This window comes from Sphingomonas sp. LY54, from assembly GCF_035594035.1.
Taxonomy (GTDB): domain Bacteria; phylum Pseudomonadota; class Alphaproteobacteria; order Sphingomonadales; family Sphingomonadaceae; genus Allosphingosinicella.
The window spans coordinates 1,885,633-1,997,339 of the sequence record NZ_CP141588.1; the positions used below are offsets into that span (position 1 = coordinate 1,885,633).

Sequence of the window (111,707 nt, forward strand, 5' to 3'; positions counted from 1 at the left end):
AAAGCTTGAACGCCGAGCCCGGCTGGCGCGTCGCCTGGGTGGCGCGGTTGTATATCGAGCTTACGTAATCGCGGCCGCCGACCATCGCACGGACCGCGCCGTCGCGGTCGAGCGTGACGAGCGCGCCCTGGGCGCCGCTCGGCGTGTTGGCGTTGATCGCCTGGTCGGCGGACCGCTGCATTGCCGGATCGAGCGTCGTCCAGACGTCGATCGGCTCGACCGATTCATCGATCAGCATGTCGAGCTGGGGCAGGACCCAATCGGTGAAATAGCGGACGCTGTTCTGCTTCGGCGTCGGCACGAATTTGACTTGGGCGGGCTCGGCGGAGGCAGCCTCGGCGGGCGTGATGTCGCCCGTCTCGAGCATCAGCTTGATCACGACCCCGGCGCGGCCCCGCGCTGCCTCGGCATCGGCGGTTGGCGAATAGTTGGACGGCGCCTTGACCAGGCCGGCGATGATCGCGGCCTCGGAGAGGCTGAGCGTGTCGGCGCTGTGGCCGAAGAAGCGGCGCGAGGCGGCGTCGATGCCGTAGGCGCCGCCGCCGAAATAGACGCGGTTGAGGTAGAGCTCGAGGATCTGCTCCTTGGAGAAGCGGCGCTCGAGCGCCAGCGCCAAGATCGCCTCGCGGACCTTGCGGCCGAAGGTGCGGCTGTTCGTCAGGAAGATGTTGCGGGCGAGCTGCTGGGTGATGGTCGATCCGCCCTGGGCCCAGTGGCCGCGCTCGACGCGCACCTTGACCGCGCGGGCGAGGCCGATCGGATCGACGCCGGGATGCATGTGATACCGACGGTCCTCGACCGCCAGCATCGCATCCTTCATCACTTCGGGGATCTCGTCGTAGCGGACCCATTCGCCGAAGCTCGGCCCGAGCGAGACGAGGGTGCTGCCGTCGGCCGCGCGCACGCGGATCATCTGGCCGAGGTCGTCGCGGCGGACCAGTTCCTGGTAGCTGGGCAGCGAATTCATCGCAACGACGACCGCCACCACCAGCGCCACCAGGCCGACAAGGCCTGCATAGACGCCGATTTTGAGGGTCGTGATCAAGGTCCGCTTGAGCGGAGAGGAAGCGGTACTGGCCATGGACGCCGAGAGATAGGGCCAGACGCCGAACCTCACAAGCAGAAGCGCTATCGTGGAATCGCGACTCTGCGTCGGTTCGCCGCCAGGGTTTCAGGCCGGTCGCGCCGGCGGCAAACCCTTATTTCTTGCCCTTGAAGTCGAGCGAGGCGCTGTTGATGCAGTAACGAAGCCCCTCCGGCCCCGGACCGTCCGGAAAGACATGGCCGAGATGCCCGTCGCAGCGGGCGCAGCGCACCTCGACCCGGCGCATGCCGTGGCTCACATCCTCATGCTCGGTGATCGCGTCCGGCTCCTCGGGGGCGGTGAAGCTCGGCCAGCCGCAGCCGGAATCATATTTGGTGTCGCTCTCGAACAAAGGCTCGCCGCAACCGGCGCAGCGATATTCGCCTTCCTGGTGGTTGTTCCAGTAGCGGCCGGTGAAGGGGCGTTCGGTGCCGGCCTCGCGCAGCACATGATATTGCTCGGGCGAGAGGCGCTCGCGCCATTCCTTCTCGGACAAATCGAGGTGATCGTCGGCGGGCTTGGTCATGGTCGTGCTGTGGGAAGGGTCGTCCGCAGGGTCAACCATAATGGGGTCCTCGTGAGAGCGCGAAGGTCTGGGCGACGAATCATTGGCCGTGCCAGCGTAAAACTACGCCGCGACCATAAGGTTTCGGCGACGCCCTTGTCGATGCGGGCGGCTTGGCAGCCCACTCGCGGAGAAATTGCAGGCTTGGGAGCGAAGGGGGCTCGGCGGCCCCGCGCTTCAGCATTCAAATGGTGCGGTCGAGAAGACTCGAACTTCCACGTCCTTTCGGACACAACGACCTCAACGTTGCGCGTCTACCAATTCCGCCACGACCGCACATTTGATTGAACCGCCGGAAGAGGCCCGGCGGCTGGTAGGCGCGAGCCTCTAGCAAAGGGTTTTGGCGGACGCAATGGCCGTTCCCGCGTCGCCCCGAGAAATTGCGGCTCTCCCATCCGCTCCCGGGCATTGCGAAATCCACCGGGCGCGCGTCCCTCAATAGAGGAACATCGGCATCCCTTCGACGCGCATCAGCCGCGCGCGATAGGTCAAAGGGTCGTAGAGGCCCTCCACGTCCACCCGCTTGGTGCCGCCGAGCAATGTATCGACAGGGACATGGCCGTAATTGCCGTCGTTCAGCGTCACCATCCGCGCGGTCTCGCCCTGTCCGAGCAGTTGCACCGCAAGCGCGCCGAAGGCGAGCCCGACCATCCGGTCCATCGCGTCCGGCTCGCCGGCGCGCATCAGATAGGCCAGTTCCTGGATCACCGTGCCGCTGCCGAGCCGGTCGGTGATCGCCTGTCCGAGCCGGTGGCCCACGCCGACGTCGCCGCGCTCGCTGGCCGGCTTGGATAGTTCGAAACCCGCGCCCGCGCCGCCGATCGTCGCGCCTTCGGAGATCACGCACATCGCATAATGGGCCGGATTGCTGTTCTTGTCCTCGGCGAGCAGCGGCAGCAAAGTGTCGAGATCGGCCGGCACCTCGGCGATGATCGTGCGGTCGACCTGGGCGAGGAAGCCGGCGAGCAAGGCGGTCTCGCCGCTGCGGCGCCCGAACAATTCGATCACGCCGATGCGCTCATGGCTTTCCACCGTCGTGCGCAGCGCGTTGATCGCCGCCACCGAGCGGCTCACCGCCGTCGAGAAACCGATGCAGTAATCGGTGCCGAACACATCATTGTCCATCGTCTTGGGGACAGAGATGACCGGCACGCCCTGCGCCGCGAGATGGGCCGAAAAACGCAGCGTTCCGTCGCCGCCCAAGGTCACCATCGCGTCCACGCCAAGCCGGTCGAGCACGTGCAGGACATGGGCGGTGGCGTCTCCGCCCGGGGCGGTGCGGGGATCGGCCCGCGACGTATGGAGGATGGTGCCGCCCGTCCGGTCGATCCCGCGCACGCCTTCGCGCGTCAGCATCAGGCTGTTGGCGGCGACGGTTGCAGGATCGGCGGGATCGATGGCGAGTACGCCTTCCCAGCCGCGCCGGAAGCCGACCACCTGCCAGCCGCGGTCGTCGGCGTTCATCACGATCGACCGGATGCAGGCGTTGAGGCCGGGCACGTCGCCGCCGCCGGTCAGAACTCCGATCCGCATCCCGGTCCTCCTGCTGGGTGTCGCACGGCCGGCCTAGGAAGGGCGGCGGTCGTCGGCAAAGCCGTCGCTCAGGGCGCGGCTCCGAACGTCATGCTCAGCGTCTTCGCGGCCGGCGGCACGTTGACCTCGGCGCTGTTGAACGTGGCGCTCTGCTGCGGCGCGAGTTCGGCCACCGGCGCGGAGATCGCCCAGCTGTAGACGACGCGGCCCTGCGTATCGCGCAGCTCGGCCCGGATCTGGGGCACCTTGCGCGTCGTCTCGGTCGGGTTCACGACCCGGCCCGAGACCGCGAACAGCTCGTTGCCGCTCGCCATCACGCTGCGCTCGGGCTTGCGCGTCACTTCGAGCTCGAGGCCGGTCCCCGTCGTCTCGCCGCGTGCGGCGCTGTCGGCGATTCCCGGAATTCCGAAATAGGAGATGGCGGCCACCGCCGCGATCATCAGCGCGGCGGCCAGGATCGCGAGCAGGGTCCACATCCGTGCCGGATTGCGCCGGCCGGAAAAGGGCGGCTCGCCGGCGAAATCGTCGTAATCCTGCAGTTCTGGCTCGGGCGCGAAATCCTCGACCGGAACCGGCGCGGGCGGCACCGGGACCGGCCGCGGCGCGGCGCGCGGCTGCGGCGCCGGGGCGGGCGCCGACGGCATCTGGGCAGCCGGCGCCGCTGCGGCGGCCGCACGCGGCGGCGGCGGTTCCTGGAACCAGCTATTCTTGCACGAGGCGCAGCGCACCTGCCGCCCGGTCGGACCTACGGCGCTGTCGGGAACGACATAGCGTGTGTCGCAGACTGGGCAGGAAAGGATCATTGCTGTCGGGCCTTGGCTTGTGCGTTGGAATCTAAGCACGGCAAAGCGGGACGGCGCAAGTAAATGCCGTGTTTACGGGGCCCTCCCCGCCATGCCATGGCTGGTTGCAGTTAGGCCGGTAAGCGGAGGCGCGTCTGGGCGCGGCGGGCAGCATCGTACAGTTCGAGAATGTCGGCCTGCGCTACGGCACGGGGACCGAGACGCTGTCCGATCTCACTTTCTCGCTGCGGGAGGGAGGTTTCTACTTCCTCACCGGACCATCGGGCGCGGGGAAAACCTCGCTCTTGAAGCTGCTCTATCTTGCCCAGCGTCCCAGCCGCGGCCTGATCCGCCTGTTCGGCGAGGATATCGTGACGATGCCGCGCAAGCGCCTGCCCGGCTTCCGCCGCCGGATCGGCGTCGTTTTCCAGGATTTCCGCCTGGTCCCGCACCTCTCCGCCTTCGACAATGTCGCCTTGCCGCTGCGCGTCGCCGGGGTCGAGGACCGCGACCTCGAGACGCCGGTCAACGAGATGCTGTCCTGGGTCGGCCTCGGCCACCGCGCCACCGCCCGGCCGGCGACCCTCTCGGGCGGCGAGCAGCAAAGGGTGGCGATCGCCCGCGCCGTGATCGCCCGGCCCGAATTGCTGGTCGCCGACGAGCCGACCGGCAACGTCGATCCGGAAATGGCGCGCCGCCTGCTTCACCTGTTCGACGCGCTCAACAAGCTCGGCACGACCGTCGTCGTCGCCACCCACGACGTGCACCTCATCTCCAGCGTCTCGGGATTCGAGATGCTGCGGCTCGATCGTGGCCAGATCGCCGACCCGACCGGGGCGCTGCGCCATCCGCCGCGCAGGATCGACGCGTGAAGGGCGGAACTCGCAAGTTCGGGACCGCCGACCGCCGGCTGCTGCCCGAAGGGCGGCTGGCCGGGCCGATGCCCTGGGTGATCGCGATCATGATGTTCCTGACCGTGCTGGCCGCCGCGGCCGGCCTCGGGCTCGGCCAGGCGACGCGCACCTTGAACGCCGATATCGGCAACCGCATCACCGTCCAGGTCGTGGAGGCGAACCCGGACTTCCGTGAGGCCCAGGCCGCGGCCGCGATGGCCGAGCTGAAACGGCTGCCCGGCATCGGATCCGTCCGCCGCATCGAGGCCGCAGAGATGGAGCGACTGCTCGAGCCGTGGCTGGGCGAGGGCGGGCTCCAGGCGGAGCTGCCGGTGCCGGCGATGATCGACGCCGAGCTGAGTGCGGAAGCCTATGCCGATCTCGACGCGATCCGCGCGGCCATCCTCGACGTCGCTCCGTCGGCGCGGGTCGACGACAATGCGCAATGGCTGGCCCCGCTGGCGACATTGATCGATGCCTTGCGCCTGCTCGCGGCGGCGTTGGTGCTGCTGATGGTGGGCGCGAGCGCGGCAACCGTCGTGCTCGCCGCGCGCGCCGCGCTCGACACGCATCGCAACACGATCGAGGTGATGCATTTGATGGGGGCGACGGACATCCAGGTCGCACGCCTGTTCCAGCGCCGGATCGCGCTCGACGCCTTGTTCGGCGGGCTGGTCGGGCTGGTCGCCGCGGCGATCGTGCTGCTGGTGATCGGCAGCCGCGTCGGCGCGCTGGGATCGGAGCTGCTGGGTTCGGCCGGCCTGCCGCCGACGAGCTGGCTGGTGCTGGTCCTGCTGCCGGCGGCCGGCGTTTTTCTTGCGATGCTGGTTGCCCGCACCACGATTTTGAGGGCATTGGGCCGGCTCCTATGATCGTCCGTGCCGTCTCCGCCCTGCTCCTGCTCTATGCGCTCGGCTATGCCCTGTTCGTGGTGGCGCTGCCGCGCCCGGCCGACGACCGCCAGACCGACGCCATCGTCGTGCTCACCGGCGCCGGCGGACGGGTGCAGCGCGGGCTCGACCTCATCCAGCGCGGCCGGGCCAAGCGCATGCTGATTTCGGGCACCGCCCGAACCGTCCGGCCGATCGAGCTCGCCGAGCGCTACGACGTCGATCCGGCCCTGTTCAAATGCTGCATCGATCTTGGTCGCGAGGCGGTCGACACCCGCTCGAACGCCGACGAGACCGCGCGCTGGCTGGAGAAGCGCAAGCTCAGGACGGTGCGGCTCGTCACCACCGACTGGCACATGCCGCGCGCGCGCTTCGAACTGTCGCGCCAGCTCGGGGATGGCTACGAGCTGATCGGCGATGCGGTCCAGAGCAATCCCAGCTTCCGGCAGCTCTTCACCGAGTATAACAAATATCTGCTGCGCCGCGCGGCGGTGGTCGTCGGCATCTGATGCTCTTGATCCGCTCCCTCCTGTTCTCGCTCTTCTTCTATCCCGGCACGGCCGGCGCGGTGCTCATGGCTTTCCCGGCCGCCTTTCTCGGCCGCCGGCCGATCCAGTGGGTGACCCATGGCTGGGCGCGCTGGCACCGCTGGTGCGCGCGCTTCCTCCTGGGCGTGCGCTCGCGGGTCGAGGGAACCACGCCGCAGGGCGCGGTGCTCGTCGCCGGCAAGCACCAGTCGATGTACGAGACGATCGAGATGCTGCTGCTGCTCGATCGCCCGACCGTGGTGATGAAGCGCCAGCTCACCGAGATTCCGGGCTGGGGCTGGGTGGCGCGGCAATATGGCGTGATCGGCGTCGATCGCGAGGGCGGCGCCTCGGCGTTGCGCAGGATGCTGACCGAGGCGCGCGCCTCGGTTGCGCAGGGCCGGCCGATAATGATCTTCCCCGAAGGCACGCGCGTCCTGCCGGGCGAAAAGCCGCCGCTGCAGCCGGGTTTCGCGGGCCTCTACAAGATGCTCGGCCTTCCGGTCGTGCCGATCGCGCTCGACAGCGGCCGCCTGTGGCCGCGCCGCAGCTTCGTCAAGAAGCCCGGAATCGTCACGTTCCGTTTCGGCGAGACGTTCCCGCCTGGCCTTCCCCGCGCCGAGATCGAGGCGGAGGTGCACCGGGCGATCAACGTGCTCGAGCCTTAATCGCGGAGCTTGGCCCCGGCCTTGGCCGCGGCCGCCACGATCCTGGCCGAGATCGCTTCGAGCTCCTCGTGGCTGAAGCTCTTCTCGCCCGGTTGCAGCGTGACTTCGACCGCCAGCGACTTCTGGCCCTCGGGCACGCCCTGGCCCGTGAAGATGTCGAACAGTCTGATGGCGGTGATCGCGCCCTTGTCCGCGCCGCGCACGGCCCGGAGCAGGGCGTCCGCCTGGCTGTCGAGCGGCAGCAGGAAGGCGAAGTCGCGCTTCACCGCCTGCAAGGCCGGCGGCGCGTAGGCGGTGCGCATGTGGCCCGTGCCGCCGCGCTTCTGCGGGATCGCGTCGAGGAAGATCTCAGCCGCGACGACCGGAGCTTCGAGGTCGAACGCCTTGATAGTCGCCGGGTGCAGCGCGCCGAATTCGGCGAGCGCGTTCTTGGGGCCGAGGCAGAGCCGTGCCGACCGGCCGGGATGATAGACGCTTGATGCGCCGCCCAGCACCTGCAGGTTCTCGACCGGCGCTCCTGCGGCAGCGAGCAAGGCCATCGCTTCGGCCTTGGCGTCGTAGGCGGTGAAGGCCTGCGCCTTGCCGCTCGACCAGTGGCGGGCGGCGGCATTGCCGGCCAGCACGATGCCGATCGTCGGATGCTCGCGGTCCCCGAGATAGCGGCGGCCGACCTCGAACAGGCGGACGCTGTCGGCGCCGCGATCCATGTTGCGGCGCGCGGCGGCGAGCAGGCCCGGCAGGAGCGAGGGCCGCATCGCCTTCATCTCCTCGCTGATCGGATTGGCGAGGATCCAGTCACTGCCGCCGAACGGCGCTGCTTCGGCCTCGCTGATGAAGCTCCAGGTGACCGCCTCGTTGAGCCCGCGCGCGGCAGCCGTGCGGCGCACGCGCCGCTCGACCATCTGCTCGGGGGTGGCGGTCGGCCGGGCGACGCCTTCGGCGCGCGGCAGCGGCGTCGAGGGCACGGCGTCGAGCCCCTCGATCCGGATGACCTCCTCGACGATGTCGGCCGATCCGGTGACGTCACGACGCCATGACGGCACTGCGATCCGCCACGGATTTCCGCTATTCACGGCGAATCCGAGCCGTTCCAGCACGTCTTTCTGGCGGCTTTCCGAAACCGCGATGCCAGCGAGTTCGGCGGTGCGCTCGGGGCGGTATTCGACCACCCGCTCGAGCTGCGGCGGGGTGCCCGCGCGCACGATTTCGGAAGCTTCGCCGCCGGCGAGCGCGATCGCCATCTCGGTCGCGAGCGCGAGCCCGGTGTCGAGGAAGGCCGGATCGACGCCGCGCTCGAAGCGCGTGCGCGCGTCGGAGGTCAAGGCCAGCTTCTGGCCGGTGCGGGCGATATGCTCGGGATCGAAATAGGCGCATTCGATGACGATGTCGGTCGTCTCTTCGGTCACGCCGCTATGCTCGCCGCCCATGATGCCGCCGATATCGTGCACCGCGCTGTCGTCCGCGATCACGGTCATCGAACCGTCGAGCGTGTAGGTCTTGCCGTTGAGCACCAGCACCTCCTCGCCGTCCCGCGCGCGGCGGGCGACGAGCGCGCCGTCCAGCTTGGCGAGGTCGTAGACGTGCAGGGGGCGGCCGTAGCTCAGCATGACATAGTTGGTCATGTCGACGAGCGCGCTGATCGGGCGCTGGCCGACCGCTTTCAGCCTCTGCTGCAGCCAGGCCGGAGACGGGCCGTTCTTCACGCCGCGGACGACGCGACCGTAGAAGGCCGGGCAGCCCTCGGGATCGTCGGTGCGGATCTCGATCGGGCAGGCGAAGCCGGCTCCGATCTCCTTGACCGCGATCGGCTTCAGCGTACCGAGGCCGGCGGCGGCGAGGTCGCGGGCGATGCCGTGGACGCCCATGCAATCCTGGCGGTTGGGCGTGATCGCGACGTCGATGACCGGGTCGTCGAGCCCGGCCCAGGCCGCATAATTCTCCCCGACAGGCGCGTCCTCGGGCAGCTCGATGATGCCGTCATGCTCGTCGCCGATCTCCAGCTCGCGCACGGAGCACATCATGCCCTTGCTCTCGACGCCGCGGATCGCCGCCACCTTCAAAGTCATGTCGCTGCCCGGCACGTAGGCGCCCGGCGGGCCGAACACCCCCTTCAGGCCCGCCCGCGCATTGGGCGCGCCGCAGACGACCTGGACGGGCGCGCCGTCGCCGGTGTCGACGGTGAGGACCTGCAATTTGTCCGCCTGCGGATGGCGCACGGCGGTCAGCACCTGCGCCACCGTGAACGGCGCCAGCTTGTCGGCCGCATTCTCGACCCCTTCGACCTCGAGACCGATTTGGGTCAGCGTCTCGACGACGGCTTCCAGGCTCGCATCCGTGTCGAGATGCTCCTTGAGCCAGCCATAAGTGAACTTCATCGGCGCGCCTCCAGCGCTTCCGTTCCTCGGCGAAAGCCGGGGGCCATGGGACGGGTCTGGGACGACTGGGCCCCGGCGTGCGCCGGGGAGCGAAGCAGGAAGACCGTCATGCGCCCACTCCTCCCGACAAGGTGGGCACGTCGAGGCTTTGGAAGCCGTAGTGCTTCAGCCACCGGAGGTCGCCGTCGAAGAAGGCGCGCAGGTCGTCCATGCCGTATTTCAGCATGGCGAGGCGGTCGATGCCGCAGCCGAAGGCGAAACCCTGCCACTCGTCCGGATCGAGCCCGCAGGCCTCGATCACCTTGGGGTGGACCATGCCCGAGCCGAGCACCTCCATCCAGCCTTCGGAGCCGCCGATCACGCGCTTGCCCTTCTCGATCGAATAGCCGACGTCGACCTCGGCCGAGGGCTCGGTGAACGGGAAATAAGACGGGCGCAGGCGCAGGACGATATCGTCACGCTCGAAAAACGCCTTGAGGAAGGTCTCCAGCGTCCATTTCAGGTGGCCCATATGGATGCCGCGGTCGATCACGAGACCCTCGACCTGGTGGAACATCGGCGTGTGGGTCGCGTCGCTGTCGGAGCGGAAGGTGCGCCCCGGCGCGATGATGCGGATCGGCGGCTGCTGCGACTGCATCGTGCGGATCTGCACCGGCGAGGTGTGCGTGCGCAGCAGCATCCGGTTGCCGCTCGCATCGTGCCGGTCGAAGTAGAACGTGTCGTGCATCGCCCGCGCCGGATGCGTCTCGGGGATGTTGAGCGCGGTGAAATTGCGCCAGTCGTCCTCGATCTCGGGGCCGGTGGCGACCGCGAAGCCGAGGTCGGCGAAGATCTCGGCAAGCTCGTCCATCACCTGGCTGACCGGATGGACCGTTCCCTGCGCCCGGGGCGCGACCGGCAGCGTCATGTCGAGGGTCTCGGTGGCGAGCTTGCGGTCGAGTTCGGCCGCTTCGAGCGCCGTCTTGCGGGCGGTGAGGGCGTTGGTGACCGCCTCGCGCAGCCCGTGGATGCGCGGCCCCTGCGCCTGGCGCTCGTCGGGGCTCATGCCGCCCAGCGTCTTCAGCAGGCCGGTGATCGCGCCCTGCTTGCCGAGCGCGGCGACCCGCTCGGCTTCCAGCGCGGGCAGGTCGGCGGCGGATTCAATGCGTTGCAGCCAGTCGCTGCTCATCGTGTCGAGGTCGGACATAGCGGCCCTCTAGAGGAGAAATCGGAGCGTTAGAAGAGGGCGGCCTAACCCACGAACGGATAAGGCGAGATGGTTTTCTGCATCTCGTTGACCATCAGCGTCCGCCCCGCCGGGGCGGCGGCGCGCTGGGGGCACCGCAGGCGCGGGCAGATCGAACAGGCCGGCCCGATCGGCGTGACATAGGGATCGGCGAGATCGAGGCCGTCCGAATAGACGATCTTGCGCGCATATTTGGCTTCGCAACCGAGGCCGATCGCGAGCTGGCTATTTTCGCGCGGATCCAGCCGCACCGCGCGGTCGACCGTGCGGCTGATCGTGAAGAAACGCTGGCCGTCGGGCGTTTCCACGGTCTGGGTCGCGATGCGGCCCGGCGTCTGGAACGCGGCGTGCAGGTTCCAGCGCGGGCAGGTGCCGCCGAAGCGCGAGAAGGGAAAGCTCTCGCCGGCAAAGCGCTTGGAGATGTTCCCGGCCGCGTCGACCCGCAGCATGAAGAAGGGGATGCCGCGCGCGCTCGGGCGACCGAGCGTGGTGAAGCGGTGCGCGACCTGCTCGACGCTCGCGCCGAATTCGGCGCACAGGCGGTCGATATCGTAACGGTGGCGCTCGGCGGCCGCGAGGAAGGCCTCGTAGGGCAGCATGATCGCGCCCGCCGCATAATTGGCGAGGCTCATGTGGAGCAGGCGACGGGCAGCGGGGTCGGGCGGCGCGGCGGCCTCGAGCATCCGCGCCAGCAACGGCCGGAATTCGAACAGGGCGACCTGATAGGCGACGCCGAACGTCCGGCTCTCCGGGCGCAGCAAGGCCGACAGCATCAGCCGCTTGCGGTGGATGTCGTAGTGCTGGCTGGCGGCATCGAGCAGATCGGGCGGGACGACCCGCGTCTCGACCCCAAATCCTTCCTTCAAACGCCGCCGCAGCCCCTCGAACAACGTGCTCGGATCGCCGAGCGCGCCGGCCAGCGTCTCGGCCGCCTCTTCGAGATAGGGGAAATAGTTGCGCTGCGACTGGATATGGTCGCGGACCCAGGCTTCGGGCGTGACGAGCGACGCCTGGTCGTCCGGCCCGGCGCCTTCGGGCGCCTGGCGGCGTTGCCCAAGCGCCAGATAGAGGCGCGCGATCGCGTCCGCCACGGCCGGGGCGTTGTCGGTCACCTCGAGCAGTTCGTAGCGGGGGATGCCGATGTCGGAGAACATCGGGTCGGCGAAGATCTCTGCAAGCTGCTCCAGGCTGGTGCCCTCGCCCTCGGCGGTGAAGCTTTTCAGGTCGACGTCATAAGCCTGCGCCAGCTTCAGAAGCACGCCGGCGGTGACCGGCCGCTGGTTGCGCTCGAGATGGTTGAGGTAGGACGGTGACATGCCGAGCTCGGCCGCCATTGCGCTCTGATTGACGCCGAGCTCACGGCGCAGCCGCCGGAGCCGTCCACCAAGGTACAGTTTGCGCTCGCTCGCCATGCAGTCAGATTGTCAAAGATTTACAACCGTCGCAAGTCATAGTGCGACATCGCGACCCTTTTCGATACTCCTTTGCACGCCGATTCGCGGTTCAATGGGGCAACGAAACAAAGGGAAGCCCCATGAACGACTTCACTGCCCTCGTCCCCGCACCCTCCGGCCGCTTCGATGGCATCGAACGGACCTATGGCGTCGCCGATGTCGAGCGCCTGCGCGGATCGCTGGCGGTCGAGCACACGCTCGCCCGGCGCGGGGCGAACCGTCTCTGGGAGCTTCTCCAAAGCGAGGATTATGTGCACGCGCTCGGCGCCCTCTCGGGCAACCAGGCGATGCAGATGGTGCGGGCCGGGCTGAAGGCCATCTACCTGTCCGGCTGGCAGGTCGCTGCCGACGCCAACACCGCCGGCGCCATGTATCCGGACCAGTCGCTCTACCCCGCCAATGCCGGGCCGGAGCTCTGCCGCCGGATCAACCGCACGCTCCAGCGCGCCGACCAGATCGAGCATATGGAGGGCGGCGCTTCCCGCGACTGGTTCGCGCCGATCGTCGCCGACGCCGAAGCCGGTTTCGGCGGACCGCTGAACTGCTTCGAGATCATGAAGGCCTATATCGAGGCCGGCGCCGCCGGGGTCCATTTCGAGGACCAGCTCGCCTCGGAGAAGAAATGCGGCCATCTCGGCGGCAAGGTCCTGATCCCGACCAAGGCCCATATCCGCAATCTCAACGCGGCCCGGCTCGCGGCGGACGTCTGCGGCGTTCCGACCGTCCTCGTCGCCCGCACCGACGCCGAGAGCGCCAGGCTCATCACCTCCGACGTCGACGAGCGCGATCACGAATTCCTGACCGGCGAGCGTACGCCCGAAGGCTTCTTCCGCTTGAAGGACGGGACCGGCGTCGATCATTGCATCAAGCGCGGCATCGCGTTCGCGCCCCACGCCGACTTGCTGTGGTGGGAGACGAGCCATCCCAATCTTGAGGATGCCAAGCGCTTCGCCGAGGCCGTCCAAAGGGCGCATCCGGGCAAGATGATGGCGTATAATTGCTCGCCCAGCTTCAACTGGGAGGCCAAGCTCGACAAGGACGTGATCGCGAAATTCCAGCGCGAGCTCGGCGCGATGGGCTACAAGTTCCAGTTCGTCACCCTGGCCGGCTTCCACAGCCTCAACCACTCCATGTTCGAGCTGGCGCGCGGCTACAGGGACCGCGGCATGGCCGCTTATTCCGAGCTGCAGCAGGCCGAGTTCGCCAGCGAGGCGGCGGGCTACACCGCCACCCGCCACCAGCGCGAGGTCGGCACCGGCTACTTCGACCTCGTCGCGCAGACCCTTTCGGGCGGCACGGCCTCCACCACGGCACTCGCCGAATCGACCGAGGCCGCCCAGTTCAAAACCAAAGTTGCAGCCTGAGGAGAGTGATGATGACCACGCGTTATTGGGTGATCGGGGGCGAATATCAGGATCCGGACTTCCGGGCGCTCGTCCCGGGCACCGAGACCATGGCCGGCCCGTTCGACGACGAGGCGCGGGCGCGGACCGAGTGGACCCGGCTGACCTGCTGCCCCGAGAAAAGCCGGATCGCGACCCTGCGTTACTCAATCGCCGCCGAAACCCGCCACTGACCCCTTCGCCCCCCGGGATCAGTGGCCGCCTGTCGCTTGGAGAGGGGCGACGGGCAAAAAGAAAGGCGCGGAGAGCTTATGCCCTCCGCGCCTTTCCGATTCTTGCGGGCTGCTCTTAGGCCTGGGCCGGGAGCGCCGCGCGAGCCTGGGCGACGATGCCCTTGAAGGCTTCGCCCTCGTGCATCGCGATGTCGGCCAGGACCTTCCGGTCGAGGTCGACGCCAGCGAGCTTCAGGCCATGCATGAACTGACCGTAGGTCAGGCCCTCGACGCGGACCGCGGCATTGATGCGCTGGATCCAGAGAGCGCGGAAGCTCCGCTTCTTAACCTTGCGGTCGCGATAGGCATATTGGCCGGCCTTTTCGACGGCCTGGCGAGCGATACGGATCGTGTTTTTGCGACGGCCGTAATAGCCCTTCGCCTGATCCAATAAGCGCTTATGCTTGGTACGAGTGGTCGTACCGCGTTTGACACGTGCCATGCTTCAGTACTCCTCTTAACGCAGGCCGTAGGGCGCCCAGAGCTTCACGCGCGCCGTATCGGCGTCGGCGAGAACTTCGGTGCCGCGGTTCTGGCGGATGTACTTGGCATTGTGGCTGATCAGGCGGTGACGCTTGCCGGCGACGCCGTGCTTCACCTTGCCCGTTGCGGTGAGCTTGAAGCGCTTCTTCACACCGCTCTTGGTCTTCAACTTGGGCATTTTGTCTCCTTCTGGCGCTTACGCGACATTTAAGAACGGCCACGGCAGCCCTTGACGCCGGGCAGTTCGATTTCTCCATAGCTGGAAAGAGGGCGCCTATACGGGGCGGAGGGCCCCAAGGCAAGGGGGGGGCGCGGAACAGAGCGGCCCCGAAACGGGTTCCTCCCGTGTCATGGACGCCACGACCACCGCCTCGGCCGAATCCCGGCGCGATGCCCGCAAGCAGCTGGGCGCGAATGCGCTTGGCATCGGCCTGTCGCTGCTGGCGACGATCGTCGGCCTGATCATCCTCGCCTGGGCGATCCTGTTCATCACCAAGGGCCGCTTCCTCAAGCCCTATTTCGAGGATTATGCAAGCGACCAGGCCCAGCGTCGCGTCGCCGTGGCGGGCGATTTCCAGCTCTATCTCAACCCGATCGACATCAAGTTCCTCGCCGAGGGGCTGACCATCGCCAACCCCGCCTGGGCGAGCCGCAAGAATTTCTTCGAATCAAAGCGTATCGACACCAGTATCGCGACGGTGCCTCTGATCTTCGGCGAGCGGCGGATGAACTGGCTCGACCTCGTCGACTCCAATGTCGACATGGAGTGGGATTCGACCGGCACTCGCAACACCTGGACGCTCGGCGATCCCAACCGCAAGGGCGAGACGCTCGAGCTGCCGCTGATCCGCCGCGCCAGCATTGTCGGCTCGGACCTGCGTTACCGTGCCCCGCAGATGGACTTCGTCGCCGACCTCAAGTTCGAAACGGTCCGCGCCCGCGACACCGCGTTCGAGAGCGACATCCGCTTCTCCGGCGGCGGCAGCTCGAAGGATAAGCCCTTCACCGTGTCGGGCAGCCTGATGTCGCCCAACCAGACGGTGCGCGGCGGCCGCAACAAGCTCGCTTTGCACGCGACCGGCGCCGGCAACGTGCTCGACGTCAGCGGCACCCTGCCGGGCGCGACCGAGATCGAGGGCGCGGACTTGAAGCTCGAGGTGCGCGGGCCCAACATCCACTCGCTGTTCGATTTCCTCGGCGTGGTCGTGCCCGACACGCGCCGCTACCGCTTCACCTCGAACCTCACCAAGCGCGACGACCGCTGGCGCTTCACCGGGCTGCGCGGCACGTTCGGCGACAGCGATCTCGCGGGCGCGATGACGATCTCGATGCCGGCCAACCGCTTGCGCATCGATGCCGATCTCACCAGCCGCGTGCTCGACATCATCGATGCCGGTCCTTGGGTCGGCTATGATCCCGAGCGGCTCGACCGGATGGGACCGAGCGGTGCGATCGAGAGCGAGGGCGGCCGGCCGCGGGTGCTGCCCGATGCCTCGCTCGACGTCGCCGGGCTCCGCGCCTTCGACGCCCATGTCGATTATCGAGTCCGCACCGTGCGGATGGAGAATTTCCCGGTCTCGAACATCGGCCTGACGCTCGATCTCGATCGCAGCCTGCTCAAGCTCTCGCCGCTTACTTTCGACGTCGCCGGCGGCCACTTCGCATCCGATATCGTCATCAACGCGCGGGGCCGGCCGGTCCGCACCGATTACGACATCCGCCTGTCGCCGACCCGCATGGGGCTGCTGCTCGCCAAGTTCGGGGCCGACCAGTCCGGCACGACCGGCCTCGTCAAGGCGCGCGTCCAGCTCAAGGGCACGGGCGATTCAGTACGCGAATCGCTGGCCAGCTCAAACGGGCGGATCGCCTTCATCATGCCGGCCGGCACCTTCTGGACGCGCAACGTTCAATTGTCCGAGCTCGATATCGGCACCTTCGTCCAAAAGATGTGGGAGAAGAAGCTGGCCGAGCCGGTCCTGATCAATTGCGGCCTGATCGCCTTCACCGTGCGCAACGGCATCGCCGCCGCCGATCCGATCCTGATCGACACCAAGAAGAACGTCATTGGCGGCCGCGGCGGCTTCAGCTTCAAGACCGAGTCGCTCGATCTCGCCATCGAGGCCGACGCCAAGACGTTCAGCGCCTTCTCCGCCCAGTCGCCGATCGGAGTCGGCGGCTATTTCGCGGCGCCGAGTATCGATCCGATCAGCGGCGAGATGGTGGCGCGGGCCGGCATCGGCATCGGGCTCGGCGTCCTCGTCAGCCCGCTCGCGGCGATCATCGCCTTCGTCGACCCTGGCGATGCCGAGCCGACCAATTGCGGCCCGGTGCTCGCCGGGGCGCGCGCCGCGTCCCAGCGCGAGAAGGACGGTGGCCCGGTCCAGAATATCGGCACCGGCAAATCGGCGAATCCGGATGACAAGCCGAAGAAGAAGCGGAAGAAGTTCCTCGGCATCTTCTGAGGGGAGCGACCATGCCCGTCCGCCCGGCGATCATCCCGTGTCTGGTCTATCGCGACGCCCATGCCGCGATCGACTTCCTCTGCGCAGCATTCGGCTTTAGTCGCCACGCCATCTTCGAGAATGCGGACCGCAGCCGGGTCGAGCATGCCCAGCTCACGCTTGAAGGCAATATGGTCATGCTGAGCTCGCCAGCGCCGGCCGGCGCCGAGGACCGGCTCGGCATGGTCCCGCCGGCCGATGTCGGCGGCAAGGTCACGTCCTGCCTCTATATCGTGGTTGACGATCCCGATGCCCATCACGCCCGCGCGGCCGCGGCCGGGGCAAAGGTCATCACCCCGCCGCACGACCCGGATCATGGCGGCCGCAGCTACGAGGTCCGCGACCTCGAGGGTAATGTCTGGAGCTTCGGCAGCTACGATCCATTCGCGATCTTCGAGAATTAATCGAAGAGGCTGGACACCGAAGTCTCGTCGGCGATGCGGCGGACCGCCTCGGCAAGCAGGGGGGCGATCGTCAGGATGCGGATCTTTGACGTGGCGGCGGCGGCTTCGTGCACCGCGCCGATCGAATCGGTCACCACCAGTTCGCGCAGTTCGGAGGTCTCGACGCGCGACACCGCGGCTCCGGAAAGGACGCCGTGGGTGCAATAAGCGACCACGTCCTCGGCCCCCCCCGCCTTGAGCGCGGCCGCGGCGTTGCACAGGGTGCCGGCCGAATCGACGATGTCGTCGATCAGGATGCAGAAGCGGCCGGAAACGTCGCCGATGATGTTCATCACTTCGGATTCGCCCGGCTTCTCGCGGCGCTTGTCGACGATCGCCAGCGGGGCGTTGTCGAGGCGCTTGGCGAGCGCGCGGGCGCGGACCACGCCGCCGACGTCGGGCGAAACGACGGTGATGTTGCGGCCGGCGAAGCGCGCCTGGATGTCGGCCGACATCACCGGCGCCGCGTAGAGATTGTCGGTGGGGATGTCGAAGAAGCCCTGGATCTGGCCCGCATGCAGGTCGATCGAGAGGATGCGGTCGGCGCCGGCGACGGTGATCAGGTTGGCGACCAGCTTGGCCGAGATCGGCGTGCGCGGACCCGGCTTACGGTCCTGGCGGGCATAGCCGAAATAGGGGATGACGGCGGTGATGCGCTTGGCCGACGAGCGCTTCAGCGCGTCGATGCAGATCAAAAGCTCCATCAGGTTGTCGTTGGCCGGATAGGCGGTCGACTGGACGACGAACACGTCCTCGCCGCGCACGTTCTCGTGAATCTCGACGAACACTTCTTCGTCGGCGAAGCGCCGGACGGAGGCGTCGGTGATCGGCAGCTCGAGATAGGACGCAATGTCCTTCACGAGCTGAAGATTGGAATTGCCCGACATCAACTTCATCGAAATATCCCCGAAATGCGGCTGCACGTCCCCCTTATAGCCAGATGCCTTGAAGGCAAGGGGGCGTTGCCCGCAGGGGGCTAGCCGCATAGGAGGCGCGACATGACAGTAACCACGCGCTTCGCGCCTTCCCCGACCGGTCGGCTGCATGTCGGCAACATCCGCACGGCGCTCCACAATTGGCTGTGGGCGAAGAAGCATAGCGGGCGCTTCATCCTCCGGCTCGACGATACCGACGCGGAACGCTCGACCGAGGAAAATGCCGAGGCGATCCGGCGTGATCTCGCCTGGCTGGGGCTCGCGCCCGACGAAGAGCATCGCCAGTCGCAGCGTTTCGACCGCTACGAGGCGGCGCTGGAAACCCTGCGCGCGATCGGCCGGGCCTATCCGGCCTATGAGACGGCGCAGGAACTCGATCTCAAGCGCAAGGTCCAGCTCGGCCGCGGCAAGCCGCCGGTCTACGATCGCGCCGCGCTTGCCCTGACGGAAGCGGAGAAAGCGAAGCTCGAGGCCGAAGGCCGCCGCCCGCACTGGCGCTTCAAGCTCGATCATGCGGCGCCGATCGAATGGCACGACCTCGTCCGCGGCCCCCAGCATATCGATCCGTCCCTGCTGTCCGATCCGGTAATCCGGCGCGAGGACGGAAGCTGGCTCTACATGCTGCCGAGCGCGGTCGACGATATCGACATGGGCGTCACCCACGTCGTGCGCGGCGAGGACCATGTCACCAACACCGCCCTGCAGATCCAGATGTTCGAGGCCTTGGGCGCCGCGTCGCCGGCCTTCGCGCACGAAGCCCTTCTGGTCGGTTCGGAGGGCAAGCTCTCCAAGCGCCTCGGTTCATTGGGCGTCGAGGCGATGCGCGAAGCCGGAATCGAGCCGATGGCGCTGATCGCCAAGCTCGCCCGCATCGGCACCAGCCAGCCGGTCGAGGCCTTCGCCGGCCCCGGGCCGCTGGTCGAGAGCTTCGACTTTGCCACGTTCGGGCGCGCGCCCGCCCGCTTCGACATGGACGAGCTTGCCACGCTCAACGCCCGCATCGTCCACCAGCTTCCCTTCGCCGCCGTGGCGGACCGTCTCCCGGAAGGCATGGCCGAGGACGCCTGGGTCGCGATCCGGCCCAACCTCCGCAGCGTCGCGGAGGCCGCCGACTGGTGGCACATCGTCGAGGGGCCGGTGGAGCATAAGGCCGCGGACTCAGATCGCGACTTCATCGCCGCCGCCGCCGACGTGGCCGGCTCGATCGACTGGTCCGATGCGCCGTGGAAGGCGCTGACGGCGGCGCTCAAGGAGCGGACCGGCCGCTCGGGAAAATCCCTGTTCCTGCCGCTGCGCCAGGCCCTCACCGGTCGCGACAGCGGGCCGGAAATGGCGCCTCTGGTCGCGCTGATCGGCAAGGACCAGAGTCTTGCCCGCCTGAGGGCTGCCGCCGCCTGATCCGCCGCCAGCCGGATTTTTCACGCGCCCGGCAATTTCACTAAGCAATGCTATAGTATATCATTAAGAGATGTTGTAACATCCTTATTGCAGCTGCCAAAGGCGGCGCAGCACAGGAGAAGTGGTCATGCGTGATGGAGGTTTCCTCGAGCCTAAACGGACCAACGGCGCCAGCCTTGCGGTCGTCATCCTGCTCCACGGCGCGGCGATCACCGCGCTTGCCTTGTCGAAGATGGAATATGTGCAGCTTACGCCGCCGGTCCTGAAAGGCTACAACGTCCCCATAAAGGATCCGCCGCCGCCGCGGCCCGTCGAGACAAAGCCGGAGGCGCCCCAGGTCAAATCGGTGGTCACGTCCGTCCGTCCGGAAGTGAAGACGAACGTCACCCCCGAGCGGCTCGCGACCGAGCCCCTGGTCGAGCCGCAGCCCTACGATCCCTTCCCGGGCGAAGCGATCACGATGAAGGAGCCCGCCGATCCGCCCAAGCCGTTGCCGGCGGTCCGAGTCGAGGCGAAGATCGATCCGCGGAGCGACCTTCAGCCGCCCTATCCCGCGTCCGAGCAGCGCGCTGGCAATGAGGGGTCGGTGACTGTCCGGCTGCTGGTCGGAACCGACGGCCGCGTCAAGGCGGTGGAGAAGGTGCGCGCCGCCAGCGATGCCTTCTGGCGGGCCACGGAGCGTCATGCATTGCGCGCCTGGCGCTTCACCCCGGCCCGCGTCGACGGCAAGCCGGTGGAAGGCTGGACGACTATCACATGCTATTTCAGGCTCACCGATTGAGCCAACCGGCGCTGCCCGTCCGGCATCCCTCAGCCGAACAGGTAGCGCCTCGTGTCCGGGTTCTCCCGGCGCCACATCACGTTGTCGAGGAAGTAATGATGCACGTTGATCGCGATCCAGAAGACAAACAGGAACAGGGCGCCCCCGAACAGCTTCGCGTCATAGGGAACATATGCCTTGGCCAGCAGCGGCAGGCCCCAGAAACCGAGGAAGCCGAGGGCAACCCCTGAGACCGCGAAAATGCCGAGATGGGCGCGCCAATGGTCGCCGAAGATCGCCCGGGCCAGGGAGCCCTTCTTATACACGTCGGTGGCGAGCTGCGCCTTCTCGTAGTTGCTCTGGTAGCGCCACACGACCACTAGATATTGCAGGGAATGAAACGCCGGCACGACCAGCAGCCATAACGGGTTGATGCGCACGAAGGCCAGCCACAGATATAGACTGACCAGATAGGCCATGACACCATTTGCGGGCAGGCTGCCGGCCGAGCGCCAGCGCTTGGCGAACGTCCACAGGGTCGCGGCCCCGGCCATAAGGGCAAGAATTGCGGCGGCGGTGACGATCGGCGCGGGAATCGCAAAGCTGTAATAATGCAGCCCCCACATTTCGGTCTCGCGCATCGTGGCGTTGATGCTTAGCCACGCATAGCCCCAGACCGCGTAGCAATTGACCAGGAAGATTTTCTTCTCCCGGTCGTTGAAGAAGCGGCGTTTCAAGGCCGCGTCGACCATCAGCATGCCGTAGCCCTGCTTCACATAATGCCAGCCGACGAACAGCGCCATGAAGTTGCCGCCCAGTCCCAGTAGGCGGGCGTCGCCGCGGGCTATGGCGTAGGCGCAGAAGGCGACGAGCATCACAGGAACGATGATCCCCGCAAACACGTAGCGCGCTTGCATCGTGCGCCCGAGCGAAGGCGTGAAGGCCTTGGTGCGGAAGCGACGGTAGAAGATCTGGTAGGAATGCCCGAAATGCGGGTGGTTGATGAAATGGGCCACGAGCAGCATCAGCGCCGCCACCGATGCGCGATATTGCTCGGCCGGCACCAGCAGGAGGAGCGGCAGCACGAACAGCGAACTGCCCCCCAGGCAGAGGAAATCGACGACCGGGCCGTACAAATAGCGTTTGTCGGCCGGGGCGGCCGGAGCCGCGACCATGGGCGGATCGGCATATTGTGTCAGCACGACGTCTTCGCCTCAACGTGAAAGGGCGCAGGGTAGGGTTTCTTCCCTACCGGATGGTTAACCCACTCCCGGTCCGTCGCGCCGATGCCGGCTCCCCGCGCGATGCGCAGGGACTGGCGCTCGGGCCGTGGCGCTCCTATCTTCCGCGCCATGGCCTTACCCCGCCCCGCTTCTCCCCGCGCCCTTTGGGCGGACCTTCGCGCCTTCACCCGCGAGCGCAGCCGCGTTCAGTGGATTGCCGCGGCGGTCGCGGTGCTGATGCCGGTGATCATCATCATCGGCTTCATCACCGATGCCCGCACCAACATCGCGCCGGGCGAGCAGCTGATCTACGTCGACAGCTGGTCGACCAATCGCACCGATGCGGAAATCTTGGCAGAGCAGAAGCGGCGCCAGGCCGAGCGCGAGGCGGCGCAGGCCGAACGCCAGCGCCAGTTCAAGAGGCTCGAGGAAAAGCTCGACTTCTGATGGAAGAATCGGCGTGGATGAAAGCTGCGATCGCCCTCGGGGACCGCGGCCGCGGCACGACCGCGCCCAATCCCCATGTCGGTTGCATCCTCGTGCGCGGGGGCGAGGCGGTCGGTCAGGGCTTCACCCAGCCGGGCGGCCGCCCCCATGCCGAGGCGGTGGCGCTCGCCGAAGCGGCGGACAGGGCGCGCGGCGCCACCGCCTTCGTGACGCTTGAGCCCTGCGCCCATGACAGCCCCCGCGGCCCGGCCTGCGCCGATCTGCTGGTCGAGGCCGGCGTGTCGCGCGTCGTCGCCGCGCTGACCGATCCCGATCCGCGCACCAACGGCGAAGGCTTCGCGCGGCTGCGCGCCGCCGGGATCGAAGTCTCGGTGGGGGTGGGAGCCGAGGGGGCCGCTCGCTCGCTCGCCGGCTTCGTCAGCCGGATCCGGCTTGGCCGCCCCTATGTGACGCTGAAGCTCGCCATGTCGATCGACGGCAAGATCGCGCTACCGTCGGGCGAGAGCCGCTGGATCACCGGCGAGGATGCGCGCGCCAACGTGCACTGGGAGCGCGCGCGCTGCGACATGATCCTGGTCGGCCGCGGCACGCTCGAGGCCGACCGGCCCCGCCTTGACGTCCGCCTGCCCGGTCTCGAGGATCGCTCCCCGCGCCGCGCTTTGCTGACCCGCGGGACCGCGCCCGAAGGGTGGACGCGCCTCGGCGCGCCCGAGGAAATATTCGGCCTCGCCGACATCAACGACCTGCTGGTCGAGGGCGGCGCCGGGGCGGCGTCCGCTTTCCTCGCCGCCGACCTCGTCGATCGCCTGCTCATCTATCGCGCCCCGATCCTGATCGGCGAGGGCCGCTCGGCGCTCGGCTATATCGGGCTCACCGCCTTGGCCGACGCCCATCAGCGCTGGGCCCTGACCGGCATCGAAACGCTTGGCAGGGACCGGCTCGAAGTCTACGAGCGCGACCGAGACTGACATGTTCACCGGCATCATCACCGACATCGGCCGCCTCGAGGCCGTCGAACAGCGCGGCGACCTGCGCGCCACGATCGCCTGTGGCTACGACATGGCCACGGTCGATCTCGGCGCCTCGATCGCCTGCTCGGGCGTCTGCCTGACGGTGGTCGACAAGGGCGAGGGCTGGTTCGCGGTCGATATCTCCGGCGAGACCCTGAGCCGCAGCGTGCCCGGAATGTGGCAGCAGGGCCGCCGCCTCAATCTCGAGCGCCCGCTGCGCGTCGGCGACGAGCTTGGCGGCCATATCGTCACCGGTCATGTCGACGGCCTCGGCACGATCGAGGCGGTCCTGGCCGAAGGCGGCTCGACGCGCATCACGATCCTGATCGACGACGCGATCGCGCCCTATCTCGCCGCCAAGGGTTCGGTGACGCTCGACGGCGTGTCGCTGACCGTCAACGAGGTCGAGAATCTCTCCGACGGCGCCCGATTCACCGTGAACATCATCCCCCACACCGCCGCCCAGACCACGCTGGGAGCGCTGGCGCCCGGCGGCAACGTCAATATAGAGATCGACGTGCTGGCACGCTACATCGGGCGCATGCTGGCCTATCGTCCCAGCCGAGTGTGATTTCATATTGCGGTATCACATCGTCGTGTGATATTTGGTCGATATGAGCACGATTCTGATCGACCGCCTGACCGAACTCGTAACATCCGGTGAGATGTCGCGTGCGGGTCTCGCCCGCGCCGCGGGTCTCCATGCCAATTCGCTGCGCCGGATGGGCGAGGCGGACTGGAACCCCACCGCCGACACCTTGCTGAAGCTCGAGAAATTCCTCGCCAGCGGCAGCCGGGGCGTGATGGCAACGCCCGAGCAGATCATCGACGAGGCGCGCAACGGCCGCATGTTCATCCTCGTCGACGACGACGACCGCGAAAATGAGGGCGATCTCATCATCCCCGCGCAGATGGCGACGCCGGACGCGATCAACTTCATGGCCAAGCACGGCCGCGGCCTGATCTGCCTGGCCATGTCGAAGCAGCGGGTCGATCAGCTCGGCCTCGGCCTGATGAGCCGGCACAACGGCACGCGGCACGAAACCGCCTTCACCACCTCGATCGAGGCGCGGGACGGAGTCACCACCGGTATCTCGGCCGGCGACCGCGCCCGCACCATCGCCGTCGCAATCGACGCGTCGAAGGGGCCGGAGCATATCGTCACGCCCGGCCACGTCTTTCCCCTGGTCGCCAAGGAAGGCGGCGTCCTGATCCGCGCCGGCCACACCGAGGCCGCAGTCGACGTCTCCCGCCTGGCCGGGCTCAACCCCTCCGGCGTGATCTGCGAGATCATGAAGGAAGACGGGACGATGGCGCGGATGGACGACCTCGTCGTCTTCGCCCAGCTGCATGGCCTCAAGATCGGCACGATCCGCGACCTCATCGCCTATCGCCTGAAGAAGGACCATCTCGTCGAGCAGACGTCCGAGGCGCAGTTCGAAAGCCACTGGGGCGGCACCTGGACTGCCAAGAGCTTCCTCAACAAGGCGTCCGGCACCGAGCAGATCGCCCTCGTCAAGGGCAGGATCGAGCAGGACAAGCCGGTGCTCGTCCGCATGCACCAGCTCAGCTTCTTCTCGGACGTGTTCGCCGAGGCCAATGCCCGCAGCGGCCTGCTCGCCGGGGCGATGAAGGCGGTCGCCGAGGAAGGGGCGGGCATCATCGTCCTGCTCACCCGCTCGACGCCCATCTCCGCGATCCTCGACGCCCATTCCGGCAAGGCCGAGCCCCGGGATATGGAAGAGCTCCGCGATTATGGCGGCGGCGCGCAGATTCTGTCGGCGCTCGGCGTCCATGAGATGACCCTGCTCACCAACACCCACCATACCCCGGTCGCGCTCGGCGGCTACGGCCTCAAGATCGTCGGCGAACGGCCGATCCCGCTGGAGAATTGAGAATGGCGAAGCTGCTGATCGTCGAAGCGCGCTTCTACGACCATCTCAACGACCTGCTGATCGAGGGCGCGCGCACCGCGCTCGAGCAGGCCGGCCACAGCCACGAGACCGTCACCGTCCCCGGCGCGCTCGAGATCCCGGCCGCGATCGCGCTGGCCGCGGAGAGCGGCCGCTATGACGGCTATGTCGCGCTCGGCGTCGTAATCCGCGGCGAGACCTACCATTTCGAGATCGTCGCCGGCGAGAGCGCGCGCGGCCTGATGGCGCTCACCATGGACGGCCTCGCCATCGGCAACGGCATCCTCACCGTCGAGAACGAGGCGCAGGCGCTCACCCGCGCTCGCCGCGACGAGAAGGACAAGGGCGGCGAGGCAGCCAAGGCCGCGATCGCCCTGATGAAACTGAAGGAGCGCTTCGGCGCCTGAGCTTCAGTCGGGGTCGGTGCCCGACGCCGGATAATCGACATAGCCTTCCGGGCCCTGGCTGTACCAGGTCGCCATGTCGTCGGGCGCCAGCTCGGCCCCCTTTGCGATCCGGTCGACCAGGTCCGGGTTGGAAATGAACGGCCGGCCGAAGCTGATCGCGTCGGCCGCGCCCTCTTCCAGCGCCGATTCCGCCGCGCCGTGCGTGTAGTCGGAATTGAGCACGAGCGGGCCGGGAAACGCCTTGCGGATCAGCGGCGCGATCGGATCGACCTCGCCCTTGCCGAACGTGCCCTCGCGACCCGGCTCGCGCAGCTCGAGGAAGGCGATGCCGATCTCGGCGAGCGCTTCGGCCGCCGCGGTGAACAGGGGCCCCGGATCGCTGTCGTTGACGCCCTGCGAATCGCCGTTGGGCGAGAGGCGGACGGCGGTACGGTCGGCGCCGACCACGTCGGTGATCGCACTGGTGACCTGGCGCAGCAGCCGCACCCGATTCTCGATCGAGCCGCCATAATCGTCGTCGCGCAGGTTGGAATTGTCGCGCAGGAACTGGTCGATGAGATAGCCGTTCGCGGCGTGCAACTGCACTCCGTCGAATCCGGCCATCATCGCGTAGCCGGCGGAACGGGCATAATCGTCGAGCAGATCGGGGATCTCGTCGAGCGCGAGCGCGCGGGCCTCCTCATAGGGCGCCCGGCCTTCGTAAGTGTGTGCCTTGTAGGGCGCCGTGGTGACCGAGGCCGAGACCGGCGCCTCCCCGTCCAGAAAGCTGGGATGGACGAGCCGCCCCATATGCCAGAGCTGGCAGAAGATGCGGCCGCCCGCTTCGTGGACCGCGTCGGTGATCGGCTTCCACGCCTCCATCTGCTCCTGGGTCCAGATGCCCGGCGCGTAGGGCCAGCCCAGGCCCTGCCGGCTGATTCCCGTTCCTTCGGAGATGATCAGGCCGGCGCCGGCGCGCTGGGCGTAATAATCGCGCATGATTTCGGTCGGCACATGCTCGCGGGTGGCGCGGGCGCGGGTCATCGGCGCCATCATGATGCGGTTGGGGCAGGTAATGGCACCGATCGTGATCGGGTCGAGCAGGCTGGGCATCGGCGCTCCTTGACGGACGGGAGCGACCGGTCCTAGCGGGTTGCAGATTGCAATGCACCAACCTCCATCACCTCCGGCCGCGCACACCGGGCGCTATGCCTTCGCCGCGCTGATCGTCGCGAACCTGTTCCTGGCGCTCGGGCCGTGGATGGTCCGGCTGACCGATGTGGGGCCGGTCGCCGCGGGCTTCTGGCGCCTCGCTCTGGCGATTCCCTTGCTGCTCTTGCTGGCCCGCTACGGGGGCAAGGGCCCGGCGGTGCGCTTCCGCCTGTCCTGGGCGATGGCGCTGATGATCGTCATCGGCGGCTTCTTCTTCGCCGCGGATCTCGCTGCCTGGCATTATGGAATCGTCCGCACCAAGCTCGCCAACGCCACCTTGTTTGGCAATTTCGCGAGCTTCATCTTCGCCTTCTACGGCTTCGTGATGCTGCGCACGCTGCCGCGGCCGGCGCAGGCCGGAGCGCTTGTCCTCGCCATTGCCGGCACCGCGTTCCTGCTCGGCAACAGCTATGAGCTTAGCCCCAAGAATTTCGCGGGGGACCTGTTCGCGATCCTCGCCGGCGTCTTCTATTTCTTCTACCTGATCACGATCGATCGCGCGCGCCAGTCGCTGGCGCCGATGCCGGTGCTGGCCCTCTCGACCATCGCCGGCACCTTGCCGCTGCTCATTTTTGCCCTGGCGTTGGGCGAGCAGGTCATGCCGCAGGATTGGACGCCGCTCCTCCTGCTTTCGCTCGGCAGCCAGGTCGTCGGCCAGGGGCTGCTGGTCTACTCGATGGGCTATCTGTCGCCGGTCGTGGTCGGGCTCGGCCTGCTCACCCAGCCGGCGGTCTCGGCTCTGGTCGGCTGGCTCGCTTACGACGAGCGGCTAGGGACGACCGATCTGGTCGGCGGGCTGATGATCTGCGCCGCTCTGGTGCTGATCCGGCTGCCCGAGCGCGGCCGTGCCGCCTGAGCTTGCATCGCTCCCGCGGTGCGCACATCTAGGCGACAGGGAGAGCCGCGATGATTGAACCCCGGGACATGACTCTGGACGAACTGCGGGCCGCGCTCGCGCCGCTGATCCCCGCCAATGCCGTGTTCGACGGTTGGAGCGACGAGGCCCTCGCCATGGCCGCTTCCCAGCTTGGCGTTCCCGCCGAGCGGGCGCGCCTGTGCTTCCCCGGCGGCGCCGTCGAGATGATCGACGCCTGGTTCGACGCGGTCGACCGCGCGATGGCCCAGGCCTGGCCGCTGGAGCGAGTCGCCCGCCTCAAGATCCGCGAGCGCATCCGCGACCTCGTCCTCTACCGCATCGGGGTGGTCAACCCGCACAAGGAAGCGTTGCGCCGCGCGCTCGCCATCCTCGCATTGCCGCAGAATGCGCTCGCCGGGCCCCGGCTTGCTTGGCGCGCCGCCGACCGGATGTGGCGCATCGCCGGCGATACCGCGACCGACTTCAACCATTACAGCAAGCGCGCGATTCTCGCCGGACTCTACGCCGCGACGATGCTCGTCTATCTGGATGACGAGACCGAGGAATTGTCGACGACGCGCGGCTTCCTCGATCGCCGGATCGACGACGTGATGAAGTTCGAAAAGACCAAGGCGCAGTGGCGCGGCAGCCGCGAGCGCCTGCCAAGCCTCAGCCGCTTCCTCGGGCGGTTGCGCTACCCCGTCGTATAGTGGTCGCCTTCAAGGACCATTTCTCCAGCCATTCCGCCGATTATGCGGCGCACCGGCCGGCCTATCCGGATGCCCTGGCCGATTATCTTGCCGGCCTAGCTCCCGATCGGCGGCTGGCGCTCGATTGCGGATGCGGCTCGGGGCAGCTGTCGCGCCTCCTCGGCGATCGGTTCGAACGGGTCGTCGCCACCGACGCGAGCGCTGCGCAGATCGCGAAGGCCGGGCCGCATCCCCACGTGGAATATCGCGTCGCACCGGCGGAGGAGAGCGGCCTTGCCGCTGGCAGCGTCGCTCTGGTCACTGCCGCCCAGGCCGCGCACTGGTTCGATCTCGACGCCTATTATGCCGAGGTTCGCCGCGTCGGCCGCTCCGGCGCCGTGGCCGCGCTGATCAGCTATGGAATGGCCCATATCGCGCCGGAGATCGACCGCGTCGTCGGCCGCCTCCATGACGAGACTCTCGCACCTTTCTGGCCGCCCGAGCGCCGCCACGTCGAGGACGGCTATCGTTCGCTCGACTTTCCGTTCGACGAGATCAACGCGCCCCGCTTCGCGATCGAGCTGGAATGGCGACTCGCCGGGATGCTCGCCTATCTCGACACCTGGTCGGCGGTTCGCCGGATGGAGCAAGCGACAGGGCGGGGCCGTTTCGAAGCCTTCGCCGCGGAGCTGAATGCCGCATGGGGCGATCCGGCCGTCATCCGGCGTGTCACCTGGCCGCTCGCGCTGCGCGTCGGCCGGCTCTGACATTCGCCGCTGGCTTTTCCTTTTCGTTATTGATAATCACTCGCATCAAGAATGATGTGGATGCGATGACCCTGCGCCTCGACCAACTGCCTTTCCGTACTCCCGCGACCGTCACCAGGGTCGAATGGACCTCCCTGACTCCGATCGAGGCGCGCCGCCTGCGCAATCTCGGCCTCGACGAAGGGGTGTCGATCGAAGCTCTGCACGGCGGGCCGGTGGGCCGCGATCCGCTGGCAATCCGAATCGGGCGGATGATGGTGGCGATCCGCCGCTCCCACGCCCAGGCAGTCATGGTCGAAGCGACCGCAGCATGACCTCCATCCCATTGGTCGCGGTCGTCGGCAATCCCAATGCCGGCAAGAGCGCCTTGTTCAACATGCTGACCGGCGCCCGCCAGAAGGTCGGCAATTATCCGGGCGTCACGGTCGAGCGCAAATCGGGCCGGCTCTCCCTCCCCGACGGCCGCCCGGTCGAGCTGGTCGATCTCCCCGGCGCCTACAGTCTCGATCCGTCGAGCCCCGACGAAGAGGTCACCCGCGACGTCGTGCTCGGCAAGCAACAGGGCGAGCGGCTGCCCGACGCGTTGCTGCTGGTGCTCGACGCGACCAACCTCGACAACCATCTCCGCTTCGCGCTGCAGATCATCGCACTCGGCCTGCCGACGGTGATCGCGCTCAATATGGTCGACCTCGCCCGTCGCGACGGGCTCGAGATCGATCCGCAGGCGCTCGAGCGCGAGCTCGGCGTGCCTGTGGTCGAAACGGTGGCGGTGCGCCGCCGCGGTGGCGACGAGATCAAGGAAGCCCTGAGCGGGGCGGTCGGCACTGCCCGCCGCGTCCGCGCCGGCGACGGCGCGGAGGAGCGCGACATCGCGGCCCTGCAGCGGCGCGCCCGCGCCATCGCCCGCACCGCGACGGTCGGCGAGACCGGCGCGCGGCGTTGGACCCACTTCATCGATCATGTCGTGCTCCACCCGCTGGCGGGGCCCCTGATCTTCGCCTCCATCATGTTCCTGATGTTCCAGGCCGTGTTCGCCTGGTCGGAAGCGCCGATCGGCTGGCTCGAGGATCTGATCGCGTCCAGCCAGGGGCTGGTGGTGGATGCGCTTCCGTCCGGCTTCCTGCGCTCGATGCTGGTCGACGGCGTGCTCGGCGGTGTCGGCGCGGTGATCGTCTTCCTGCCGCAGATCCTGATCCTGTTCCTGTTCATCCTGCTGCTCGAGGCGACCGGCTACATGGTCCGCGCCGCCTTCCTGATGGATCGGCTGATGGCGCGCGTCGGCCTGTCGGGCCACGCCTTCATTCCGCTTCTCTCCTCCTTCGCCTGCGCGGTTCCGGGAATCATGGCGACGCGGACGATCGAGGATCCCAAGCACCGCATCACCACCATCCTGATCGCGCCGCTGATGACCTGTTCGGCGCGGCTGCCGGTCTATGCCGTGATCATCGGCGCCTTCATCCCGGCGACGAGCGTCGGCTGGGGCGTCGGCCTGCAGGGGTTGGTGTTGTTCGGCCTCTACGCGCTCGGCATCGTCGGCGCCTTGCTCGCCGCGCTCGTCCTGCGCCGCACCGTTGCCAAAGGCAGCCACCAGGGCTTCATGATGGAGATGCCCAAATATCAGGTGCCGAGCATCCGCGACGTCGCGATCGGCCTGTGGACGCGCGCGATGATCTTCCTGAAGCGCGCCGGCACGATCATCCTCATCTCGACGATCGTGCTGTGGGCCCTGCTGTCCTTCCCGCAGCCCAAGCCGGGCGAGACCGCGCTCGACAGCTCGATCGCCGGCAGGATCGCCTCGGTGCTCGAGGTCGGCCTCCGCCCGATCGGCTTCAATCACGAAATCGCTTTGGCTTTGGTGCCGGCGATGGCGGCGCGCGAAGTGGCGGTCTCGGCGCTGGCGACGGCTTATTCGATCCAGACCGACGACGAGACCAAGGCCGAGCAGTCGCTGACCGAGCAGCTGCGCGGACGCTGGTCGCTGCCCACCGCTCTCGCCTTCCTCGCCTGGTTCGTGTTCGCGCCGCAATGTTTATCCACAGTTGCGGTGACCAGACGCGAAACGAACGGCTGGAAATGGCCGGCCTTCATGCTAGCGTACCTCTTTGCGCTGGCCTACCTGGCCGCAGGCGCGACCTTCTGGGCGGCCACCGCTCTCGGTCTTTAGGAGAAGTCCATGGCGGGCAGCGTCAATAAAGTCATTCTGGTCGGCAATCTCGGCAACGATCCCGAATCCCGCTCCTTCGCCAATGGCGGCGAGGTCGTAAACCTGTCGGTCGCGACGACCGAGAGCTGGAAGGACCGCGACGGCAACAAGCAGGAGCGGACCGAGTGGCACCGCGTCGTGATCTTCAACGAAAATCTCGGCAAAGTCGCCAAATCCTATCTCCGCAAGGGCTCGAAGGTCTATCTCGAGGGCCAGCTCCAGACCCGCAAGTGGCAGGACAATAGCGGCCAGGACAAATATTCGACCGAGGTCGTGCTGCAGCGCTTCCGCGGCGAACTCGTCCTGCTCGACAGCCGCGGCGGCGGTGCGGGCGGCGGCGGTGGCGGCTCCAGTTATGGCGACGATTTCGGCGGCGGCGGCGGTGGCGGCTATGAAAGCGGCGGCTTCGGCGCCGGCAGCAGCGGCGGCCAGGCGCGTCCGCAGTCCCGCCCGGCGCCGGCGTTCGACAGCGATCTCGACGACGACGTCCCTTTCTAAGAACTGCCTTCTTCGCAATATGAACGGAGCGGCTCTTTCCCCACGGAAGGAGCCGTTTTGTTTTGGCCCTCGGCCGACAACGGACCGAACAAGCTGAAACCATCAATCTTTTCAGGCGCCTGGCCGTTATTTTGGGGGTCGGAGGCGTCACGATTGGAACAGGCGTCAGCGCCCTGCGCTTGTGGGTCAGACCAGCCGAGGAGCGACCCAATGTTCATGCATAACAAGCGCTTGCAATATACCGTCCGTGTGTCGGAGCCGAACCCGAAGCTCGCGTGCATGCTCCTGGAGCAGTTCGGCGGAGCGGACGGCGAACTGGCCGCGGCTATGCGTTATTTCACCCAGGGTCTTGCCGAGGAGGATCCGGGCCGCAAGGACATGCTGCTCGACATCGCCACCGAGGAACTGAGCCATCTCGAGGTGATCGGCTCGATAGTGACGATGCTGAACAAGGGCGTGCGGGCGCAGCTGAGCGAGCAGCAGATGGCGGAAGCCGACCTGTACCAAATGGTCGGCTCGACCGGCACCAGCGTCAAGGAGTCGATCCTGTTCGGCGGCGCGCCGGCCCTGATGGACTCGGCCGGCGTCCCGTGGACCGCCGCTTATATCGACAGCCGCGGCGAGCCCACGGTCGATCTCCGCTCGAACATTGCCGCCGAGAGCCGTGCCAAGATCGTTTATGAGCGTTTGATCGGTATCACCGACGATCCCGGCATCAAGGAGGCTTTGGGCTTCCTCATGACGCGCGAGATCGCGCACCAGAAGTCCTTCGAGAAGGCGCTCTTCTCGATCGAGAACAATTTCCCTTCCGGCAAGCTGCCCGGCGTGGATCCCTATACCGACATGTACGTCAACGCTTCCCAGGGCGAGGGCGACATGCAGGGTTCGTGGAACAGCGGGGCGCTTTGGAACCGCGTCGACGACCTCAACGAAGTGCTTCCCGCGGATGCCGATGGAGACGGAACGGCCAGCGTTACGCTGGGCACCAGCGATGCCGGCGCCATGGCGAAGATGGTGACTCGCCTCAAATCCGATCTGTCGGCGGACCCCGTCACCGGATCCGATCTCGGTGCCGGCCCCGGCGCGGGCAAGACGACGAACGGCGACATGGGCGGATCGGCGAGCATCCACGAGGCGACGCGGGACGCGGAAGCGGTCGCCAAGGCTGAACGCGCGGAGACGACCGATGCGCAATGACAAGCTCGCTTGGGGCGGCATCCTGCTGCTTGGCACGATGACCGCCCTCGCCCTGCCGAAGCTGGCTGGCAAGGGCCGGCTCGCGGTGCGCCGGGCTACCGGAACCACGCACCGCAGCGGCGTCTCGAACCCCGGCGTGCGCGCGACGGCCGATCCGACACGGGGGTTCCCGGCCTGAGGACAGCGACCGCTCCGACCAGTCAGCCTTGGTCCGGCTCCCGGCTCGGCGCGCCGATCGACCAGACATGGCCGTATGGATCGCGCAACTGGCCGTAGCGGTCGCCCCAGAACTGGTCTGCGAGCGGCATCAGCACTTCGGCGCCGGCGCCGGTCGCGCGCGACCAGAATGGATCGGCGTCGAACACGGCCAGGTGGAGCGTCACCCCGGCAGGCGCGGCGGCCTCCGCGCCGCCGCGGAACTCGGGAAAATCGTCCGACAGCATCAGGTCGTCGCCATTGATGCGCGGGTGCGCGTGCATCAGCCGCCGCCCGTCGTCGGCGGGATGCCGGCCCAGTTCTTCGGCGTCGAAGGCCCGCTTGTAGAAATCCACCGCCTCGGCGGCGCGGCCGCCGGTGATCGTGAGATAGGGTATGAGTCCGCTCATCGCCGCCCTCCCTTTGGACTGGCGGCCGATTCTATCATTCTTTGCGGAGCGCCGCGAACGGACTCCGCGCCACCCGCTCGGCCTCCATCTCGTCCTCGCTCTTGACGCCGACCTCGCGCAGCACGTCCTCGGCGTCGGGCGCGCGGGGATAGGGGTCGAGGCCCAGCGACAGCGATTCCGCCACCGCGTCGCCGATATCGACCATCGCGCCGTCGTAGAAGACGACGTCCATCTCCTGCTCGCTGAGCTCGATTTCCTCCTCGGCATGGCCCTCGGGCGGCGGCCGGAACAGGATCGTGAACGCCTCCTCCACGCGGGCGGAGACCGGGACGGCGGTGGCGACGCAGCTCTGCGTCACTTTGGCGCGGAGCGTGCCGACGGCGGTGATGGCTTCGCCGGCCCGGGTCATGGCGACATCCGCGGCGAGGCGCTCGACCGAAACCAGCCCGAACCGCTCGGCGAGAGCCGCGCGCTCGGCTTCGTCGGCCTCGATCTCGATGGTGCGCGGGCCCGCGCCCAGCGTGTCGATGCGCACGGTGCGGCAGAACTCGGCGGTCATAAGGCGGGCAACTCCCCGGCAAGCAGGCGATCGGTGGCGACGGCGCCAAGCCGGTCACGCAGCGACTCGAGACGGGCGGCGACGAACGCCAGCGCCTCGGGCGAGGGCGGCGCATCGTGGAAGATGTTGCGCGCCACCGGCGCGTCCAGCGCGCCCGTGCCCGCCGTCCGGAAGGCGGCGAGCCGTCCGCCGAGCGCGCTCATCATCCGGCCGATATGCTTGCCGACCATCAGGTCGCCGATCCCCATCTGGCGGATGCTGCCGTCCATGTCGGCGACGAACAATTCGGTGAGCAAGACGCTGTCCTGCTTGGTGCCGTCGCCCTCCTGCTCGAGCCGCAAGAGGACGAGGGTCAGCACGGCTGCGATCATGTCGAACCGGCCGTCGATCGTGTCGGCCACCTGCCCCTGCCGATACCAGGCGGGATCGCGGCCGGTTGCGACGATCGCGCCGTAGAGCGGCTCGAGATGCTGCCGTTGCCGTTTTTCATCGCCGAACAGGCGGGAGAGGAAGGACACGTTAAGCCTTTGCTGCTGCGGCGCGCACTTGCGCCTTGGGGACGAAATTGCATATTGGGGAAACACAGGCGGCCCGCAAGGCGGGTGCCGGCGCGGATGTGATGCGTCCGGCGTTTCAGGAGATTTCTCAATGACCTTCCGGTTCGGACGCAGCTTTGCCCTGATTGTCGGCATGGGCCTCGCGACCACCGCCTGCACCCAGATCCGCGATCACCAGGGCTATCTGGTCGACGATGTGCTCGTCGCCTCGGTCCAGCCCGGCGTCGACAATCGCGAATCGGTCCAGGGCACGCTCGGTCGCCCCACCTTCACCGGCCAGTTCGACCAGCGCGATTGGTATTATGTGTCGCGCGACACGAAGCAGCTCGCCTTCAAGATGCCGAAGCCGACCGCCCAGACCGTGCTCCACGTCCGCTTTGACGAAGCCGGCAACGTCGTCGCGGTCAACAAGACCGGCCTCGAGCAGGTCGCCTCGATCACGCCGATGGACGACAAGACCCCGGTGATGGGCCGCGATCGCGGCTTCTTCGAGGAATTGTTCGGCAATATCGGCCAGGTCGGCGCCGCCGGCCTGCCCGGCCAGACCGCCGACAACCCCCGCTAAGCCGCTCCTCACGGGCGCGCCGCAGGACACGCCCGTAAGCGCGTTGCTGTCAGCCGGCGATGCCGCCGGCGGCGAGCACGGCCAGCGTCACCAGGTCCGAAGCGCTCGACGTCATCGGCGCGACCTGGACCGGCTTCGCCATCCCGACCAGCATCGGCCCGATCACCGCGTCGCCGCCCAGCTCCTTGAGGAGCTTGGCCGAGATGTTGGCCGATTGCAGGCCCGGCATCACCAGCACGTTGGCGGGCCCGGTCAGGCGGCTGAACGAATAGACCGACTGCATCTTGGGATTGAGCGCCACGTCGGGCGCCATCTCGCCCTCATATTCGAAATCGACCTGCCGCGCGTCGAGTAGCCGCACGGCGCCGCGGACATTGTCGAGGAACGTGCCCTCGGGATTGCCGAAGGTGGAATAGGACAGGAAAGCGACGCGCGGCTCGTGGCCCATGCGGCGCGCGACGGCCGCCGTCTGGACGGCAATATCGGCAAGCTGCTCGGCCGTCGGCCGTTCGGTGACCGTCGTGTCGGCCATGAACACGGTGTGGCTCTTGCCGACCAGCACGTGGATCCCGAACGGGGTGCAGCCGGGCCGCGGATCGAGCACGCGGCGCAGCTGGCGGATGGTCTGAGCATAGGGGCGGGTCACGCCGCTGATCAGGACGTCGGCCTCGCCCAGCGCCAGCAGCAGCGAGGCGAAGGTGTTGCGGTCCTGGTTGACCATGCGCTCGATCTCGCGGTGCAGGTAGCCGCGGCGCTGCATGCGCTTGTAGAGATAGTCGACCATCTCCGGCACGCGCGTGTAGGTGCGGCTGTTCAGCACTTCGATGCCCTCGGGATCGTCGACGCCGAGTGCCCGCAGCCGGTCGTGCACGCTGTCGCGCCCGACCAGCACCGGGATGCCGTAGCCGCCGTCGCGGAAGGCGATCGCCGCGCGCAGCACGACGTCTTCCTCGCCCTCGGCGAAGAGGACCCGCTTCGGATTCCCTCGCGCCGCTTCGTAGGCCAGCGTCAGGACTGAGGTCGTCGGGTTGAGCCGCGATTTGAGCTGGGTGCGGTAGGCCGCCATGTCCTTGATCGCGAACTGCGCGACGCCGCTGTCCATCGCCGCCTGCGCGACCGCCGCCGGCACGACCTCCATCAGGCGCGGATCGAACGGCGCGGGAATGATATATTCGGGGCCGAAGCTGTGCGCCTTGCCGCCATAGGCCGCTGCGACTTCCTCGGGCACCTGCTGGCGCGCGAGAGCGGCCAGCGCCTCGGCGGCGGCGATCTTCATCGCGTCGTTGATCGTCGTCGCGCGCACGTCGAGCGCGCCGCGGAAGATGAAGGGGAAGCCGAGGACGTTGTTGACCTGGTTGGGGTAGTCCGAGCGCCCGGTGGCGACGATCGCGTCCGGCCGCGCGGCCTTGGCCTCCGGCGGGGTGATCTCGGGATCGGGATTGGCCATGGCGAAGATGATCGGCTGCGGCGCCATCTTCTTCACCAGTTCGGCCGGCAGTGCGCCCGCCGCCGACAGGCCGAGGAACACGTCCGCATCGACCAGCGCCTCGGCCAGCGTCCGCCGGTCGGTGTCGACTGCATGGGCCGATTTCCACTGGTCCATGCCGTCGGTGCGGCCCTGGTAGATCACGCCCTTGCGGTCGCACATCAGCACATTGTCGTGGCGGACGCCCATCGACTTGATCAGCTCGGTGCAGGCGATCGCCGCCGCGCCGGCGCCGTTCACCACCACGCGCACGTCCTTGAGGTCGCGGCCGGTGAGGTGGCAGGCGTTGATCAGGCCGGCGGCGGTGATGATCGCGGTGCCGTGTTGGTCGTCGTGGAAGACCGGGATGTTCATCCGCTCGCGCAAGGTCTGCTCGATGATGAAGCAGGCCGGGGCGGCGATGTCCTCGAGGTTGATGCCGCCGAAGCTCGGTTCCATCAAGGCGACCGCGTTGATGAAGGCGTCGGTGTCCTCGGTGTCGAGCTCGAGATCGATCGAATCCACGTCGGCGAAGCGCTTGAACAGCACCGCCTTGCCTTCCATCACCGGCTTGGATGCCAGCGCGCCGAGATTGCCGAGGCCGAGGATGGCGGTGCCGTTGGAGATGACGGCGACCAGATTGCCCTTGGCGGTATAATCATAAGCGGCGGCGGGGTTCTCGGCGATCGCGCGCACGGGCACGGCGACGCCGGGCGAGTAAGCGAGGCTGAGGTCGCGCTGGGTCGCCATCGGCTTGGAGGCAACGATCTCGATCTTTCCGGGGCGGCCCTGCGAATGGAAATCCAGCGCTTCCTGCTCCGAAAATTTGACGTTGCTGCCCTCGTTCATCTCACTCTCCCTGTCTGCGCGAAGCTCTAGGCTCGGCGACGCTAAGGCTGCAAGGGGCGGAAAGCCGCACCGACCGCACAAGCCGGTTTCGCCGCGGCGATTCAGCCATTATCCCCGCTCCCATGGCGACCAAGGTCAAAGAGAGCAGCAACGCACCCACGCCGATGATGGCGCAATATCTGGCGCTGAAGGCCGAGGCGCAGGATTGCCTGCTGTTTTATCGGATGGGAGACTTCTTCGAACTCTTCTTCGACGACGCCAAGGCGGCCGCCGCCTGCCTCGATATCGCGCTCACGGCGCGCGGCGAGCATGAGGGCGCGCCGATCCCGATGTGCGGCGTGCCGATCGGCGCCGCCGAAGCCTATCTCGCCCGCCTGATCCGCGCCGGCCACCGCGTCGCCATCGCCGAGCAAACCGAAAGCCCGGCCGAGGCCAAGAAGCGCGGCTCCAAGTCGGTCGTCGCCCGCGCCATCGTCCGCGTCGTCACCGCCGGCACCCTCACCGAGGAAGCCCTGCTCGACTCGCGCACCGCCAACTGGCTGGTCGCGGTGGCCAGGGTCGGCGACCGCTTCGGCCTCGCCGCGGCCGACATTTCCACCGGTCGGTTCGAATTGTCGTCGGTCGCGACCGGCGCGCTCGATGCCGAGCTCGCCCGGCTCGCCGCCGCCGAGATCGTTGCCCCGGAGCCGCTGGACGGCGTCGCGGTGCAGCAGCGCAAGTCCGGGTTCGACAGCGTCGCCGCCGAGACGAAGCTGATGGAGCGGTTCGGAGTCGCGACGCTCGACGGCTTCGGCCAGTTCGATCGCCCGGCCCTATCCGCCGCCGGCGGCCTGCTCGCCTATCTCGACGAGGTCGCGCGCGAATCGCTGCCCTTTCTCCGCCCGCCGGTCGGCCGCGCGCCCGACGGGCACATGATGATCGACGCGGCGACGCGCGAGAGTCTCGAGCTCACCGTCTCGGCCGGCGGCACGCGCGCCGGCAGCCTGCTCGCGGCCTTGGACCGCACGGTTACCGGCGCCGGCGCCCGCCTGCTCGCCGCCGACATCGGCGCGCCCTTGCTCGATCGCCCCCTGATCGAGGGCCGGCTCGACCTCGTCGCTTTGTTCGAACGCGATGCCGGGGCGCGCGACGCGATCCGCCGCCAATTGAAGGCTTTGCCCGACATCGGCCGCGCGCTGGGGCGAATCGCGGCCGGACGCGGCAGCCCGCGCGACCTCGGCCAGCTGCGCGACGGCCTTGCCGAGGCGCGCCGGCTCCACGATCGCCTCGCGGCCTTGCCGGAGCCGCCGTCGCTGCTCGCCGAATTGCTGCCGGCCCTCGTCGGGCATGGCGAGCTGGTCGATCTGCTCGCCCGGGCTCTGGTGCCGATGCCGCCGATCGAGGCCTCCCAGGGCGGCTATATCGCCGAAGGCTATGATGCAGCGCTGGACGAATTGCGCGCCACCGGCGGCGAGGGCCGCCGCGCGATCGCCGGTCTCGAGGCGCGCTACCGCCAGCAGACCGGCATCACGACGCTCAAGATCCGCCACAATGGCGTGCTCGGCTTCCATATCGAAGTGCCGGCGCGTAACGCCGACAAGTTGATGGCCGCCGACTCGGGCTTCATCCACCGCCAGACCCTGGCCGGCGTCGTCCGCTTCAACGCCCCCGATCTGCACGAGCAGGCGATGCGCGTCGGCCAGGCCGGCGCCCATGCCCTCGCTGCCGAGGCTGCCCATCTCGAGGAGCTGACCGCGGCCGCCTTGGCCCGCGCCCACCCGATCGCCGCCGCCGCCGATGCTTTGGCTCGGCTCGACGTCGCCGCCGCTCTGGCCGAGCGCGCGGCCGAGGGCGGCTGGTGCCGGCCCGAATTCGTCGGCCACAATTGCTTCGAGGTCGAAGCCGGGCGCCACCCGGTCGTCGAGGACGCGTTGCGCGCCAGCGGCGAGCGCTTCGTCGCCAACGATTGCGGCCTCGCCGAAACCGAGCGGCTATGGCTGGTCACAGGCCCCAATATGGGCGGCAAGTCGACCTTCCTGCGCCAGAACGCCTTGATCGCCCTGCTCGCCCAGGCCGGCTCCTACGTGCCGGCCGGCAAGGCGAGGCTCGGGCTGGTCGACCGCCTGTTCAGCCGCGTCGGCGCTTCCGACAACCTCGCGCGGGGCCGCTCGACCTTCATGGTCGAGATGGTCGAGACCGCCGCGATCATCTCCCAAGCGACCGAGCGCAGCTTCGTCATCCTCGACGAGGTCGGCCGCGGCACATCGACCTATGACGGCCTCGCCATCGCCTGGGCCGTGGTCGAGGCGATCCACGACCGCAATCGCTGCCGCTGCCTGTTCGCGACCCATTATCACGAGCTGACGCGGCTCGCCGAGCGGCTGGACGCACTCTCGCTCCACCATGTCCGCGCGCGCGAATGGAAGGGCGAGCTCGTCTTCCTACACGAGGTTGCGAAAGGCCCGGCCGACCGCAGTTACGGCCTCGCCGTCGCCAAGCTCGCCGGCCTGCCGCCGCCGGTGCTCGCCCGCGCCAAGGCGGTGCTCGCCAAGCTGGAGCAGGGCAAGGCCGCGACCGGGGGTATCGCCGCCGGGCTCGACGATCTGCCGCTGTTCGCCGCTGCGATCGCGCCCGAGGAGCCTTCCGTCGATCCGCTGGCCGAGGCCCTCGCCGGGATCGATGCCGACGCTCTCAGCCCGCGCGAGGCGCTCGACCTCGTCTACCGGCTCAAGCGGCTGGCGGCGGAGCGCAGCGACGCCTAGATTGGGGCATGGCCGCCCGCTTCGCCTCGATCCCGTCCCGCCGCGCCATCGTCGATCGGCGCGCCCTCGCCGACGCGATCGAAGCGCTGCGCGGCGAAGCCGACCCTTTCCTCCGCAAGCAGGCCGTCACCGCCTTGCTCAAGCAGGCGCTGGCCGACGGCCGAGCCGAGATCGCGCGGCGGCTCGAGGCCAAGCCCTGGAACGGCACCGAGACCGCGTCCAGCTACGCCTTCCTCACCGACCAGGTCCTGCGCCTGGCCTATGATTTCGTCACGGAACAACTCTATCCGCGCGCCAACCCGACCGCGGGCGAGCGGCTCGCTCTGGTCGCGGTCGGCGGCTACGGCCGCGGCGAGATGGCGCTCCATTCGGACGTCGACATCGCCTTCGTGACGCCGTGGAAGCCGACCGGCTGGTCCGAGCAGGTCATCGAGACGATGCTCTATCTGCTTTGGGACCTGAAGCTGAAGGTCGGCCATTCGACGCGCTCGGTCGACGACGTCGTCCGGCTCGCCCACGAGGACCATACGGTCCGCACCGCCTTCCTCGAATCCCGCTACGTCTGGGGCGACGAGGCGCTCCACGACGAGGCGGCGGCGCGCTTCCGCAAGGAAGTGGTCGGCGAGGACGCCAAGACCTTCGTCACCGAGAAGCTCGACGAGCGCAACGCGCGCCACAAGAGGCTGGGCGACAGCCGCTATGTGGTCGAGCCCAACGTCAAGGAAGGGAAGGGCGGCCTTCGAGATCTCCACACGCTCTTCTGGATCGGCAAATATGCCTATCAGCTCGGCTCGGTCGCGGAGCTGGTCGATGTCGGCCTGCTCGCGCCCGACGAGCTCCGGCAATTCCAGAAGGCGGAGCGCTTCCTGTGGGCGGTGCGCTGTCACCTCCACCTCACCGCCAACCGCGCCGAGGACCGGCTGACGTTCGACTATCAGCGCGAGATCGCCAGCCGGATGCATTATGCCGACCGCCCCGGAAAATCGCCGGTCGAGCGCTTCATGCAGCATTATTTCCTGCACGCGAAAGCGGTCGGAGACCTCACCGGCGTCTTCCTCGCGCACCTCGACGAGAAGTTCGCCCGCAGCGGCCGCCGGTTCGGCCTGCCGGCCCTGCGGCGGCGGCCGCGCAAGCTGGAGGGTTTCGTGCTCGATCGCGGCCGGCTGGCGCTGCCCGACGACGATTTTCTGCGCAAGGATCCGGTCCGGCTGATCCAGATGTATGCGCTGGCCGATCTCCACGGCCTTGAGATCCATCCGCTCGCAGCGCGGGCGGCGGGGCGCGACGCCAAGCTGATCGACCACAAGGTCCGGTCCGATCCGCGCGCCAATGCCCTGTTCCTCGATGTCCTCACTTCGCCGCGCGATCCGGAGACGGTGCTGCGCTGGATGAACGAGGCCGGCGTGTTCGGTCGCTTCGTTCCCGATTTCGGCCGTGTCGTCGCGCAGATGCAGTTCGACATGTACCATCACTATACCGTCGACGAGCATTCGATCCGGGCGATCGGACTGCTGTCGCGGATCGAGAGCGGCGCGCTCAAGGACGATCATCCGCTGGCCACCGCGCTTTTCCGCCAGCTTTCCTCGCGGCGCGTGGCCTATGTCGCCGTGCTGCTGCACGATATCGCCAAGGGGCGCGGCGGCGACCATTCCGTCCTCGGCGCCGAAGTCGCGCACCAGCTCTGCCCCCGCTTCGGCCTCACCGAGGCGGAGACCGAGATGGTCGCCTGGCTGGTGCGCTGGCACCTTTTGATGTCGGCCACCGCCTTCAAGCGCGACCTCGCCGAGCCCAAGACGATCCGCGACTTCGTCGGCCGGGTGAAGAGCATGGAGCGCCTACGCCTGCTGTTCCTGCTTACCGTCGTCGACATCCGCGCGGTCGGGCCCGGCGTCTGGAACGGCTGGAAGCGCCAGCTCCTGCGCGAATTGTTCGAGTCGGCGGAGGAGATGCTGCGGCTCGGCCACAAGCAGAAGGGCCGGCGCGAACGGGTCGCCGGCGTGCAGGAAGCACTGGCGGCGAAGCTCGGTTGGGACGATCCCCATTTCACGCGCCTCGCCTGGCGGCTGCCGGACAGCTACTGGCTCGCCGAGCCGGTCGAGGTGCTGGAAAGCAACGCCCGCTTCATGGATGCAGCCGACCGCACGCCGGGCGCCGCGGCGCCGATGGCGACGAGCATCCAGCCCGAGCGCGGCGCCACCCTGCTCACCGTCTACGCCAAGGACCAGCCGGGCCTCTTCTACCGCGTCGCCGGCGCGATCAGCCTGGTCGGCGGCAACATCATCGACGCGCGCATCCACACGACGAGCGACGGCATGGCGCTCGACAATTTCCTCGTCCAGGACGCGGCCGGACAGCCATTCGCCGACCCGCACCAGCTCGAGCGGCTCGAACAAGCGGTGGCGGACGCCGTCGCGGGGCAGGAGCCCCTGACCGAGCGGCTGGAGGCGAAAGCCCTGCCGCTCACCCGCGCCGAAGCGTTCGAGATCAAGCCGGCCGTGTTCATCGACGACAAGGCGTCCAATCGCTACACAGTCGTCGAGGTCAATGCGCGCGATCGCGCAGCCCTGCTCAGCGGCCTCGCCCAGGCGATCTCGCAGTCCAAGGCGGCGATCCACTCCGCCCATATCGCCACCTATGGCGAGCGCGCCGTCGACGTTTTCTACGTGACCGACCTGCATGGCGCCAAGATCGCCAGCCCGGCCAGGCTCAAGACTTTGCGCGAGCGCCTGCTCAAGGCCGCCGACTGGCGCGAAGCGTCCGGCGGCAGCCGCATGCGCAGCCGCGCCGCCGCATAAGAAAAGGCCCCCGCCGTCGCCGGCGAGGGCCCTCCCTTGTTCTTGCTTCGGATCAGAAGCGGGTGCGAACCGTCAGACCGTAGGTGCGCGGCTCGGCCAGGTAGGACGAGTAGAGCTGGTTGGAGGTGCCGCCGAAGCGGACCACGTTGGCCACGCTGCCGGCGCCCTGGAACGGCGAGTTGAAGCCGACCTGCTGATATTTCACGTCGAACAGATTCTGCGCCCAGACTTCGAGCGACCAGCGATTGTCCGGGCCGCGGATGCCGGCGCGGGCGTTGACGATGAAGTAGCTGTCCTGCTCCTTCTCCGGCGCCAGGTCCGAACCGGTATTGTAGTCGGAAGTCAGGCGGCCATCGACGTAGAACAGACCCGAAAGGCCGCTGACGCCCAGATCCGGCGTATAAGCGAACGACGTAGTGACGACATGCTCCGGCGCGTTCGACATGTTGTCGCCGGCGAGGAGGAACAGCGCGGGATCGAGCGGCTCGCCGTCGATGCCGACCAGGTTGCGGCGATACTTGGTCTTGGCGAAGGTGTAGCCCGCCGTGACCGCGATGTCCGGGTGCGGCGAGAAGGAGGATTCCAGCTCGATGCCCTGCGAGCGGACGCCGGCGCGCAGGTCGTCCGCGGCGCACGCGCCGGTCGAGGTGGATGCGTCGGTGTCGGCACCGCCAAGGTCGCTGCGGCAGCTGTTGATGTTCTGGACGATGAACACCGAGCCGTTGAACGTGTTCAGCTGGAAATCGCTGAACAGCTGATGGAAGGCGGCGACGTTGAAGGTGAAGCCGCGGCCCGAATATTTGAGGCCGACCTCGTAAGCGTCGACCTTCTCCGCATCGAACTGGAGATCTGCGACATCGGCCGGCGTGATCGGGAAGAGCGCGGCGGTGCGGGCCTGGATCGGGCGGGTGCCGAGCGCGGAGCGGTCGAGGTTGAAGCCGCCGGCCTTATAGCCCTTCGAGAAGCTGCCGTAGAGCAGCAGGTCGTCGTTCGGCTTGTAGGAGAGGATGGCGGTGCCGGTCCACTCGTCTTCCTTGCGCTTGTCGCTGAGGTCGAGTCCGTTGAGCGCGACGCTCGAATTGCCTTGGCAGGTGAGGGTGACGATGCCGCCGATCAGCGTGCGCAGATTGGCCGGCACGGCCGGGTTGACCAGAAACGGGCTGAGGTTCTGCTGCTGCTCCGGGCAGATCGTGTTGTTGTTGTTGAAGTCGCCTTCGAACTTCTTGACCTCGTTCGTGTAGCGCGCGCCGAGGGTCAGCGCGAGCTGGTCGGTGATGTTGAAGATATTGTGGGTGAAGAAGGCGAAATTCTCGCTGTCCTGCCGGTAATTGGCGCGGATGTCGCCCATGTTGTTGACCTGGCTGAGACGGTCGATGCCGGCGATGATCGCAGCAGTGAAGGGGCCGAAGGCTGGGGTCGTGCCCGGCAGCGCGCCGGTCAGGACGGCACGGCCAGTCGGGCTGAGGCAGCCGGCATTGGCCGGGTTGCGAAGCACGGCGGCCGGGTTGACGGTCGCGACGATGCGGCATGCGGCGAACGCGCCGTACTGGCTGCCGAACATCGTGTTGTCGGCGACGTGCAGCTTCTCGTTCGCGTAATAGCCGCCGAACAACCAGTCGAGCTTGTCGTCGAACGCCGACCCCTGCAGGCGCAGCTCCTGGGTGAACGTCTTGAACTGGCGGAAGGCATTGCCGTCGTCGGCGCGGAACGCGATGTCGACATTGCCATAGTCGATGTCGGCGGCGCCGCCGGACTTATACTCGCGGTACGAGGTGATCGAGGTTAGCGCGCCGAAGCCCATGTCGTAATCGACCTGGAGCGAGCCGCCATAATCCTCGGTCGTGTTGCGGAAGGTGCGGCCCGGCGTCAGCGCGACGAGCCGGTTGAACGGGTCGCCCGCCGAGGGGAGGACGCCGCCGAGGCTGGTCAGGATATCGACGATGCGGTTGTTCGGGGCGACCGCGAAATCGCCGTTCGCATTGGTACCGGGCGCGCCCGGCGTCGGGTCGAACGTCTCGCGGGTCGAGATGTAGACTGCGCCGCAGCAGCTCTCGTCACGATGCGTGTAATCGCCGATCAGACGGATTTCGAGGGCGTCGGTCGGCTCGTAGAGCAATTGGCCGCGGACGAAGATGCGGTCGCGGTCGTTGATCCGCTCCTCGCTGCCGCCGCCCGGAGTGAAGTTCTTGAGGAAGCCATCGCGCTGCGTCCAGACCGCGTCCAGGCGGTAGCCGAGGCCGGAATCGCCGATCGGGCCCGTCAGCCCGCCGCCAAGCCGCCAATAATCGTAATTGCCGTAGGTCGCTTCGGCATAGCCCTCCATCTCGTTGAGGTTGGGCTTCTTGGTGATGATGTTGAGCAGGCCGGCCGAGGCGTTGCGGCCGAACAATGTGCCCTGCGGGCCGCGCAGCACTTCGACGCGCTCAATCTCGCCGAGTTCGTTGAGGCCGACGCCGGTGCGCGAGCGATAGACGCCGTCGATGAACACGGCGACCGAGCTTTCGAGGCCGGGATTGTCGCCGACTGTGCCGATGCCGCGAATGCGGGCGGAGCCGTTGGCCTCGCTGCCGGTCGAGGAGACGAGCAAGGACGGCGCGAGCTGGTTGAGGGCGCGGAGATCGGAGGCGCCGCTATTCTGCATCGCCTCGGCATTCACCGCGGAGACGGCGAGGGGAACGTCCTGCAGCACCTGGGCGCGGCCCTGGGCGGTGATGATGATGTCCTGATCGTTGCCCTGGTCGACGTCGGCCGCCTGCTGGACCGGCGAAGCCTGGTCGGTGGGCTGGGTCTGATCCTGGGCGTAAGCGGGTGTCGTAAGCGCAGCGGCAGCCGCGGAGATCAACCAAAAGGACTTACTCATCTTCCCCTCCAATTCATTATGTTTGGGAAAGGAGTACTGAAAAGCCGCAGCACCCGCCAGCCGGAATCCGCAGTTTCCCGCCACCTGTGCTTGCGTCTATGGCAATTGAGCAACAATCGAGTTGCAGAAAGAAACTAACAACAACGCGCGATTCAGGATGCCGTAACGGAAAGCCCGCCTCTCCACCGGGTGAAGAGACGGGCTTTTATTTGAGCTAGTGGCGCAGAGCGGTCGCCGAGCGACCCGTCCGAGCTCCGATCGGGGCTTATTTGGGCGCCAGCACCATCAGCATCTGGCGGCCTTCCATGCGCGGATGCTGCTCGACCTTCGCGGTCTCGGCGACATCGGCCTGGACGCGCTGCAGGAGGCGCATGCCGAGTTCGCCATGGGCCAGCTCGCGGCCGCGGAAGCGCAAAGTCACCTTGACCTTGTCGCCCTCGCCGATGAAGTCGTTCACCTTCTTCATCTTCGTGTCGTAATCGTGATCGTCGATGTTGGGACGCATCTTGATCTCTTTGATTTCCTGCGTCCGCTGCGTCTTGCGCGCGAGATTGGCCTTCTTCTGGGCCTCGTACTTGTATTTGCCGACGTCGAGGAACTTGGCGACGGGCGGATCGGCGTTAGGAGAAACCTCGACAAGGTCGAGCCCGACTGCGGCAGCCTGTTCGATCGCTTCCGCGGTCAGCAGGACCCCGAGATTATCGCCATTCTCATCGATCACGCGCACGCGCGGAGACGAGATGAATTCGTTGAAGCGAGGGCCGTTCATCGGGGGCGCCATCGGGCGCCGGTTGAGAGGGGGACGTATAGCTGTTTCTCCTGGAACCGAAATTACTGGCCGCATCTAGTGATTCGTCGGGCAAAATGGAAGGTGCCGCGCCCCGAGCCGGTACTTTTCTGGCGGCCTGTTGCGGCTGGGACGCGACGGGAAGCAGGGTTAATCGCATTTTAGCACCGCCGCCCTACCCCTCGGCGCATGACTCAAGGTGCGGCTATCGAGGCGAGTGCGTCCGGCGCGGGGTTCGGCGGAGCCGGTTGGCGCGCCCTCGTCCGGTCGCCACTGGCGGCGGTGCTCCTGTTTACATGGCTGCTGATCGCGCTCGGCACGACCGGTTTCCTCGGCCGGGCCGGTGATGATTGGCAATATCTCCAGGCAGCGCGGTGCGGGGCGGAGTACGGCCTCTGCCTGCCGCACGACCATTGGTGGCGCCGATTCCCGCTCATCGCCCCGCTGGCGGCGGTGCTCCACCTGCTGGGCGAGAGCCGCGCCACGATCTCGATCGTACCGCTCGCTTATGGCGTGGCGACGATCATGCTGTTCGTGGTCATGGTTGAACGCCAATATGGCCGCCGCGAAGCCTTGTTCGCAGGACTGGCCCTGGTCGCCACGCCGGCCTTTTCGGGGCGTCTGCTCGAGCTCAACGTCGATATCCCCGAACTGGCCTTCGTGGTCGCCGCGGTCTTCTGCGTGCAATCGGCCTGGCGCAGCGGCCGCGGTGCCTGGGCCGCGGCGGGCGGCGCCATGCTGGCGCTGGCGATCATGACGCGCCCCACCGCGCTGCCGCTGCTGCCGCTGTTCCTCGCTGGCTTGTGGATGACGGATCGGCGGCGCTGGATCCCGCACTTCCTCGCCGGCCTGCTGGCCCTGCTTCTGGTGGAAGCTGCCGTCTACGGGGTCTGGGCGGGCGATCCTTTGCTGTCGTGGAAGCTGTCGCTCGCCCACACCCGGATCCCGACGCCGGTGCTCTCCGCCAGCGTCGACCTCAGCCAGAGCCCCTTGTTCAATCCCGCCTATATCGATGGCTGGCGCAAGGGCATGGGCATCTCGGTCCACTGGACCGTGGACGGCCTGCTCAACCTGCTCGTCCACCCCTGGATCGCGTTGACGCTGGTCTGCGCCTCCGCCTTCCTCCTCCTCGACTGGCGCAGGCTGGGCTCGGCGGATGCGGGCGGCCGGCCCTTGCTCTTCCTCATCGCCGCCGCCGCTTCGCTGTTCGGCGCGCTGGTCTACGGCCTGGCGATCGATCCGCAGCCCCGCATGTTCCTCGCGCTCGCCGCGGTGGCGAGCCTGTGCTTCGGTCTGTTGGCCGCGCGCAGCTGGGACAGGCGGCGTGGTCTGGTAATCGCCGCCTTGGTCATTCTCCTGGGCAAGGGGCTGATCGCGTCCTACGACGCCGTCGATCTGGAGGGGGCCGCCGCACTCGCGCCGCGCTGGATCGCGGAAGAGGGTGCCGGTCTCGCCGTCGACAAGGACAGCGCTCGCTATTTCGCCCTGGTCCCCGAGGTCGGTGCGCTGTCGCGCCTGGACGCGGCGCCCGCCGCCCGGCGCCTGCTGCTCGTCGGCGAAAATGATTGCCTGAAGGCGGCGGTCGCGGCCGGCCACGCCGGTTGGAACGTGCTGCGCGCCGCGCGTTTCGAGAGGCCGGGGCCGGCGCCGGTCGCCGCGCTGCGCCGCCGCCAGATATTCTTCAATCCGCAAGCCGTGCCGGTGCTGTGCATCCTCGGCCGTGCCGGGGACTCGGCGGCTTAGCCGCGCAGGTCCGGCGGGGTCGCCTCGCTCCTGAGCCGCTCGATCAGCGCGTCGAGCCCGATCACTTCCTGGCGCGCGTCGCTGCCGAGCGGGCGCAGCGCGATCGTGCGCTCCTCGGCCTCGCGCTTGCCGACCACGAGCAAATTGGGGACCTTGGCGAGGCTGTGCTCGCGCACCTTGTAGTTGATCTTCTCGTTCCGAAGGTCGGCCTCGGCGCGGATGCCGGCCGCGGTCAGCTTCGCCTGCACTTCGCGCGCATAATCGTCGGCGTCGGAGACGATCGTCGCCACCACCGCCTGGGTCGGCGCCAGCCACGCTGGCAGGCGGCCGGCAAAATGCTCGATCAGGATTCCGATGAAGCGCTCGTAGCTTCCGAAGATCGCGCGGTGGAGCATGACCGGCCGGTGCCGCTCGCCATCCTCGCCGACGTAAGACGCGTCGAGCCGGTCGGGCAGTACGCGATCGGACTGAATCGTGCCGACCTGCCAGGTGCGGCCGATCGCGTCGGTCAGATGCCATTCCAGCTTGGGAGCGTAGAAGGCGCCTTCGCCGGGCAACTCCTCCCAGCCATATTCCGGCGTGGCAAGGCCGGCGAGGGCCACCGCGGCGCGCAATTCGGCCTCGGCCTGATCCCACATTTCCTCGGTGCCGAAGCGCTTCTCGGGGCGGAGCGCCAGCTTGATCGCGTAGGTGAAGCCGAAATCCTTGTAGATCCGGTCGGCCAGGCGACAGAAAGCCTGCACCTCGTCGACGATCTGGTCCTCGCGGCAGAAGATGTGGGCGTCGTCCTGGGTGAACTGGCGCACGCGCATCAGCCCGTGCAGCGCGCCGTGCGGCTCGTTGCGGTGGCAGCAGCCATTCTCGTAGAGCCGGAGCGGCAGGTCGCGGTACGATTTGATCCCCTGGCGGAAAATCAGGACGTGCGCCGGGCAGTTCATCGGCTTCAGCGCCATCCAGTCCGCATCGTCGCTGACGATCGGCCCTTCGTCCTCGACGTTGGGCACCTCGTCGGGGATGACGAACATGTTCTCGCGATATTTGCCCCAGTGGCCGGACTGCTCCCATTGGCGAGCGTCCATCACCTGCGGCGTCTTGACCTCCTTATAGCCGGTCGCGTCGATCGCGCGCCGCATATAGGCCTCGAGCTCGCGCCAGATGACATAGCCGTTCGGGTGCCAGAAGACGCTGCCATGGGCTTCCTGCTGGAGGTGGAACAGGTCCATCTCCTGCCCCAGCTTGCGGTGGTCGCGCTTGGCGGCCTCTTCGAGCCGGTGGAGATGGGCGTCGAGCTGCTTCTTGTTGAGCCAGCCGGTGCCGTAGATGCGGCTCAGCATCGCGTTCTTCTGGTCGCCGCGCCAATAGGCGCCGGAAACGCGCGTGAGCTTGAACGCCTGCGGGTCGAGCTTGCCGGTCGAGGCTAGGTGCGGGCCGCGGCAAAGGTCCATCCACTCGCCGGCGCGGTACATCGTGATCGTCTCGTCGGCGGGCAGCTCCATCACCCATTCCGCCTTGAACGTCTCGCCGCTCTTCAGGAAGAGTTCGCGCACCTGGTCGCGCGTCCAGACCTCGCGCACCAGCGGCGCGTCCTGGGCGATGACGCGGCGCATCTCTTCCTCGATCGCGGGCAAATCCTCTTCGGTGAAGGGCCCGCGCTCCGGGTTGGGCGCGAAATCGTAATAGAAGCCGTCGTCGGTCGCCGGGCCAAAGGTAATCTGGGTGCCCGGGAAAAGGTTCTGCACCGCCTCGGCAAGCACGTGGGCAAAATCGTGCCGCGCCAGTTCGAGCGCGTCGGCCTCGTCCCGCGCCGTGATCAAGGCAAGCTCGGAATCCTCCTCGAACGGGCGCATGATGTCGCGCACCTCGCCGTTGACGCGCGCCGCCAGCGCCGCCTTGGCCAGGCCCGGGCCGATCGCCGCCGCGACGTCCGCCGGCGTGGTTCCCCGCTCGACTTCGCGCACCGAGCCGTCGGGAAGTTTGATCGAGAACATCTGCGTCATGGGCGTCTTCTACTCCGTCGCCCGGCGAAAATCAGGCGTCGGGTTCACTTAAGTGGGGGTGGCACACTGTCAAGCGCATCGCCGCTTGCCAAGCCGGGGTGGTGCGGGTCAAGCTGTCGCTTCGATCGGGGGGGAATCGATGAACGACATGTCCGGGGGGCCGGCGCTCGACGAGTGTCCGGCGGATTCGAGCTTTCGCTTTACGGGAAGTTGGCGGGAATTCCTGCCGATCGCGCTGACCAACTTTGCGCTGACCGTCGTCACGCTCGGCTTCTACCGATTCTGGGCGAAGGCACGCGAACGCCGCTACCTCTGGAGCCGTACCCATTTCATCGACGATGCGTTCGAATGGACCGGCACCGGCAAGGAGATGTTCCTCGGCTTCCTGATCGTCGCCGCGGTGCTGATGCCGGTCATTCTGTTCGTCAATTTCGGCTTCCAGGCCATGGTGCTCCGTGGCCAGGCGGCGCTCGCCGGCGCGATCCTGCTCACCCTCTATGTCGGCTTCTTCTATCTCTATCACGTCGCCAAGTTCCGGGCGCTGCGCTACCGGCTGAGCCGCACATGGTGGCACGGCATCCGCGGCGGCAGCGACGCTCCCGGCTGGGATTATGGCTGGAAGGGCCTGTGGAAGAGCGCGGCGGGCTGGGCGGTGTTCGGCTTTCTCGTTCCCTGGTCGATGACGCAGCTTTGGAACGATCGCTGGAACCGGATGAGCTTCGGCGGCCACCCGTTCAAGGCCGATGCCCATGAGAACGGCCTCATGCGGCGCTGGCTGCTCCTCTATCTCGTTCCCGTCCTTTCGCTGGTGATCCTCTCCATGGCTCTCGCGGCTGTGGCCGTCTCGCTGGGGACGGACCTCGAGGACGGCACCGTTGAGTCGTCTGCTATAATCGTCTCTGTCGTAGTGGGCAGCTTCACGGTGTACGGACTGGTGCTGCTGTTCGGTCTCAGCTTCTACACGCTCTTCTTCCGCCAGGTCGCGGCGGCGACGAGCGTTGGTGGCCTCTCGTTCGTGTTCACCGCCCGCACCCGTGACTGGCTCAAGCTGGTCCTCGGCAATATCGGGCTGGTGATCGCGACGCTCGGCGTCGGGCTGCTGTTCCTCTCCTATCGCAACTGGGCCTTCGTCGTCCGCCACATGGAGGCGAGCGGAGTCGTCGACCTCGATCTGCTCACCCAGTCGACCGCGCGTGCGCCGACCGACGCCGAGGGTTTGGCCGACGCGTTCGATTTCGGCGCGGTCTGATCGATGCACGAAGCCTGGCTCTACGACGGGGCGAGCGCCGTCCGGCATCGCGTCACGCTTGAAGCGGCCGGACCGGCGCTGGGGATCCGCGGCGCCCCGGATCCGGAGCTATGCCTCGGCCGGGACGAGCTCGTCCATGTCGAGAGCCGCGCCGACGCCGAATTGTACGGCCGCAGATCGGTGCCGGGCTGGCGGCTTGGCGTGCCCAGGCCGGTGCCGGACGAAATCGCCGCCTTGTTGCCCGCGCGACAGGTCTATGGACGGTGGATCGACCGGATCGGGCTGGGCAAGGCGCTCGCCGCGGGCGCCGTCGCCTCGGCCGCCATCCTGTTCCTCGGCCACAAGGCGCCGGCCCTGCTGGCGCCTCTGGTGCCCTATAGCTGGGAGCAAAGCTTCGGCGATGCTCTGGTCGGCGATCTCGGCGGGAAGTTTTGCGCCGGGACCGGCGGCCAGGCGGCGCTCGACGCGATGGTGGCGAAGCTCACGCCCGATCCCGCGCGCTACAAGGTGCGGGTCGTCAATGTCCCGATCGTCAACGCGGTGGCCTTGCCCGGCGGCAATATCGTGATCTTCCGGGAATTGCTGGCCGAGGCCGATGGCCCGGACGAGGTGGCCGGCGTGCTCGGCCACGAGATCGCCCATATCGACAATCGCGACGTCACCCGGGCGATGATCCGGGAATATGGCTTCGGCCTGCTGCTCGCCTCGGTCGGCGGCACCACCGGCGGCAACGTCGATATGCTGGCCAGCGCCAGCTACAGCCGCGAGGCCGAATCGAAGGCCGACGAGGATTCCATCGCCGCTTTGCGCCGCGCCAACGTCTCGCCGCGGCCGACGGCGGGGTTCTTCGCCCGCCTCGCCAGGCACGAAAAGGGCCTCGACGGCTGGGACGGTGCCCTGGGCTACGTCTCGTCCCATCCCTTGTCCGAGGGGCGCCGCCGTCGCTTCGAGGAGAGCGCCGAGGCCGGCCGTGTTTATGCCCCGTCGCTGACCGAGGAGCAGTGGGCGGCGCTCGCGGACATTTGCCACAACGATTCGAACCGCTAAGTCGGCGGGCATGATCGAAACACGCTTTCTCGAAATCGGCGAGAATCTCCGCCTGGCTTTCAAACACCGCACCGGCCGCGGGCCGACCATCGTCTTCCTGCCCGGCTACATGTCGGACATGGAAGGCAGCAAGGCGACCGCGCTCGACGCCTGGGCCGAGCGCGCGGGGCGCGCCATGCTACGCTTCGATTATGCCGGCTGCGGCGCCAGCGACGGCGATTTCGAGGCGCAGAGCCTGCTCGGCTGGCGCGGCGACGTGCTGGCGATGCTCGACGAGGTGGTCGAGGGGCCGGTCGTGCTGGTCGGTTCGTCGATGGGCGGGTGGCTGATGCTGCTGGCGGCGCTGGCCGCGCCCGAGCGGGTCGCTGGCCTGGTCGGGATCGCCGCTGCGCCCGATTTCACCAACTGGGGCTTCAGCCAGGACCAGAAGATCGCGATCCTGCAGGACGGCAGGATCGAGGAAGTATCACCCTACGGCGGCGCACCCTACGTCACGACGCGCACCTTCTGGGAGAGCGGCGAATCGCTGCGGCTGCTGCACGGGGAGATCGCGGTCGATTGTCCCGTCCGGCTGCTCCACGGCCAGCAGGATGCGGACGTGCCCTGGACCTATGCGCTCGAGCTGATGAAACTCATCCGTTCATCCGACGTGCAGACGATTTTCGTGAAGGACGGGGACCACCGTCTCTCGCGCGACTCGGACATCGCGCTCCTCATTCGCGCGGTGGCGGGATTGCTGGAGGCCTCGTGATCGTAACATTCCTGGCGCTCGCCGCCGTCCAGGCGGAGCCGCAAACGGCCAGCCCGCAGGATCGGGCGATCGAGGCCGAATATGCGCGCTGCACCGAACTGGTGAAGAGCGACGCCGAAAGGGCGATCCAGGTCGCCGGAGACTGGCGGCTGCGCGGCGGCGACATCTATGCCCGCCAGTGCCTCGGCCTTGCCTATGTCCAGCTCGAGCGCTGGGCGTCGGCCGCCACCGCGTTCGAGCAGGCCGCACAGGATGCCGAGCGCGTGCGCGATCCGCGCCGCGCCGATTTCTGGGTGCAGTCGGGCAATGCCTGGCTCGCCGCGAACGAACCCGCCAAGGCACGCGCCGCCTTCGATGCCGCGCTCGCCATCCCCGCCTTGACGCCCGAATTGCGCGGTGAGGTCTATCTCGACCGCGGCCGCGCCGGCGTCGCGCTGGGCGATCTCGCCGGCGCGCGCAAGGATCTCGACGAGGGCGTGAAACTGGTCCCCGGCGATCCGTTCGGCTGGTATCTGTCGTCGGCGCTGGCGGTCCGCCTTTCCGATCTGCCGCGCGCCCAGTCTGACATCGCCGAGGCGGTGCGGCTGGCGCCCGACAATGCCGATCTGCTCGTCCACGCCGGCAACGTCGCCGGCCTGTCGGGCGAGGTCGATGCCGCCAAGGGCCTCTACATGAAGGCGATCAGGGTCGCGCCGGGCTCCCCGGCGGCGGCCGCCGCCCGGGCGGCGATCGCCGCCAATCCGGACCAGCCCGCGCCCGCTCAGTCCAAATAGAAATCGATCGTCGTCACGACGCGCACCTTCTGGAACGGCGAGTCGTTGCCGGACTCGCTTTCCTCGCCGTGGCGGGCGCCGACCGAGAAATAGCCCTGGGTCGCCTGCTTGATGCCGCCGACGCTGGTGCCGCTGTCGCGCGCGAACTGCTCAGCACCGCGGCGCGCGTCCTTGGTGGCGGCGACGATCATCGCCGGCTTAACGTCGTTCAGCTTGGTGAAGCTGTAGACGATGCCCGATCCCTCCTCGATCGCGACGCCGCTGCGGATGAGGTCGAACTGGCGGGCGAAGGCGGCGCGCGCCTTCATGACGTCGGTGCTGCGCAGCTGCAGCCGGCGCCGCACGGTAATGCTGTTGAGGCCGCGGTTGCTGTCATAATATTGGTTCACGCCGACGCCCGCGGTCGTAATCTCCTGGTCCTTGAAGCCGGCGCCGCGCAGGAAATTCGCGATCGCGCGCGTGTCCTGGTCGATCCCCGCCTGCACTTGGGCCAGGTCGGTGCCCTGCTCGGAATAAGCGATCGTCCAGGTGGCGAGGTCGGCGGTGACATTCTGCTCGGCCAGGCCGCGCACCGTCACCGAGCGGTCGGCCATCCGCGCCCGCCGCAGCCCGTCGCCCAGCAGGTAGCCGCCGATGACGATGCCGAGTGCGATGATGGCGGCGGCGATCAGGCTGTTGCGGCTGGCGCTCATTCTCGGTCCCTTCGCAGTGGAACGGCGGGGCTTTCCGCCCCATATACAGCGCGCGAGCGGCTTTCGCACTGCTGAACGATCTGGAGCCGGAATGAAGTATCTGCACACCATGATCCGCGTCTCGGACCCGGAGGAGACGATCCGCTTCTTCACCCTGCTCGGCCTCCGCGAGACCCGGCGGATGGAGAATGAGCAGGGCCGCTTCACGCTCATCTTCCTGGCCGCGCCGGGCGACGAGGCGGCCGAGGTCGAGCTCACCCACAATTGGGACGAGCAGGGCTATGACGGCGGCCGCAATTTCGGCCACCTCGCCTACCGCGTCGACAATATCTACGAGACCTGCCAGCGGCTGATGGACGCCGGCTACACGATCAACCGCCCGCCGCGCGACGGCCACATGGCCTTCGTCCGCACGCCCGACGCGATCTCGATCGAGCTGCTGCAGGACGGCCGTTTGCCGCCGCAGGAGCCCTGGGCCTCGATGGAGAATGTCGGCACATGGTAGAGATCGTCCGCATCCCCGCGCTCAGCGACAATTACATCTGGCTGGTCCACGATCCCGATTCCGGCGAGACCGTCGTGATCGATCCCGCCGTGGCGGCGCCGGTCCTGGCCGAGGCCGAGGCGCGGGGCTGGCGGATCGGCCAGATCTGGAACACACACTGGCACCCCGACCACACCGGCGGCAATGAAGAGATCAAGGCCACGACCGGCTGCATCGTCACCGGCCCCGCCGCCGAGGTCGCGGGCATCCCGACCCTCGACCGCCAGGTGGCCGAGGGCGACACGGTCCATCTCGGCGCGCATGAAGCGCAGGTGATGGAGGTTCCGGCCCACACCGCCGGCCACATCGCTTATCATCTGGCGCAGGATTCGATCCTCTTCCCGGGCGACACCCTGTTCGCGATGGGCTGCGGCCGCCTGTTCGAGGGCGACGCCGCGCAGATGCATTCCAACCTCCAGCGCTTCGCGGCCCTTCCGCCCGAAACCCTGGTCTATTGCGCCCACGAATATACGCTCGCCAACGCCCGCTTCGCGCTCACGGTCGAACCCGACAACGCGGCGCTGCGCCAGCGCGCGGCGGCGGTCGAGGCCGCGCGCGCCGCCGGCGAGGCGACCGTTCCGACGACGATCGCGCTCGAGCGCGATACCAATCCGTTCATGCGCGCCGCCTCGGCGCAGGAGCTTGCCGAATTGCGCCTCGCGAAGGATAATTTCCGCAGCTAGCCGCCCGAATCCCTCGGCGGTGCGTTGCGTATCGTGGAGGTTGTCATGAAACCGATCATCATGCTTTCCGCAGTTGTCGCCCTGCTGGGCGGCTGCGCCTATGACCGCGGTCCCGAAGCCGCGGCCCGCGCCGAGGCCGAGATGGCCGAGGATGCGGCCAATCTGGAACAGGCGCTGGCCGGCCGCGTCGCGGAGGATCCGCAGAGCTGCGTGAACTCGCGCGATCTCGCCGGCAACAAGTCGTTCGGCGAGGGCGCGATCCTGTTCCGCGGTCGCACCAATTCCACGGTGTACGTCAATCGCCCGCCGACCGGCTGTCCCGACCTCAGTTACGGCCGCGCGCTCAAGGTGCGAACGATCTCGACGCGCCTCTGCCGCGGCGACATCATCAATGTGTTCGATCCGGTCAGCGGGGTCGAATATGGAAGCTGCAGCCTCGGCGACTTCACGCCTTACCGGCGCGGCCGCTAAATCGTCATTGCGAGGAGCATAGCGACGAAGCAATCCAGCGGGGCCCATTGGATTGCTTCGCTGCGCTCGCAATGACGCTGTCGCGTCAGCGCGCGTAGAGCGCGTCGAGCCGCTCGCCGTAGATCCGCTTCAGAATGTGGCGGCGGATCTTGATCGACGGGGTCAATTGCTCGTTCTCGACCGTGAACGGTTCGTCCGCGAGGATGAAGCGGCGGACCTTCTCGGTCACCGCCATATCGGCATTGACGCGCTCCACCGCCGCGCCGATCGCGCGGTGGTAAGCCGGGTCCTTGGCCAAGGCCGCGAAATCGACCTTCATGCCGTTGGCGGTCGCCCATTCGGCGGTCCATTCGGGATCGGGCACGATCAGCCCGACGATGTAAGGCCTTTTGTCGCCGACCACCATCGCCTGGACGATCTCGGGCTGCAGGGTGAGCATGCCCTCCACCTTCTGCGGCGCGACATTCTCGCCCTTGTCGTTGACGATCAGATCCTTCTTGCGGTCGGTGATGACGATCCGCCCCGCCTCGTCGATATGGCCGACGTCGCCGGTGTGGAGCCAGCCGTCGACCACGGTCTGCGCGGTCAGCGCCGGATTGCGCCAATAGCCCTTCATCACCAGCTCGCCGCGCACCAATATCTCGCCGTCGTCGGCGATGCGGACCTCGGTGTTCATCAGCGGCGGGCCGACCGTGTCCATCTTGATGCCCGCCTTGGGCCGGTTGCAGCTGATCACCGGTGCCGCCTCGGTCTGGCCGTAGCCCTGCAGCAGCGTCAGCCCCATTGCGTGGAAGAAGATTCCGACCTCGGGGTTGAGCGGCGCTCCGCCCGAAACCATCGCCTTGATCCGGCCGCCGAAGCGCGCGCTGATCTTGGGCCGCAGCGTCTTGCCGAGGATGAAGTTCATCGGCCGGTCGAGCAGCGGCACCCCGCCGGCATAATCCTTCGCGCCGATCGCGAGCGCGCGGTCGAGCAAATAGCTGGTGAGCCGGCCCTGCTTCTCGACCTGCTTCATGATGCGCTGGCGCAGCACCTCGAACAGGCGCGGCACCACGACCATGATCGTCGGCTTCACCTCCTCGATATTGGAGGCAAGCTTCTCCAGCCCTTCCGAATAATAGATCTGCCCGCCGAGCCCGATCGGGAAATGCTGGCCGCCGCTATGCTCATAAGCATGGCTGGCCGGGAGGAAGGAGAGGAAGACCTCGTCGTCCCAGCCGAAATCCTCGCCGATCACGTCGACGCAGCCTTCGACATTGTGGAGGATGGCGCCGTGATGCTGCATCACGCCGCGCGGCGCTCCGCCGGTCCCGGATGTGTAGATGATGCAGGCAAGGTCGTCGCGGGTGACGCTCGCCGCAGCGGCCGCGGCGGCATCGACGTCGGCGGTCTCCGCCGCGATCAGCGCGTCCCATTCGTGGAAGCGGACGTTGCTCGCCTGGCTGGCGCGGATCGGCTCGATGCCGATCACATGCTCGCAGCCCGATGTGCGCAGCGCCGCCGGCAGCAGCGTCTTGGCGAGCTTGGGCGTCGACACGATCACGGCACGAGCGCCGCTGTCGTCCAGGATATGCTGATGGTCGCGCTCGGTATTGGTGATGTAGGTCGGCACGGTGACGCAGCCGGCCGCCATGATGGCGAGGTCGGCGATCGCCCATTCCGGCCGGTTCTCCGAAACCAGCATCACCGTGTCGCCGGGGTTGAGCCCGATCCGCTTCAGCGCGGCGGCCAGCGCCGCGACCGTCTGCGCCGCCTCGCGCCAGCTCGTCGGGCGCCACTCGCCCTGCTTCTTCGCCCACAGGAATGGCGCATCGCCCTTCTCCGCGGCCCGCGTGAAGAACATCGTGACCAGATTCGGAAAATGTTCGAACGTGCGCATGTAGCCTCCCCGGGACGCACGGTTTGCCCGTGTCTGCGCCCGTCTTTAGCCGACCTATTCGGTAAGCGCGACACCCTCGCTGCGCGGGTCCGCGGCGCCGCGCCAGCCGGCCGTCCTGCGCTCGACCGCGTTGAGCTTCGATCCGAGGTTGGATGCGCTCACCAGCCCGTCGATCTTGCTCAGCTCCGGGATCATCTTCTCGAGGAAGGTGCCCCGCTCGACCAGCGTCGTGTCGCCGGTGAAGAAGATGTTGGGCAGCGCGATCGCCTCCTGCGCCGACAGGCCGAAATCGATATAGCCGACCAAAGATTTCAGCACGTGCATGATGATGCGCGGGCCGCCGGCCGATCCGACCGCGAACACCGGCTGGCCACTCTCGTCATAGACGATGGTCGGCGACATGGACGAGCGCGGGCGCTTGCCCGGCTCGACCCGGTTCGCGACCGGCGCGCCATCCTTCTCGGGCACCATGCTGAAGTCGGTGAGCTCGTTGTTGAGGAAGAAGCCGCCGGCGACGAGCTGGCTGCCGAACGCGTCCTCGATCGTCGAGGTCATGTTGGCGACATTGCCGTCCTTGTCCACCGCCGCGAAATGGGTGGTGCCGGGCACTTCGTCGGCCGGGCCGCGCGTGCGGGCGGCGGCGCCCGGCGGCGTGCCGGGCTCGTATTTGCCGAGCGAGCGAGCGAGCGAGATCAGTTTCGAGCGCGAGCGCATGTAAGCCGGGTCGATCATGCCGGCGACCGGAACCAACACGAAATCGGCGTCGCCGACATAGGCGTCGCGGTCGGCATAAGCGAGCTTCATCGCCTCGGCAATGGCGTGCCAGCTGCGCGGATCGTCCTTGCCCATCGCCTTCATGTCGAACCGCTCGATCATGCCGAGGATCTGCCCGACCGTGGTCGCGCCCGACGAGGGCGGGCCCATGCCGCACACCTTGTACTTGCGGTAATGGGTGCAGACCGCGGCCCGGTCCTTCGCCTGATAGGCGGCGAGGTCGGCGAGCGTGAGCTGGGTCGGGTTGGACGGCGCGTTGGCCACGGCCGCGCTGATCGCCTCGCCGATTTCGCCGCTATAGAAAGCGTCCGGCCCGCGCTCGGCGATCGCCCGCAAAGTCTTGGCCATTTCGGGGTTGCGGATCGTGTCGCCTTCCTTGGCGAGTTGGCCGTCCTTCACGAACAGGGCCCGCGCCTCGGGAAAGCGCTCGAACAATTTCTGCGAGGCCACGAGCCGCCGGGCCAGCGTCCCGTTGACGACGAAGCCCTCGTCGGCAAGTCGGATCGCCGGCGCGAACAATTGCGCCCAGGGCAGCTTGCCCCAGCGCTGATGGGTGCGCGCCATCAGCCGGATGTTGCCGGGGACGCCCACCGAAAAGCCGCCCGGCTGCGCCTTGCTGTACGGCATCACCTTGCCGTCGGCGCCGATGAAGCGGTTGGGGCCGGCCGCCGCCGGCGCCTTCTCGCGGCCGTCGATCGTCTGGATGATGCCGAGGCTCGCGTCGTGGTGGATCATAAAGCCGCCGCCGCCGATGCCCGAGCTTTGCGGCTCGACCACGGTCAGCGCCAGCATCATCGCCATCGCCGCATCGGCCGCGCTTCCACCCGCCTGCAAAATCTCGCGGCCGGCCGCGCTGGCGCGGGGATCGGCGGAGGAGACGACGCCCTGCGCCGTCGCGGCAACGGGCGCAACGATCAGTGCGACAAGCAGCAGGAAGCGTTTCAACATGCGTGTATCCTTACCGATGATCGGCGCCGACCGCCTCGCCGAGCGAGGTGAAGCCGTCACGCCTGAGGAGGCCGTTCAGTTCAGAGACGATGAGCCGGGCCAGGCCCGGGCCGCGATAGACGAGGGCCGAATAGAGCTGGACCAGGCTCGCGCCGGCGCGGATGCGGCGATAGGCGTCGACGCCGTTTTCGATCCCGCCGGCCGCGATCAGCGGCAGCGCGCCGCCGGTGGCGGACCGGAAATCGCGCAGGCGTTCCAGCGCCAGCGTCTTCAGCGGCGCTCCGGAAAGGCCCCCGGCCTCGCCGCAGTGGCGCGAGACGAGGGCGGGCCGCGATATCGTGGTGTTGGAGACGATCAGCGCGTCGATGCCGCGCTCGATCGCGACGGCGGCGATGTCGTCGATATCCGCGCGCTCCAGGTCCGGCGCCAGCTTCAGGAAGATCGGCGGTCCGCCGGCGCCGCGCGCCTCGGCGACGGCGGCGAGCAGGGCATCCAGCGCGCCCTTGTCCTGCAGCGCGCGCAGGCCCGGCGTGTTGGGCGAGGAGATGTTGACCGTGAGATAGTCGGCAACCGGCGCCATCGCCTGCACGCCCTTCACATAATCGAGGATGCGGTCGGCGCTGTCCTTGTTCGCGCCGATATTGGCGCCGACGATACCGGCACCATGGCGTCGTCGCTCCAGCCGCGACCGCGCCGCGTCGAGCCCGCCATTGTTGAAGCCCATCCGGTTGATCACCGCCCGGTCCTCGGCCAGCCGAAACAGGCGCGGCTTCGGATTGCCGTCCTGCGGCAGCGGCGTGACGGTGCCGACCTCGGCGAAGCCGAAGCCGAGGCGCAGGATCGGTCCGAACACCTCGGCATTCTTGTCGAAGCCGGCGGCGAGGCCCACCGGATTGGGGAAGTGCAGCCCCGCCACGCGGATCGGCAGCGTCGGCTTGGGCGCCTTGCCCGTCGGCAAGGCTTTCAGCGCGGCCAAGGTCCAATGATGCGCGCGTTCGGCGTCGATCGAGAAGATCAGCGGGCGCAGGAGGGGGTACAGCATTGCCACCGGCTATGGCATTGGCGCCGACACTGGTCAAAGCCCGCAAAGCGCGCCTACTCTATGCCTAAAGGTAATATGGGAAGGATGTTCATGATCCGCACTTTGCTGCTCGCCTCGACCGCTCTCCTCGCCGCCTGTGCGACCACGGCGCCGGAAGCGTCGGCGCCAGCCGCCGCTCCGGTCGCGGCGGCTGCTCCGGCGGCGGACAGCGCGGAACTGGCCGCATTCTTCGAGGCTTATGACCAGGCGCAGCTGGCGATGTCGCCGCTGGCCAAGGCGTCGCGCGGGATCCGCGACGCCGATTACGGCAAGTGGGACGAATATGGCGAGCGGGCCGAGATCAAGTCCCGCGAACTCGATACCCGCACGCTCGCGGCTTTGCGCGCGCAGTTCGATCGCGCCGCGCTCTCGCCGGCCGATCAATTGAGCTACGATCTGTTCGAATATAGCGTCGCGCGCAGCGAGGCGATCTTCCCATATCGCCGCCACGGCTACGTCTTCGACCAGATGAACGGCGTCCAGAGCGACGGGCCCGCCTTCCTGATCAACATCCACCGCGTCGATACGCTCGCCGACGCCGAGGCCTATCTTTCGCGGCTGCAGACGCTCGACACTCTGCTCGATCAGGCGATCGCCGAGGCGAAGGCTCGCGAGGCGCTCGGCGTGCTGCCGCCCAAATGGGTATTCCCTTATGTGATCCAGGACGCGCGCAACATCGTCAGCGGCGCGCCTTACGGCCCCGGCGCCGACAGCGCCCTGTTCGCCGACTTCAAGGCCAAGGTGAACAAGCTCGACATCGCGCCGGCGGAGAAGGCGCGGCTGATCGAGTCGGGCCGCAAGGCGCTCGTCGAGGAGGTGAAGCCGGCTTATCAGCGCGTGATCGCCCTGATGGAGCAGCAGCAGAAGTCGGCCGGCAGCGACGACGGCATCTGGCGCTTCCAGAACGGCGCCGACCAATATGCCGCTTTGCTTCGTTATTACACGACCACCGCCATGGGCCCCGAGCAGATCCACACGCTCGGCCTCGAGCAGGTCGCCCGCATTCACGACGAGATGCGCGGCATCATGAAGCAGGTCGGCTTCGCCGGCACGCTCCAGCAATTCTTCGAGAAGATGCGGACCGACAAGGCCTTCTACTTCCCCAATACCGACGCCGGCCGGCAGGCCTATCTCGACAAGACCGAGCAGTATAACAAGGAGATGACGGCCAAGCTGTCCGACTGGTTCGCGACCACGCCCAAGGCGCCTTTGGTGGTGAAGCGCGTCGAGGCGTTCCGCGAGAAATCGGCGGGCAAGGCATTCTACAACCGCCCCGCGCCGGACGGCTCGCGCCCCGGCACCTATTACGTCAACCTCTACGACATGAACGACATGCCGACGACCGAGATCGAGGCTCTGTTCTACCACGAGGGCGTTCCTGGCCACCATCTCCAGCGCGCGGTCCAGACCGAGCTCGGCGATTCCGTGCCGCCCTTCCGCCAGTTCGGCGGGTTCACCGCCTATAGCGAGGGCTGGGGCCTCTATTCCGAGAAGCTCGGCAAGGACATGGGCCAGTATCAGGACCCGTACAGCGATTTCGGCCGGCTCCAGCTCGAGCTGCATCGCGCCATCCGCCTCGTTGTCGACAGTGGCATCCACCACAAGAAATGGACCCGCGAGCAGGCCATCAAATATGTCGAGGACAACAGCGCCGACGCCAAGGGCGGAATCGTCAAGGCGATCGAGCGCTACGTCGTCTACCCGGGACAGGCGACCGCCTACATGGTCGGCAAGCTGAAGATAGAACAGTTGCGCGAGAAAGCCCGCACCGCGCTCGGCGACCGCTTCGACATCAAGGGCTTCCACGACGCCGTCCTGCTCTCGGGCCCGGTCCCGCTCGATTTCCTCGAAAGGAATGTCGACGCCTGGATCGCGCGGCGCAAGGCGGACTGAGCAAGGCGTCCGGCTTCGGCCGGACGCTCGCTACCGGAGGGGGCGTATCGGCCGCAGCTTGAAGCCGGTGATCTTGTTTCCGTAGGTGCATTCGAACGAGCGTTTTTCGACGTCATCGTCCACGGTGCCCCAGACGATGATCCTGCTCGCGCTGCGCTGCTCGGCATCGATGATGTGCACCGTGCCATATTGGGCTGCGCGGGCGGTGCAGTCGCTCACCGCTGAGGGTCGCAGATGCTCGTTGGCCTGCGGCGTGCCCTGCGCCGCGCGGGCCGCCATGCCCGCCGCGCTCATCGCCATCCCCGCCGCGCACCCGCCGAGCGACAGAAGGCTGGCTGCTAGGAAGAGGGGTATGGCAACGCGCATGGGTGACCGCCTGTCGGAATGAGTGCAGCGACAGTATCTTACTGCCATTCATGTGCCAGCGTGCAACCATCTAATCGTCCCGTCACGGAGCCCCCGGCGATGGCCGGTTGATTTCCATCCCCCAAGCGACCACATGGCAATCGGATCGAATCAATCCGATTGGAATCATGCGCCTTACCTCCCTTGCCGATTATGCCGTCGTGATGATGTCGGCGGCCGCCCGCCATACGGAGGCCGGGGGCGGCGACGCGCGGCTGTCGGCGGCGAGCCTGGCGGAGGAGACCGGCGTTCCGCTGCCGACCGCGCAGAAACTGATGGGGCGGCTCGCCTCGGCGGGCCTGCTGACTTCGGCGCGCGGCACCGGGGGCGGCTTTCGCCTCGCCCGCGCGGCTGGCGGAATCAGCCTTGCGGATATTATCGAAGCGGTCGAAGGGCCGATCGCCATGTCCAATTGCATCGAAGGCAAGCGCAGCGACTGCGCCCTCGAAGGCAATTGCCAGGTCAAACCCCATATGAGCGTCGTCAACGGCGCGGTGCGCGGGGCGCTGCAGGGCGTCACCCTCGCCACTCTTTCCGAGGTGAAGTAATGGACGCCAGTCAGCCCGAGGTACGCAATCAGGAAGCCCAGGACGCGATCGACCGCGCCTCTTCCTATGAATGGGGCTTCACCTCCGACATCGAGCAGGAATTCGCGCCCAAGGGCCTGTCGGAAGACACCGTCCGCTACATCTCGGCCAAGAAGGGCGAGCCGCAGTGGATGCTCGACTGGCGGCTGAAGGCCTATAAGGCGTGGCTGACGATGGAAGAGGTCACCTGGGCCAAGCTCGACATCCCGCCGATCGATTTCCAGGACGCTTATTATTATGCCGAGCCCAAGCAGAAGCCGGAGCTGAAAAGCCTCGACGAGCTCGATCCGGAGATCCGCCGCACCTACGAGAAGCTCGGCATCCCGATCGAGGAGCAGAAGGTGCTTGCCGGCGTCGAGGGCGCGCGCAAGGTCGCGGTCGACGCGGTGTTCGACAGCGTCTCGGTCGCCACCACCTTCCGCGAGGAGCTGAAGAAGGCCGGAGTCATCTTCCTGTCCATCTCGGAGGCGATCCGCGAATATCCGGACCTCGTCCGCAGATATCTGGGCTCCGTGGTGCCGCAGCGCGACAATTTCTTCGCCTGCCTCAACAGTGCGGTCTTCTCCGACGGCACCTTCGTCTACATCCCGGAGGGCGTGCGCTGCCCGATGGAGCTCTCCACCTATTTCCGCATCAACGCGGCCAATACCGGCCAGTTCGAGCGCACGCTGATCGTCGCCGACAAGGGCTCCTACGTCTCCTACCTGGAAGGCTGCACCGCGCCGATGCGCGACGAGAACCAGCTCCACGCCGCGGTGGTCGAGCTTGTCGCCTTGGACGATGCCGAGATCAAATATTCGACCGTCCAGAACTGGTATCCGGGCGATGCCGAGGGCAAGGGCGGGATCTACAATTTCGTCACCAAGCGCGGCGCCTGCCGCGGCGACCGCTCGAAGATCAGCTGGACCCAGGTCGAGACCGGCTCCGCCATCACCTGGAAATATCCGTCCTGCATCCTCCAGGGCGAGAGCAGCGTCGGCGAATTCTATTCGGTCGCGCTCACCAACAATATGCAGCAGGCCGATACCGGCACCAAGATGGTTCACCTCGGCAAGAACAGCCGCTCGACGATCGTCTCGAAGGGCATCAGCGCCGGCCGCTCGAGCAACACCTATCGCGGTCTGGTGCGGGTCAATGCCGGCGCCGACAATGTCCGCAACTTCACGCAGTGCGACAGCCTGCTGCTCGGCGACCGATGCGGCGCCCACACCGTGCCCTATATCGAGGTGAAGAATCCCTCGGCGCAGATCGAGCATGAGGCGACCACCTCGAAGATCAGCGACGACCAGATGTTCTACGCCCAGCAGCGCGGCCTCAACGCCGAGGACGCCGTCGCCCTGATCGTCAACGGCTTCGCCAAGGAGGTGCTGCAGCAGCTCCCGATGGAATTCGCCGTCGAAGCGCAGAAGCTGCTCGGCATCAGCCTCGAGGGGAGTGTCGGATAAACGTCGTTCCCCGGCACAGGCCGGGGTCCAGATCAGTGGCCGGGCATGGGTCCCGGCTTTCGCCGGGAAACAGATGAATGCTCAAGATTGAAAACCTCCGCGCCGAAGTCGACGGCAAGCAGATCCTGAACGGGATCGACCTCGTCGTGAATGCGGGCGAGATCCACGCCATCATGGGGCCGAACGGCGCCGGCAAGTCGACGCTCGGCTACGTGCTCGGCGGCCGCCCCGGCTACGAAGTGACCGAGGGCTCGGTCGTGTTCGACGGCAAGGATCTGCTCGACATGGAGACCGACGAGCGCGCCGCCGCCGGCCTGTTCCTCGGCTTCCAATATCCGGTCGAGATTCCCGGCGTGTCCAACGTCCAGTTCCTGCGCACCGCGTTGAACGCCCAGCGCCGCGCCCGCGGCGAGGCCGAGATGTCGGCCGGCGATTTCCTGCGGCTCGCGAAGGAGCAGGGCACCGCGCTCGACGTGTCGATGGACATGCTGAAGCGCAACGTGAACGTCGGCTTCTCCGGCGGCGAGAAGAAGCGTAACGAGATGGTGCAGATGGGCATCCTCGATCCGCGCTTCGCCGTGCTCGACGAAACCGATTCCGGCCTAGACATCGATGCCCTGCGCGTCGTCGGGGAGGGCATCAACCGGATCATGCGCAAGCCCGACAAGGCGGTGCTGCTAATCACCCACTACCAGCGCCTGCTCGACATCGTCGAACCGCACTTCGTCCACGTTCTCGCCGACGGCCGCATCGTCCGCTCCGGCGGCCCGGAGCTGGCGCACGAGCTGGAGCGCGAGGGCTACGGAGCCATGGCGGCATGAGCCTGCTCGAACTTCCCTCGACCCGCGAGGAGGCGTGGCGCTGGAGCGACCTGTCGGCGCTTCCCGCTCTGCGCGACCGCGCGCCGTCCGGAGCGCTGCCCGAAAAGCTGCCATGGATCGACTGCGGCAGCGACGGCCCGCGCCTGCTGTTCGTCGACGGCGTCCTTGTCCCCGGGCAGAGCCGGCTCGGCCCGCTCGAGATCGGCAGCGTCACCTCCGACCCGGCCGATCACGCCCTCGGCCGCCTTGCCGGCGGCAAGGGCTGGACGCTGAAGCTCGGCCGCGATCATGCGCCGGCGGGCCTCGTCCAGATCGTCCACGTCACCACCGGCGGCGCCGACCATCTCGCGGTCGAGGTCGAGCTCGACGTCGATGCCCAGGCCTCGATCGTCGAGACCTATGTCGGCGACGGCTGGGCCAACCGCCTCGGCCAGTTCCGCCTGTTCAAGGGCGCCCGGCTGATGCTCGCCCGCCGCCTGCTCGGCGCCAGCGGTTTCGCCAGTCTCACCGATCGCGCCACCGTCGGCGAGGGCGCCAGCTTCGTGCTCACCACGCTCGCCGCCGGCGGCAGCGACACCCGTCTCGACGGCGAGGTCGCGATTACCGGCGATTCCGGCTTTGCCGAGGTCGGCGGCGCCTTGCTCGCGCGCGGCAAGCAGCGTCATGACGTCAATCTCGTCCTCCATCACAACGCCGTCGGCGGCGTCAGCCGCCAGCTCTGGCGCTCGGTCGCCGACGATCGCTCCACCTGCTCGGTCGCGGCCCGCGTCGAGGTCGCGCGCGGCGCGCAGAAGACCGACGGCGAGCAGTCGCTCAAGGGTCTGCTGCTCGCCCGCACCGCCACGATCAACGCCAAGCCCGAGCTCGAGATCTTCGCAGACGACGTGAAATGCGCCCATGGCGCCACCGTCGGCGAGCTCGACAAGGCCGCGCTTTTCTACCTGCGCAGCCGCGGCGTCGCGCTCGAGGAGGCCAAGGCCCTGCTCACCCGCGCCTTCATCGCCGACGCGATCGACCGCATCGGCGAGGAGGCCGTGCGCGAGGCGTTCCACGCCGACGCCCAAAGCTGGTTCGGCTGATGGACGCGCTCGCCTCCACGCGGCCGCTCGACCGGCTCTCCGATTTCCCGGCGATCCCGGACGGCTGGGCCTATCTGGACACCGCCGCGACCGCGCAGAAGCCGCGCGCGGTGATCGACGCGATCGCGCGCGCTTATGGCGAGAGCTATGCGACCGTCCATCGCGGCGTCTACCAGCGCTCGGCCGAGATGACGGTGGCGTTCGAGGCTTCGCGTCGCCGCGTCGCGCGCTTCATCGGCGCCGCTTCGCCCGAGGAGGTCGTGTTCGTCCGCGGCGCGACGGAAGCCATCAATCTCGTCGCGCAGAGCTGGGGCGGCACTGTCCTCAAGCCCGGCGACCGCATCCTGCTCTCGCAGCTCGAGCATCATTCGAACATCGTGCCGTGGCAGATGATCGCCGAGCGCACCGGCGCCGAGATCGACGTCGTTCCGCTCGACGCGAACGGCCGCATCGATCTCGACGCGATGGAGGCGATGCTGACCGAGGGCCACAAGATGGTGGCGCTCGCCCATGTCTCGAACGTGCTCGGCTCGGTGCTCGACGTGCCCCGTGCCGTTGCGCTCGCCCGCAAGGTCGGCGCCAAGGTGCTGCTCGACGGCTGCCAGGCGGTGCCGAGGATGCCGGTCGACGTCGCCGCGCTCGGCTGCGACTTCTACGTCTTCTCAGGCCACAAGCTTTACGGCCCGACCGGGATCGGCGTGCTCTGGGGACGCGCCGACCTGCTCGATGCCATGCCGCCGATGCAGGGCGGCGGCGCGATGATCGACAAGGTGACATTCGCCCGGACGACCTACGCTCCCCCGCCGGCGCGGTTCGAGGCAGGAACGCCGCACGTCGTCGGCGTGATCGGCCTCCACGCAGCGATCGATTATGTCGAGGAGATCGGCCTCGAGGCGATCCATGCTCACGAGACGGCTCTGGTTGGCGCGGCGCGCGAGGGTCTTTCCACTATCAACAGCCTGCGCGTCTTCGGGCCCGAGGACAGCGCCGGCATCGTCAGCTTCGCGCTCGAAGGGGTTCATCCCCACGATATCGGCACCATATTGGACGAAGAGCATGTGGCGATCCGCGCGGGGCATCATTGCGCGCAGCCCTTGATGGAGCATCTCGGCGTCGACGCCACCGCGCGCGCCAGCTTCGGGGTCTATAATTGCAGGCAGGATGTCGAGGCGCTGGTGCACGGCATCGAGCGGGTGACGAGAATTTTTGGATGAACGAGGAACGCAAGATCGAGATCGAGGAAGTCAGCGAGGCGCCCAAGCCGCCCAAGGCCCGCGTCGAGCAGGATTATGAGCGCAAGCGCGACTATCTCGCCGGGTTCCTCGCGCAGCAGCCGGCCGAGGCGACCCCGGTCGAGCCGGGCGGCGATCTCTACGAGGCCGTGATCGACGCGCTGAAGGAGATTTACGACCCCGAGATCCCGGTCAACATCTACGATCTCGGCCTGATCTACGACGTCCAGATCAGCGCGGAGAACCACGCCAAGGTGTTGATGACGCTGACCACGCCCAACTGCCCGGTGGCGGAATCGATGCCCGGCGAGGTCGAGCTGCGCGTCGGCGCGGTGCCCGGCGTTGGTGATGCGGAGGTCGAGCTCGTCTGGGATCCGCCCTGGGACCCGCAGAAGATGAGCGACGAAGCCAAGCTCGAACTGGGAATGCTGTGATTGTCTCCCCTCCCGCTTGCGGGAGGGGATTAAGGGGTGGGGCGAGCGGAGCGAGCTATCTGTCTCCGCCAGGCCCACCCCCGCCCCTCCCGCAAGCGGGAGGGGAGAGAAGGAAGAAGGATGAACGAGACCACCACCAAGACCCGCGCCCGCCCGGCGGCCTTGATCCTGACGCCCACGGCCGAGGCGCGCATCGCCGAGCTGATGGGCAAGGCGCCCGAAGGCACGGTTGGCGTCAAGCTGTCGACGCCGCGCCGCGGCTGCTCGGGCCTCGCTTATTCGGTCGACTATGTGTCCGAGGAAAAGCCGTTCGACGAGAAGATCGAGACGCCCGGCGGCACCTTCTACGTCGACGGCGCCTCGATCCTCTATCTGATCGGCTCGACCATGGACTGGGTCGAGGACGATTTCACCGCCGGCTTCGTGTTCGCCAACCCCAACGCCAAGGGCGCCTGCGGCTGCGGCGAGAGCTTCACGGTCTGAATCTCCCCCGCCGCGGCGTGGGGCTTATTGCGCCGGGAAGAGCTGTCGCGTGCCGCCCATCTTGTGGACGGCGCCGCGGCGCATCACGAAGTCGACCTGCTGCAGCCGCGTCACGTCGTCGAGCGGGCTGCCGCTGACGGCGATGATGTCGGCGTCCTTGCCCGGTTCGATCGTACCGAGGCTTGCGGAGCGCCCGAGCAGGTCGGCGGCATTGACGGACGCGGCCTGGATCGCCGCCATCGGCGTCATGCCGGCGTCGACCATCAGCTTGAACTCCTGGGCGTTGATGCCGTGCGGCGGCACGCCGCTGTCGGTGCCGAACGCGACCTTCACCCCGGCTTTGTAGGCGCGGACGTGGCTGCTGCGCGCGACCGCGGCGGCTTCCTCGGCCTTCTTGAGCGAAGCCGGCGGCCGGTCGCCCTTGCGGGCCTGGGCGAGCGCCGCGATCGGCGCGATCATCGTCGGCACCAGATAGGCGCCCTTCTGCTTGAACAGGGCGGTGGTCTCGTCGTCGATGAAGGTACCGTGCTCGATTGAATCGACGCCGGCGCGCAAGGCGGTGTCGATCCCGTCCTTGCCGTGGGCGTGGGCGGTGACCTTGCGGCCGAACGATTTGGCGGTCTGGACGATCGCCTCCATCTCGTCGGCGAACATCTGGCGAGCCAGACCGCCGGCGACGTTGCTGTTGACCCCGCCGGTCGCGGCGAACTTGATCACTTCGGCGCCCTGGGCGATCTGGGCACGCACCGCCTCGCGGCACGCCGCGGGTCCGTTGCAGACATTGTCGGCCCGCGCGTGGGCGGCGTCGGTGAGGTCGCGGTTGAGGCCGTTGGCGTCGCCGTGGCCGGCCGAAACCGAGATCATGCGGCCGGCCGGGACGATGGTCGGCCCCTCGATCTCGCCGGCATTGATAAAGTCGCGCAGCGTAGCGATGCCGCGTGCCTCGCCGCCGAGGTCGCGGACGGTGGTGAAGCCGGCATTGAGCGTGGTGCGCGCGTTGCGGGCGGCGATCAGCACGCCGTCCTCGTAGTCGCGCCCGGATCCCTCGAGCCTGGCCTTCAGCGGATCGCCCTCGCTGTAGAGGTGGACGTGCATGTCGATCAGGCCCGGCATCACGAACCGGTCGCGCAGGTCGACGACGCGCGCCCCGGCCGGGGCCTCGGCGAAGCCGTCCTGCACCGACGCGATCTTGCCGTTCTGGATGACGATCGTGGAGGCGCCGCGCGGCCGCTGGCCCGGTTTGTCGAGCAGCTGGCCGGCATGGATCACGGTGGTAGCGCCTGCCGGAGCCGCCGGCTGGGCCAGTGCCGGCGACGCCGCAAGCGAGAGAGCGAGCGCGATACCGAGTCTCTTCATAGCATTCCCCTGTATTTTCGGGGGATGCTAGTGGGCGATCGGCGCCATCGCCAGCGCCAATCCGGAGCGGCCGCTAGAACCCGAGCGTGAAGCGGATCGCGCCGCCGATATCGTCGCCCATCGCCTCGACATGGCCCGGCTCCTTGCGCAGGAACAGGTTGGCGCCGAGGTCGCCGCCGAGCAGGCCGACGCTGTAGGCCGCTTCGAAGTCGATTTCGCGGCCGGTCGGGGCGAGGTTGAAGAAGCGCTGTTCGTAGCCGACCGCTCCGGTGTCGTAATCGTAGCTGACCGGCATGGTGACGTCGAACCCGCCCGAACGGACGCGCAGCGGCTGCATCACGCGGAACGCGAGCTTGTCGCCGCGCACGAACGCATTGGTCTTGGCCACGTCGAATGCCCAGGCATCGGTCGAAAGCCGGCCGCGGTCGACCAAAGCGCCGGTTCCCGCCAGGCCGGTCCAGCCGCGCCGGTAGCTGGCGAAGGCGCCCCAGCCGCGGCCCAGGTCGAACGATGCCGAAGCGTCGGCGAAGGTCGTCGCCGCGCCGCCGCCGGCAAAGGCGCTGCTGAAGCGGCCGCCGAGCGTCGTGCTCTCCTCGTCGAGCCGCGACAGACCGACCGAGACCAAGGCAGGGCCGATGCGATGGTCGGCGGTGACGGTGCTGATGCTGTAGCCCGGCTGGCGGAGCGATTGCCGCACCCCCTGGTTCCAGATCTCGCCGCGCTCGGCGGTGACGGTCACGCCCAGCGGTCCCACCATCTGCCGTACGCCGACGGCGCTGCCGGCATCGGCCTGGAAGCCCGACCGCGCCATCGGGTCGCGCGCGACCAGGAACGCATTGTTGTGGTGGCCGGACAGGCGCTGCTGCAGCGTCCGCCCACTTTCGGAGAAGCCGAAGGCGACCGCGGTCTGCGGGGTGATGCGGCTCAGTGCTATGCCGGCGACCGCCTTGGCCTCGCGGCTGTCTTCGTAGCTGAGGCCAGTCTGGGCGAGCCCGACCATCGGCCGGCCGTCGAAGCGACGGTCGACCGTCAGCGTCACCGACAGCGCGCCGTTGCCGGCCGATGCGGTGCGCAGCCTTCCAGCGAGCGACTGGGCGAGCGGCCTTTCCTGCGGCGCCCGCGCCAGCGTGCGGGCGAGGTCGACCGCATAGGCGCGCGAATAGCCGTCGAGGATGATCGCGCCCGCCATCTTGCCGGTGGCATCGCCCATCGCGCCCGATCCCTGGCCGTTATCCGTGGTCGAGACCGGCATGCTGCTGCCGGCGAGGCTGGTCTGTCCCTGCGGCTGGAAGGCGCGGGCGATGTTGAGGATGCCGTTGCCGAAGACGCCGTCCACGCCGACCGCGCCGGCGTCGTCGGCGGTGGTCAGCAGCAATCGCACGATCTGCGCCCCGGTCAGGTTGGGAAAGGCGCTCGCCAGCAGCGCCACCGCGCCGCTGATGATCGGGGTCGAGAAGGAGGTGCCGCTGTAGAGCAGCGCCTGGCCGTTATGGTCGAACGTTCGGATTTGCGTGCCCAGCGCGGTCAAATAATGGGTTGCGCCGGTGCCGGCCCGGTTCGAAAAATCGGCCAATTGGCGCGCCGCGTCGTGTGCGCCGGCGATGATCACCAAGCCGTTGCCCGCGCGCTGCGCCGATTGCAGGGCGAAGCCGCCGGGATTGCCGCCGGTCGCTTCCTTGCCCTCGTTGCCCGCCGACATGACGATGACGATCCCGGCCGCGGTGGCGCGGCTGATGGCGCCGAGCACGGTGCTTCCGGCGCTTTCGCCGCCGAGCGAGATGTTGATCACGCGGGCGCCGTTGCCGCGCGCGATGTCGATCGCCCGGGCGATGTCGGCGTCGCTGTGCTGGCAGCCGTCGTCGGGGTCGCAGTCGGTTGCCTTGGCCGTGTTGAGCGACAGGATCCGCGATTCGAACGCGACGCCCATCATGCCCGATCCGTTGCGCGCGGCGGCGGCGGTCCCGGCGACGGCGGTGCCGTGACCCTCGGTATCGACGACGCCGCGGTTGGCGGCCACGTCCTGACTGGCCGGGTGGATCCGGCCGGCGAATTCGGGGAGCGCGGGATTGATGCCGCTGTCGACGATGCCGATCGTGATTCCCTGGCCGCGGCCGCCCGCATTGTACGCGCTGATCGCTCCGGCCGCGCTGGCGCCGTTGGAGCGGCCATATTCCGCGTCATTATAGTTCACGCTCGTCGGCGGCGGGGGTGGCGGCGGCGGAGGGGGAGGCGGCGGCGGTGGGGGCGGCGGAGCCGCGGGCGCCACCGGGGTCGGCGCCGGGCGGGCACCGCCTCCGCCGCCGCAACCGCCGAGGGCGAGCGCAACGACGCAGACCGACAGAATCAGCGTCTTCCTGGTCAGACCCGCGCCCATAAGCAGCCCCTATAAGTCTTTGCGATAACGTGAAAATCTTAATGCTCGTTAAACCCATCATGCTTTCATTTTGCTGAAGAACCCTTACCGGGTTAGGGGCAGCCATGCTCCCCGCCCTGCGCCACATCGACTGCTGGATCTTCGATCTCGACAACAGCCTCTATCCGGCCTCTGCCAATCTGTTCGAGCTGATCGACATCCGCATGGGCGCCTTCATCGAGCGCCTGCTCGGTGTCGATCCGGTCGAGGCGCGCCGCGTCCAGAAACATTATTTCCACGAACATGGCACGACCCTGGCCGGGCTGATGGCGGCCAACGGCGTCGATCCGCACGATTTCCTGGCTTATGTACACGATATCGATCTCGCGCGCATCTCCGCCGATCCGGATGTCGCCGCGGCGATCGCCCGACTGCCGGGCCGGCGCATGATCTTCACCAATGGCGACGTGGACTATGCCGGCCGGGTGCTGGGCAAGCTCGGCCTCGGCGACCTGTTCGACGAGGTCCACGACATCCACGCGATGAACTACGTGCCCAAGCCCAATCCCGCTCCCTACGAAGCGATGTGCGCGCTCTACGGCATCGATCCTACGCGCGCTCTGTTCGTCGAGGACATGGCCCGCAACCTCGAGCCCGCCAAGGCGCTCGGCATGACCACGGTATGGATCGACAACGGGTCCGAACGCGGCGATTACGGCGCCGACCCGGCCTTTATCGATTATCACATCGCCGATATCGGCGCCTGGCTGAACGAGATTCTAGGGGAAGAGCAATGACCGACGACCTTCGCGCCACCATCGAGCAGGCCTGGGACGACCGGGATTCGATCGGCCCCGACACCAAGGGCCCCGTGCGCCAGGCCGTGGACGCTGCCCTCGCCGCGCTCGATTCCGGCGCGGCGCGTGTCGCCGAAAAGGGCGCCGACGGCTGGACGGTCAATCAGTGGCTGAAGAAGGCCGTCCTCCTCTCCTTCCGCCTCAACCCGATGGAGACGATCTCCGGCGCGCCGGGCGCGGCCCATTGGTGGGACAAGGTGCCGTCCAAGTTCAGCGGCTGGGACGCGAGCCATTTCCAGGCCGCCGGCTTCCGCGCGGTGCCGGGCGCGATCGTCCGCCGCGGCGCCTTCGTGGGCAAGGGCGCGGTGCTGATGCCGAGCTTCGTCAATATCGGCGCCCATGTCGGCGAGGGCACGATGGTCGATACCTGGGCGACGGTCGGCAGTTGCGCCCAGATCGGCGCCAACGTCCATATTTCGGGCGGCGCCGGCATCGGCGGCGTGCTGGAGCCGCTGCAGGCCGGTCCCGTCATCATCGAGGATAATTGCTTCATCGGCGCGCGTTCCGAAGTCGCCGAAGGCGTGGTCGTGGAGGAGGGCGCCGTGCTCTCGATGGGCGTGTTCCTCGGCGCCTCGACCAAGATCGTCGACCGTGCGAGCGGCGAGATCTTCATCGGCCGCGTGCCGGCTTATTCGGTCGTCGTGCCGGGCGCGCTGCCTTCGAAGGACGGCACGGGCCCGAGCCTCGCCTGCGCGGTCATCGTCAAGCGCGTCGATGCCCAGACCCGGTCCAAGACCAGTATCAACGAGTTGCTGCGCGACTGACGATAAGGCCCGCTTATCATTTTGACCGCACGTTTCGTGAGGCGGCGGCGGTGAAAGCCGTTAAGGGCGGGCATGGCCATGACGGGACAGATGAGCGGGCGCGACAGGTCGATCCTGCTCGCTTTGTCGGTGCTGTGGGGCGGATCCTTCTTCTTCATCGGCATCGCCGTCCATTCGGTCGAGCCGCTCACCCTGGTGCTGCTCCGCGTCTCCATGGCGGCGGGCGCCCTATGGCTGTTCATGTGGGCGCGAGGGCAGGAGCTGCCGATGCCGCCGGGCGCGTTGCCCGCGTTCGCGATCCTCGCCTTGCTCAACAATGTCCTGCCGTTCGTGCTGTTCGCCTGGGCGCAGCGCCATATCCCGAGCGGCCTCGCCTCGATCCTCAATGCGACCACGCCGATCTGGGGCGTGATCGTCGCCCACCTCTTCACGCGCGACGAGCGGATGACGCCGGGCAAGATCGCCGGCGTGCTGCTCGGCTTCGGCGGTGTCGCGGTGATGATCGGCCCCGATTTCCTGCGCCAGGTCGGCACCGCGGTGCTGCCGCAACTCGCCTGCCTCGGCGCGACCCTCTGCTACGGCCTCGCCGGCGTCTATGGCCGGCGCTTTCGCAATATGGGCATCCCGCCGGTCGCGGTGTCGACCGGCCAGCTGACCGCTTCGGCGCTCATGGTGCTGCCGCTCGTTTTGCTGTTCGAACCGCCCTGGCTTGCCTCCGCGCCCGCGCCGGAGGCCTGGGCGGCGCTCGTCGCGCTGGCGCTGGCCTGCACCGCATTGGCCTACATCCTCTATTTTCAGCTGCTCGCTTCGGCCGGCGCGACCAATTCCTTGCTGGTCACCTTCCTCATCCCCGTCACCGCGATATTGCTCGGGTCGCTGGTGCTGGGCGAAGTGCTGGAGCCGCGCCATTTCGGCGGCATGGCGCTGATCGGCTGCGGCCTCGCCGCGATCGACGGACGCCTGCTGCGTCGGCTGGTACCGGCCCGGGCGTAATTGCTCCCCGGCGAAAGCCGGGGTCCAGAGATCCCTAAGCTGGACCCCGGCTTCCGCCGGGGAACAGAGGCGCTTAGGCTCCCGAAGCTTCCTCGATCAGCTTGGCGGTGCGCGCGTCGTCCCACTCGGCCATGCCGGTCATCCGCCACACTTCCTTGCCGGTCGCGTCGTAGAGGATCGTCGTCGGCAGCGTGTCGGCCTTGAGCGCGGTCATCAGTCCCATCTGCCCGTCGAGATAGGCCTCGAGATTGGCATAGCCGCCCTTGGCGAAGAAGGCGTCGACCTTCTCGCGCCCCTCCATGTCCTGGCTGACTGTCAGCACCTGCAGGCCCTTGTCGCGCCCGGCGAGCGCGTCGAGGGTCGGCATCTCGGCGATGCACGGGGCGCACCAGGTCGCCCACAGATTGACCAGCAACGGCTTGCCGCGGAAATCGGCGAGCGTCGCCGGATTGCCGTCGGGATCGGCGAAGGTGACGGCGGGCGCGAGCGTGCCGGCCTTGGAGCGGTCGAGCGTGCCGGTCGGCGCCGCTTCCGCGGTCTCGGGCGCCGGCGCCGCACTGCCTTGCGGCTCTTCGGGCTTTTGCTTATCGCACGCGGCCATCAGGCCGAAGGCAAGGAGAAGGGCAATTACCCGCAAAGGAAACTCCAACAGCATGTGGGGCGGCCGGTTCGCCGAAGGCCCCTCCGCGCTGATGCGGGAGATAAATGCCTCGATCGGCTTCGACAAGCGCCTGTGGCGCCAGGACATAGCCGCGTCCAAGGCCCATGTCGCCATGCTCGGCGCCCAGGGCGTAGTTTCCGCAGAGGATGCGGCAGCGATCTCCGGCGGCCTCGACGCGATCGCCGCCGAATATGAAGCGGACGGCGTTCCCGAGGACCAGGCGCTCGAAGACATCCACATGCATGTCGAGCACCGGCTGGCCGAGCTGATCGGCCCGACCGCCGGGCGGCTCCACACCGGCCGCTCGCGCAACGACCAGGTCGCGACCGACTTCCGCTTGTGGGTGCGCGATTCGCTTGACGAGGTGCTCGACGCGCTGGCGGCGCTGCAGCGCGCGCTCGTTGCCCGCGCGGGAGAACATGCCGAGACGATCATGCCCGGCTTCACGCATCTCCAGGTCGCGCAGCCGGTGACGCTCGGCCACCATCTGATGGCTTATTACGAGATGGTTCGCCGCGACGTGTCGCGCTTTGCCGACGCCCGCGCGCGCCTCGATCAGTCGCCGCTCGGCGCCGCGGCGCTGGCCGGCACCAGCTTCCCGCTCGATCGCCACGCCACCGCTTCCGCGCTTGGCTTCTCCGGCCCCACCGCCAATTCGCTCGATTCGGTGTCGGACCGAGATTTCGCGCTCGATTATCTGATGGCGGCGACCCAGTGCAGCCTGCACCTGTCGCGCCTCGCCGAGGAGTTCATCATCTGGGCGAGCCAGCCCTACGGCTTCGTCTCGCTGCCCGACGCTTATTCGACCGGTTCGTCGATCATGCCGCAGAAGCGCAACCCCGACGCCGCCGAGCTGGTGCGCGGCCATTCGGGCCGCATCGCCGGGGCGATGACCGCGCTGGTGATGACGATGAAGGGCCTTCCGCTCGCTTATTCGAAGGACATGCAGGACGATAAGCCGCCGGTGTTCGAGGCGCACGATTTGCTCGGCCTCTCGATCGCCGCGATGACCGGCATGGTCGAGACCACGGCGTTCAATGCGGAGCGCATGCGTGCCGCGGCCGCCGCCGGCCATTCGACCGCGACCGACCTCGCCGACTGGCTGGTCCGCGTCGCCGGCGTGCCATTTCGCGAGGCGCACCATATCACCGGCCGTGCCGTCCGCCTCGCCGACGAACAAGGCGTCGCACTCTGGGACCTCGCTCTGGGCGACCTGCGCGGGATCGACGCGCGCATCGACGAGTCGGTTTTCGATGTTCTCTCGGTCGAAGCCTCGGTAAGAAGCCGTGTGAGCCATGGCGGCACCGCGCCCGAAGCGGTGCGCGCCCGCATCGCCGAGGCGAAGACGGCGTTGGGGATCGGATGATGAGACTGCTGGGCCTCGCTGCGTTGCTGCTGCTGACCGCCTGTGGGGGACGCGAGGCGCTCCGGCCCGCGCCGGGCGAGACGATGCCGGTCGCCCCCGCGATGGCGAGCCGCGCGCCGACCACCGAGGAACTTATGACGGCGCCGCCCATTGCACGCCCCGAGCGGGTGGACGAGCCTCTCCGTCGATCGGAGCCGCGCGAGGACGACCGCTTCGACCTTCCCCCGCAGTGACGGGTTCGCCGGCGCTGCGTTCACGTCAGGACCAAGAATGAAACCTGTTCGCAAGGCTGTGTTCCCGGTCGCCGGTCTCGGCACCCGCTTCCTGCCCGCCACCAAGGCGATCCCCAAGGAGATGCTGACAATCGTCGATCGCCCGTTGATCCAATATGCGGTCGACGAGGCGCGCGAGGCCGGGATCGAGCAGATGATCTTCGTCACCGGGCGCGGCAAGGCCGAGCTCGACGACTATTTCGACATGGCGTTCGAGCTTGAAACGACGATGACGAGCCGCGGCAAGTCGCTGGAGCCCCTTGATGGGAGCCGACTTCCGGCCGGGGCGTTGGCCTCCGTCCGTCAGCAGGAGCCGCTCGGCCTCGGCCATGCCGTCTGGTGTGCGCGCCATCTCGTCGGCGACGAACCGTTCGCGGTGCTGCTTCCGGACGATCTGATGTGGGGCAAGCCCGGCTGCCTCCGCCAGATGATCGACGCTTACGACCAGGTCGGCGGCAACATCATCTGCGCCCAGGAGGTTTCCCGCGAAAAGACCGCGAGCTACGGCATCATCACTCCGGGCGAGAGCAAGGGCGCGCTTACCGAAGTGAAGGGCCTGGTCGAGAAACCGAAGCCCGAGGACGCGCCGTCCACGCTCGGCGTCGTCGGCCGCTACATCCTCCAGCCCGAGGTGATGCGCGTGCTCGAGCGCCAGGAGAAAGGCGCCGGCGGCGAGATCCAGCTCACCGACGCGATGGCGGCGATGATCGGCGACCAGCCGTTCCACGGCGTCACCTTCGCCGGCACTCGCTATGATTGCGGCGACAAGGCCGGTTTCATCACCGCCAATATCGCGCTGGCGCTCGAACGCGAGGATCTCGCCCCCACCGTGCGCGCATTCATGAAAGACCTTAGCTGACATGGGCTGCAACGCGCTCCTGTTCGAAGGCGGCGCGGTGCGGGGGCTCACCGTCGCGGAGGCGACCGCCTATCGCGGCGACGGCTTCCTCTGGCTCCATTTCGACACGCTGGAGGAGGCCGACCTCGCCGCGCTGAAGGCACAGGGCATTCCCGACATCGCGGTCAATGCGCTGGTGGCGACCGAAACGCGGCCGCGCTGCGACCGGATGGACGGGGGCGCCCTGCTCAACATGCGCGGCCTCGCGGAGATTGAGATCGACGACAGCGACCGGCTGGTGTCGATCCGCATGTGGGTCCAGCAGGGCAAGGTCAACTCGGTCAGCCGCCGCCCGCTCGCCGCCACGCGCATTGTCCGTGACAGGATGGAGGCCGGCGAGATCACCGACCCCGGTGACCTCGTCGCCGCTTATGCGCGCGCCATCTCGAAGCAGCTCGATCCGGAAGTCGCGCAGCTCGGCGACGAGCTCGACGATTGCGAAACCGACCTCGAGCCGCGCCGCGTCTACAAGCTGCGCACTGCGATCGCCGGCATCCGCTCCGAAGCGATCGCCTATCGCCGCTTCGTCGCGCCCGACCGCGACGCGCTCGAGACCCTGTCGCAGATGGACTTCGCCTGGCTCGCCGAGGAGGACCGGCTCCACATCCGCGAGGCGGCCGACCGCTTCGCCCGCATGACCGAGGAACTGGAGGCGATCCGCGAACGCGCCGCCTTGCTCCACGAGCAGCTCACCGACCTGCGCGGCGAATTGATGGAGCAGCGCGCGCTTCTGCTCTCGATCGTCGCTCTGATCTTCCTGCCCTTGACCTTCATCACCGGCCTGCTCGGCATGAACGTGCGCGGCATTCCCTATTCCGACGACCCCTGGGCCTTCTGGGGCGTGGTCGGCTTCTGCTTCGTGATCGGCCTCGCGGTCAGCGCCTATTTTGCCGGAAAGCACTGGCTGAGGCGGTAATCGCCGCCTGACGGCTTCGGTGTCAGGCCTCCAGCTCGATGTCCCAGTAGAGATAGTCGCGCCAGCTATCGTGGAGGTAATTGGGCGGGAAGCGGCGGCCGTGGTCCTGGAGCTGCCACGTGGTCGGCCGGATCGGGCGCCGGTAGAGCGACATGTGCGCCTGCGCCGGCGTGCGGCCGCCCTTGCGCAGGTTGCACGGCGCGCAGGCGGTGGCGACATTCTCCCAGGTCGTGCGCCCGCCCTGGGCGCGGGGGATGACATGGTCGAAGGTGAGCTCGCGCGGATCACCGCAATATTGGCAAACGAAGCGGTCGCGCAGGAACAGGTTGAACCGGGTGAATGCCGGATATTCGGACGGCCTTACATATTGCCGGAGCGCGATCACGCTCGGTATCTGCATCGTGCGGGTAGGGCTGTGGACCTCGCGCGCATAGTTGGCGACGATGTCGACCCGCTCCAGGAACACGGCCTTGACCGCGGTCTGCCAGGACCACAGGCTGAGCGGGTAGTAGCTGAGCGGGGTGTAGTCCGCGTTCAGCACCAGAGCGGGACAAGAGTCGGGATGCCGAATGAGATCGGGGTGGTACATGAACCGACAAAGGCCTCCGTTTCGTGGAGAGGAACCTCCCGAAACGCGCCGCCCCGAACCCTGTCGCACTCAGAACCTGGGGAGAAAGCGGGCTCCGCTCGCTTCATCTCCTTGTCTGGCCACGCTTCTGGCTGCCTTGCGTGACGCGGTCATGACACCACAGGTGGCGACTTCCGGTCAAGGCCCCGGTGCATGATTTATGTGACCCGTTTCGCGCCCAGCCCGACCGGGCGGCTGCATCTCGGCCATGCTTATTCGGCCCTGCTGGCGCATGATTCCGCGCGCGCCCGGAACGGCAATTTCCTGCTTCGCATCGAGGATATCGATCCGACCCGCAGCCGGCCCGAGCATATCGACGGGATCATCGAGGATCTGATGTGGCTCGGCCTCGAATGGGACGACGAGATCCTCTATCAGTCCGATCGGCTCCCGCTCTACCGCCAGGCGCTCGACCGGCTGATCGCGGAAGGCCTCGCTTACCCCTGCTTCTGCACGCGGTCTGAGATCGCGGCCGAAGTCGCGGCCAGCGCCGCCGCGCCGCACGGACCGGACGGGCCGCTCTATCCGGGAACGTGCCGCGTGCTCGCGCCCGACGTCCGCGCTCTCCGCGCGGCAAGCGAACCCCATGCCTTGCGGCTCGACGTCGCCCGGGCGGCGGCGCTCACCGGCCCACTCTACTGGGAAGATGGCGACACCGAGGTCGAGGCCGATCCCGCCGCATTCGGCGACGTCGTCCTCGCCCGCAAGGACGCGCCGACCAGCTATCATCTCGCCGTCACCGTCGACGACGCCGCGCAGAAGGTGACCGACATCGTCCGCGGCCGCGATCTCTTCGCCGCGACCGACGTCCACCGCCTGCTCCAAGCCCTGCTTGGCCTGCCGACGCCGCATTATCATCACCATCCCCTGCTCACCGACGGCGAGGGGCGGCGGCTCGCCAAGCGCAACCGCGCGCCGACGCTGGCCGATCTGCGCGCGGCCGGGGCGGATCCGGCCGCCCTTGTCGCCCAGCTGCGCGCCGGAAAATTCCCGTCTGGATATTCGGCGGTCGCGGAGTAGAGAGGGCGGATGACCACGATCCTGATCATCCTCATCGTCCTGGCTGCGGCCGCGACCCTCTTCGTGCTCGTCAAGGGTGTCATCGGCATGGCCCAGGGCAGGGACCTCAGCGGCCAGCGCTCGCAGGACCTGATGCGCAAGCGCGTCATGTTCCAGGCGGTGGCGATCATCCTGGTCGTCCTGCTGCTGCTGCTCGCCGGCGGCGGGAGCTAAGGCCCTGGTCCGGCTCAACCGGATCTACACCCGCACCGGCGACGCCGGCACGACCGGTCTTGCCGACGGCTCGCGCCTGTCGAAGGCCGAGCCGCTTATGGCCGCCATCGGCGATGTCGACGAGGCCAACAGCGCGATCGGCGTCGCTCTGCTCCACGTCGCGGCCGATCATCAGGCGATGCTCGCCATGATCCAGAACGAAATGTTCGATCTCGGCGCCGACCTCGCCACGCCCGGCGAGGATTTCACGCCGAGCGACATGGTCCTGCGCATCACCGCCGGCCAGGTCGAGCGGCTCGAGCGCGAGATCGACGCCATGAACGCGGAGTTGGAGCCGCTGCGCAGCTTCATCCTGCCCGGCGGCGAAGGCGGCGCGGCCTATCTTCACCTCGCCCGCGCCGCGGTGCGCCGCGCCGAGCGCGCCGCCGTCGCCGCGTCCGCCTCGGTGCCGCTGAACCCGCAGGCCTTGGCCTATATCAACCGCCTTTCCGATCACCTGTTCGTGCTCGCCCGGCTCGTAGCCAAGGGCGCGGGCGGCGACATATTGTGGCAGCCGGGAGCGACACGGAACGGCTAAGCTGCACCGGCCGTTTCCCAACCTGCGATTTGGGAGGGAGCGATGGCGACACAGGCAAGTCCAGCGCCGGCGGCCGGGCCGGCGGACCGCTACCGGGCCGTGCGCGCGCTGAGCGAGGCGATCGCGGCGCCGCTCTCCGACGCCGACGCCACCATCCAGCCGATGCCGGACGCGTCGCCGGCGAAATGGCATCTGGCGCACACGACCTGGTTCTTCGAGACCTTCGTTTTGCGCGATCATGTCGCGGGCTACCGCCTGCACGACGAACGCTGGCCGTTCCTTTTCAATTCCTATTACGAAGGCGAAGGCGCGCGCCACCAGCGGCCGCGGCGCGGCATGCTGAGCCGCCCCTCGCTTGACGAAATCCTCGGCTACCGCCGCGCGGTGGACGCGGCGCTGCTCGAAGCCTTGCCGTCATTGCCGCACTCGGCGGCGACATTGGTCGAGCTCGGCCTCCACCACGAGCAGCAGCATCAGGAGCTGATGCTGATGGACCTTACCGCCACCTTTGCCGAAAATCCGCTCCTGCCCGCGGTCTGGGAGCGGGCATCGCCATCGCCTTCGCCCGTTCCCCCGGGTCTCCGCTGGCTGGAAGGGACGAGCGGGATCGTCGAGATCGGCCATGACGGCAGCGGCTTCGCCTTCGACTGCGAAGGGCCGCGCCATCCTGTCCTGCTGCGCCCGCACGCGCTCGCCGACCGGCTGGTCACCAACGGCGAGTGGCTGCGCTTCATCGACGATGGCGCCTACACGAACCCGCAACTCTGGCTGTCCGATGGCTGGGCCTGGGTGTGCGAGCATGGGATCGAAGCACCGCTCTACTGGCGCCGCGAGGCCGGCAGCTGGCAAAGGTTCGGCCTCGATGGCCTCCATGACGTCAACCCCGCCGAGCCCGTCTGCCACGTCTCTTATTACGAGGCCGACGCTTTCGCGCGCTGGGCCGGGGCGCGGCTGCCGACCGAAGCCGAATGGGAGGCCGCCGCCGCGCCCTGCTATCCGGGCGAGGGCAACCAGCTCGACGAGGCCGGACCGGTGCGGCCGCGGCCCGGCGGCGAGGGCCTGTTCGGCGACGTCTGGCAATGGACGATGAGCGCGTACCTTCCCTATCCCGGGTTCGTGCCGGCCGAGGGCACGGTCGGCGAGTATAATGGCAAGTTCATGTCCGGGCAGATGGTGCTGAAGGGCGCGAGCTGTGCCACGCCGCGCGGCCATAGCCGGGCGAGCTATCGCAATTTCTATTATCCGCACCAGCGCTGGATGTTCTCCGGGCTGCGCCTGGCGAGGGATATTTGAGAATGGAATCGACCGCCGATCCCGCCTTCCGCGCGGACGTGCTGGCCGGCCTCGCCGCGGCCCATCGCGCGGTGCCGGCGCGCTGGCTCTACGACCGCCGAGGATCGGAGCTGTTCGAGCAGATCACCGACCTCCCCGAATATTATCCGACGCGCACCGAGCGCGCCTTGCTCGAGCGCTACAGCGGTGAAGTCGCGGAGATTGCCGGCAAGGGCGACGCCGTCGTCGAGTTCGGCTCCGGCTCGTCCGCCAAGACACCGGTCCTGCTGCGCGCGGTCGCCCCCGCCGCTTATGTGCCGATCGACATATCGGGCGATTTCCTGCGCGAGTCCGCCGAGGCGCTGAGCGACCGCTTCCCGGACCTGCCTATCTATCCGGTCGAGGGTGACTTCATGAAGCCGATCGCCCTCCCGGCCGAAGTCGCGGGGATGACCAAGCTCGGTTTCTTCCCGGGCTCGACGATCGGCAATCTCGTCGCGCGCACCGCGGTCGATCTGCTGCGGGCGATGAAGGACACGCTCGGCGTCGGCGCCTATCTGCTGATCGGGATGGACCGGCTGAAGGACGAGGATGTGCTGGTGCGCGCTTATGACGATGCCGCCGGCGTGACGGCCGCGTTCAACCTCAACCTGCTCCACCGCATCAATGCCGAGCTCGAAGGCACCATCCCGATAGAGGCCTTCCGTCACCGCGCCATCTGGAACGACCGGATGAGCCGGATCGAGATGCATCTGGAGGCCTTGCGCGACGTCGCCTTCGCGGTTGCCGGCCAGCCGTTCTCGATGGCGGCGGGCGAGAGCATCCATACCGAGAACAGCCACAAATACGGCCTGCGCGATTCCCGCCTGCTGCTCCGCGCCGCCGGCTGGGGCGTGTGCAAGGAATGGACCGACGCGCACGACCAGTTCGCCCTGATCCTCGCCGAAGCGGAGGCGCCGAGGGCCGCGCCGTAAAAGCCCCTCCCCTTCAAGGGAGGGGTTGGGGTGGGGCCGGGGGGTGGCACGATGGCTCGCGCTCCGCGCTCGCACCCACCCCTCGATCCCCTCCCTTGAAAGGGCGGGGAAGTCAGTCCTTCAACACCGTCCCGCCCTTGATCACGACGTCGACAGTCTCGAGCTGGCGGATGTCGGCGAGCGGGTCGCCGTCGACTGCGACGATATCGCCGTAGCGGCCGACCGCGATCGCGCCGACATCGCGCTCGCGGCCCAGCGCCTGGGCGGCGTTGCGCGTCGCCGCCTGGATCGCCTCCATCGGCGTCATTCCATATTCGGTCATCACCCGGAACTGCTTGCCGACCTCGCCGTGCGGCATGACGCCGGCGTCGGACGCGAACACCATCTTGGCTCCCGCCTTGTGCGCGGCGCGGAATCCGTCGCGCTGGATCTGCGCGATCTCGCGGTCCTTGCGGAGATTGTCCTCCAGCACGCCGTTCTTCTTGCCCTCGGCCTGGGTATATTCGGTGTTGTAGATGTCCATCGCCAGCCAGGTGCCGCGCTCCTTGGCGAGGCGGATGCCCTCGGCGTCGATCAGGCTGGCATGCTCGATCGTGTCGATGCCGGCGCGGATCGCGGCCTTGATGCCGGCCGCGCCATGGGCGTGGGCCGCGGTCTTGAGGCCCCATTGGTGGGCCTCGTCGGCGATCGCGCGCAATTCGTCCTCGGACAATTGCTGCTGGCCCGGTTCGGTGTTGCGCGAGAACACGCCGCCGGTGGCGCAGACCTTGATCACTTCGGCGCCATATTTGCGTTGCTCGCGCACCCGCGTGCGCAATTCCTGCGCGCCGTCGCCGACCGCCTTGCCCTTGGCCTGGAAGGAGGGCGGCAAATAGGTCTGGTCGCAATGGCCGCCGGTGGCGGACAAGGCATGCGCGCCGGGGACGATGCGCGGGCCCTGCATCAGCCCCTCGTCGATCGCCTGCTTGAAGGCGACGTCGGCATAATTGTCGGATCCGACGTTGCGCACGGTCGTGAAGCCGGCCTCGAGCATCGCCTTGGCGTTGCCGACGCCCTGCACGGTCCAGAACTGATCGGTGAACTGGAGGCCGCTATAGCCGCCGTAGCGCGGGTTGCTGTCGAGGTGGACGTGCATGTCGATCAGGCCGGGTAGGATCGTCTTGCCGGGCAGGTCGATGCGCTTGGCGCCTTCCGGGATCATCGGCCGGCCGCCGCCGCGCCCCACCACCGAGGCGATGCGCCCGTCGGTGATGACGATCACCGGCTCGTCGACGACCCGGCCGCCGATCACGTCGACCATCCGGTCGGCGGTGACGACCACGGTTTCGGCGGTCGCGGGCGCCGCGGCCGAAGCCAGCAGCATCGTGAGCAGCATCATCCTTCGCATGGAACCCCCTCGCTTTTGCGCGAGCCTAGCCGTCCTGCGGCCGTGAAGTCGAGCGGCTTGAATCGCGCCGAAAGCCTGGAATCGGGCACGGTCTTACAATTGTCGGCCAAATGCGCCATAAGGAGCGCGCTACAGTCGCAAACTGATGGTCTCTGGCGCTTTGCGGCTCCTCTTTCCTTCGATTCGCCTCTTCTAGCAGGGAAGGGCCGACGGTCGGTCCTCCACCACCAGAAGGACAGACATCCATGCCGATCGGCACCGTCAAATTTTTCAACGCGGACAAGGGTTACGGCTTCATTCAGCCGGAAGACGGCGGCAACGACGCCTTCGTGCACATCAGCGCCGTCGAGCGCGCCGGCATGGCGACCCTCGATCGCGACCAGCGCGTCTCCTACGAGCTCGAAGAGGATCGCCGCGGCAAGACCAGCGCGGTCAACCTGCAGAGCGTCTGATCCCGTTCGGGCCCTGCTTCGGCAGGGCGCAAGGAAGGGCGGGTGCCTGAGCGTGCCCGCCTTCTCCCCCCAAACAGGAGATCAGGCCATGTCGGTACAGCACGAATTCTATCTCGCCCGCGCCGCGGAGGCCCGCGCCGCCGCCGAAGCCGCGACGCTCGACAATGTCCGCGATCGCTGCCTGCGCTCGGAAGCCGCCTGGTCCGGCATGGCCGCCCGCGCCGCCCGCACCGAAGGCATGCGCGTCAAGGCACAGGCCGCCAAGGACGCTGCCGCCAGCGTCTAGCCGCTATTCCTCGCCGGTCCGGTCGGTGAGGTCCATGAAATTGCGGGCCGCATCCCGGTCCGCCGCATCCTCGAACGCCGCGTCCAGATCCGGCGCCGCGCCCAGCATATGCAGCAGCGCCCACATGGCGAAGCGACGGCCGCGATCCTGCTCGAGCCCTAAATCGACCTGCATCCGCTCGATGCCCGCGGCCAGCGCCTCGGACGGCAGCGCCGCGAGGTCGGTCGTGCCGAAATAGCGGCGCAGCTGATCGTCGAAATCCATAAGCGCCGCCTTCCGTGGGCCGTCAGTAATGCAGCGCGCGTCCGTAGGCGTCGAGGACGCTCTCGTGCATCATTTCCGAGAGGGTCGGATGCGCGAACACGGTGTGCATAAGATCCTCTTCGGTGGTCTCGAGCTGGCGGGCGATGACATAGCCCTGGATCAGCTCGGTCACTTCGGCGCCGACCATGTGCGCACCCAGCAATTCGCCGGTCGCCTCGTCGAAAACCGTCTTCACGAAGCCCTCGGCCTCGCCCAGCGCGATCGCCTTGCCGTTGCCGATGAAGGGGAATTTGCCGACCTTGACCTTGCGGCCGGCTTCCTTGGCCTTGGCCTCGGTAAGGCCGACGCTCGCCACCTGCGGGCGCGAATAGGTGCAGCCCGGAATGTTGGACTTGTCCATCGGGTGGACGCCCTTCACGCCGGCGATCTTCTCGACGCAGACGACGCCTTCGTGGCTCGCCTTGTGCGCAAGCCAGGGCGCGCCGGTGACGTCGCCGATCGCGTAGATGCCCGGCACGTTGGTCGCGCCATAGCCGTCGGTGACTATATGGCCGCGGTCGGTCTTCACGCCCAACGCCTCGAGGCCGATCGTCTCGGTGTTGGGGACGATGCCGATGGCGACAATGGCGTGGGAGAAGTCGTCTTGCACGACTTTGCCGTCCTTGCCCTTGATCGAGGCTTTGACGCCCGTTTTGGAGACTTCCAGCTTCTCGACGCCGGCGCCGACATGGATTTTCATGCCCTGCTTGGTGAGCGCCTTGTGCATGAAGGCGGAGACCTCCTCGTCCTCGACCGGCAGGATGCGGTCGAGCATCTCGACGATGGTGACGTCGGCGCCCATGTCCGAATAGAAGCTGGCGAATTCGACGCCGATCGCGCCCGATCCGATCACGAGCAGCTTCTTCGGCATCTCCTTGGGCACCATCGCGTGGCGATAGGTCCAGACACGCTCGCCGTCGGCCTTGGCGAAGGGCAAATCGCGGGCGCGGGCGCCGGTCGCGACGATGATGTTCTTCGCGGCAAGTTCGGTCGCCTTGCCGTCCTTGGTGACCTTGAGCTTGCCCGGCGCGGTGATCGTGCCGTCGCCCTCGACGACCGTCACCTTGTTCTTCTTCATGAGGCCCTTGACGCCCATGTTGAGCTGCCCGGCGACCTTGCGGCTGCGGTCGACGATCGCGGCGAGGTCGAAGCTCACTTTCTCCGCGCCGAGGCCGTAGCTGCCGGCATGGGTCATATAATGGTGGATCTCGGACGTGCGCAGCAGCGCCTTGGTCGGGATGCAGCCCCAGTTGAGACAGATGCCGCCCAGTTTCTCGCGCTCGACGATCGCGACCTTCAGGCCGAGCTGGCTGGCGCGAATCGCCGCGACATAGCCGCCGGGGCCCGAGCCGAGGACGATGAGATCGTAAGTGTCAGCCATGATGTTCCTCAAGGGCAGGGATTTGCTCCGCCAGCGGCGGGACGCCGCGGGGCTGGCGGTCGTCGCCGACCGCGACGAAGATGAAGCGGGCTTGGGTGACCTTGTAGCTGTCGCCGCTGTGGCGGGCGCGGCGCCAGGCGGCGACGTCGATCGTCATCGAGGTCGTGCCGACCTTGCCGAGGCGCGCATAGACCGAGACCTCGTCGCCGACGAAGACGGGGCGGTGGAAAGTCATGCCGTCGACCGCGATCGTGACCGCGCGCCCGCTCGAATGGCGCGACGCGACCGAGCTGGCGGCAAGGTCCATCTGCGACATGATCCAGCCGCCGAAGATATCGCCATAGGGATTGGCGTCGCCCGGCATCGCGGTGACCCGCACCGCGGGCGCCTCGGACGGCGGCTGTTCGGCGCTCAGCGCCATATCAGGCCAGCATCGTCAACGGATTCTCGACCAGGCGCTTGAACGCCTGCATCAGGCGGGCGCCGTCGGCGCCGTCGATGGCGCGGTGGTCGAAGCTGCCGGTGGCGCTCATCACGGTCGCGATCTGGAGCGTGTCGCCGACCACATAGGGCCGCTTCTCGCCGGCGCCGATCGCCATGATCATCGCCTGCGGCGGGTTGATGACCGCGTCGAACGCCTTGATGCCGAACATGCCCATGTTGGAGATCGAGGCGGTGCCGCCCTGATATTCGTGGGGCTGCAGCTTGCCTTCCTTGGCGCGGCCGGCGAGGTCCTTCATCTCGGTGGCGATGGCCGACATCGACTTGGTGTCGGCACTCGCGATGATCGGCGTGATCAGCCCGTTGGGGATCGACACGGCGACCGAGATGTCGGCACGCTTATACTGGATGAGCTGGTCGCCGCCGAACGAGACGTTGCATTCGGGCACCTCGATCAGGGCGACGGCGAGCGCCTTGATCAGCATGTCGTTGACGCTGAGCTTCACGCCGCGCTTCTCGAGGCCCTTGTTGAGCTCGCCGCGGAGCTTGAGCAGGGCGTCGAGCTGGATGTCGACGGTCAGGTAGATGTGCGGGATCTGCTGCTTCGACTCGGTGAGGCGGCGCGCGATCGTCTTGCGCATGTTGGAGAGCTTGACCGCCTCGTGCGGGATTTCGGTCTCGAACGGCGCGGTGGGGGCGGCGGCAGCGGCGGCCGGGGCGGCGGCGCGCGGCGCGGCGCCGGACGCGGCGTCGATGTCGGCCTTGACGATGCGGCCGCCCGGGCCCGAGCCCTTCAGCGTGGCGAGATCCACGCCCTTCTGCTCGGCGAGCCGGCGGGCGAGCGGGCTCGCCTTGGCGCGGTCGCCGGCATCGGCGCGCGGCTGCGGCGCGGCGGCGGCCGGAGCGGCGGGCGCGGCCGTGGCGGGCTGTCCGGCGCCGGTCTCGCCGGCATCCTTCGCGACCGGTTCCTTGGCTGCAGGGGCGGCCTTGGGTGCAGCCGCGGCGGCCGCGCCGGCATCCTCGCCTTCGCCCGCGATCAAAGCGATCACGGTGCCGACCTTCACCTCGTCGGTGCCCTCGGCGATCAGGATCTTGGCGATCGTGCCCTCGTCGACCGCTTCGAACTCCATCGTCGCCTTGTCGGTCTCGATCTCGGCGAGCAGGTCGCCCGCGGCGACGGTGTCGCCTTCCTTGACCAGCCACTTGGCGAGCGTGCCTTCCTCCATCGTCGGGGAGAGAGCGGGCATCTTGAGTTCGATCGGCATGAATGCTTTCCTGTCCGGATTGGCTGACCGTCCCTTCGGCAAATGAGGGGCGGGGGTCAAGGGTTCCGCTTGCGCGCGCCGCCGATCTGGCGCAGCGTTCCACACCGTCAGGAGGGGGCAATGCGGTCATATCTGGTCGTCATGGACGAAACCGCGGAGGCGCGCGCCGCTCTGCGCTTTGCTGCGCGCCGCGCCGCCCGCACCGGCGGCACGATCGAATTGCTCGCGCTGATCCCGCCGCAGGAGTTCGTCCAGTGGGGCGGCGTCCAGGCGGCGATGGAGGAGGAAGCGCGGCTCCGCGCCGAAGCGATGGTGCTGCAGGCCTCGTCCGCGATCGTCGAGGAAGCCGGCCTCACCCCGTCCGTGCTGGTCCGCCAGGGCGATCCGGTGAAAGCGGTGACCGAATTGCTCAAGGAGCGCGACGACATCGCCGCGCTCGTGCTCGGCGCCGCGGCGGAAGGCCCGCCGGGGCCTTTGGTCAGCCATTTCGCCGGCAACGTCGCCGGATCGCTGCCCTGCCCGCTGATGATCGTGCCGGGCGGGATCAGCGATGAGCAGCTCGACCGCTTAAGCTGAGCTCAGCCCTTCTCGCCGCCCGTATAAGGCGGCGGCGAGCGATAGCGCTTCACCTTGGCCTTGTAATAGCGCTTGGCCTTGGGCCGGTGCTTCACGGTCACGTCCTTGTAGACCGTGTGGACAGTGACCTTGGGCGCCGTCGTCACCGTCGTCTCGGTGATCACCAACGGGTAGCCGTAGCCGCAGCTGTAATAGCCCGGCGGGGGAGGCTGGCAGCCGCCCGGATAGGCGACATGCTGCTCGTAGCTGCGGCCGTGATGCTTCTCGGCCCGCTGCTCATAGACCTCGCCATAATCCTCTTCATAATCCTCGGCTTCGGCGTAGCGCTCGTCTGAGCCCTCGACCCAGGCATAGTCGCGGCCGTCGGGCTGGAAGTCGCCGTCGCCGACATATTCGGGGATGCCCCGGTCATAGTCCCAGCGCTCGCCATAGCGGTCCCAGTCGAGCCCGTAGCGGCCGTCGCGGACGCGGCCTTCCCGGTCGATCAGGTACGCGTCGTCATAATAACGGATCCAGCGCGAATCCTCGTAGGGCTGCGGGAAGCCGTAGAGACCCCAATTCTGGACGTGGAATTGCGGGCCCCACCAGAATTGCGGGACGACGTGGCCGCGATTGATCCGGCGGATGTGCGCGAAGCGGCGGTGCATGCCCGGATTGGGGTGGCCGACGACCGGGGGGCGCATGCCGGGATGGTGCGGCGGCCGCATGGCGTGGTGCGGTGGCCGCATCCCTGGATGCGGCGACGGGCGCATGCCCGGCCGGTGGGTCATGGCGGGCGGCGCCGGCCGCGCGTGCATCGGCGGCGCCATCCGGGGCGCCATCGGCGCAGCGCGCTGCCAGGTGACGCCGGGCGCCGCCTGGGCGGCCGCGGCGGCAGCCGGCACATTCATGCCGTAAGCGGGCACGTCGGCCCAGCGTGAGGGCGGTTCGACGGTCTGGGCGGCGAGGCTGGCCGGTACAATAGCCGTCCAAGAAACGAGCGCGAGCTTCTTCATTGAGCGTCCCCTGTGCACGAAGCCGGTCGGGCCTCGGCAAGAGTCGCGACGGCCAGTTAGGACTTTATTAACTCTTTGAAGGCGCTTTTTCTACCGCGGTGACTCTGGGCGCGATGATCCGTGCCAGCTTGATACACCCTTCTACATCCTCGGCATTGAAACGGCCGCGGCGGGGACTGTCGAGATCGAGGACTCCGACCAGTTCGCCGTCGTGAACGATCGGAACGACAAGCTCGGAAGCGGACGCGCTGTCGCAGGCGATATGGCCGGGGAAAGCGTTCACGTCCTCCACGCATTGCGGCTCTCGGGTCGCCGCCGCGGTGCCGCACACGCCCTTGCCGAACGGGATGCGGATGCAGGCGGCGCGGCCTTGAAACGGCCCGAGCACCAGCTCGCCGCCGACATTGCGGTAGAAGCCCGCCCAGTTGAGATCGGGCAGCGACTCCCAGAGCAAGGCGGAGATGTTGGCCATATTGGCGATCGCGTCGGGCTCGCCATCGGTGAGTGCGTCGGCCGCGTCGCACAATTGGCGGTACATCTCGGCCTTGTCGGCCGCCTCAATCCGGAAATCGAACATTCAATCCATCCTCGGCTTCGACCGTGCCGCCTTGACGGCACCGCGCTGCACCTTCTTGTCGACCCGCTTCGCCTTGGCCGCGCGGCTGGCCTTGGTCTTGATCCTTTTCGCCTGCCTTACATGGGCCTTGGCGATCAGATCCGCCAGCCGGGCGCGCGCATCCTCGCGATTGGCCTCCTGGGTGCGGTAGGAACGGGCCGTGATGACGATCTCGCCGCCAGAAGTCATGCGGCTGCCGGCCAGCTCCTTCAGCCGCTGATAGGCGTAGGGCGGGAGCCCGAGCTTGAAGACGTCGCAGCGAAGCTGGCAGGCGGTCGCCACCTTGTTGACGTTCTGCCCGCCCGGGCCGGTCGCGGTGATGAATGAGAAGGTCGTTGCGTGTCCCATACGCAACTGCAAGCTGCGGGGCAGCTTGCCCCTTCCCATCTCCTCGAGCGCGTCCTCGGGAAGGGCGAAGGGCTCAGAGCTCGACATCGCCGAAGCCGGCCTGGATGAAGGTCGGCGGCAGCGGCGCGGTGGCCTCGACCGGATTCTTGCCGTCGCGTTCGACTCGCAGCGACAGCGCATGGAGCAGCATCGGCCCCCGACCGGCGCCATAGACCGGATCGCCCGAGATCGGGATGCCGAGACCCTCGATGGCGTGGATTCGGATCTGGTGGGTGCGCCCGGTCTCGGGCGTGAACACGATCACGGCGCGCCCGTCCTTTACGGCGGCGAGACGCCAGTGGGTAACCGAGGGCCGGCCCTTGGGATCATGAACCATCCGCCAGCCCTCCTCGGCGGTCGAAACCTTGGCGAGCGGCAGGTCGATCGTGCCGGTTTCGCCTTCGGGCACGCCATCGAGCACCGCGACATAGGTCTTGCTGACCTTCTTGTCCTCGAACGCGCGCTGGAAGCGCTTGTGCGCCTTGGGGTTGCGCGCGAGCAGCAGGCAGCCGCTGGTGTCGCGGTCGAGCCGGTGAACCGGCAGCGGCAGCCTTTGGAATCCGAAACGGAAGTGGTGAAGATAGTCTTCAAGGCTTTCGCGAGTGCGCGATCCGGGATGAACCGCAAGGCCCGCCGGCTTGTCGATGACGATTGCCTCGCCATCGATGAAAAGAACGTATTTCTCCCACATTCCGTCGCCCTGCCATGGCTGGAGCGCGCGCGCAATGTTAGCCGGCAATGCTGCGGTTAACCCGCGTTTACGACGAATTAACCTTTTAACTTCATTTATGGCGTGGTTAATGATGCGTACCGGGTTCCGACTGTCGTTTCGGAAGCCGCCATCGAGGGGCGAAACCATGCGTGTGCTGCTGATTGAGGACGAGCCGACCACGGCCAAAAGCATCGAACTGATGCTGAATGCCGAAGGCTTCAACGTCTACACCACCGATCTGGGCGAAGAGGGCTTGGACCTCGGAAAGCTCTACGATTACGACATCATCTGCCTCGACCTGAACCTGCCGGACATGCACGGCTACGACGTGCTGAAGAAGCTGCGCACGGCCAAGGTCGGCACGCCGGTCCTGATTCTCTCGGGAATCAGCGAAATGGATTCGAAGGTGCGGGCCCTGGGCTTCGGCGCCGACGACTATGTCACCAAGCCGTTCCACCGCGACGAGCTGGTCGCCCGCATCCATGCGGTCGTGCGCCGCTCGAAGGGGCATTCGCAGTCGGTCATCAAGACCGGAAAGCTCGCCGTGAACCTCGACGCCAAGACGGTCGAGGTCGACGGCGCCCGCGTGCACCTGACCGGCAAGGAATATGCGATGCTGGAGCTGCTCTCGCTCCGCAAGGGCACGACGCTCACCAAGGAAATGTTCCTCAACCATCTCTACGGCGGGATGGACGAGCCGGAGCTGAAGATCATCGACGTCTTCATCTGCAAGCTCCGCAAGAAGCTTTCGCTCGCCTGCGGCGGCGACAATTATATCGAGACCGTCTGGGGTCGCGGCTACGTGCTGCGCGACCCGGAAGAGATCGAGCAAACCCAGGTCGCCTAACCAACGGGGACTTCTTTCTGGAACGGGAAAGCCGGCCGCAGCGATGTGCGCCGGCTTTTTCGTGTCCATCCTCGGCCGATGCGACCAAATCCCGCCTCGCGCATTATGCGGATAGGCAAATTCTTGCCGCTCCGTAACGATAGCGTGAAAACAGGGATTTATGGCGGCCAAGGCGGCATTTGACGAGCTATGGGGCGCAAGCCGGGGAAAAGCGGCCCGGCCCGGCCTCGAAGCTCTCGCGACGTGGCTCGGCGATACCCCGCCTGGCGAGTTCGACCGCCGCCAGCAGGCTGCCGAGACCGCCTTCCGCACGCTCGGCATCACCTTCAACGTCTATGGCGACGACGAGGCGGCGGAACGGATTATCCCGTTCGACATCGTGCCGCGCATCTTCACCGATCGGGAATGGGCGCGGCTCTCGGCCGGGCTGGAGCAGCGCGTGCGCGCGATCAACGCCTTCATCGAGGATGTCTACGGTCCACGCCGGATTCTGGCTGACGGCGTCGTTCCCGCCGACATCGTGCTCGGCAACCCGCAATTCTGCGTCGCGGTCGCCGGCGCGCGGCCGCCGCACGGCGTCTATGCCCATATTTGCGGGATCGATCTGGTGCGGACCGGACCCGAAGACTTCCACGTACTCGAGGACAATGCCCGCACCCCGTCGGGCGTCAGCTACATGCTCGAGAATCGCGAGGCGATGCTGCGCCTCTGCCCCGAATTGTTCGATATTCTGCCCGTGCGCCCGGTCGATTCCTATCCAGAGCTGCTCCGCGACACGCTCCATTCGGTCGCCCCGCCGGGCGCTCGCGATCCGCGCGGCGTGCTGCTGACCCCCGGCCATTACAATTCGGCTTTCTACGAACACAGCTTCCTCGCCGACAATATGGGCATCGAGCTGGTCGAAGGCTCCGATCTGGAGGTGGACGACGATATCGTCTGGATGCGCACGATCGAGGGGCGGGTGCGCGTCGACGTCATCTATCGCCGCATCGACGATGACTTTCTCGATCCGCTCGTCTTTCGCCGCGATTCGATGCTCGGCGTTCCGGGCCTGATGGCGGCCTATCTCGCCGGCAACGTCACGCTGGCCAACGCCCCCGGCACCGGTATTGCCGACGACAAGGCGATCTACTCCTACATGCCCGAGATCGTCCGTTATTATACGGGCGAGGAGGTGAAGCTCCCCAATGTCGAGACCTGGCGTTGCCGCGAGCCGGAGGCGCTGCGCTACACGCTCGACAATCTCGACAAATTGGTGGTGAAGCTGGTCGATGGCTCGGGCGGCTACGGCATGCTGGTCGGCCCCACCGCGAGCAAGAACGAGATCGAGCGCTTCCGCGCGGCTTTGGAGGCCGAGCCCCACCGCTACATCGCCCAGCCGACGCTGGCCCTGTCGACCGTACCGACGTTGACCGACAGCGGCCTCGCGCCGCGCCACGTCGATTTCCGCCCCTTCGTGCTGACCGGGGCCGACGGCGTCACGATCGTCCCCGGCGGCCTCACCCGCGTGGCGCTGCGCGAAGGCTCGCTGGTCGTGAACTCCAGCCAGGGCGGAGGCACCAAGGACAGCTTCGTCCTTGCGCCGGGCAAGGAGCCGGCGTGATGCTGTCGCGCACCGCCTCCAATCTCTACTGGATCGGCCGCTACATGGAGCGGGCCGAGTTCGTGACGCGGCTCGTGGAGGCGACGATCCGGCTGAGCTCGCTGACGCGCGGCGAGCCGAGCGACATGGCGTGGCGCAGCGCGCTGACCGTCACCGGGGGCGCCCCGATCTTCGAGGCCACCGGCGGCAGCCTCGGCGCGTTCAACGCACGCCGCTTCCTGACGATGAGCGAGGACAATCCCGGCTCGATCCGCTCGTGCCTCGCCGCCGCCCGCGACAATGCCCGGGCTTCCCGCAACACGATCCCGCGCGAGGCGTGGGAGGCGATCAACCGCGCCTGGTTCAACATCCGCGATCGCGCCAGTCCGGGCGGCACCCAGGCGACCCTCAATCTCGTCGACAGGCTGCAGGCCGAGATACGCGGTTTCGAGGGCGCGCTCGCGCGGATGCTGCGCAACGAAGCCTATTGGTTCATGCGGCTGGGCTCGGTGATCGAGCGCGGCGACAACACCGCGCGACTGCTTGACGTCAAATATTATTTGCTCCTGCCCGCGGGCGAGGAGGTCGGCGGGACGCTGGACCGCGACCAATGGACGACCATCTTGCAGACCGTCTCTGCCCGCACCGCCTATCGCTTGATCTACCGGCGCGCGCTGCAGCCGTGGCTGATCGCCGATTTGCTCATCTACCGTCATGAGCTGCCGCGTTCGCTGGTCGCCTCGGCCGAGGAGACGGTCGAATTGCTCGCCGAACTTGGCCGCCGGACCGGCCGGCAGGGGGAGGCCGACCGGCTCGCCCGGCGCCGGCTGGCGGGGCTCGAGCAGGGCACGATCGATTCGCTGTTTCATGAGGGGCTGCACGAATCCTTGCGGCGCCTGATCCGCGAAAATGCCGCGATCGACCAGGCGATCGCCCAACAATTCAGGTTCGGCTGATGCGTCTCAACGTCCGTTATTCGACCCAGTATCTCTACAGCACGCCGGCGCGGCGTATCATCCAGCTGCTGCGCGTGACTCCGCAGAGCTTCGCCGGCCAGACCGTCCTCGATTGGCGGATTGACGTCGATTGCGACGCGCGCCTGCGCGAAGGCTGCGACGGCTACGGCAACGTCACCCATATGCTCTATGTCGACGCGCCGGTGCCGAGCCTCCGTGTGACCGTCACCGGCTGCGTCATGCCCGAGGACGCGGCCGGGCTGGTCCAGGGCCTGCCGAGCGACCTGCCGCCAGGCGTCTTCGTCCGTGTCACCTCGCTCACCCGCGCCGGGCTGCCGCTGCGCGAGCTTGCCCAGGCGCTGGAGCAGCAGGGCGGGACGAGGCTCGAGAAGTTGCATCGCCTTACCGGCCTCATCCACATGAGGATGAATTTCGATACCGGCACGACCGATGTCGACACCCCGGCCGAGGAGGCGTTCGCGGCCGGCCACGGCGTCTGCCAGGATTTCGCCCATATCTTCATCGCCGTGGCGCGCTGCCTTGGAATTCCCGCCCGCTACGTTTCCGGCCATCTCTATCGGCGCGACGGCGCGGTGGTGCAGGAGGCGGCGCATGCCTGGGCCGAGGCGTGGGTCGAGGATCTGGGCTGGGTCGCCTTTGATCCGACCAACGGCATCTGCGCGGACGATACGTACATTCGCGTCGCCTGCGGGCTCGATTATCGCGACGCGGCGCCGTTTGCGGGCGCCCGGTCGGGTGGCGGCAGCGAGACGCTCGCGGTAGAGGTCCAGGTGCGGCAGGCGCAGTCGCAGACACAAAGCTGAGGAACGACAAGGTTGAAGATTGAATGACCTATTGTCTAGGCATGCTGCTCGCCGACGGCCTCGTGATGATCGCCGACACCCGCACCAATGCCGGGGTCGACAATTTCTCGTCGTTCAAGAAGCTCCACACCCTCGCCGATGGCCCGGACCGCCAAATCTTCGCGTGCAGCTCGGGTAGCCTGTCGATCAGCCAGTCGGTGATCGGCCTCATCCAGGAAGGTCTGCCTGCGGCCGACGGCGGCGAGATGAACCGCAATCTCTCCGGGGTCACTTCGATGTTCCGCGCGGCCCAGTTGGTCGGCGAGGCGGTGCAGGCCGCCAACCGCACCGTCGGCGCCGCGCTCGCCGCGATCAACCTCAGCAGCTCGGCCTCTCTGCTGCTTGGCGGCCGCATCGGCAACGCGCCGCCGGCACTGTTCCAGATCTATTCGGCCGGCAATTTCATCGAATGCAGCCGCGAGACGCCGTTCCTCCAGATCGGCGAGACCAAATATGGCAAGCCGATCCTCGATCGCGGCATAAGCTACGAGACGCCACTGCCGTTCGCGGTGAAGGTCGGCTTCCTCTCGTTCGATTCGGCGATGCGCTCCAATCTCGGCGTGGCGCGGCCGCTCGACATGATGGTGATGCGGCGCGATCCTGCGGCACCTTTGCTGACGCGCCGGATCGAACCGGACGACGAATATTTCAACGATCTGTCGCTGCGCTGGGCGGTGATGCTGCGCGAAGCGACCGACCAGATCCCTGACCCGCCTTATGTCTCCGGCGAAACGGCGAGCCCAGACACCTGAGTGCCGGGAAATGCTGCACTGCAGCAACAAACCAGCTATGATGTTCGTTATCAACGATCTCATGGCCCGCATCGGGTCGATGCACAGGGATTCCCAATGCTGACATTTCCGAAGACTGCTGCGTTGGACACCGCCAATGGCAGCTCCCTGACGGATCTGGTCGGATTCGGCTCGAATCCCGGCGATTTGCGGGCAAAAGCCTTCGTGCCCCAGAAGCTCGCCGAGCCCGCGGCTTTGGTGGTGGTGCTGCATGGCTGCACTCAGACGGCGGCGGCCTATGATCATGGCGCGGGCTGGTCGGCGCTCGCCGCCCGCCATGGCTTCGCCTTGCTCTTCCCCGAGCAGCAGCGCGCCAACAATCCCAATCTCTGTTTCAACTGGTTCCGCCCCTCCGATACCGCCCGCGACAACGGAGAAGCCGCTTCGATCCGCCAAATGATCGCCCGGATGTGCGAGGATCATCCGATCGATCCAAGCCGGATCTTCATCACGGGCCTCTCTGCGGGTGGCGCCATGACGTCGGCCATGCTCGCCACCTATCCCGAGCTGTTCGCGGGAGGCGCGATCATCGCCGGCATCGCTTATGGCTGCGCCGGCACGGTCGGCGAGGCGTTTGAATGCATGGGCGGCCGCACGAGCAGTCCCGCGACGGTGCTCGGCGACAATGTGCGCCGCGCCTCGCCGCATCCGGGGCCATGGCCCCGGGTCGCCGTGTGGCACGGCAGCAACGACGCGACCGTCACCGCCAGCAATGGCGACGACATCGTCAAGCAATGGCTGAACGTACACGGGCTGCGGGCGAAGCCGCACGTGGTGGAGACGGTCGACGGCTATCCGCACCGCGCGTGGCAGGGCAAGGACGGCACGCCGCTGGTCGAACAATATGTGATCACGGGCATGGGACACGGTACGCCGCTCGCTCCGGGCGACAGCGCCGGTCAAAGCGGCGCGGCCGGACCGCATATGCTCGACGTCGCGATCTCCTCGACCGATCGGATAGCGGCCGGCTGGGGCCTCACCGATACAGTGGTCGCGCAAAAGGCGCCCAAGTCCGAGCAGAAGTCGCCCAAGGCGGCGGCGTCCGCGACGTCGGCCCCGCAGGCCAAGGAGCACGCATCGCCAGCGTCCGCGCTGCAATCGGTCATCGAGGATGCTTTGAGGGCGGGCGGGCTGATCCGCTAGAGGGTCGGTTGGCCGGCGCCGCGCAGGTCGCGGATGCGCAGCGCGATCCCCGCGATCGCGGCAAGCGTGGCGAGTGAAAGCAAAGCTCCCACGACGGGGCTATCGGTTGCCACCGACAGGATCCAGCCCAGCACGAACAGGCTGATCGCAGCGACGGAATAGACGAACGATACAAGGATGTCGGGCTGCACGACGCCACCAAATGCTGTTGAACCGAAATGTTCAACGCACGGGGGACGATTGGGATGCACCGCTCACTGGCCGAGCGGAAGCTCCTTCTGGTCCGGCTCGAACCGACGCCACCCGTCGGGGCCGAGCCGTTCAAGGGGACGGAAGCGCGCCTTGTACGCCATGCGCTTCGATTCCTCGACCCAATAGCCGAGATAGACGTAGGGCAGGCCGGCGCGGCCGGCGCGAACGATATGGTCGAGGATGATGTAGGTGCCGAGCCCCGGCCGCGTCTCGTCGTCGGGCTCGAAGAAGCTGTAGATCATCGACAGGCCGTCCGCCTGCTGGTCGGTCAGGCAGGCGCCGACCAGGCGGCCCGGCCGGCCGTCGACGCTTGGCTCGCGATATTCGACCACATAGGTTTTCACGGGGCTCTGCTCGACCATGTCGGCAAAGTCGCTCTCGTCCATTTCGACCATGCCGCCGCCCGGATGGCGGGCGCGGAGATAGCGGCGCAGCAGTTCATATTGCTCTTCGGTGGTCCACGGCTTGCACGCGGTGACCTCGAGATCGGCGTGGCGGCGAATCATCTTGCGCTGGGTGGCGCTCGGCTGGAACTCGCTCGCGACCACGCGCACCGAGATGCAGGCCTGGCAGTCGATGCAGCTCGGCCGGTAGGCAACGCCCTGGCTGCGGCGGAATCCGATCCGTCCGAGCGCGTCGTTAAGCTCGACCGCGTGCAATCCCGAAAGCTCCGTAAAGACCTTCCGCTCGGTCTTGCCCGGCAAATAGGGGCAAGGCGACGGAGTCGTCACAAAGAAACGAGGAAAGCGGAATGGGGCGCTCACCGGGACTCCCCTGGGGTCGACGAAATGGTTGCTGGAATCTTTATGTGCCTTCGCCGGCGGGAAGAAAAGAGCGGGACTCGGCGAAAACAGCGTTAATGCCCGCGCCGTCCCAACCGAAGACGGAGATTCAGTGAATCTCTACCGGGTGGACGTTGAATCCATGGGCGACCAGATCATCGACCAGACGCTTCAGATGATCGGCGTCGCGCGCTTCGCATTCGATGTCGGTATAGAGGCCCTTCACCGGCAAAGCCGTGAAAATGCGCTGGTGATAGACTTCGACGATATTGATCTGGTGCTTGTCGAACAATTGCACGACCGAGGCCAAAGCGCCCGGCCGGTCCTGGAGCTGAATGCGCAGCCGTGCCATCCGGCCCGATCGCGCGAGGTCGCGCAGCAGCACGGTGGCGAGCAGCCGCGTGTCGATATTACCGCCCGTCAGCACCAGCCCCACCGATTTGCCCTTCAGGCGCTCGGGATGGGTCAGCAACGCCGCCAGTCCGGTCGCGCCGGCCCCTTCGACGACCGTCTTCTCGATCTGCAGCATCAGGCTCACCGCGGTTTCGATGTCGCGTTCCGGCACGAGCAGGATCTCGTCGACGAGTTGCTCCACGAACCGCGTCGTCAGCGTCCCCGGCGTTTTGACGGCGATGCCCTCGGCGATCGTGTCGCCGGAGCCGGGCATGTCTCGCCCATTGATCTCGGCATACATGGACGGGAAGAGCTCGGCCTGGGCGCCGATCAGCTCGATCGCGGGCCGCAACGCCTTTGCCACGACGCCCATTCCGGAAATCAGCCCGCCGCCGCCGATCGGGATCAGCAATGCGTCGAGCTCGGGCACGTCCTCGAGCAGTTCGAGCGCGACCGTGCCCTGGCCGGCGATGATCTCGGCATCGTCGAACGGATGGACGAAGGTCAGGCTCCGCTCCTCTGCCAGCTGCAGCGCATGGGCATAGGCCTCGTCGAACAGTTCCCCGTGCAGCACCACGGTCGCGGCATGGCTCTCGGTCTGCATCACCTTGATGGTCGGGGTCGGCTTGGGCATGACGATCGTGACCGGGATACCGAGCCTGGCGCCGTGATAGGCGACGCCCTGGGCATGATTGCCGGCCGAGGCGGCGATCACGCCGCGGCTGCGCGTCGCCTCATCCATCAACAGCAATTTGTTGAGCGCGCCGCGCTCCTTATAGGCCGCGGTGAACTGAAGGTTCTCGAACTTCACATAGACGGTCGAGCCGGTGAGCTTGGACAGCGTCCGGCTGAGGTGGGTCGGAGTGCGCAGAACGGCGCCCTCGATCCGCCGTGCGGCGGCGCGGACATCGTCGAGAGTGACGGGGAGGGTGAATTTTTCTGCGCGGGAAGCCATGGCCCCCGAATAGGCCATCTGGCGTGGCAGGCAAACTCGCCTTATGCCCAGGGACCATGGCACGGATCGCATTTATCGGGCTGGGCGTGATGGGCGCCCCGATGGCCCGCCACCTCGTGGCGGCGGGGCATAGCATCAGCGTCTATAATCGCAGCCCCGAAAAGGCGCGCGCCTGGACGGCGCAGCATGGCGGCGAGTTCGCAGCCACCCCGGCGGCCGCGGCGGGCAACGCCTTCGCCGTCATTTCGTGCGTCGGCAATGACGACGACGTCGCCGAGATCACGATGGGGCCCAATGGCGCCTTCCGCAACATGGCCGAAGGCGCGCTGTTCATCGATCACACCACGGTTTCGGCGCGGATCGCGCGCCGTGTCGCCGAGGAAGGGCGCAAGCACGGGCTGCACTGCGTCGATGCCCCGGTCTCGGGCGGACAGGCCGGCGCCGAGAACGGCCAACTCGCCATCATGTGCGGCGGCACCGAGGAAGCGGTGAACCTCGCGCGGCCGCTGATGGATGCCTATGCCGCGCGCATCGTCCACGTCGGCCCTGACGGCGCCGGCCAGCTCACGAAGATGGTCAACCAGATCGCGATCGCCGGCATCGTCCAGGGCGTGGCCGAGGCCGTGCATTTCGCGCAGCAGGCCGGGCTCGACCGCGACAAGGTGCTCGAGGCCGTTTCCGGCGGCGCGGCGCAGAGCTGGCAGATGGTCAACCGCTGGAAGACGATGGATGCCGGCGAATTCGATTTCGGCTTCGCGGTCGATTGGATGCGCAAGGATCTCGGGCTGACGCTCGAGGAGGCGCGCGCCAATGGCGCCACGCTGCCGCTGACCGCGCTCGTCGATCAATTCTATGCCGACGTCCAGGCAATGGGCGGCAATCGCCAGGACACGTCCTCCCTGATCAGAAGGCTTACCCGATGAAGAAATTACTGGCCGCCGCGGCGGCCCTGTTCTGCGTTCAGACGGCGTCGGCCGACACTCTGATCGACAACGTCAACGGCTACACCATCTCCGGCAAGGACGAGGTTACCCGCTTCAACGGCCTCGTCATCGGCACGGACGGCCGCGTCAAGCAGCTGCTCGCCCGCAAGGACAAGCGCCCCGAGCGGCCCGACTACAAGCTCGACGGCAAGGGCCGGACCATGATCCCGGGGCTGATCGACGCCCACGGCCACGTCATGGGCCTCGGCATGGGCGCGCTCCAGCTCGACCTGTCGGACACCAATTCCCTGCAGGAGGCGCAGGCCAAGATCGCCGCCTTCGCGCGCGCCAACCCGAGCCCGCGCTGGATCATCGGCCGCGGCTGGAACCAGGAGAAATGGGGCCTCGGCCGCTTCCCGACCGCCGCCGACATCGACGCGGTGGTGGCGGACCGGCCGGTCTGGCTCGATCGTGTCGACGGTCATGCCGGATGGGCCAACAGCCTCGCCATGCGCGAAGCGGGCGTGACCGCCGCCTCCAAGTCGCCGCCGGGCGGCAAGATCGAGATGACGGGCAGCCAGCCCTCCGGCATCTTCATCGACGCCGCCGCCGAACTCGTCCAGAAATCGGTGCCCGCGCCGCTGCCGCGCATCCGCGAACGCGCGCTCGACAGGGCGCAGGAAATCCTGCTCTCGCACGGGATCACGACGGCCGCCGACATGGGCACGAGCGGCGAGGATTGGGAAGTGATGCGCCGCTCGGGCGACAAGGGCCGGCTGCAGCTGCGCGTGCTCTCTTACGCGGCGGGCGTCGAGAATCTGCTCGCCGTTGCCGGCACGGAGCCGACGCCGTGGCTCTATGACGGCCGGCTGCGCATGGTCGGGGTCAAGCTCTACAGCGACGGCGCATTGGGATCGCGCGGCGCCTGGCTGAAGCAGCCCTACAAGGATTCCCCCAAGGAGCGCGGCCTCGCCTTCCTCAACGACGCTGCGCTCAAGAATCTGATGAGCCGTGCCGCGATGGACGGCTTCCAGGTTGCCGTCCACGCGATCGGCGACGCCGCCAATGCCCAGCTGTTGGAGGCCGTAGAGGAACTCTCCGACACCTATAAGGGCGACCGTCGCTGGCGCGTCGAGCACGCCCAGATCGTCGACCCCGCGGACCTGCCGCGCTTCGCCAGGAACGGCATCATCGCCTCGATGCAGCCGGTCCACGAATCATCGGACTGGCGCATGGCCGAGGCGCGGATGGGTCGCGAGCGGCTCGGCGGCGCTTATGCCTGGCAGAGCATGATCCGAAACGGCGTTCCGCTCGCCTTCGGCTCCGATTTCCCGGTGGAATCGCCCAATCCGTTCCACGGCCTCGCCGTCGCGGTCAGCCGCGAGGACGCCCAGGGCCAGCCGCCGGGCGGCTGGATGCCGGAGCAGAAGGTGTCGATGGCGCAGGCCTTCGCCGGCTTCACCCGCGGCGGGGCCTATGCCGCCTTCGCCGAGGACCGGCTGGGCACGCTGGAGCGCGGCAAATATGCCGACTTCCTGTTCATCGACCGCGATATCTTCGCGGCCACCCCGGCGGAGGTGCGCGCGACCCAGGTGCTCGAGACCTGGATCGGCGGCCGCCAGGCGTGGAAGCGGAAGTAATCAGCTCTCCGGATATTTGACCGTGCAGCCATAGGGCCGGCTGGTCGCGACCGAGACCGGCTTGCCCGCCTGGACTTCGGCCAGCGCGGCGAGCACATGGTTGCGTGCGCCGGCGATGTCGGCCTTGTCCGACGTCGGCTTGTCGTCGATGCCGCCGGCATAGACGAGCGTGCCGGCCTTATCGACGATGTACATGTGCGGGGTGGTCTTGGCCTGGTAGCCCTTGCCGACCACGCCCTTGGGGTCGAGCAGATAGGCGGTCGAGCGGGCCTTTTCCTTGGCAACGAGCGCCTTGGCCTCGGCGCCGCTCATATGGCCCTGCTTGCCGGGCGCGCCCGAATTGATCGTCAGCCACACGGCGCCGTCGTTGCGCGCCGCGGCCTGGGTCTTCTGCATGTTGCCGCTGTCATAATGCTTGCGGACATAGGGACATCCGGGATTGTGCCACTCGAGCACGACCGTCTTGCCCTTGTAGTCGGCGAGGCTGACGGTGCGGCCGTCGGCGTCGTTCAGCTTGAAGTTGGGTGCCGGCTGGCCGACCTGTGTGGCGGCTGCGGGAACGGCCAGGGCGACGGCGGCAATGGCAAAGACGATGGGCTTCATCTTAGTCTCCTTCAGCTGGGCAGGGCGGTCAACATTCCGGTGGTGAGCACTTGCGGCAGCACCCGGGCCGGCCGGCCCGGCGCGTAATAGAGGTAGAGCGGCACGCCCGAGCGGCCGTGCGCCTCCAGGAAGCGGCCGATCGCGGCATCGCCGCGCGTCCAATCGCCGACCAGCACGGCCACTTTCCGCGCGGCGAAGGCGTCGGCGACGTCGCTCCGTTCCAGCGCGGTCTTCTCGTTGACCTTGCAGGTGACGCACCAGTCGGCGGTGAAATAGACGAAGACGGGGCGGCCTTCGGATTGCAAGGTGGCAAGCCGCGCTTCGCTGAACGGTTCGGCGCCGAGCATGTCCTTGGCCTTGGCTTCGGCCGGGGCGGAGGCGGTCGGGACGAGGAGGATCGCGGCCATGGCTGCCAGCGCCGCCGGTGCGAGCGGGAGCCATCCCAGCCCGTTTTCCTGGCGCCGCCCGACCCACCACAGGCCGAGCGCCAGCGCCAAAGCGCCGGCCAGGCCGATCGCCATCCCGTCTACCCCCGACTGGCGGCCGAGGATCCAGGCGAGGCCGAGCGCCGTCAGGAACATCGGTACGGAGAGGATGCGGCGCAGGCGCGCCATCCACGCACCGGGCTTCGGCAGCATGCGGCGAAGGGCCGGGACGAAGCCGAGCAAGAGGAAGGGCAAGGCGAGGCCGAGGCCCAATCCGGCGAATACGGCGAGCGCCGCCGCGGTCGGAAGCACCAGGGCCGCAGCCAGTGCCGCGCCCATGAACGGACCGGTGCAGGGGGTGGCGACGAACGCAGCCAGCGCGCCGGTCCAGAAGGCGCCGCTCGCGCCGCCGCTGCGTGCGAGCCGCTCGCCGCCCGCTATCTGCGGAAGCTCGAACAAGCCGGCGAGGTTGAGCGAGATGGCGGTGACGAGAAGCAGCAGGAGCAGGATCACGCGCGGATCCTGGAGCTGGAACGCCCAGCCGGCGGTTGCGCCGCCCGCGCGGAGCGCGAGGAGCAGTCCGCCCAGCGCCAGGCATACCAGCACCACGCCGGCGGTGTAGGCGAGCGCTTCGCGTCGCGCCGCACGCTCGTCGCCGCCGGCTTTGGCCAGGCTCAGCGCCTTGAGGCTGAGGATCGGAAACACGCAGGGCATGATGTTGAGCAGGAGCCCGCCGATCAGCGCGCCGCCCAGCGCCGCCAGGATCGTCGTGCTGCCGCCCGACGCGGCTTCGCCCGTCGCCAGCGCCGCCCCGGCGGCCGGGACGGCACCCGATCTTGCGGTCAGCGTCAGGCCCTGGTTCGGCCCGATTTTCAGCACGCCTTCGACCAGCGGCACAGTCTGTCCGGCGGCGTCGGTCTCGACGATCAGCATGTCGCCGTTGCGGCTCACCGCCTGCGGCGCGGCATAAGCGAGCGCGCCGTCGGTGATCGGGAAGAAATAGGGGTCGGCGACCGCCATGTCGGCAGGCAGCGGCACGGCAAGGCGGAAGCGGCCGTTGGCGGTCTCGAACTTCGCCTCGCTGCCGAGCGGTTTCGGGAGGGCCTGGCGGTAGCGATCGAAATCGGCCTGCCGGGCACGCGGGGCGCCGGGCGCGCCGACGGTGAGGTCCAATGCCAGCTCGGCCGACTGGGGCACGCAGATCTCGTCGGTGCAGGCGAGGAAGTCATATTTGCCGCGCAGCGGCAGCTTCGTGCCGGTCGCGAGGCCCGCCGGCAGCTTCAGTTCGACGAGCTGCACGTAGGGGCCTTCGTAGACGTAGTTCATCAGGCCCGCGATGATCAGAGTCTGCGGCACAGGATATTGGATCGGCCCGGGCGCGACGCCGGCGGGCAGCGTCCAGTCGATTCGGCTTTCGACGCCAGCGTCGCCCGGATTCTTCCAGTAACCGTGCCAGCCCGGCTGCGGAGTCATCCGCAGCGCCAGCGTCAGCGTCTCGCCCGCGGCCGGCGCGTTCGTCTCGGCGAGGAGCTCGACCGCGACCGCCTTCTGCCCCGGCAACTGCGCCACGGCGGGGGCGGTGAGGCCGATCCAGAACAGGGACAAAGCGAACAGGAAGGCGCGCATCAAGGCTCCGGAACGATTCATATCCGGGCAACTATAGCATTGGTTTGCGGACTTATCAGCGTTTCTCGAAGCGGGTGATCCCCGTACCCAGTCGGTTGTTCTCGATCCGGATCGCGGCGCCGCTCTCGTCGGCGACGAAAGCGGTCGAGCGGCTCACGCCGGGGGCGAGCGACGCTTCGTTGTCCACCAATGCAAGCCCAGTGGAATCGTTCTCGGCGCCCTCGGGGGCGACCATGACGAAGGCGCTGTAATTCTCCTTCTCGCGACCCTGGACGAAGACGTTGCGTGCGATCAGCCCGGTGGCGCCGTTGGAAAGGTCAATCATGTAGTTGGTGGCGCGGCCGCCGGTGTCGTCGAAGCTCGAATCGGTAATCTCGATCCGCGGCGCCCGGCTCTTCACATAATGGCCGCCGGTGCCGCGCTCGAAGCGGGAGCGGCGGACCGACAGGCTGCCATAGCCGCCGACATAGATGCCGTGCGAGCAGCCATAATCCTCGACGCAGCCGCCCAGCCCCGAGAAGGTCGAGCGCTCGATGCGAATCGCACCGGCCGGATCGTCGGCCGAAAGGATGCCGTTCTCGCTGTCGCGGAACAGGCTCTCGGAGACAGTGAGGTCGCCTTTTTCCAGGCGGATGCCGGCGCCGTTGCGGTCGGACACGCGAATATTGGCGAAGACCAGTCCCTCGACGCGGGCCGCGGTTCCGCCGAGGACAAGAGCCGCCTTGCCATCGCAGGCGCGGCCTTCCAGCGTTGCGGTGCCCGGTTGCGCGGCGACGTAGGCGATGCGGCCCGCCTCCTGAACCGCGCATTGGCGATAGCTGCCCGGCGCGACGACGATCGTGCCCGTGCCGTCGCCGATCGCGTCGACGGCCTGCTGGAGGCTCTGATAGCCAAGCGCCTTCTCCTTCCAGACGAAGGGCGCGTCGGCGGTTTGTGCGGAGGCCGGCGCGGCTAGCAACGCCATCCAGGGCAGGACCAGTCTCTTCACAGGCACCTCTCGTTCGGAGTTCGGAACGAGTGGCTTACGCGGCAGGGCTAAAGCTTCGCTTAATCGAGGTTCGGCCTCAGCCAGCGCGTCGCTTCCTCCATCGAAACGCCGCGCCGGCCCGCATAGTCCTCGAGCTGGTCCTGGCCGATCCGGGCGACCCCGAAATACTGGCTGTCGCGATGGCCGAAATAGAGGCCGGAGACGGCCGAGGTCGGCCACATCGCGAAGCTCTCGGTCAGTGTCACGCCGGCCGGCTCGCCGCCGAGCATGTCGAACAGGAGCGGCTTCAGGCTGTGGTCCGGGCAGGCGGGATAGCCGGGCGCGGGGCGGATACCGGTATAGCTTTCGCGGATCAGCTCCTGATTGGTCAGATGCTCTTCGGCATAACCCCAGACGCTGTTGCGGACGTGGGCATGGAGGACCTCGGCGAACGCCTCGGCGAGGCGATCGGCGAGCGCCTTCAGCAGGATGTCCGAATAATCGTCATTCTCGGCCTTGAAGCGCTCGAGATGCGGCTCCAGCCCGTGGATGGCGACCGCGAAGCCACCGATCCAGTCCTCGCCCGCCGGATCAATGAAGTCGGCCAGCGACATATTCGCGCGGCCTTCGCGCTTCTTCACCTGCTGGCGGAGCATGGGGAGGCGGGTCCAGTCGTTGCCGGCAAGGACCAGGATATCGTCGTCCTCGCGCTTGCAGCGCCACAGGCCAACCGTGCCGCGCGGCGTCAGCCAATGCTCGGCGATGATGCGGTCGAGCATCGCCTGCGCATCCTTGAACAGAGCGGTCGCGCTCTCGCCGACGATCGGGTCCTCGAGGATCGCCGGGTAGTTTCCGGCGAGCTCCCAGGCGCGGAAGAACGGCGTCCAGTCGATCGACGCGCGCAGGTCCCGGATCGGCCATTCGCCGAAATGCTGGATGCCCGGCCGCAGCGGCGGCGGCGCCTTGCCCTCCGGATCGTAAGCGAAGCCGTTGGCGCGCGCTTCTTCGAGGCTCGAAAGCTCGTTCTGACCGCGGCCGGCGCGGGTCTTGCGGACCTGCTCGTAATCGTCGCGCGTGCGCTCGACGAACGGGTCGCGCTGGGTGTCCGATACGAGCGAGGAGGCGACGCCGACCGCGCGGCTGGCGTCGAGCACGTGGATCACCGGGCCTTCATAGGCTGGGTCGATCCTGAGCGCGGTGTGGACCTTCGACGTCGTCGCGCCGCCGATCAGCAGCGGCAAGGCGAGATTCTGGCGCTGCATCTCCGAGGCGACGGTGACCATCTCGTCGAGCGACGGCGTGATCAGGCCGGAGAGGCCGATCATATCCGCCTTATTGTCTTCGGCGGCCTTCAGGATGTCCTGCCACGGCACCATCACGCCGAGATCGATCACCTCGAAGCCGTTGCACTGCAGGACGACGCCGACGATGTTCTTGCCGATGTCGTGAACGTCGCCCTTCACGGTCGCCATCACGATCCTGCCCTTGCCCTGGGTGGCGCCGCTCTTCTCTTTCTCCGCCTCGATGAACGGAATGAGGTGGGCGACGGCCTTCTTCATCACGCGCGCGGATTTCACCACCTGCGGCAGGAACATCTTGCCGGCGCCGAAGAGATCGCCGACGACGTTCATGCCGTCCATCAGCGGGCCTTCGATGACGTGGATCGGGCGGTCGGCGACCAGCCTCGCTTCCTCGGTATCCTCGACGACGAACGTGTCGATGCCCTTGACGAGGGCGTGCTCGAGCCGCTTGCCGACCTCCCAGCCGCGCCATTCGGCCTCGGCCTTCTCGCGCACCGGATCGGATCCGAGATACTTCTCGGCGAGGGTGACGAGACGCTCGGTGGCATCCTCGCGACGGTCGAGGATCACGTCCTCGCAGGCTTCGCGCAGCTCCGGATCGATCGTGTCGTAGACGTCGAGCTGGCCGGCGTTGACGATCGCCATGTCGAGGCCGGCGGGGATGGCGTGGTAGAGGAAGATCGAGTGCATCGCCCGGCGCACCGGCTCGTTGCCACGGAACGAGAAGCTGAGGTTCGAGAGTCCGCCCGAAATGTGGACGTGCGGGCAGCGCGCCTTGATCTCTTGACAGGCCTCTATGAAGTCGAGCGCGTAGCGGCGATGCTCGTCGATGCCGGTGGCGATGGCGAACACGTTCGGGTCGAAAATGATGTCTTCTGGCGGGAAGCCGTCTGCGACCAGCAATTTGTAGGCGCGCTCGCAAATCTCGACCTTGCGCGCCTTGGTGTCGGCCTGGCCGACTTCGTCGAACGCCATGATCACCACGGCGGCGCCGTAATGGCGCAGCTTGCGGGCGTAGCGGAGGAACTCCTCCTCGCCTTCCTTCATGCTGATCGAATTGACGATCGGCTTGCCCGAAACGCATTTCAGGCCGGCCTCGATCACCGTCCACTTCGAGCTGTCGATCATCACCGGCACGCGCGCAATGTCGGGCTCGGCGGCGATCAGCTTCAGGAAGGTGGTCATCGCCAGCTCGGAATCGAGCAGGCCTTCGTCCATATTGACGTCGATGATCTGGGCGCCATTCTCGACCTGCTGGCGCGCCACCTCGACCGCGGCGGCATAGTCGCCGGCCATGACCAGCTTTTTGAAGCGAGCCGAGCCGGTGACGTTGGTGCGTTCGCCGATATTGACGAAATTCGAGCGGAGGGTGGCGTCGGCGGCCGGAGCGGTCGCCAGTGCGGTGGCATTCATATCAAATGACTCATGGCTTAAGCGGCAATCGTCATGGGCTCGAGGCCGGCCAGACGGGTGACCCGGGGCGGGGCAGGAACGCTGCGTGGTGAGAGGTCGCCGACCGCGCCGGCGATGGCGGCGATGTGGGCCGGTGTCGATCCGCAGCAGCCGCCGAGAATGTTGACCAGTCCCTCGTCGGCCCATTCGCGCACGAAGGCCGCGGTCTGGTCGGGCCGTTCGTCATAGGCGCCGAGCTCGTTGGGCAGGCCGGCATTGGGATAGATCATGATCAGGGTGTCGGCCGCCGCGGCGAGTGCCTGCACGTGCGGCCGCAGCTGTTGCGCGCCGAACGAGCAATTGAGGCCGATGGTCAGCGGCCGCGCGTGGCGCACGGCGTACCAGAAGGCCTCCACCGTGTGGCCGGAGAGGTTGCGGCCAGAAAGGTCGGTGATCGTCATCGAGATCATCAGCGGCACGTCGCGGCCGGTGCGTTCGGCCGCTTCGGCCGCCGCCATGATCCCGGCCTTGGCGTTCAGCGTGTCGAAGATCGTCTCGATCAGGATGAAGTCGACCCCGCCTTCGATCAGGGCGTCGCATTGCTCGCGATAGACCTCTTTCAGGCCGTCGAAATCGATCTCGCGATAGCCCGGGTCGTTGACGTTGGGCGAGAGCGAAAGCGTCTTGTTGGTCGGCCCGATCGCGCCCGCCACGAAGCGCGGGCGCCCGTCCGCGGCCTCCGCGTCGTCGGCGGCCTTGCGAGCAATGCGGGCGGACGCGCGGTTGATATCGCCGACGAGGTGCTCGGCGCCGTAATCGGCCTGGCTGATCGCGTTCGCGCTGAACGTGTTGGTCGACACGATGTCCGAGCCGGCGGCGAGATAGGCGCGCGTGATCGAATCCACGATGTCCGGCCGCGTCAGCGCGAGAATGTCGTTATTGCCCTTCTGGTCGCGGCCGAGATCGAGCGTGCCGCGATAATCGGCCTCGCTGAGCTTGTGGTTCTGGATCTCGGTGCC

The 111,707-nt window shown here is 67.5% G+C and carries 110 protein-coding genes and 1 tRNA gene (2 of these 111 only partly in view); 65 read left to right on the forward strand and 46 right to left on the reverse strand.

From position 1 onward, the window contains the following. From SH591_RS09625 to SH591_RS09645, 5 genes are all read right to left on the reverse strand, one after another. Nucleotides 1–1,081: the 5' portion of a transglycosylase domain-containing protein gene (locus tag SH591_RS09625; RefSeq protein ID WP_324748940.1), read on the reverse strand. Its footprint begins 1,043 nt before the window's first position; only the first 1,081 of its 2,124 coding nucleotides appear in the window; it begins with the start codon at nt 1,079–1,081; the stop codon falls past the left edge of the window. A 118-nt stretch (nt 1,082–1,199) separates the two neighbouring features. Further along, nucleotides 1,200–1,610: a peptide-methionine (R)-S-oxide reductase MsrB gene (gene msrB / locus SH591_RS09630; protein ID WP_322831296.1), complete on the reverse strand. Its 411-nt coding sequence runs from the start codon at nt 1,608–1,610 to the stop codon at nt 1,200–1,202. Between the two features lie 228 nt (nt 1,611–1,838). Continuing rightward, a tRNA-Leu gene (locus SH591_RS09635) sits at nt 1,839–1,925 on the reverse strand. Nucleotides 1,926–2,084: 159 nt separating this feature from the next. Then, nucleotides 2,085–3,182 carry a 6-phosphofructokinase gene (locus SH591_RS09640; RefSeq protein WP_324748942.1) on the reverse strand — a complete coding sequence of 366 codons (1,098 nt, stop codon included), beginning with the start codon at nt 3,180–3,182 and terminating at the stop codon, nt 2,085–2,087. Nucleotides 3,183–3,250: 68 nt separating this feature from the next. Continuing rightward, a complete protein-coding gene (locus SH591_RS09645; protein ID WP_324748943.1) occupies nt 3,251–3,985 on the reverse strand; it encodes an MJ0042-type zinc finger domain-containing protein in 735 nt (244 codons plus the stop codon). A 134-nt stretch (nt 3,986–4,119) separates the two neighbouring features. Between SH591_RS09645 and ftsE the strand changes: the two genes are divergently transcribed. From ftsE to SH591_RS09665, 4 genes are read left to right on the forward strand one after another with little or no spacing between them, the layout of a single operon-like run. Then, nucleotides 4,120–4,836 carry a cell division ATP-binding protein FtsE gene (ftsE, locus tag SH591_RS09650; protein ID WP_322831628.1) on the forward strand — a complete coding sequence of 239 codons (717 nt, stop codon included), beginning with the start codon at nt 4,120–4,122 and terminating at the stop codon, nt 4,834–4,836. Further along, nucleotides 4,833–5,729 carry a cell division protein FtsX gene (locus SH591_RS09655; protein WP_324748944.1) on the forward strand — a complete coding sequence of 299 codons (897 nt, stop codon included), beginning with the start codon at nt 4,833–4,835 and terminating at the stop codon, nt 5,727–5,729. The genes ftsE and SH591_RS09655 overlap by 4 nt, the downstream gene beginning before the upstream one ends. Then, on the forward strand, nt 5,726–6,256 hold the full coding sequence (locus SH591_RS09660; RefSeq protein ID WP_324748945.1) for a YdcF family protein: 531 nt from the start codon (nt 5,726–5,728) through the stop codon (nt 6,254–6,256). Before SH591_RS09655 ends, SH591_RS09660 begins: the two co-directional genes overlap by 4 nt. Then, nucleotides 6,256–6,942 (forward strand): lysophospholipid acyltransferase family protein, encoded by a 687-nt coding sequence (locus SH591_RS09665; protein WP_324748946.1) that lies wholly within the window; start codon nt 6,256–6,258, stop codon nt 6,940–6,942. Before SH591_RS09660 ends, SH591_RS09665 begins: the two co-directional genes overlap by 1 nt. On the opposite strand, the gene pheT is transcribed toward SH591_RS09665, so the two are convergent. From pheT to SH591_RS09680, 3 genes are all read right to left on the reverse strand, one after another. Continuing rightward, entirely contained in the window at nt 6,939–9,317 is a 2,379-nt protein-coding gene (pheT, locus tag SH591_RS09670) for a phenylalanine--tRNA ligase subunit beta (protein WP_324748947.1), read from the reverse strand. The genes SH591_RS09665 and pheT overlap by 4 nt on opposite strands. Nucleotides 9,318–9,423: 106 nt before the next feature. Further along, nucleotides 9,424–10,503 (reverse strand): phenylalanine--tRNA ligase subunit alpha, encoded by a 1,080-nt coding sequence (gene pheS, locus SH591_RS09675; RefSeq protein ID WP_324748948.1) that lies wholly within the window; start codon nt 10,501–10,503, stop codon nt 9,424–9,426. A gap of 44 nt (nt 10,504–10,547) precedes the next feature. Further along, a complete protein-coding gene (locus tag SH591_RS09680) occupies nt 10,548–11,954 on the reverse strand; it encodes a helix-turn-helix domain-containing protein (RefSeq protein ID WP_324748949.1) in 1,407 nt (468 codons plus the stop codon). A 122-nt stretch (nt 11,955–12,076) separates the two neighbouring features. On the opposite strand from SH591_RS09680, the gene aceA reads away from it, so the two are divergent. Then, nucleotides 12,077–13,360, forward strand: a complete 1,284-nt coding sequence (aceA, locus tag SH591_RS09685; RefSeq protein WP_324748950.1) for an isocitrate lyase — start codon at nt 12,077–12,079, stop codon at nt 13,358–13,360. An 8-nt stretch (nt 13,361–13,368) separates the two neighbouring features. Then, entirely contained in the window at nt 13,369–13,572 is a 204-nt protein-coding gene (locus SH591_RS09690) for a DUF4170 domain-containing protein (protein ID WP_324748952.1), read from the forward strand. 115 nt (nt 13,573–13,687) lie between these two features. Here SH591_RS09690 and rplT read toward each other — a convergent pair whose 3' ends face one another. Next, complete coding sequence (gene rplT / locus SH591_RS09695) at nt 13,688–14,053, reverse strand: 50S ribosomal protein L20 (RefSeq protein ID WP_324748953.1); 366 nt, start codon at nt 14,051–14,053, stop codon at nt 13,688–13,690. Nucleotides 14,054–14,068: 15 nt separating this feature from the next. Further along, a complete protein-coding gene (gene rpmI / locus SH591_RS09700) occupies nt 14,069–14,272 on the reverse strand; it encodes a 50S ribosomal protein L35 (RefSeq protein ID WP_106640468.1) in 204 nt (67 codons plus the stop codon). A 172-nt stretch (nt 14,273–14,444) separates the two neighbouring features. Here rpmI and SH591_RS09705 point away from each other — a divergent pair, with 172 nt between their 5' ends. Both SH591_RS09705 and SH591_RS09710 read left to right on the forward strand, forming a co-directional pair. Next, nucleotides 14,445–16,556 (forward strand): AsmA family protein, encoded by a 2,112-nt coding sequence (locus SH591_RS09705; protein WP_324748954.1) that lies wholly within the window; start codon nt 14,445–14,447, stop codon nt 16,554–16,556. A gap of 11 nt (nt 16,557–16,567) precedes the next feature. Further along, the gene (locus SH591_RS09710; RefSeq protein WP_324748955.1) at nt 16,568–16,999 is read left to right on the forward strand and encodes a VOC family protein; all 432 of its coding nucleotides are present in this window, start codon (nt 16,568–16,570) and stop codon (nt 16,997–16,999) included. Here SH591_RS09710 and SH591_RS09715 read toward each other — a convergent pair. After that, a complete protein-coding gene (locus SH591_RS09715; protein ID WP_322831310.1) occupies nt 16,996–17,934 on the reverse strand; it encodes a ribose-phosphate pyrophosphokinase in 939 nt (312 codons plus the stop codon). The genes SH591_RS09710 and SH591_RS09715 overlap by 4 nt on opposite strands. A 102-nt stretch (nt 17,935–18,036) precedes the next feature. Between SH591_RS09715 and gltX the strand changes: the two genes are divergently transcribed. Beyond that, nucleotides 18,037–19,371, forward strand: coding sequence for a glutamate--tRNA ligase (gene gltX, locus SH591_RS09720; protein ID WP_324748956.1), 1,335 nt, complete (start codon nt 18,037–18,039; stop codon nt 19,369–19,371). 127 nt (nt 19,372–19,498) lie between these two features. Beyond that, nucleotides 19,499–20,152, forward strand: coding sequence for an energy transducer TonB (locus SH591_RS09725; protein WP_324748957.1), 654 nt, complete (start codon nt 19,499–19,501; stop codon nt 20,150–20,152). 29 nt (nt 20,153–20,181) lie between these two features. On the opposite strand, the gene SH591_RS09730 is transcribed toward SH591_RS09725, so the two are convergent. Then, nucleotides 20,182–21,333, reverse strand: a complete 1,152-nt coding sequence (locus SH591_RS09730) for a hypothetical protein (RefSeq protein ID WP_324748958.1) — start codon at nt 21,331–21,333, stop codon at nt 20,182–20,184. Between the two features lie 150 nt (nt 21,334–21,483). On the opposite strand from SH591_RS09730, the gene SH591_RS09735 reads away from it, so the two are divergent. Genes SH591_RS09735 through ribH form a run of 5 tightly spaced genes read left to right on the forward strand, consistent with a single transcriptional unit; the run spans nt 21,484 to nt 25,131 of the window. After that, nucleotides 21,484–21,801 (forward strand): hypothetical protein, encoded by a 318-nt coding sequence (locus SH591_RS09735; protein WP_324748959.1) that lies wholly within the window; start codon nt 21,484–21,486, stop codon nt 21,799–21,801. 17 nt (nt 21,802–21,818) lie between these two features. Beyond that, on the forward strand, nt 21,819–22,769 hold the full coding sequence (gene ribD, locus SH591_RS09740) for a bifunctional diaminohydroxyphosphoribosylaminopyrimidine deaminase/5-amino-6-(5-phosphoribosylamino)uracil reductase RibD (protein WP_324748960.1): 951 nt from the start codon (nt 21,819–21,821) through the stop codon (nt 22,767–22,769). A 1-nt stretch (nt 22,770) separates the two neighbouring features. Further along, nucleotides 22,771–23,382 (forward strand): riboflavin synthase, encoded by a 612-nt coding sequence (locus SH591_RS09745; protein ID WP_324748961.1) that lies wholly within the window; start codon nt 22,771–22,773, stop codon nt 23,380–23,382. 43 nt (nt 23,383–23,425) lie between these two features. Further along, nucleotides 23,426–24,706, forward strand: a complete 1,281-nt coding sequence (gene ribB, locus SH591_RS09750; RefSeq protein ID WP_324748962.1) for a 3,4-dihydroxy-2-butanone-4-phosphate synthase — start codon at nt 23,426–23,428, stop codon at nt 24,704–24,706. Between the two features lie 2 nt (nt 24,707–24,708). Next, the gene (ribH, locus tag SH591_RS09755; protein ID WP_324748963.1) at nt 24,709–25,131 is read left to right on the forward strand and encodes a 6,7-dimethyl-8-ribityllumazine synthase; all 423 of its coding nucleotides are present in this window, start codon (nt 24,709–24,711) and stop codon (nt 25,129–25,131) included. A 3-nt stretch (nt 25,132–25,134) separates the two neighbouring features. On the opposite strand, the gene SH591_RS09760 is transcribed toward ribH, so the two are convergent. Beyond that, complete coding sequence (locus tag SH591_RS09760; RefSeq protein ID WP_324748964.1) at nt 25,135–26,223, reverse strand: alkene reductase; 1,089 nt, start codon at nt 26,221–26,223, stop codon at nt 25,135–25,137. Nucleotides 26,224–26,275: 52 nt separating this feature from the next. Between SH591_RS09760 and SH591_RS09765 the strand changes: the two genes are divergently transcribed. From SH591_RS09765 to SH591_RS09800, 8 genes are all read left to right on the forward strand, one after another. Further along, nucleotides 26,276–27,178 (forward strand): DMT family transporter, encoded by a 903-nt coding sequence (locus SH591_RS09765; RefSeq protein WP_324748965.1) that lies wholly within the window; start codon nt 26,276–26,278, stop codon nt 27,176–27,178. Between the two features lie 50 nt (nt 27,179–27,228). Next, nucleotides 27,229–27,888: a COQ9 family protein gene (locus SH591_RS09770; RefSeq protein ID WP_324748966.1), complete on the forward strand. Its 660-nt coding sequence runs from the start codon at nt 27,229–27,231 to the stop codon at nt 27,886–27,888. After that, complete coding sequence (locus tag SH591_RS09775; RefSeq protein ID WP_324748967.1) at nt 27,888–28,634, forward strand: class I SAM-dependent methyltransferase; 747 nt, start codon at nt 27,888–27,890, stop codon at nt 28,632–28,634. Before SH591_RS09770 ends, SH591_RS09775 begins: the two co-directional genes overlap by 1 nt. A 65-nt stretch (nt 28,635–28,699) precedes the next feature. Continuing rightward, the gene (locus SH591_RS09780) at nt 28,700–28,948 is read left to right on the forward strand and encodes a FeoA family protein (RefSeq protein WP_416385235.1); all 249 of its coding nucleotides are present in this window, start codon (nt 28,700–28,702) and stop codon (nt 28,946–28,948) included. Then, nucleotides 28,945–30,798 carry a ferrous iron transporter B gene (gene feoB, locus SH591_RS09785; protein ID WP_324748968.1) on the forward strand — a complete coding sequence of 618 codons (1,854 nt, stop codon included), beginning with the start codon at nt 28,945–28,947 and terminating at the stop codon, nt 30,796–30,798. The genes SH591_RS09780 and feoB overlap by 4 nt, the downstream gene beginning before the upstream one ends. A gap of 9 nt (nt 30,799–30,807) precedes the next feature. Continuing rightward, nucleotides 30,808–31,335 carry a single-stranded DNA-binding protein gene (ssb, locus tag SH591_RS09790; protein WP_322831322.1) on the forward strand — a complete coding sequence of 176 codons (528 nt, stop codon included), beginning with the start codon at nt 30,808–30,810 and terminating at the stop codon, nt 31,333–31,335. Nucleotides 31,336–31,545: 210 nt separating this feature from the next. Further along, on the forward strand, nt 31,546–32,532 hold the full coding sequence (locus SH591_RS09795) for a manganese catalase family protein (RefSeq protein ID WP_324748969.1): 987 nt from the start codon (nt 31,546–31,548) through the stop codon (nt 32,530–32,532). Continuing rightward, a complete protein-coding gene (locus tag SH591_RS09800; protein ID WP_322831324.1) occupies nt 32,522–32,710 on the forward strand; it encodes a hypothetical protein in 189 nt (62 codons plus the stop codon). The genes SH591_RS09795 and SH591_RS09800 overlap by 11 nt, the downstream gene beginning before the upstream one ends. Nucleotides 32,711–32,732: 22 nt before the next feature. On the opposite strand, the gene SH591_RS09805 is transcribed toward SH591_RS09800, so the two are convergent. The 3 genes from SH591_RS09805 to SH591_RS09815 are packed head-to-tail and all read right to left on the reverse strand — an operon-like array spanning nt 32,733 to nt 34,214. Continuing rightward, a complete protein-coding gene (locus SH591_RS09805) occupies nt 32,733–33,137 on the reverse strand; it encodes a VOC family protein (RefSeq protein WP_324748970.1) in 405 nt (134 codons plus the stop codon). Nucleotides 33,138–33,171: 34 nt separating this feature from the next. Then, nucleotides 33,172–33,696 carry a DUF177 domain-containing protein gene (locus tag SH591_RS09810; RefSeq protein ID WP_324748971.1) on the reverse strand — a complete coding sequence of 175 codons (525 nt, stop codon included), beginning with the start codon at nt 33,694–33,696 and terminating at the stop codon, nt 33,172–33,174. Beyond that, on the reverse strand, nt 33,693–34,214 hold the full coding sequence (locus tag SH591_RS09815) for a ubiquinol-cytochrome C chaperone family protein (protein WP_324748972.1): 522 nt from the start codon (nt 34,212–34,214) through the stop codon (nt 33,693–33,695). The genes SH591_RS09810 and SH591_RS09815 overlap by 4 nt, the downstream gene beginning before the upstream one ends. Before the next feature lie 130 nt (nt 34,215–34,344). On the opposite strand from SH591_RS09815, the gene SH591_RS09820 reads away from it, so the two are divergent. After that, nucleotides 34,345–34,818, forward strand: a complete 474-nt coding sequence (locus tag SH591_RS09820) for an outer membrane protein assembly factor BamE (protein WP_322831328.1) — start codon at nt 34,345–34,347, stop codon at nt 34,816–34,818. Between the two features lie 49 nt (nt 34,819–34,867). On the opposite strand, the gene SH591_RS09825 is transcribed toward SH591_RS09820, so the two are convergent. Then, a complete protein-coding gene (locus SH591_RS09825; RefSeq protein WP_322831329.1) occupies nt 34,868–37,132 on the reverse strand; it encodes an NADP-dependent malic enzyme in 2,265 nt (754 codons plus the stop codon). Between the two features lie 122 nt (nt 37,133–37,254). Here SH591_RS09825 and mutS point away from each other — a divergent pair, with 122 nt between their 5' ends. After that, complete coding sequence (gene mutS, locus SH591_RS09830; RefSeq protein ID WP_324748974.1) at nt 37,255–39,873, forward strand: DNA mismatch repair protein MutS; 2,619 nt, start codon at nt 37,255–37,257, stop codon at nt 39,871–39,873. A gap of 8 nt (nt 39,874–39,881) precedes the next feature. Continuing rightward, nucleotides 39,882–42,668 (forward strand): [protein-PII] uridylyltransferase, encoded by a 2,787-nt coding sequence (locus tag SH591_RS09835; protein WP_324748975.1) that lies wholly within the window; start codon nt 39,882–39,884, stop codon nt 42,666–42,668. 52 nt (nt 42,669–42,720) lie between these two features. Here SH591_RS09835 and SH591_RS09840 read toward each other — a convergent pair whose 3' ends face one another. Beyond that, nucleotides 42,721–45,528, reverse strand: coding sequence for a TonB-dependent receptor (locus SH591_RS09840; protein ID WP_324748976.1), 2,808 nt, complete (start codon nt 45,526–45,528; stop codon nt 42,721–42,723). A 265-nt stretch (nt 45,529–45,793) separates the two neighbouring features. Then, on the reverse strand, nt 45,794–46,297 hold the full coding sequence (infC, locus tag SH591_RS09845) for a translation initiation factor IF-3 (protein ID WP_322831333.1): 504 nt from the start codon (nt 46,295–46,297) through the stop codon (nt 45,794–45,796). A 207-nt stretch (nt 46,298–46,504) separates the two neighbouring features. On the opposite strand from infC, the gene SH591_RS09850 reads away from it, so the two are divergent. Next, entirely contained in the window at nt 46,505–48,058 is a 1,554-nt protein-coding gene (locus SH591_RS09850) for a glycosyltransferase family 39 protein (RefSeq protein WP_324748977.1), read from the forward strand. On the opposite strand, the gene thrS is transcribed toward SH591_RS09850, so the two are convergent. Continuing rightward, on the reverse strand, nt 48,055–50,046 hold the full coding sequence (gene thrS / locus SH591_RS09855; RefSeq protein ID WP_416385236.1) for a threonine--tRNA ligase: 1,992 nt from the start codon (nt 50,044–50,046) through the stop codon (nt 48,055–48,057). The genes SH591_RS09850 and thrS overlap by 4 nt on opposite strands. Before the next feature lie 148 nt (nt 50,047–50,194). On the opposite strand from thrS, the gene SH591_RS09860 reads away from it, so the two are divergent. From SH591_RS09860 to SH591_RS09875, 4 genes are read left to right on the forward strand one after another with little or no spacing between them, the layout of a single operon-like run. Further along, nucleotides 50,195–51,304 carry a YjgN family protein gene (locus SH591_RS09860; protein WP_324748979.1) on the forward strand — a complete coding sequence of 370 codons (1,110 nt, stop codon included), beginning with the start codon at nt 50,195–50,197 and terminating at the stop codon, nt 51,302–51,304. A 3-nt stretch (nt 51,305–51,307) separates the two neighbouring features. After that, complete coding sequence (locus tag SH591_RS09865; RefSeq protein WP_324748980.1) at nt 51,308–52,351, forward strand: M48 family metallopeptidase; 1,044 nt, start codon at nt 51,308–51,310, stop codon at nt 52,349–52,351. A 10-nt stretch (nt 52,352–52,361) separates the two neighbouring features. Continuing rightward, nucleotides 52,362–53,102, forward strand: coding sequence for an alpha/beta fold hydrolase (locus SH591_RS09870; protein ID WP_324748981.1), 741 nt, complete (start codon nt 52,362–52,364; stop codon nt 53,100–53,102). Next, nucleotides 53,099–53,875: a tetratricopeptide repeat protein gene (locus tag SH591_RS09875; RefSeq protein WP_324748982.1), complete on the forward strand. Its 777-nt coding sequence runs from the start codon at nt 53,099–53,101 to the stop codon at nt 53,873–53,875. The genes SH591_RS09870 and SH591_RS09875 overlap by 4 nt, the downstream gene beginning before the upstream one ends. Here SH591_RS09875 and SH591_RS09880 read toward each other — a convergent pair. Further along, nucleotides 53,863–54,567 carry an SIMPL domain-containing protein gene (locus SH591_RS09880; RefSeq protein WP_324748983.1) on the reverse strand — a complete coding sequence of 235 codons (705 nt, stop codon included), beginning with the start codon at nt 54,565–54,567 and terminating at the stop codon, nt 53,863–53,865. The genes SH591_RS09875 and SH591_RS09880 overlap by 13 nt on opposite strands. 91 nt (nt 54,568–54,658) lie before the next feature. On the opposite strand from SH591_RS09880, the gene SH591_RS09885 reads away from it, so the two are divergent. The 3 genes from SH591_RS09885 to SH591_RS09895 are packed head-to-tail and all read left to right on the forward strand — an operon-like array spanning nt 54,659 to nt 56,265. Then, complete coding sequence (locus SH591_RS09885) at nt 54,659–55,072, forward strand: VOC family protein (RefSeq protein WP_322831340.1); 414 nt, start codon at nt 54,659–54,661, stop codon at nt 55,070–55,072. Further along, nucleotides 55,066–55,794, forward strand: a complete 729-nt coding sequence (gloB, locus tag SH591_RS09890; protein WP_324748984.1) for a hydroxyacylglutathione hydrolase — start codon at nt 55,066–55,068, stop codon at nt 55,792–55,794. Before SH591_RS09885 ends, gloB begins: the two co-directional genes overlap by 7 nt. Before the next feature lie 45 nt (nt 55,795–55,839). After that, nucleotides 55,840–56,265 (forward strand): hypothetical protein, encoded by a 426-nt coding sequence (locus tag SH591_RS09895; RefSeq protein ID WP_324748985.1) that lies wholly within the window; start codon nt 55,840–55,842, stop codon nt 56,263–56,265. Between the two features lie 85 nt (nt 56,266–56,350). On the opposite strand, the gene SH591_RS09900 is transcribed toward SH591_RS09895, so the two are convergent. The 3 genes from SH591_RS09900 to SH591_RS09910 are packed head-to-tail and all read right to left on the reverse strand — an operon-like array spanning nt 56,351 to nt 60,908. Continuing rightward, entirely contained in the window at nt 56,351–58,144 is a 1,794-nt protein-coding gene (locus tag SH591_RS09900) for an AMP-dependent synthetase/ligase (RefSeq protein WP_324748986.1), read from the reverse strand. A 54-nt stretch (nt 58,145–58,198) separates the two neighbouring features. Beyond that, on the reverse strand, nt 58,199–59,866 hold the full coding sequence (gene ggt / locus SH591_RS09905) for a gamma-glutamyltransferase (protein WP_324748987.1): 1,668 nt from the start codon (nt 59,864–59,866) through the stop codon (nt 58,199–58,201). Between the two features lie 10 nt (nt 59,867–59,876). After that, nucleotides 59,877–60,908 (reverse strand): quinone-dependent dihydroorotate dehydrogenase, encoded by a 1,032-nt coding sequence (locus tag SH591_RS09910; RefSeq protein WP_324748988.1) that lies wholly within the window; start codon nt 60,906–60,908, stop codon nt 59,877–59,879. 90 nt (nt 60,909–60,998) lie between these two features. Here SH591_RS09910 and SH591_RS09915 point away from each other — a divergent pair, with 90 nt between their 5' ends. Continuing rightward, nucleotides 60,999–62,840, forward strand: coding sequence for a DUF885 domain-containing protein (locus tag SH591_RS09915; RefSeq protein ID WP_324748989.1), 1,842 nt, complete (start codon nt 60,999–61,001; stop codon nt 62,838–62,840). Nucleotides 62,841–62,870: 30 nt separating this feature from the next. On the opposite strand, the gene SH591_RS09920 is transcribed toward SH591_RS09915, so the two are convergent. After that, nucleotides 62,871–63,206 (reverse strand): hypothetical protein, encoded by a 336-nt coding sequence (locus tag SH591_RS09920; RefSeq protein WP_324748990.1) that lies wholly within the window; start codon nt 63,204–63,206, stop codon nt 62,871–62,873. 167 nt (nt 63,207–63,373) lie between these two features. Here SH591_RS09920 and SH591_RS09925 point away from each other — a divergent pair, with 167 nt between their 5' ends. The 7 genes from SH591_RS09925 to SH591_RS09955 all read left to right on the forward strand — a co-directional run bounded on the left by SH591_RS09925 (nt 63,374) and on the right by SH591_RS09955 (nt 69,326). Beyond that, complete coding sequence (locus SH591_RS09925; protein ID WP_322831348.1) at nt 63,374–63,793, forward strand: RrF2 family transcriptional regulator; 420 nt, start codon at nt 63,374–63,376, stop codon at nt 63,791–63,793. Continuing rightward, nucleotides 63,793–65,277 carry a Fe-S cluster assembly protein SufB gene (gene sufB / locus SH591_RS09930; protein WP_324748991.1) on the forward strand — a complete coding sequence of 495 codons (1,485 nt, stop codon included), beginning with the start codon at nt 63,793–63,795 and terminating at the stop codon, nt 65,275–65,277. Before SH591_RS09925 ends, sufB begins: the two co-directional genes overlap by 1 nt. Before the next feature lie 77 nt (nt 65,278–65,354). Next, on the forward strand, nt 65,355–66,098 hold the full coding sequence (gene sufC, locus SH591_RS09935) for a Fe-S cluster assembly ATPase SufC (protein WP_322831350.1): 744 nt from the start codon (nt 65,355–65,357) through the stop codon (nt 66,096–66,098). Then, nucleotides 66,095–67,177 (forward strand): SufB/SufD family protein, encoded by a 1,083-nt coding sequence (locus SH591_RS09940; protein WP_324748992.1) that lies wholly within the window; start codon nt 66,095–66,097, stop codon nt 67,175–67,177. Before sufC ends, SH591_RS09940 begins: the two co-directional genes overlap by 4 nt. Continuing rightward, nucleotides 67,177–68,391, forward strand: coding sequence for a cysteine desulfurase (locus SH591_RS09945; protein ID WP_324748993.1), 1,215 nt, complete (start codon nt 67,177–67,179; stop codon nt 68,389–68,391). The genes SH591_RS09940 and SH591_RS09945 overlap by 1 nt, the downstream gene beginning before the upstream one ends. Then, nucleotides 68,388–68,843, forward strand: coding sequence for an SUF system Fe-S cluster assembly protein (locus SH591_RS09950; RefSeq protein ID WP_322831353.1), 456 nt, complete (start codon nt 68,388–68,390; stop codon nt 68,841–68,843). Before SH591_RS09945 ends, SH591_RS09950 begins: the two co-directional genes overlap by 4 nt. Before the next feature lie 120 nt (nt 68,844–68,963). Next, nucleotides 68,964–69,326: a HesB/IscA family protein gene (locus SH591_RS09955; RefSeq protein ID WP_322831354.1), complete on the forward strand. Its 363-nt coding sequence runs from the start codon at nt 68,964–68,966 to the stop codon at nt 69,324–69,326. 24 nt (nt 69,327–69,350) lie between these two features. On the opposite strand, the gene SH591_RS09960 is transcribed toward SH591_RS09955, so the two are convergent. Further along, entirely contained in the window at nt 69,351–70,682 is a 1,332-nt protein-coding gene (locus SH591_RS09960) for a metal-dependent hydrolase family protein (RefSeq protein ID WP_324748994.1), read from the reverse strand. Between the two features lie 73 nt (nt 70,683–70,755). After that, complete coding sequence (locus SH591_RS09965) at nt 70,756–72,873, reverse strand: S8 family peptidase (protein WP_324748996.1); 2,118 nt, start codon at nt 72,871–72,873, stop codon at nt 70,756–70,758. 287 nt (nt 72,874–73,160) lie between these two features. Here SH591_RS09965 and SH591_RS09970 point away from each other — a divergent pair, with 287 nt between their 5' ends. The 3 genes from SH591_RS09970 (at nt 73,161) to SH591_RS09980 (ending at nt 75,649) form a co-directional block, all read left to right on the forward strand. Further along, nucleotides 73,161–73,832, forward strand: coding sequence for a pyrimidine 5'-nucleotidase (locus tag SH591_RS09970; RefSeq protein WP_324748997.1), 672 nt, complete (start codon nt 73,161–73,163; stop codon nt 73,830–73,832). Next, nucleotides 73,829–74,656, forward strand: a complete 828-nt coding sequence (gene dapD / locus SH591_RS09975; RefSeq protein WP_324748998.1) for a 2,3,4,5-tetrahydropyridine-2,6-dicarboxylate N-succinyltransferase — start codon at nt 73,829–73,831, stop codon at nt 74,654–74,656. The genes SH591_RS09970 and dapD overlap by 4 nt, the downstream gene beginning before the upstream one ends. Before the next feature lie 78 nt (nt 74,657–74,734). Next, nucleotides 74,735–75,649: a DMT family transporter gene (locus tag SH591_RS09980; RefSeq protein ID WP_324748999.1), complete on the forward strand. Its 915-nt coding sequence runs from the start codon at nt 74,735–74,737 to the stop codon at nt 75,647–75,649. 73 nt (nt 75,650–75,722) lie between these two features. On the opposite strand, the gene SH591_RS09985 is transcribed toward SH591_RS09980, so the two are convergent. Beyond that, the gene (locus SH591_RS09985) at nt 75,723–76,286 is read right to left on the reverse strand and encodes a TlpA family protein disulfide reductase (RefSeq protein WP_324749000.1); all 564 of its coding nucleotides are present in this window, start codon (nt 76,284–76,286) and stop codon (nt 75,723–75,725) included. 16 nt (nt 76,287–76,302) lie between these two features. Here SH591_RS09985 and argH point away from each other — a divergent pair, with 16 nt between their 5' ends. Genes argH through SH591_RS10005 form a run of 4 tightly spaced genes read left to right on the forward strand, consistent with a single transcriptional unit; the run spans nt 76,303 to nt 79,762 of the window. Then, complete coding sequence (argH, locus tag SH591_RS09990; RefSeq protein WP_324749001.1) at nt 76,303–77,676, forward strand: argininosuccinate lyase; 1,374 nt, start codon at nt 76,303–76,305, stop codon at nt 77,674–77,676. Further along, nucleotides 77,673–77,909 (forward strand): hypothetical protein, encoded by a 237-nt coding sequence (locus tag SH591_RS09995; protein WP_324749002.1) that lies wholly within the window; start codon nt 77,673–77,675, stop codon nt 77,907–77,909. Before argH ends, SH591_RS09995 begins: the two co-directional genes overlap by 4 nt. Nucleotides 77,910–77,946: 37 nt before the next feature. After that, a complete protein-coding gene (gene galU / locus SH591_RS10000) occupies nt 77,947–78,807 on the forward strand; it encodes a UTP--glucose-1-phosphate uridylyltransferase GalU (RefSeq protein WP_322831363.1) in 861 nt (286 codons plus the stop codon). Nucleotide 78,808: 1 nt separating this feature from the next. After that, nucleotides 78,809–79,762, forward strand: a complete 954-nt coding sequence (locus SH591_RS10005; protein WP_324749003.1) for a zinc transporter ZntB — start codon at nt 78,809–78,811, stop codon at nt 79,760–79,762. 22 nt (nt 79,763–79,784) lie between these two features. Here the strand turns inward: SH591_RS10005 and SH591_RS10010 are convergent, their stop codons facing one another. After that, nucleotides 79,785–80,351, reverse strand: coding sequence for an HNH endonuclease (locus tag SH591_RS10010; RefSeq protein ID WP_322831365.1), 567 nt, complete (start codon nt 80,349–80,351; stop codon nt 79,785–79,787). A 192-nt stretch (nt 80,352–80,543) separates the two neighbouring features. Here SH591_RS10010 and gluQRS point away from each other — a divergent pair, with 192 nt between their 5' ends. The 5 genes from gluQRS to egtD are packed head-to-tail and all read left to right on the forward strand — an operon-like array spanning nt 80,544 to nt 84,446. After that, the gene (gluQRS, locus tag SH591_RS10015; protein ID WP_324749004.1) at nt 80,544–81,410 is read left to right on the forward strand and encodes a tRNA glutamyl-Q(34) synthetase GluQRS; all 867 of its coding nucleotides are present in this window, start codon (nt 80,544–80,546) and stop codon (nt 81,408–81,410) included. A gap of 9 nt (nt 81,411–81,419) precedes the next feature. Further along, the gene (locus tag SH591_RS10020; protein ID WP_322831367.1) at nt 81,420–81,623 is read left to right on the forward strand and encodes a twin transmembrane helix small protein; all 204 of its coding nucleotides are present in this window, start codon (nt 81,420–81,422) and stop codon (nt 81,621–81,623) included. A gap of 4 nt (nt 81,624–81,627) precedes the next feature. Further along, on the forward strand, nt 81,628–82,200 hold the full coding sequence (locus SH591_RS10025; protein ID WP_324751364.1) for a cob(I)yrinic acid a,c-diamide adenosyltransferase: 573 nt from the start codon (nt 81,628–81,630) through the stop codon (nt 82,198–82,200). A gap of 42 nt (nt 82,201–82,242) precedes the next feature. Then, nucleotides 82,243–83,493, forward strand: coding sequence for an ergothioneine biosynthesis protein EgtB (gene egtB / locus SH591_RS10030; RefSeq protein ID WP_324749005.1), 1,251 nt, complete (start codon nt 82,243–82,245; stop codon nt 83,491–83,493). Between the two features lie 2 nt (nt 83,494–83,495). Continuing rightward, complete coding sequence (egtD, locus tag SH591_RS10035; RefSeq protein WP_324749006.1) at nt 83,496–84,446, forward strand: L-histidine N(alpha)-methyltransferase; 951 nt, start codon at nt 83,496–83,498, stop codon at nt 84,444–84,446. Nucleotides 84,447–84,558: 112 nt separating this feature from the next. On the opposite strand, the gene SH591_RS10040 is transcribed toward egtD, so the two are convergent. Further along, entirely contained in the window at nt 84,559–85,833 is a 1,275-nt protein-coding gene (locus SH591_RS10040; RefSeq protein ID WP_324749007.1) for a Xaa-Pro dipeptidase, read from the reverse strand. 245 nt (nt 85,834–86,078) lie between these two features. Between SH591_RS10040 and SH591_RS10045 the strand changes: the two genes are divergently transcribed. Both SH591_RS10045 and SH591_RS10050 read left to right on the forward strand, forming a co-directional pair. Beyond that, entirely contained in the window at nt 86,079–86,285 is a 207-nt protein-coding gene (locus SH591_RS10045; protein ID WP_322831370.1) for a cold-shock protein, read from the forward strand. A gap of 88 nt (nt 86,286–86,373) precedes the next feature. After that, the gene (locus tag SH591_RS10050) at nt 86,374–86,571 is read left to right on the forward strand and encodes a hypothetical protein (RefSeq protein ID WP_324749008.1); all 198 of its coding nucleotides are present in this window, start codon (nt 86,374–86,376) and stop codon (nt 86,569–86,571) included. A 3-nt stretch (nt 86,572–86,574) separates the two neighbouring features. Here SH591_RS10050 and SH591_RS10055 read toward each other — a convergent pair whose 3' ends face one another. Genes SH591_RS10055 through SH591_RS10070 form a run of 4 tightly spaced genes read right to left on the reverse strand, consistent with a single transcriptional unit; the run spans nt 86,575 to nt 89,961 of the window. Next, complete coding sequence (locus SH591_RS10055; protein ID WP_324749009.1) at nt 86,575–86,835, reverse strand: hypothetical protein; 261 nt, start codon at nt 86,833–86,835, stop codon at nt 86,575–86,577. 22 nt (nt 86,836–86,857) lie between these two features. Then, nucleotides 86,858–88,255, reverse strand: coding sequence for a dihydrolipoyl dehydrogenase (gene lpdA / locus SH591_RS10060; RefSeq protein WP_324749010.1), 1,398 nt, complete (start codon nt 88,253–88,255; stop codon nt 86,858–86,860). Beyond that, nucleotides 88,248–88,676: an acyl-CoA thioesterase gene (locus SH591_RS10065; protein ID WP_324749011.1), complete on the reverse strand. Its 429-nt coding sequence runs from the start codon at nt 88,674–88,676 to the stop codon at nt 88,248–88,250. The genes lpdA and SH591_RS10065 overlap by 8 nt, the downstream gene beginning before the upstream one ends. A gap of 1 nt (nt 88,677) precedes the next feature. Beyond that, nucleotides 88,678–89,961, reverse strand: a complete 1,284-nt coding sequence (locus SH591_RS10070; protein WP_324749012.1) for a pyruvate dehydrogenase complex dihydrolipoamide acetyltransferase — start codon at nt 89,959–89,961, stop codon at nt 88,678–88,680. A gap of 120 nt (nt 89,962–90,081) precedes the next feature. Here SH591_RS10070 and SH591_RS10075 point away from each other — a divergent pair, with 120 nt between their 5' ends. Continuing rightward, nucleotides 90,082–90,537 carry a universal stress protein gene (locus SH591_RS10075; protein WP_322831376.1) on the forward strand — a complete coding sequence of 152 codons (456 nt, stop codon included), beginning with the start codon at nt 90,082–90,084 and terminating at the stop codon, nt 90,535–90,537. Between the two features lie 2 nt (nt 90,538–90,539). Here SH591_RS10075 and SH591_RS10080 read toward each other — a convergent pair whose 3' ends face one another. The 4 genes from SH591_RS10080 to SH591_RS10095 all read right to left on the reverse strand — a co-directional run bounded on the left by SH591_RS10080 (nt 90,540) and on the right by SH591_RS10095 (nt 93,226). Beyond that, nucleotides 90,540–91,532: an RcnB family protein gene (locus SH591_RS10080; protein WP_324749013.1), complete on the reverse strand. Its 993-nt coding sequence runs from the start codon at nt 91,530–91,532 to the stop codon at nt 90,540–90,542. A gap of 67 nt (nt 91,533–91,599) precedes the next feature. Further along, entirely contained in the window at nt 91,600–92,109 is a 510-nt protein-coding gene (locus tag SH591_RS10085) for a GAF domain-containing protein (RefSeq protein ID WP_322831378.1), read from the reverse strand. Beyond that, on the reverse strand, nt 92,110–92,496 hold the full coding sequence (arfB, locus tag SH591_RS10090; RefSeq protein WP_322831379.1) for an alternative ribosome rescue aminoacyl-tRNA hydrolase ArfB: 387 nt from the start codon (nt 92,494–92,496) through the stop codon (nt 92,110–92,112). A 73-nt stretch (nt 92,497–92,569) separates the two neighbouring features. Next, nucleotides 92,570–93,226 (reverse strand): RluA family pseudouridine synthase, encoded by a 657-nt coding sequence (locus tag SH591_RS10095; RefSeq protein WP_322831380.1) that lies wholly within the window; start codon nt 93,224–93,226, stop codon nt 92,570–92,572. Between the two features lie 166 nt (nt 93,227–93,392). Here SH591_RS10095 and ctrA point away from each other — a divergent pair, with 166 nt between their 5' ends. The 6 genes from ctrA to SH591_RS10125 all read left to right on the forward strand — a co-directional run bounded on the left by ctrA (nt 93,393) and on the right by SH591_RS10125 (nt 99,429). Next, nucleotides 93,393–94,094, forward strand: a complete 702-nt coding sequence (ctrA, locus tag SH591_RS10100; RefSeq protein ID WP_322831381.1) for a response regulator transcription factor CtrA — start codon at nt 93,393–93,395, stop codon at nt 94,092–94,094. 160 nt (nt 94,095–94,254) lie between these two features. Then, nucleotides 94,255–95,697: a circularly permuted type 2 ATP-grasp protein gene (locus SH591_RS10105; RefSeq protein ID WP_324749014.1), complete on the forward strand. Its 1,443-nt coding sequence runs from the start codon at nt 94,255–94,257 to the stop codon at nt 95,695–95,697. Next, nucleotides 95,697–96,632, forward strand: a complete 936-nt coding sequence (locus tag SH591_RS10110) for an alpha-E domain-containing protein (protein ID WP_322831383.1) — start codon at nt 95,697–95,699, stop codon at nt 96,630–96,632. The genes SH591_RS10105 and SH591_RS10110 overlap by 1 nt, the downstream gene beginning before the upstream one ends. Next, on the forward strand, nt 96,632–97,456 hold the full coding sequence (locus SH591_RS10115; RefSeq protein ID WP_324749015.1) for a transglutaminase family protein: 825 nt from the start codon (nt 96,632–96,634) through the stop codon (nt 97,454–97,456). Before SH591_RS10110 ends, SH591_RS10115 begins: the two co-directional genes overlap by 1 nt. Before the next feature lie 23 nt (nt 97,457–97,479). Further along, on the forward strand, nt 97,480–98,247 hold the full coding sequence (locus tag SH591_RS10120) for a proteasome-type protease (RefSeq protein ID WP_324749016.1): 768 nt from the start codon (nt 97,480–97,482) through the stop codon (nt 98,245–98,247). 96 nt (nt 98,248–98,343) lie between these two features. Next, nucleotides 98,344–99,429: an extracellular catalytic domain type 1 short-chain-length polyhydroxyalkanoate depolymerase gene (locus SH591_RS10125; RefSeq protein ID WP_324749017.1), complete on the forward strand. Its 1,086-nt coding sequence runs from the start codon at nt 98,344–98,346 to the stop codon at nt 99,427–99,429. Here SH591_RS10125 and SH591_RS10130 read toward each other — a convergent pair. The 3 genes from SH591_RS10130 to SH591_RS10140 form a co-directional block, all read right to left on the reverse strand. Next, nucleotides 99,426–99,620: a hypothetical protein gene (locus tag SH591_RS10130; protein ID WP_324749018.1), complete on the reverse strand. Its 195-nt coding sequence runs from the start codon at nt 99,618–99,620 to the stop codon at nt 99,426–99,428. The two genes, SH591_RS10125 and SH591_RS10130, sit on opposite strands and share 4 nt — an antisense overlap. Before the next feature lie 63 nt (nt 99,621–99,683). After that, on the reverse strand, nt 99,684–100,445 hold the full coding sequence (locus SH591_RS10135; RefSeq protein ID WP_322831388.1) for an arginyltransferase: 762 nt from the start codon (nt 100,443–100,445) through the stop codon (nt 99,684–99,686). A 127-nt stretch (nt 100,446–100,572) separates the two neighbouring features. Then, nucleotides 100,573–101,811, reverse strand: a complete 1,239-nt coding sequence (locus SH591_RS10140; RefSeq protein ID WP_324749020.1) for a threonine ammonia-lyase — start codon at nt 101,809–101,811, stop codon at nt 100,573–100,575. 56 nt (nt 101,812–101,867) lie between these two features. Between SH591_RS10140 and SH591_RS10145 the strand changes: the two genes are divergently transcribed. Together SH591_RS10145 and SH591_RS10150 are read left to right on the forward strand one after the other, a co-directional pair. Then, nucleotides 101,868–102,734: an NAD(P)-dependent oxidoreductase gene (locus SH591_RS10145; protein WP_324749021.1), complete on the forward strand. Its 867-nt coding sequence runs from the start codon at nt 101,868–101,870 to the stop codon at nt 102,732–102,734. Continuing rightward, nucleotides 102,731–104,374 carry an amidohydrolase gene (locus SH591_RS10150; protein WP_324749022.1) on the forward strand — a complete coding sequence of 548 codons (1,644 nt, stop codon included), beginning with the start codon at nt 102,731–102,733 and terminating at the stop codon, nt 104,372–104,374. The genes SH591_RS10145 and SH591_RS10150 overlap by 4 nt, the downstream gene beginning before the upstream one ends. On the opposite strand, the gene SH591_RS10155 is transcribed toward SH591_RS10150, so the two are convergent. The 5 genes in view from SH591_RS10155 to SH591_RS10175 are tightly spaced (at most 59 nt apart) and all read right to left on the reverse strand, a layout consistent with a single transcriptional unit that may run on beyond the window. Beyond that, entirely contained in the window at nt 104,375–104,977 is a 603-nt protein-coding gene (locus tag SH591_RS10155) for a thioredoxin family protein (protein WP_324749023.1), read from the reverse strand. A gap of 11 nt (nt 104,978–104,988) precedes the next feature. Then, nucleotides 104,989–107,028 (reverse strand): protein-disulfide reductase DsbD family protein, encoded by a 2,040-nt coding sequence (locus tag SH591_RS10160; protein WP_416385237.1) that lies wholly within the window; start codon nt 107,026–107,028, stop codon nt 104,989–104,991. A 55-nt stretch (nt 107,029–107,083) separates the two neighbouring features. After that, nucleotides 107,084–108,016, reverse strand: a complete 933-nt coding sequence (locus SH591_RS10165) for a right-handed parallel beta-helix repeat-containing protein (protein ID WP_324749027.1) — start codon at nt 108,014–108,016, stop codon at nt 107,084–107,086. 59 nt (nt 108,017–108,075) lie between these two features. Further along, a complete protein-coding gene (metH, locus tag SH591_RS10170; protein WP_324749028.1) occupies nt 108,076–110,709 on the reverse strand; it encodes a methionine synthase in 2,634 nt (877 codons plus the stop codon). Nucleotides 110,710–110,726: 17 nt separating this feature from the next. Next, nucleotides 110,727–111,707: the 3' portion of a homocysteine S-methyltransferase family protein gene (locus SH591_RS10175; RefSeq protein WP_324749029.1), read on the reverse strand. It continues 66 nt past the right edge of the window; the window shows 981 of its 1,047 coding nt (coding positions 67–1,047); its start codon lies beyond the right edge, outside the window; it ends in the stop codon at nt 110,727–110,729.

Coding starts and splice junctions, on each gene's coding strand:
- SH591_RS10075 (WP_322831376.1), top strand. CDS start 90,082: ATGCGGTCATATCTGGTCGTCATGGACGAAACCGCGGAGGCGCGCGCC.
- SH591_RS09940 (WP_324748992.1), top strand. CDS start 66,095: ATGAGCCTGCTCGAACTTCCCTCGACCCGCGAGGAGGCGTGGCGCTGG.
- SH591_RS10010 (WP_322831365.1), bottom strand. CDS start 80,351: ATGTACCACCCCGATCTCATTCGGCATCCCGACTCTTGTCCCGCTCTG.
- SH591_RS10045 (WP_322831370.1), top strand. CDS start 86,079: ATGCCGATCGGCACCGTCAAATTTTTCAACGCGGACAAGGGTTACGGC.
- SH591_RS10020 (WP_322831367.1), top strand. CDS start 81,420: ATGACCACGATCCTGATCATCCTCATCGTCCTGGCTGCGGCCGCGACC.
- SH591_RS09900 (WP_324748986.1), bottom strand. CDS start 58,144: ATGCGCACGTTCGAACATTTTCCGAATCTGGTCACGATGTTCTTCACG.
- SH591_RS10080 (WP_324749013.1), bottom strand. CDS start 91,532: ATGAAGAAGCTCGCGCTCGTTTCTTGGACGGCTATTGTACCGGCCAGC.
- SH591_RS09810 (WP_324748971.1), bottom strand. CDS start 33,696: ATGACCGCCGAGTTCTGCCGCACCGTGCGCATCGACACGCTGGGCGCG.
- SH591_RS09735 (WP_324748959.1), top strand. CDS start 21,484: ATGGCCTTACCCCGCCCCGCTTCTCCCCGCGCCCTTTGGGCGGACCTT.
- feoB (WP_324748968.1), top strand. CDS start 28,945: ATGACCTCCATCCCATTGGTCGCGGTCGTCGGCAATCCCAATGCCGGC.
- arfB (WP_322831379.1), bottom strand. CDS start 92,496: ATGGGACACGCAACGACCTTCTCATTCATCACCGCGACCGGCCCGGGC.
- SH591_RS10005 (WP_324749003.1), top strand. CDS start 78,809: ATGGGCTGCAACGCGCTCCTGTTCGAAGGCGGCGCGGTGCGGGGGCTC.
- ribB (WP_324748962.1), top strand. CDS start 23,426: ATGAGCACGATTCTGATCGACCGCCTGACCGAACTCGTAACATCCGGT.
- SH591_RS09880 (WP_324748983.1), bottom strand. CDS start 54,567: ATGAGCGCCAGCCGCAACAGCCTGATCGCCGCCGCCATCATCGCACTC.
- SH591_RS09970 (WP_324748997.1), top strand. CDS start 73,161: ATGCTCCCCGCCCTGCGCCACATCGACTGCTGGATCTTCGATCTCGAC.
- SH591_RS10110 (WP_322831383.1), top strand. CDS start 95,697: ATGCTGTCGCGCACCGCCTCCAATCTCTACTGGATCGGCCGCTACATG.
- SH591_RS09895 (WP_324748985.1), top strand. CDS start 55,840: ATGAAACCGATCATCATGCTTTCCGCAGTTGTCGCCCTGCTGGGCGGC.
- SH591_RS09660 (WP_324748945.1), top strand. CDS start 5,726: ATGATCGTCCGTGCCGTCTCCGCCCTGCTCCTGCTCTATGCGCTCGGC.
- SH591_RS10065 (WP_324749011.1), bottom strand. CDS start 88,676: ATGGCGCTGAGCGCCGAACAGCCGCCGTCCGAGGCGCCCGCGGTGCGG.
- SH591_RS10095 (WP_322831380.1), bottom strand. CDS start 93,226: ATGTGGGAGAAATACGTTCTTTTCATCGATGGCGAGGCAATCGTCATC.
- SH591_RS09800 (WP_322831324.1), top strand. CDS start 32,522: ATGCGCAATGACAAGCTCGCTTGGGGCGGCATCCTGCTGCTTGGCACG.
- ctrA (WP_322831381.1), top strand. CDS start 93,393: ATGCGTGTGCTGCTGATTGAGGACGAGCCGACCACGGCCAAAAGCATC.
- SH591_RS09820 (WP_322831328.1), top strand. CDS start 34,345: ATGACCTTCCGGTTCGGACGCAGCTTTGCCCTGATTGTCGGCATGGGC.
- gloB (WP_324748984.1), top strand. CDS start 55,066: ATGGTAGAGATCGTCCGCATCCCCGCGCTCAGCGACAATTACATCTGG.
- SH591_RS09865 (WP_324748980.1), top strand. CDS start 51,308: ATGCACGAAGCCTGGCTCTACGACGGGGCGAGCGCCGTCCGGCATCGC.
- mutS (WP_324748974.1), top strand. CDS start 37,255: ATGGCGACCAAGGTCAAAGAGAGCAGCAACGCACCCACGCCGATGATG.
- SH591_RS10125 (WP_324749017.1), top strand. CDS start 98,344: ATGCTGACATTTCCGAAGACTGCTGCGTTGGACACCGCCAATGGCAGC.
- gltX (WP_324748956.1), top strand. CDS start 18,037: ATGACAGTAACCACGCGCTTCGCGCCTTCCCCGACCGGTCGGCTGCAT.
- egtD (WP_324749006.1), top strand. CDS start 83,496: ATGGAATCGACCGCCGATCCCGCCTTCCGCGCGGACGTGCTGGCCGGC.
- ribD (WP_324748960.1), top strand. CDS start 21,819: ATGAAAGCTGCGATCGCCCTCGGGGACCGCGGCCGCGGCACGACCGCG.
- SH591_RS09840 (WP_324748976.1), bottom strand. CDS start 45,528: ATGAGTAAGTCCTTTTGGTTGATCTCCGCGGCTGCCGCTGCGCTTACG.
- SH591_RS09870 (WP_324748981.1), top strand. CDS start 52,362: ATGATCGAAACACGCTTTCTCGAAATCGGCGAGAATCTCCGCCTGGCT.
- SH591_RS09945 (WP_324748993.1), top strand. CDS start 67,177: ATGGACGCGCTCGCCTCCACGCGGCCGCTCGACCGGCTCTCCGATTTC.
- SH591_RS10070 (WP_324749012.1), bottom strand. CDS start 89,961: ATGCCGATCGAACTCAAGATGCCCGCTCTCTCCCCGACGATGGAGGAA.
- SH591_RS10050 (WP_324749008.1), top strand. CDS start 86,374: ATGTCGGTACAGCACGAATTCTATCTCGCCCGCGCCGCGGAGGCCCGC.
- SH591_RS09920 (WP_324748990.1), bottom strand. CDS start 63,206: ATGCGCGTTGCCATACCCCTCTTCCTAGCAGCCAGCCTTCTGTCGCTC.
- SH591_RS09825 (WP_322831329.1), bottom strand. CDS start 37,132: ATGAACGAGGGCAGCAACGTCAAATTTTCGGAGCAGGAAGCGCTGGAT.
- SH591_RS09770 (WP_324748966.1), top strand. CDS start 27,229: ATGATTGAACCCCGGGACATGACTCTGGACGAACTGCGGGCCGCGCTC.
- SH591_RS09745 (WP_324748961.1), top strand. CDS start 22,771: ATGTTCACCGGCATCATCACCGACATCGGCCGCCTCGAGGCCGTCGAA.
- SH591_RS10115 (WP_324749015.1), top strand. CDS start 96,632: ATGCGTCTCAACGTCCGTTATTCGACCCAGTATCTCTACAGCACGCCG.
- SH591_RS09705 (WP_324748954.1), top strand. CDS start 14,445: ATGGACGCCACGACCACCGCCTCGGCCGAATCCCGGCGCGATGCCCGC.
- SH591_RS09915 (WP_324748989.1), top strand. CDS start 60,999: ATGATCCGCACTTTGCTGCTCGCCTCGACCGCTCTCCTCGCCGCCTGT.
- SH591_RS09665 (WP_324748946.1), top strand. CDS start 6,256: ATGCTCTTGATCCGCTCCCTCCTGTTCTCGCTCTTCTTCTATCCCGGC.
- pheT (WP_324748947.1), bottom strand. CDS start 9,317: ATGAAGTTCACTTATGGCTGGCTCAAGGAGCATCTCGACACGGATGCG.
- SH591_RS09760 (WP_324748964.1), bottom strand. CDS start 26,223: ATGCCCAGCCTGCTCGACCCGATCACGATCGGTGCCATTACCTGCCCC.
- SH591_RS09950 (WP_322831353.1), top strand. CDS start 68,388: ATGAACGAGGAACGCAAGATCGAGATCGAGGAAGTCAGCGAGGCGCCC.
- SH591_RS09960 (WP_324748994.1), bottom strand. CDS start 70,682: ATGAAGAGACTCGGTATCGCGCTCGCTCTCTCGCTTGCGGCGTCGCCG.
- aceA (WP_324748950.1), top strand. CDS start 12,077: ATGAACGACTTCACTGCCCTCGTCCCCGCACCCTCCGGCCGCTTCGAT.
- SH591_RS09690 (WP_324748952.1), top strand. CDS start 13,369: ATGATGACCACGCGTTATTGGGTGATCGGGGGCGAATATCAGGATCCG.
- dapD (WP_324748998.1), top strand. CDS start 73,829: ATGACCGACGACCTTCGCGCCACCATCGAGCAGGCCTGGGACGACCGG.
- ggt (WP_324748987.1), bottom strand. CDS start 59,866: ATGTTGAAACGCTTCCTGCTGCTTGTCGCACTGATCGTTGCGCCCGTT.
- SH591_RS10040 (WP_324749007.1), bottom strand. CDS start 85,833: ATGCGAAGGATGATGCTGCTCACGATGCTGCTGGCTTCGGCCGCGGCG.
- SH591_RS09640 (WP_324748942.1), bottom strand. CDS start 3,182: ATGCGGATCGGAGTTCTGACCGGCGGCGGCGACGTGCCCGGCCTCAAC.
- SH591_RS09680 (WP_324748949.1), bottom strand. CDS start 11,954: ATGGCGAGCGAGCGCAAACTGTACCTTGGTGGACGGCTCCGGCGGCTG.
- SH591_RS09910 (WP_324748988.1), bottom strand. CDS start 60,908: ATGCTGTACCCCCTCCTGCGCCCGCTGATCTTCTCGATCGACGCCGAA.
- SH591_RS10160 (WP_416385237.1), bottom strand. CDS start 107,028: ATGCGCGCCTTCCTGTTCGCTTTGTCCCTGTTCTGGATCGGCCTCACC.
- SH591_RS10140 (WP_324749020.1), bottom strand. CDS start 101,811: ATGGCTTCCCGCGCAGAAAAATTCACCCTCCCCGTCACTCTCGACGAT.
- SH591_RS09795 (WP_324748969.1), top strand. CDS start 31,546: ATGTTCATGCATAACAAGCGCTTGCAATATACCGTCCGTGTGTCGGAG.
- galU (WP_322831363.1), top strand. CDS start 77,947: ATGAAACCTGTTCGCAAGGCTGTGTTCCCGGTCGCCGGTCTCGGCACC.
- thrS (WP_416385236.1), bottom strand. CDS start 50,046: ATGTTCTCGATCAAACTTCCCGACGGCTCGGTGCGCGAAGTCGAGCGG.
- rpmI (WP_106640468.1), bottom strand. CDS start 14,272: ATGCCCAAGTTGAAGACCAAGAGCGGTGTGAAGAAGCGCTTCAAGCTC.
- egtB (WP_324749005.1), top strand. CDS start 82,243: ATGGCGACACAGGCAAGTCCAGCGCCGGCGGCCGGGCCGGCGGACCGC.
- SH591_RS10155 (WP_324749023.1), bottom strand. CDS start 104,977: ATGAAGCCCATCGTCTTTGCCATTGCCGCCGTCGCCCTGGCCGTTCCC.
- ribH (WP_324748963.1), top strand. CDS start 24,709: ATGGCGAAGCTGCTGATCGTCGAAGCGCGCTTCTACGACCATCTCAAC.
- SH591_RS10105 (WP_324749014.1), top strand. CDS start 94,255: ATGGCGGCCAAGGCGGCATTTGACGAGCTATGGGGCGCAAGCCGGGGA.
- ssb (WP_322831322.1), top strand. CDS start 30,808: ATGGCGGGCAGCGTCAATAAAGTCATTCTGGTCGGCAATCTCGGCAAC.
- SH591_RS09645 (WP_324748943.1), bottom strand. CDS start 3,985: ATGATCCTTTCCTGCCCAGTCTGCGACACACGCTATGTCGTTCCCGAC.
- SH591_RS09835 (WP_324748975.1), top strand. CDS start 39,882: ATGGCCGCCCGCTTCGCCTCGATCCCGTCCCGCCGCGCCATCGTCGAT.
- SH591_RS09805 (WP_324748970.1), bottom strand. CDS start 33,137: ATGAGCGGACTCATACCCTATCTCACGATCACCGGCGGCCGCGCCGCC.
- infC (WP_322831333.1), bottom strand. CDS start 46,297: ATGAACGGCCCTCGCTTCAACGAATTCATCTCGTCTCCGCGCGTGCGC.
- SH591_RS09715 (WP_322831310.1), bottom strand. CDS start 17,934: ATGAAGTTGATGTCGGGCAATTCCAATCTTCAGCTCGTGAAGGACATT.
- metH (WP_324749028.1), bottom strand. CDS start 110,709: ATGAATGCCACCGCACTGGCGACCGCTCCGGCCGCCGACGCCACCCTC.
- SH591_RS09885 (WP_322831340.1), top strand. CDS start 54,659: ATGAAGTATCTGCACACCATGATCCGCGTCTCGGACCCGGAGGAGACG.
- SH591_RS09955 (WP_322831354.1), top strand. CDS start 68,964: ATGAACGAGACCACCACCAAGACCCGCGCCCGCCCGGCGGCCTTGATC.
- SH591_RS09725 (WP_324748957.1), top strand. CDS start 19,499: ATGCGTGATGGAGGTTTCCTCGAGCCTAAACGGACCAACGGCGCCAGC.
- SH591_RS09850 (WP_324748977.1), top strand. CDS start 46,505: ATGACTCAAGGTGCGGCTATCGAGGCGAGTGCGTCCGGCGCGGGGTTC.
- SH591_RS09925 (WP_322831348.1), top strand. CDS start 63,374: ATGCGCCTTACCTCCCTTGCCGATTATGCCGTCGTGATGATGTCGGCG.
- sufB (WP_324748991.1), top strand. CDS start 63,793: ATGGACGCCAGTCAGCCCGAGGTACGCAATCAGGAAGCCCAGGACGCG.
- msrB (WP_322831296.1), bottom strand. CDS start 1,610: ATGACCAAGCCCGCCGACGATCACCTCGATTTGTCCGAGAAGGAATGG.
- SH591_RS10145 (WP_324749021.1), top strand. CDS start 101,868: ATGGCACGGATCGCATTTATCGGGCTGGGCGTGATGGGCGCCCCGATG.
- SH591_RS09765 (WP_324748965.1), top strand. CDS start 26,276: ATGCACCAACCTCCATCACCTCCGGCCGCGCACACCGGGCGCTATGCC.
- SH591_RS09980 (WP_324748999.1), top strand. CDS start 74,735: ATGACGGGACAGATGAGCGGGCGCGACAGGTCGATCCTGCTCGCTTTG.
- lpdA (WP_324749010.1), bottom strand. CDS start 88,255: ATGGCTGACACTTACGATCTCATCGTCCTCGGCTCGGGCCCCGGCGGC.
- SH591_RS10120 (WP_324749016.1), top strand. CDS start 97,480: ATGACCTATTGTCTAGGCATGCTGCTCGCCGACGGCCTCGTGATGATC.
- pheS (WP_324748948.1), bottom strand. CDS start 10,503: ATGTCCGACCTCGACACGATGAGCAGCGACTGGCTGCAACGCATTGAA.
- SH591_RS10055 (WP_324749009.1), bottom strand. CDS start 86,835: ATGGATTTCGACGATCAGCTGCGCCGCTATTTCGGCACGACCGACCTC.
- SH591_RS09860 (WP_324748979.1), top strand. CDS start 50,195: ATGAACGACATGTCCGGGGGGCCGGCGCTCGACGAGTGTCCGGCGGAT.
- SH591_RS09710 (WP_324748955.1), top strand. CDS start 16,568: ATGCCCGTCCGCCCGGCGATCATCCCGTGTCTGGTCTATCGCGACGCC.
- SH591_RS09780 (WP_416385235.1), top strand. CDS start 28,700: ATGACCCTGCGCCTCGACCAACTGCCTTTCCGTACTCCCGCGACCGTC.
- rplT (WP_324748953.1), bottom strand. CDS start 14,053: ATGGCACGTGTCAAACGCGGTACGACCACTCGTACCAAGCATAAGCGC.
- SH591_RS10150 (WP_324749022.1), top strand. CDS start 102,731: ATGAAGAAATTACTGGCCGCCGCGGCGGCCCTGTTCTGCGTTCAGACG.
- gluQRS (WP_324749004.1), top strand. CDS start 80,544: ATGATTTATGTGACCCGTTTCGCGCCCAGCCCGACCGGGCGGCTGCAT.
- SH591_RS09995 (WP_324749002.1), top strand. CDS start 77,673: ATGATGAGACTGCTGGGCCTCGCTGCGTTGCTGCTGCTGACCGCCTGT.
- SH591_RS10085 (WP_322831378.1), bottom strand. CDS start 92,109: ATGTTCGATTTCCGGATTGAGGCGGCCGACAAGGCCGAGATGTACCGC.
- argH (WP_324749001.1), top strand. CDS start 76,303: ATGTGGGGCGGCCGGTTCGCCGAAGGCCCCTCCGCGCTGATGCGGGAG.
- sufC (WP_322831350.1), top strand. CDS start 65,355: ATGCTCAAGATTGAAAACCTCCGCGCCGAAGTCGACGGCAAGCAGATC.